Source organism: Corallococcus macrosporus, from assembly GCF_017302985.1.
Classification (GTDB): Bacteria; Myxococcota; Myxococcia; order Myxococcales; family Myxococcaceae; genus Corallococcus; species Corallococcus macrosporus_A.
On record NZ_JAFIMU010000004.1, the window covers coordinates 55,627 to 170,969 of the forward strand.

Genomic DNA, 115,343 nt, shown 5'->3' on the forward strand with positions numbered 1-115,343 from the left:
CGCTCCAGCTTCCGGACCACGGCCTCCTGCGCGCTCAGCGCCAGCCCGGGGTGCCTGCGGAGCACCGCCGCCAGCGCCGGCACCACGAGGCCGCGCATGCTCGGCGGATAGCCCACGCGGAGGGCCCCGGTGGCCAGCCCCCGCAGCGCCCCCACCGCGGACAGGCCCGCGTTCACGTCCTCCAGCGCGCGCGACGCGTAGGTGCGGAACAGCTCCCCGGCCTGTGTCAGCCGCACCCCCGAGCGAGCCCTCTCGAAGAGCGGTGTGCCGACCTCTTCCTCCAACTGGTGGATCTGGTGCGACAGCGTGGGCTGGGAGACGTGCAGCCGCCGCGCGGCGCGTCCGAAGTGCAGCGCGTCGGCGACGGCGGAGAAGTAGCGGAGGTGTCGGAGCTCCATGGCGCCATCATAGACAGCATCTATCGGCCTGATGAAAACAGACGAATGTACGAATCGATGCCCGCCGGTACATCTTCCTCGCCACGAAGGAGAGGCACCCATGAAGGCATCGGATCTGTTCGTGAAGGCGCTGGAAGCCGAGGGCGTCCGCTGTATCTACGGACTTCCCGGCGAGGAGAACCTGGACCTGCTGGAGTCCATGCGCGCCGCGGGCATGCGCCTGGTCGTCACGCGCCACGAGCAGGCGGCGGGGTTCATGGCCGCGACGCAAGGCCGGCTCACCGGACGCGCGGGCGTGTGCCTGGCGACGCTGGGACCGGGAGCCACCAACCTGGTCACCGCCGCCGCGTACGCGCAGCTCGGCGCCATGCCCATGGTGATGCTCACCGGCCAGAAGCCCATCAAGGCGAGCAAGCAGGGGCACTTCCAGATCGTCGACGTCGTCGGGATGATGCGGCCGCTCACCAAGTCCACGCGCACGCTCGTCTCCGCGGAGCACGTCCCCTCGGCGGTGCGTGAGGCCTTCCGCCGCGCGGAGGAGGAGCGCCCCGGCGCCACCCACCTGGAGCTGCCCGAGGACGTGGCGCGCGAGTCCACCGAGGCCGCGCCCCTGTCGCCGGGCGTGCCGCGAAGGCCCGTGGCGGACGAGGGGGCCATCGCGCAGGCGGTGGAGGCGCTGGCCTCGGCCCGCCGTCCGATGTTGATGATTGGCGCGGGGGCCAACCGCAAGCTGACGTCCGAGATGCTCCGCGCGTTCGTGGACCGCGTGGGCCTGCCCTTCTTCAGCACGCAGATGGGCAAGGGCGTGGTGGATGAGACGCACCCGCTGTGGATGGGGACCGCGGCGCTGTCGGACGGCGACTTCGTCCACCGCGCCATCGAGGCCTCGGACTGCATCCTCAACGTGGGCCATGACGTCATCGAGAAGCCCCCGTTCGTCATGCGCGACGGCCGCCGCACGGTCATCCACCTGAACTTCTCCTCGGCGGAGGTCGACCCCGTGTACTTCCCGCAGGTGCAGGTGACGGGGGACCTGGCCAATGCCGTGTGGCGCATCGCGGAAGGGGTCGGCCCGCGCTCGCACTGGGACTTCACGCCCTTCGAGCGTTCACGGGCGGGGCTCGACGCGCAGTTCGTGAGCGGCGCGGGGGATGACCGCTTCCCCATCTATCCCGCGCGGCTGGTCGCGGAGGTGCGCCGCGCCATGCCGGACGACGGTGTCGTGTGCCTGGACAACGGCATGTACAAGCTGTGGTTCGCCCGCTACTACCGCTGCCGCCGGCCCAACACGCTCCTGCTCGACAACGCGCTCGCGACGATGGGCGCGGGCCTGCCGTCCGCCATCGCCGCGAAGCTCGTCCACCCCCGGCGCAAGGTGCTGGCCGTCTGCGGTGACGGTGGGTTCATGATGAACTCGCAGGAGCTGGAGACAGCGGTTCGCCTGAAGCTCGACCTGACCGTGGTCGTGGTGCGCGACGACGCCTACGGGATGATCCGCTGGAAGCAGGAGGAGCAGGGCCTGCCGGACTTCGGGATGACGTTGGGCAACCCGGACTTCGTCCGCTACGCGGAAGCCTACGGCGCCCGGGGACACCGCCCGGCGAGCGCCACCGAGTTCGGCGCCACGCTCACCCGCTGCCTGGAGTCGGGCGGCGTGCACGTCATCGACCTGCCCATTGATTACACAGACACCGCGCAGGCGCTCGGTGCCGGCACGCTGGTGGAGACGTGAGCCATGAGCACCCAAGTGAAAGAGAGGAACGCCATGCTGGCTGAGCGCTACCCGTACTACGTGGCCAACCGCCCGAGGCAGCCCAACGCGGAGCTGCCCGTCACCGACAAGTATTCCGGAGAGGTCGTCACGCGGGTGGCCGTTGCCGACGCGGCGGCCGTGGAGGAGGCCATCGCCGCGGCGGTGCGCGCGACGGAGCCCATGCGCAAGCTGGCGCCGTATGCCCGGCAGCAGGTGCTGGAGCACTGCGTGCGGCGCTTCCAGGAGCGCGCGGAGGAGTTCGCGCTCGCCCTCTGCATCGAAGCCGGCAAGCCGCTGCGCGACGCGCGGGCGGAGGTCACAAGGCTCATCGAGACCTTCAAGGCAGCCGCGGAGGAGGCGGTGCGCGGAGGCGGCGAGGTCCTCAACCTGGAGGTGTCGCAGCGCACGGCGGGCTACCGGGGCTTCACGCAGCGCGTGCCGGTGGGACCGTGCTCGTTCATCACACCGTTCAACTTCCCGCTCAACCTGGTGGCGCACAAGGTGGCGCCCGCCATCGCCGCGGGCTGCCCCTTCGTGCTCAAGCCGTCGGACCGCACGCCGGTGAGCGCGCTGCTCATGGCGGAGGTGCTCGCGGAGACGGCCTTGCCGGAAGGCGCCTTCTCGGTGCTGCCCACGCGCCTGGAGGACGTAGGCCCCTTCATCGAGGACGACCGGTTGAAGCTGTTGTCGTTCACCGGCTCGGAGAAGGTGGGGTGGGATTTGAAGGCCCGCGCCGGCCGCAAGAAGGTGGTGCTGGAGCTGGGGGGCAACGCGGCCTGCGTGGTGGACGCGGACCAGGCAGAGCGCCTGGACTTCGTCGCGGACCGCATCGCCCAGGGCGCGTTCTTCCAGGCGGGGCAGAGCTGCATCTCGGTGCAGCGGGTCCTCGTGCACGAGTCGCTGTTCGACGGCCTGCGGGAGCGGCTTGTGACGAGGGCGAAGGCCCTGCGAGCGGGCAACCCCCGGGATGAATCCACGACGCTAGGGCCGCTCATCGACGAGCCCGCGGCGCGGCGGCTGGAGGGCTGGATTCAAGAGGCCGTGGCGCGAGGAGCCCGGGTGCTGACCGGAGGAGGGAGGCGCGGCGCGCTGCTGGAGGCCACGGTGCTGGAGGGCGTCCCCGAGGACGCGTCGCTGTGCGCGGAGGAGGCCTTCGGCCCCGTGGTGCTGCTCCAGCCGTTCCGTGACTTCGAAGAAGCGCTGCGCAGGGTGAATGCCAGCCGTTACGGCCTCCAGGCCGGCCTCTTCACGCAGGACCTGTCCCGCGCGATGCGGGCCTGGGACGAGCTGGAGGTGGGCGGAGTCGTCGTCGGTGACGTGCCGAGCTTCCGTGTCGACACGATGCCCTACGGCGGCGTGAAGGGCTCCGGGCTGGGCCGCGAGGGCGTGAAGTATGCCATTGAGGACATGACGGAGCTGCGGCTGCTGGTGCTGCGTCAGGGGTGAGGCTCCCTGTTGGCGGGCTTTCTCTGGCAGAGTGGGCGCTTTCACCGGGGGTCCGCCATGCAGAGCAGCGCCATCACCGAGGTGTTCCTGCCCATCGCCCTGGGGGTGATCATGCTTGGCCTCGGGCTGAGCCTCACCCTCGGGGACTTCCGCCGCGTGGCGTTGTTTCCGCGCGCGGCGCTGGTGGGCCTGGGCTGTCAAACGCTGCTCATGCCTGGCGTCTGTTACGCCATCGCGAGCGGCTTCGGGCTGCCTCCGCAGCTCGCCGTGGGCTTGATGCTGCTCTCCGCCACGCCGGGCGGCGCGACCGCGAACCTCTTCAGCCACCTGGCCAAGGGCGATGTCGCGCTGAACGTCAGCCTGACGGCGGTCAACAGCGTGCTGTCGCTGTTCACGCTGCCGCTCATCGTGAACTTCTCCCTGGCGCACTTCATGGGGGAGGAGCGCGCCATCCCGTTGCAGTTCGCGAAGATCGTCCAGGTCTTCGGCATCGTCCTGGTGCCCATCTCGCTGGGGATGTGGGTGCGCGCGAAGCGGTCCGCGCTCGCGGACAGCCTGGACCGGCCCGTGCGAATCATCTCGGCGTTGTTCCTGGTGCTCGTGGTGCTCGCGGCGACGCTCAAGGAGCGGGACCAGTTGGTCACGTACTTCCAGAGCGTGGGGCTCGCGGCGCTGGCCTTCAACCTGTCCAGCATGGCGGTGGGCTTCGTGGTGCCGGTCCTGCTGCGTGTGGAGCGCAAGCAGGCGGTGGCGATCGCGATGGAGGTGGGCATCCACAACGGCACGCTCGCCATCGCCATCGCCTCCAGTCCCCGGCTGCTCAATGACGGCGTGATGGCCATCCCCGCGGCCATCTACAGCGTCATCATGTTCTTCACCGCCGGAGTCTTCGGCGCCCTGGTTGCCAGGAACGCTGGTCAAAGCGCGGTTGTCGGTAGCAAAGCTTGATCGGGAACCGCTGGTTCAAGCGCTCCTGCTGGTTCGACCACTTCCAGCCGGCCGAGCGCGGGCTGTCACTGTTCACGTGCGGGCTCACCCTGTTGGGAGGGATCACCGCATGGCACCGTCCGAGCAGTTCGAGTCCGCGAAGCTCCGCACCATCGACGTCCTCCTCAATGAGGGCTTTGGCGCAGCCGACCTGGAGAAGGCCGTGGCCGCGAGCTTCGGGGCGGCACCGTGGAGCGTCCGCCCGGTGCCTTACGAGCCCACCGGACGCCAGTTCGACCTCCTCCCGCCAGGCCCTGTCGAGCCGGCGAGCGCGTGGGAGCTGGCACGCCACCTCCAGGCGGACCCCTGCGTGAAGGATGCGGACCCGGCCTTCGAGGCTGTCTACGCGGAACCGGGTGCGGCCCGGGGGGCTCCGCCCGTGGAAGGCCCGACGGTCCCGGTCGAGGCAAGGAAGAGGCTGGGGCCTGAGTCATTCAACGAGAACGACTGTGATTGGAGCGTGCGCTTCGTGAAGGCGGACGAGGCGTGGAGGCTGTCCGGCGCCACGACCCAGGGCGAGGGCATCCTCATCGGCCATCCGGACAGCGGCTATCTGCGCCACCCCGAGCTGGGGTCGAACTTCAGGCCGGAACTGGGCTGGGACTTCATCGACGGTGACTCGACGACGGAGAACGCGGGCGGAGGCCACGGGTTGAGCACCGCGAGCATCATCTCGAGCCCTCCCGGTGACGCCTCGGGAGAGGAAGGGGCGCGGTTGTTCGTGGATGGCATCGCGCCGAAAGCCGAGACCATCCCGCTGCGCGTCGCGAAGCCCACGCTCTTCGTCCCCGCGCCCGTGCTGTTCAATGTGGGCGTGGAGCGGCTGCGCGACGCCATCTGGTTCGCCATCGGCCGGAGGTTCCACGTCATCAGCATCAGCCTCGGATGGCTGCCCAACGCGGGGCTGCACCGGGCCATCCAGGCGGCGGTGGGCGAGAACATCATCGTCATCGCCGCCGCGGGGAACTACACGGGCCCCATCGTCGTCTGGCCCGGCGCGTACGACGAGGTCGTCACGATGGCCGCGTGCAACGCGAGCTCGGAGCCCTGGGCACACTCCGCCTGGGGCAGGGCGGTTGACGCCACCGGCCCGGGCGAGAACGTCTGGACGGCGCAGCCCGGCGACCAGGTCGCGCAGAGCAGCGGCACCTCGCATGCGACGGCCACCGTCGCGGGGATCGCCGCGCTCTGGCTGTCGCACCACGGCCGTGACCGGTTGCTCTCGCTGTACCAGGGCGGGCCCACGCTCGCGCAGGTCTTCCGCCATGTGCTCCGCGCGACCTGTGAGCGCTGGGCCCAGAGCGAGGCCGCCTGGGGCGCCGGGCTCGTCAACGCGAAGACGTGCCTGGAGTGCCCGCTGCCGGACGGGGCGGCCGTGGAGCCGCTCGGGACGAGGGCGAGGTCCAAGGGCGACCTGGACACCGTGACAGGCGCTTTCAGCGGCCTCCCGGAGGCCGACGTCCTGAGAAGGCTTGCGACCACGCTCGGTGTCGACGAACAGAAGGCGGCGCGGCTCGACACGGCATATGGGCGCGAGCTGAGGTTCTGGGCACTCAGCCACGCCCCCTTCCGTCGCGCGCTGCGGGAAGACGTCAGCGGGGGCCGTGCCGCGCTCGGGACAGCGGCTCAGATTCCTCTGCCGCCATTCTCACCGAGCCTGCTGGCGGCGATCCGCTGAAGAGCGCCAGGCGGAATTCCGTGGTTAGAGTGCCGGACCATGGCACGTCGCGAAACCTGGCAGTGGTGCGTGGCCGCAACCGCCTACTGGACGCTGGCCGGCCTTGCGGCCTCGAGCGAGGCCCACGCCATTGGCGGGATGGGCTGGGGGCACGCGCTGCTCACCTCCATGGTGGCGCACCTCCTCTGGGTGCCGCTCACCCTCGCCATCCTTGGCTTCGCGCTGCGCTTCCCGCTGGAGCGGCGGCACGTGGCCTCGCGCATCGCGCTCCACGTGGCGGGCGCGCTCGTCGTCTCGGTCCTCCGCGCGGCGATGATCTTCTCCCTGGACCCGTGGGTCGGCTGGTACGCGCAGCGTCCCGCCTTCCTGGACGTGCTCACCCACGCGCTGCTCTCCAACCCGTTCGTCTATCTCACCGTGCTGGGTGTGGCGCACGCCGTCTACTACGCGGACCAACTGCGGCTGAGGGAGACCCAGCTGGCCCGCGCGCAACTGCACGCGCTCAAGGCCCAACTCCACCCGCACTTCCTCTTCAACACGCTGAACACCATCTCCGCGCTCGTGCATCGCGACCCGCACGGGAGCGAGCGGATGATCGCGCGGCTGAGCGACCTGCTCCGCGGCACGCTCGATGCCGCGGGCACGGAGGAGGTGCCGCTCCAGGAGGAGCTGCGCTCGCTGCAGCCATACCTGGACATCCAGGGGGTGCGCTTCGCGGACCGGCTCACGGTGAAGCAGGACATCGCGACGGACGCGCTCACGGCCCGCGTCCCCCACCTGGTGCTCCAACCGCTCGTGGAGAACGCCATCCAGCATGGCATCGCGCCGGGCTCCGAGCCGGGGACGGTGACGCTGGTCGCGCGGCGTGAGGGCCCCGAGCTGCACCTGGAGGTCCGCGATGACGGTGTCGGCCTCAAGGAGCACCCGGCGGAAGTCTCCCGGGGCACGGGAGGGGGCCTCGGGCTGCGCATCACCCGCGAGCGCCTGGCGCAGCACTATGGCGGGGCCCACCGGCTGGAGCTGAAGGACGCCGTGGGCGGTGGCACCACGGTGGCCCTGGCCATCCCCTTCCGCACGGAGCCCACGCCATGAGCACCCCCATGCGCGTGCTCATCGTCGACGACGAGCCGCTCGCCCGTCAGCGCCTGAAGGACCTGCTGGCCGAAGCGCCCGACATGCAACTGGTGGGGGAGTGCCGCAACGGTCATGAGGCCATCGCGGCCATCGGCTCAGAACGCCCAGACCTCGTCCTGCTGGACGTGGAGATGCCAGGGCCGGACGGTTTCGGCGTCCTCCGGGCGCTCGCTCCCGAACCCGCGCCGTCGGTCATCTTCGTCACGGCCCACCGTGACTTCGCGGTGCAAGCGTTCGAGGCCAACGCGCTCGACTACCTGCTCAAGCCCTTCGACCGGGAGCGCTTCCGCTCCAGCCTGGAGCGCGCGAGGAACAAGCGGCGGACCGAGCCGGCTTCCCTGGACGCGGCGCTGCTCGCGCGGCTCGAATCGCTCGCCGCCCGTCCGTCCGCCGAGCCCACGCGCTACGTGACGCGGCTCGTGGCCCGCGTGGGCTGGCGCATGCGCTTCCTGCCGGTGGAGGACATCGACTACCTGACGGCGGAGGGGAACTACGTCGCCGTGCACGTGGGGAAGCAGTCGCACCTCACGCGCGAGACGATGGCGGCGCTGGAGGAGAAGCTCGACCCCCGGCAGTTCCTGCGCGCGCACCGCTCGTTCATCGTGCGGCTGGACCGCATCGAGGAGGTGGAGCCGCTTCCCCCCGGCGAGTACGTGTTCGTCCTGAAGGACGGCACCCGGCTGACCACGGGCCGCAGCTACCGCGCGCAGGTGCAGCGTGCGCTGGAGCTGCCCTCCACCGTTCGTCCCTGACCCTCCACGGTTCGTCACATCTCCTTGGACCCCTTCGCCGCTGGCGGGCGACGGTGCTTTCAACAAAGGAGATGCACATGCACCGTTTCGCCAGGCAGTGGTCGATGAACCTCCTCCTCGCCGTCTCAGCCGTGACGACGGCCGGCACCGCTGGGGCGCAGGAGCTCGCGCCGGAGTCCGCGTCCTGGGGACAGCCCCGGTGCGAGCCGGGAGGCAGCCTCTTCGCGCCCGGGGAGATCTCCTTGGAGGAGCGCTCGGAGTACCGGCTCGCGATCTCCGCGGACGGGAAGACGGCGTACTACCACGTGGACTCGGACACGCCGCCGTACCAGGCCATCTACGTGACGCAGCTGAGGAACGGCCACTGGGGCCCCGGCGAGGTGGTGTCGTTCTCGGGGACGTACAAGGACTCGGATCCGTTCCTCTCCCCGGATGGGCAGTCCCTCTTCTACTCCTCCACCCGCCCGGTGAACGGCGGCGCCGAGAAGCCAGACACCGACCTCTGGGTCGTGCACCGCACGCGCAACGGCTGGGGAACGCCCGAGCACCTGGGCCCGCTCGTGAACTCGAACAGGGAAGAGCTGTACCCCAGCGTGACGCGCGACGGGACGGTCTACTTCGCGAGCGGCACGTTCGAGACGGACTTCGAGATGTACCGCGTGCGGCGTCAGGGCAATCACTACACCGCGCCGGAGAACCTGGGCCCCGCGGTGAACACCACTGACTCCTGGGAGTACAACCCGTGGGTGTCTCCGGATGGGCGCATCCTCGTCTTCGCCTCGCTGAACCGCCCCGGGGGCTACGGCTTGGGAGACCTGTACGTGAGCTTCAACGTCGCGGGCACCTGGACCCCGGCTGTGAACATGGGGCCCGAGGTGAACACGGAGAAGGACGAGTTCCACCCCTTCGTGAGCCGCGACCTGACACACCTCTACTTCGTGCGCCAGACGTGGGATCCCTTCGTGCCCTCGGACTTCTACACCCTGGACACGCGCTGCCTCTGGCGCTGACAGCGCGGAACAGGGCCGGATGCGGAGAACTGCTACTTCGTGAGCACGTCCACACGGAGGTTGAGGGAGGCGGTGTTGCTGACGCCCTCGACCATCACGTAGGCCTTGCCCGCCACGGGGTCAACGAGGGCGCAGACCGCGGGCAGCGTGGTGCTGTCCGTGGTGCAGTCCACGGCGTTCGGCACCTCGGGCGCGCTTCCCTGGCGCACGTAGAGCTTGAATTGGCCGCTCTGATTGAACGACTGCGTGGCCGTGACCTGGAGCCGCTTCTTGCCCGCCGGCACATCGACCTCATAGACCTTGCGCGACAGTTGGTTGATGCTCGTCGTCACCGGCGTCGCGAGCGCCAGGGGGTTGCTGTAGTACGCGAGCAGCGTGACGTTGGAGAACGGCTCGTAGCCATAGACGAGGACGTAATACGACTGATCGTCCTCGACGCCGGTGGTGTAGACGCAATTCTCCGTGCTGCCCACCGAGTCGCTCAGACAGTCGTAATCGAAGAACGTGGGCTCGGCGTACCGCTTCACGTAGAGGTCCGCGTCACCACTGCTCCCGCGCAGCGTGACACTCAGCTTCGCCGCGGGCGCCGGGTTCACCAGATGGAAGGTCTGCACCGAGCCCAGCCCGCCCGACACCGTGACCGGGTAGCCGTTGTAGATCGTCGTGCTGAGGGCGCTCGACTGCGACAGCACCTCCGGGGCCACTTGCGGCGTCGCCTTGCCTTCGGCGCCCGGAAGGGGCTCACCGCAACCAATGCCAAACAGCGAGACCAACGCCACTGCAGAGACCGCGCGGGGAAGGTGCATGGACGCTCCGTGTTGAGTGGAGCGTGCAGGGTAGGGAATGACGGGGCCAGGTGGGGTCACAGTCCTGCAACGGGATTCCTCGTTCAGGTCAAGTTCCTGCGACTGCCTGGAATGCGACAGCTTCACGGTCTTTGGTCCTTGCTGGCTTTAAGTGGAAACCACAATTACCGGGGGACAACCGGATTCATAGATAGCGGTCCGAGGCGACACGCGGGGATGCGCATGTCGTTCCTCGAAAGGAAAACCCATGAAAGTCGTTGCCAAGCTGCTGTCGGTCTCCGCGATTGCCTTCTTGATTGCCGCCTGTGGTGGGGGCATCCCCGAGGACGGCGAGATGGACGGTCAGAACACTCCCGCCGTCGAGTCGCCTGCCTCGAGCGAGAACCTCGGGCAGACCGAGCAGGAGGTCTCCTGTGGATGGGGTGGGCCTCCGGCTCACTGTCTGGTGCGCTGCTGCTCACACGCGGATTGGTCCGACATCGGTGTTCCGGCGGCTGGCGCGTGCACTGAAGCAGGCAACAGCTACTGCGCGGCGCGCGGCGGCAATTGTGGTTCCTGCTGGGGCTACCTCTAAAGCCTGACGGCTGCCGCGAAGTCGATGAATGGGGCGCTCACGGACGGACTCCACCTCCGGCCGTGGGCGTCACTGCTGTTGAGCTGTACGGCCTCGCGGTAATTATGCGCCTTTCTCGCTTTCCGAGGACCCGGCACAACATTCTGGCGGCTATGTTCGAGAATGGAGCATGCGCATCAAAGCCGACTCCAAAGCCTCCCATCCGCACCGCCTGGGCGTGGGTTCCAGCGGTCCCGACGTCAAGCGGTTGGAAAAGAAGCTCATCCAGCACGGCCTGCTGAAGGGCAAGGCGGATGACCACTTCGACACTCGGACTCAGGCGGCGGTGAAGCAGTTCGAGCGCCAGAACGACTTCAAGCACGTGGATGGCGTGGTGGGGAACGCCGTCTGGAGCCGGCTTGAGCTGGGGCCGGCCCACGAGGGGCACGTCAGCGAGCAGAAGCTCTCGGGCGCCCGCGACACCTTCCGCACCGTCACCATCAACGTGAAGAGCAACCCGGTGATGGACCAGGCCGCGGTGGTGCACGACGTGAAGCGGGCGGCCTCGCAGGGAAGCCTGATCGGCTGGAACGAGATCAGCCCCGACCGCTACTTCAAGGCCATCCGCGACCTGGGCCCGGGCTGGGGACACTACATGCCCCGCGACGGCGGCCTGCGCATTCCCAATCCCATCTCCTGGAAGAAGTCCGAGTGGAAACTCCAGGGCGAGCCCGGCTTCCTGCGCACCCATCACGGCAAGGAGGAGGTCTCTCCGCACCGTTACATCACCTGGGTGAAGCTGAAGAACAAGGAGACGGGCCAGACCATCGTCCGGATGAACACGCACCTGGTCAGCGGCGCCTGGAGCGGCCACAAGCCCCACAAGGAGTGGCGCCAGGACATGTGGAACAAGCACATGGACAAGCTGCACGACCTGGTGGCCCGCTTCGAGAAGAAGGGCTATCCGGTCATCGTGGGCGGCGATTTCAACCGGGACAGCTACAAGGTGCTGGGCAACCAGGTGAAGTATGACAACAAGCTCAACGTGGGCACCCACGGTCACAGCACCTACGACTACCTGATGCACACGCCCAATGGCTCGCTGAAGAGCCACGGCGCCCACGTCGACGACGGCTTCCGCTCGGACCACAACAGCGTGACCGTGAAGTACACGATCAAGGGCTGAACCCTGACGTGAGGCATTGGACGAACGCGTGCGCCCCGAGGCCGCTTTGCCGGGCGCACGCGCCGTCTCCAGGTTCCGGTCCATGGTGGACCTGTACGCGGTGCTTGGCGTGACGACGACAGCGGACGCGCGCGACATCCGGCGCGCGTACCTGCGACAGGTTCAGCAATGCCACCCGGACCGGGACCCCCGGCCTGAATCCACGGAGCACTTCCTCCGCATCCAGGCCGCGTACGACGAGCTGGGCGACGCGGCGAAGCGCCAGCGCTACGACGCCAGGAACCGCGTCGCCCCCATCACACCCGTGGCCCCCGAGCCCAGGTCCACGCTGAACATCCCCAGGGGGCGCATGAGCGTGAAGGTGCGGATGCACTGACGCAGGGCAGGGGCTACAGCCCCGTGCTCTTCAACAGCACCCGCGCCTCGTCTGGGAAGAACCCAGGCGAGTAGACGTTCGCGTCCGTGACGAAGGCCTTGTCGCCCAGGACCGTCAGCTTGGGGCCGGTGGTGGCGCGGACGAAGAGCGGCACCGGCACCTGCGTCTCCGGCCAGCGCACCATGCCGTCCGTGCCGAAGGACGTGTCCAGGTCGCCGTTGGCCTGGAGCCGGAACAGCACGGGCTTCGCATACACGTCCGCGAAGACCAGGACCTTCCCATCCGCCTGGATGCGCAGGCCGCTGACGTCCACCGCGCCGAGCACGGCCGCCGGCGCGGTGAGCTGCCGCACCCCCGCGGGACCGAAGGTGACGTCCGGCTTGCCGTCCGCCGTGTACGCCACGAGCTTGATCACCCCGTGTGCTTCGCCGCCGACCTTCACGTCCTGCTCGGAGCCCGCGAGCAGGAAGCCTCCGCTGGGGCGCGCCACCAGGGCGTGGGCCTGACCGCCCTCGCTCTTCGCGAGGCCATTCGTTCCGAACGTCAGGTCCTGGCTGCCATTGGAGGTGATGCGCACGGCCGCGAAGTGGTCGCCTCCGCCCAGGACGACGCTGGAGCCCTGGAGCACCATGCCCTGCACGGACTCGGCGTTCGTGTACGCGCCGCCAATCCAGCTGCCGGACGGACTGCCCGCGGACTTGAACGTCGTGTCGAGCGAGCCGTCCGCGTTGTAGCGGATCAGCGCGAAGTCCTCGTCGAGCCCGTCGGACTTGGTCAGGAAACCGCCGACGTAGAAGCGGCCGTCGGCCAGGGGCAGGAGGCTGCGGATCGTGCCCACGAAGTTGACGCTGTTCTCCTCGCCGAAGTGCAGCCGGGACTTGCCCGTCTTGTTGAAGCCGGTGTCCAGCTGGCCGTTGGACTTGAGCTTCACCACCACGAAGTCGCGTGAATTCGAAGCGCTGCCGCCCCGAGCGAAGCCCGCGACGAGGATGCTGCCATCCGGGAGCACCGCCACCGTGTCCGCGCGGTCGTCCTGCTCGCGCTGGTCGGAGATGGGGCCCTTGGCGAGGCCCTCGAAGTCGAGCACCACGGAGCCCTGCGTGCCGAACGACGTGTCCACCTCACCGGAAGCGGTGTAGCGCCGCACGAGCAGGTCCACGCCCGTGGTGGCCAGGTTCACCTCGGTGGAGCCCACCACCACGAGTCCGCCATTGGACACCGCGAGCGCCCGGCCCTGCTCGGCGGGGAGCTTCGTGCCGGCATCGGGGGGCGTCCCCGCGTCCGGCTGCGTGCCTCCGTCCGGCGACGGGTCGCCGTCAGAGGGCCCGTCGTCGCCTCCGCAAGCCCCGCCGCCCACGAGCAGGGCGCCCGCCGTCAGTGCCGCCCACCAAGCCTTCCGCACGCTGTGATTCATTCGAGATGTCCCTTCCGGCCTGTCCGGTGCTGCCGCCGCACCGGGGTTACGCCGTCAGGGGCATTTATTTCCTGGCCGGGAGCGGAGGGTGCCTCCACCCCGGCGTGTTTCACGCGTAGTCCTGCCTCAGTTGTTGTTTCAGGGAGTCATCCAAATTGGTCTGCGCGGCCAGGAGTTCCCAGTAGTCCGGCCCGCCCACGGTGGGAGCGTCGAGCGTGATCCTCCCGGCGACGCGGTGGAGGTCGGTGAGGAACGTGGAGGCGTCAGGCCCGGTGGCGAAGACGTCCTGCGGCTCATTGTCGAGCACGAGCTCGAACGGCGGCGGGCCCACGGCTTCGCGCTCCGCGTGCTCCATCCGCCGCTGGACGTCCGGCAGATCCGCCATGGCCTCCTCGAGGAGGGCGCGCGCCGCTTCGAAGCCCAGGTCGTTGAGGGGGGAGTCCTCCGCCCACAGGCAGAAGGCCTTCTCGACGCCATCGAGGGTCCAGGTCTCGGAGGGATGGCTCGGGTCGAAGGCGAGCCGGTCCATCAGCGCGCGGTCTCCGAAGCGCGCAACGCCATCCACGGTGACGAGGCGCACGTCCTTCTCCGTGGCGGAGATCAACGTGTCATACGGGTCGCCGTCGGTGCCCGCGATGACCAGCAGGTCCGCGAGGGCATTGGCCCGGAGGGTGCCCACCTGGGTCTGCCAGCCGGTGACGCGCGCGGCGTCCGCCGTCACCGAGCGCACCAGGGCTCGCGAGGACAGGGACGCGCCCTGTCGCTGCGCTTCGTGACGAGCGACCTTCAGCTCCTGGAGGAGGTTCTTGCTGCCGGTGGGAGACCAATCACAGCCCAGCGAGAACGTCACGCCCGCGCCGAGCAGGTCCGAGATGGGCAACGTCTGTCCATACAGCAGCAGGTTGCTGAAGGGGGACCACACGACCTTGGCGCCCTTGTCCGCCATGGTGTCCAGGTCCTGGCGGTGCAGGCCCAGGCTGTGGATGCCAATCAGTGACGGCTGGATGAGGTCATGCTCGGCCAGGTCGAGGTATCGGCGGTGGGCATAGTCATCCACGCCTTCGCCCAGGTGGTAGAAGTACGCGGCGCGGGAGCTCAGGGCGTCGCGGAAGGACTGGATGTCCTCGGCGTCGTCGTGCAGGTCCATCACGCGGGTGCTTCCCGCGGGCAGGTGGTCGTCGCGGGGCTCCTCGACGTTGCGCATGGCGCCCCGGAAGAGGGCCTCTCCGCCGGACACGCGGGTCCGGATCCCCTGGCCGGTGGTGGTGCCGGCCAGCAGTGCCTTGGCCTCGATGTAGCGGACGATGGCGCGGGCGGTGGGCGCATGGCCACCGAGCACGCGGACGGGCAGGGAGATGAGCGGGCCATAGTCCGCATGGCGTGGCCACTGCGTGCGATTGAGGTAGCGCTTCGGCACCCGCCACAGCGTCAGCACGTCGTAGACGAAGTGGTTGTGCAGGTCGATGAGCCCCGGATACAGCGTCCCCCGGGTGTCGATGACGGGCGCATCCCGGAAGGACTCGGGGAGCGCGCCGCCCGACGGCTCGACCGCGACGATGCGGCTGCCACGGACGAGGACGCGTCCCCGTTCCAGCACCTCATCCCGGGAGTTGACGGTGACCACCCGGCCCTCCAGCACGTAGCGGGGGACCGCGTCGGCGGGCTTGGGGATGGATGCTCCGGTGCTCATGGCGCGCCTCCCGTGGCGACAGACCTCAAGAGCAGAGAATAGGAACGAGGGCCGGGCAGGTGAGGCGAGGGATGGTCCAAGGGCGTCGCCCCGCGCCCGTCAGGGGGGCAGCCATCTCTGAACACAACACCTGCCCTGTCCGGCGATTGGAGTTGGCCGCTTTTCGCTCTCTATTCCGGCGGTCAAGCCGTCACAGGGGGAAGGCGACATGGACCTTGCAGACACTTCGCGGCGAAGGCGTGTCCGCGCAGCGCTGACCGGCTTGGGACTGTCCCTGATGGTGCTTCCCAGTCCTGCCAGAGCCGAACCGCCCGCCCCCAATCCCCACCTCCAGGCCGCGTTCAGTCTCTATGACGCGCTTGAGTATGACGAGGCCCTGCGCTCGCTCGGAAAGGCCCGGCAATGGCTGTCGAACACCCGGGAGGACCGGATTGCCATTGAGTTGCTGGAGGGAATCCTGGCCTTTGAAACCAGTCAGGCGAAGCGGGGGAGAAGCGCCTTTGAGCGTGCGCTCGCGTTGGATCCGAAGGCGAGGCTGCTGATCCCCGTGTCACCGAAAGTGACGGCGGCGCTCGAGCAGGTGCGCGCCAGACTCCCGGCCGTCGCGCCGCCACCCGCGCCCGTGCCGAGCGAGCCTTCTCCGGCGCCCGTTGCCGTGATGAGCGAAGCCCCCCGTGAGCCGCTGACGCATCCGTCCCTGACGGAGGTCGAGCGCGGAGCCGGTGTGCGCTCCCGCCTCCGGCTGCCGGTGGCCATTGGCGGTGGCGTCGTGGCGGTGGGAGGCATACTGGCCTGGGGAAGGGCCCGCTCGCTCTCGGCACAGGTGCGCGACGCGGACCCGTCCATCACCACCCGGGCGCAGTTGGACGGCACTGTTCATCAAGGGAAGACCTTCGAGAAGGTGGGATGGGCCCTGATGGGCCTGGGCGCCGCGACCGTCGTGGGGAGCTTCCTCTTCCTCGGAGAGAGTTCGCCGGGAGCCCAGGCGTCGCTCCTGCCCACGCCGGAAGGTGCACAACTCTCCCTGTCCTGGAGCCTCCGATGAGCCGTCATTCGGGACTGATGCGTTGCGCGCTGTTCGCGCTCTGCCTGTCATGGAGCGCCTGCCTCCCGTTTGACGAGGACCGGGATGCATTCTGCGCGAACGTGGACCCAGGCCGTCTGGAGGAACTCTGTCCTTCCGTATCGGCCCCTGCCGGCAGTGCATCGACCGATGCTGGCGTATCAGGGGATGCGGGGACTGACGCAGGTCTTGAGGAAGACGCAGGCCCTGAACAAGACGCGGGACCTGGTGAAGACGCCGGTCCCGAGGAAGACGCGGGTGTTGACGGAGGCGCCATCAGCGAGTGTGTCACGGCGGCCGATTGCCCGGAACGCCCGGCGACATGTCAGAATTTCCGTGTCTGCGTGGACAATCGATGTGAATACCGACAGCAGGAAGACGGAACGCCGTGCAGCGGAACGCCGGCGGCACAGTGCCGTGAAACCACGGGCACGTGCAGGAGTGGCGTCTGTGAATACACGCTGAGGGGCACGGGGCCCTGCGATGACGCCCAGTCGTGTACGGCCGATGACGTCTGTCACAGCGATGGGACTTGCTCAGGAACCCTGCTTGATTGCAGCAGTCCACCCCTGTGCATGAAGTTCGCGGGCACGTGCAGCAACAACCAATGTGATTACGTTCCGGCGGCGAGTGGAACCGGATGCGATGATAGCAACGTGTGCACGGTCCAATCCGCCTGTGATGGGTCGGGGAACTGCATGGGCACACAGGGGGTTGTTTGCGAGGAGGACCCCGATTCGTGCATGGTGTCGACCGGATGTCATCCGACGAGCGGATGCACCTACAGGTCCTCGTGCAGGGCCCCTGCTGTCTGCGAAATCGGGGGATGCTGCATCCCGGGGCGTAGCTGCCCTTTCTAGTGACGGCAGGCTCACGCGCTTGAGCCGGTCCCCTCCAAACAGCGAGCCCGGGCGCCCTTGTCGCGCGCACGGGCCGGGTCCGATTCACCCTGCGGCAATGCAATCCACTTGCATGATTCCAGGGGCACATTGACCCGGTTGAAACCCTCGGTGACACTCGCCCGCGGTGTGTGGGGCGGTTGCGATTCCCTTCGATTTCACAATTGAGCAGGCAACCCGGCAGCGCGCGGAAGGCCCCGTCGCGAGTGCTCTGGGGGGGACAAACGAATGAAGCGGTGGATGAGCGGTTGCCTTGCGGTCACGGCCCTGTTTTCGGGCGCATGCGGTCCCTCGGACGAGTCCGGGCTCGCGCAGGACGAGTCGCGGCGCGTGGCCGCACAGGAGGCCGCGCCGGCTGACCAGGTGCTCCCGCGCTACGAGACGACGAACGAGAACACGGTGCGCGCGCTCGCCGCGGGCGATGCGTTCTGGGCGTGGCAGTGCGACCCGGCTACCTACGGCTTCACCGCCGCGGGCACTGGCGCGCGCTTCCCCACCGAGGCGGAGAGCACCACGGGCGTGCTGATTGGCTGGCCGGACTACGGCTGCACGGTGCCGGAACTCGCCGGCCTGGTGAAGGCGGGCCTGCAGGGCAATACCCAGGTCAGCATCCTCACCGCGCCCAACAACAACAACGGCGTGACGAGCTGCCTGCGCCGCGCGGGCCTCACGGACGCGCAGCTCGCGCGCGTGGAGTACGTGCCGGTGGACGTGGACTCCGTGTGGATCCGCGACTACGGCCCGGAGATCCTCACCAAGACGGACGGCAGCCGCCGCTTCGTGGACATGAGCTACTACCCGCTCACCTCCAGCACCTGCGGGAACATGCAGGGCCGCGTGCGCGACGATGCCTCGCCCAGCCGCCTCGCGGCACTGTGGAACACCGAGGTGGTGCGCCCCAAGGTGCGGCTCGAGGGCGGCAACCTGCAGACGGACGGCAGGGGCACCTGCTTCCGCGCGCAGCGCAACGCCGAGGCCCGCAACAACTTCAGCGAGTGGCAGTACACCCCGGACGAGCTGAACGAGGTGATTGGCGCCGCGCACAACTGCAAGGTGCAGGTGATGGAGTCACTGGTGGGCGGCGTCATCGACCACATCGACATGTTCATGACCGTCATCTCCTCGAAGACCATCCTCATGGGGCAGTACGACCCGGCGGATGACGCGACCAATGCGGCCATCCTGGACCGCAATGCCGCCAGGCTCGTGGGCCTCGGCTACCGCGTGGTGCGCGTGCCCATGCCCAAGAGCTACTGCCGCAAGGTGCTCTCCGGCTGCACCGGCCAGCCGCAGCAGATCCAGGCCTGCGACGGCACCAATGAGCGCATCTGGGCCACGTACATGAACAGCATCCGGCTCGGCAACGTGGTGGCGGTGCCCGTGTACAAGTGGGTTCCCGAGGCCGACAAGGCCACCGTCGCGGCGCAGGAGGCGCAAGCGCTCTCCATCTACCAGACCGAGCTGGACCGCGAGTTCGGCAAGGGCAAGGTCAAGGTCGTGACCGTGCAGGGTGACAGCCTCATCCCCTGCCAGGGCTCGCTGCACTGCACCACGATGACCTACAAGTAGGACGCAGCTCCGGCTGCCGAGAAGGGAAGGGCGCGCACAGGGGACTCCATGCAGAATGGGGGCCCTTGTTTCAGGGGCAGGCTGCTGGGACACAGCCTGCCGAGCGACACGAGGGCTCCGTCCATGCCGATCCTGCCGAAAGAGCGAGACCCCCGGTTCATCACGCTTCGTCGTGGTGGGAGCCTCACCGACGAGCACCACCACCTGCTGGCGGAGTGGGCCGCCGTCTGCGCGGAGCACGTGCTCCCCCTCTTCGAGAAGGCGTCCCCCAAGGACACGCGCCCCCGTGACGCCATCGCCGTGGGGCGGGCGTGGATAAGGGGCGAGGTGCCGATGCGGGACGCTCACAAGACCGCGTTCGTGGCGAACGCCGCGGGTCGTGGGTTGCCGGACCCGGCCAGGTTCGCCGCGCTCGCGGCAGGACAGGCGGTGGCCGTCGCCCACGTCGCCGCGCACTACCTGGGCGCGGCGGCGTATGCCCTCCGGGCCGCCGCTTCAGCCGACGAGGATGACGCGGAAGGGGCCCGGCTGAAGGAGCTCGGATGGCAGCGGAAGCGGATCCCGGCGGCCCTCCGTGAACTGGTCCTCGAAGACCAGCGAGCGCGCAACGCCATCTGCTGGGGCGTCTTCACCGGGTGACGCAGGTTCGTCGCCCGGGGGGAACGCGATGAGCACGAGATTGCCCGGAGAACCTCGACTCGCAATCCGACGGCGCCGTCCCTGTCCGGGCAGAAGGCTACGGCCGGGTCAGCCCCAAAGTCTGGATGAGGTTGTAGAGGTGCGAGCGGGGGAGGTCGAGCTTTCGCGCCACCTCGATCACGTTCCAATCATTCGCCTTCAGCTCACGGCGGAGCAGGTCCTGCTGGAACTGCCGCGTCTCCTCGTAGAACGACGTTCTGCTCACCTCGCGCAAGCGGCGCCCATCCGCGAGGTGCCTTGGCTCGATGAAGGCGGTTCCTTCCCTGGAGGCCTGGAGGAGTGCTGCCTCCAGCTCGTTTCGCAGCTGCCGCACGTTGCCAGGCCAGTCCGAGGTCTCACAGAGCTCATAGAGCCCGCGCGAGGGACGAAGCTGCGGGAGCGCCCGCTTCTCCGCCAGCGTTCCCAACAGTGAGTCCATCAGGTCGCGGATGTCCTCACGCCGTTCAGCGAGGCTCGGCAAGTGGAGGGTGAAGCCGCTCAGGCGGAGGAAGAGGTCCTGCCGGAACTGCCCCGCCGCGACCAATTCCTCCAGATTCGCATGGGTCGCGGCAATCACCCGCCTGTTCGGCTTCGCGCCCTGGGGCTCGAGCAGCCGTAGCAGGATGCCCTGCCAGTAGAGGGGCACCGTGGCGATGTCGTCCAGGAACAGCGTGCCGCCTTCCGCTTCCTCCACCTTTCCCTTCTCGTACGTTCTGGAGAGGAGTCGGCGACTTGGGCCGTAGAGCACGCCATGGATGAGGTCACCGGGAACGGTGATGAAGTCGACCTCCACGAAAGGGCCTTCCTTGCGCGCGCTGTGCTCGTGGATGACCCGCGCCAGCGCTGTCTTCCCGGTGGCCAGCGGTCCCCGGATGAGCACGGTGTCGTCTCGCGCCGCGGCGAGCTCCACCTGTTCGAAGACCCGCGCGAGGGCATGGCTGTGCCCCACGAAGGCGTCCACGCGGAGCCGCCGCCGGAACGGCAAGGTCGGGTCCTCGGTGTTCACCGGGCCTGCCAGCGTGCGCCCCCGCAGGGCTGTGTCGAGGAAGCGCGCGACGTTCTCCACCGTTTGCACGGCCTCGGGCGGGAAGGCTCCGCCAGCCGGCTGGCCCTCCAGGTAGAGGGCTCCTGACGCCCCTCCGGCCAGTGGGACGCAGAGCACCACCCACGGAATGTTCTGCGACGCGGGGACGGGCACGTCGAGCCGGGCGAATGGTGTGTGCACCGTGCTCCCGGACGCCATCGACGCCGCGATGGGGCCGCGCGACGTGGCGGCACGGATGCGCTCCCTGTCACCCGCTGAGCACCCATGGAACAACGTCCACACGCGCTCGCCCGCCGAGGACTCCGGGTGCAACTCGACGTAGGCACTCTCGGCGCCGGTCTGCGACACCAGGCCGGCGAGGACCCGTTTCCAGGGTTCGGTGGTGTCCGCGGCCTCCAGGATGGAAAGCACGTCGAGGTACAGGTCGCGCTCGCTCCCAGCTCGGTCCGTCATCCCCGGGAGTGTACCAGGAGGGCACACTCCGCCATGTCCGCCCGCTGGGTCCACCGGGGAGGTTGGAGATGGCCCATTCCTCAAACGCCACGGAGGAGCTGGCGCAGCTTCTGGATCACGGTGTCCAGGACGTCCTCTGAGTCCACCAGGAACAGTTGCGCCTCCGTTGGATCCTTGGGCTCGAACCTGAACCTGCACCCCTCGACCGCTGGCATCCCAATCGAGTGATAGAAGCGCATCACGGAGCGCACGCTTGGGGTTGTAAAGACAAACAAGCGGTTGCTCTTGCAGTGTTCGAAGATGTGCAAGACCAGCAGTGGGAAGGCGTCGCTGCCCCTGATTTCGGGTCGCAGGGCGGCCCGGCCTGCTTCGAACAGGTTGGGAACGTCAAGGAAGCCCAGGTCCCGCTCGGGTTGGTAGCCATGGACCTCGAAGCGACCCTGAAGCCTTCCGCAGATGCGGCCTCCCCCCACCAATACGTCCTGCCTGAAGACCCCGAAGCAGGTGGCGATGTCATCCCGGTCATCCAGCAACTTGCGGTCGGCTATCCGGATTCCAGAGGGATTGGCCGGATTGAAGTTCCAACCGGCTTCTTCAATGTAGACCTCGAAAAGCAGCCTCCGATAGGCGTCGAGTTCTTCTGCGCGGGTCAGGGTGCGTACTTCAAAGGAGTCTGTCATGACGGCGAGGGAACGCCTGCTGCCTGCACGTCGGACTACTCCTGGACGGCCGCGGACGCGGGCCCACGCAGCGATACGCGTTCCTCCAGGGCCCCAAGCGCGGCCTGCACGGCGTCCTTGTACGCGGGGTACCTGGAGGCGTCGTAGCGCCCCTTCGCCCGTTGGATGCGGAAGTCTCGCGTGAGCACGCCATCGGCCAGTCGGGACGCCAGCCTCCACTCCGCGTAATCCGTGGTGTCGGAGCGCTCCTTCAGGTCCTGCGCCGTAAGGCCCTGTCCCGAGGGCACCTCGAAATGGGTCACGCTCTCGATGACGAGGGGCGCCCTCACTTCAAAGGGAGAGTCGCGTCGCTCCGTCTCCCGGAGGCCCAGGAAGTTGTGCTCCCAGGGCGAGGGCAGCTGCCCCACGATACCGCCACCCGCGGAGGCGAAGCGGCCGCGCACGACGTATTCGATGTTCAAGGTCAGCGGGCGCTCGGGCTCATCCAGGTCGGGAGCCTCCAGTCGGGTGACGCTCACGCCTGCCTGGGAGCCTCCCATCATGGAGGCCATCAACTCCGCGCGCTCGGAGGGCTCTTCGCTGGAGAGGTAGTAGCGCAGGCCGGAGGCATGGCCTCCCTTCATCGTCACCTGCTCCTTCACGTGCAGCGTCGTCCCCTGGAGGCGGACGTGGCGTTCGGCGCGGACGTGGCTCGGGGGAGATTGGGGGATGCGCACGAGCCGGGATTTCGTACCCTCCAGCACCAACGCTTCCCGGCCGCCCAGCCCAATCTCCCCGCTACTCATGGGCGCGATGGACTTGTTCGTCGCATCCACGAAGGTGCCTCCACCCACCGTCGGCAGGTAGACGACCATGTGGTCGAACTGGTCCAACGATGGCGTGTCCGCGACGAGAGGGCCCCCCGTCCGCACCAGCGCCAGTTGCGATGCAATCCCGACGGCGCCGAGCAACTGGTGCAGCAGGAGGGAGTGGTCCTTGCAGTCGCCCGTGCGGTTGCCGAGGATTTCGTCCACAGCATGCGGAATGCGGGCCCGGGCGCCGAAGAGGATTCCCCGGTAGGTCAGGCTCTTCTGGACCCACCGCGCCAGCGCGGCGGCACGCGTCGCTTCATCCTTGGACGTCCCACCCTCCGTTGCGGCCAGGGCTTTCACGGTGGACGCGGGCGCGAGCTGCGCGGCAATGGACTTCAGGTAGTCGGTTCCCTCGGCCTCCCACGTCGTGCCGACGGGGGCCAGCCACGCCATGGGCAGGTACTCCTGGTGGTCGGGCTGCATGCCCTCCTCGCGGTAGAGGGCGGGCTGCTCGACGACAAAGGTCCATGCATCAGGCGCCTGGAAGGGCTTGATGCCGGGCGAGGCTCGCCACTTCATCGCGTCCACGTCGCCGCGGACGTAGAGCACGGCGCGTGACGTGGGGATGCTCGCGGAGAAGTCCTGTTCGAGGAAGCGCATGGACTGTGGCGGCGTGAGGTCGCGCCGGGTGACCACCACGTCCACGGTGTGCCCGGGCTTCAGGCCCGGCACGGGCACCACCAGGGTGCGGCGCTGGGTGCCCTGCTGCGCGGAAGCCTTGTCGGAGACGTAGCAGTCCTCCACCTTGCCCTTGGCCACCACGCGGCCCCGCTCATCCCGGACTTCCACCCGGTTGACGAAGATCTCCTCCGACAGTGGGTTGAGCTCGAACTCGAAGGTGTTGAAGCGCTCCACGCCCGCCGCGTTGTGCACCTGGACCCGGCGCACGTCGGTGATGCGCAGCTCCTTTCCCTTCACGAAGGAGATGGCGGTGGCCCGCAGGAGGTACTGGCCATTGTGGCCTGGCGCCCCGGCGGGCTTGTCTCTCCGGACAAGCAGGTCTGGTGGCAGCGCGACCTCCTCGATGGGCGTCTTGAGCACCGAGTTCACCCCCTGGCCCAGCGTGCCGGACACATGCTCGAGAAACTGGCGCGTGTTCGCGGAAGAGGGCTCCAGTTCGAGCGCCTTCTCAAGGGAGGACTTGGCCTCCGCATAGCGCTTGAGCGCGTACTCGGCGCGGGCCCGGACCTGGTAGCCCTTGGGGGACTGCGCTGACTTGCTGACCATCTCCTCGGCGATGTCCAGGGCGAGCTTGGGCTTCCTGGCCTCCAACCACGTGTCCGCCAGGGCTTCGGCAATCTCCAGGGTGTAGCCCTCGCGCTTCTGTCGCTGACGCAGGAGCGCGGCGGCCTGCGCGGGGACGCCCTTGCGCCGCAGGATGTCCGCATGCATGAGCGTGACGCTCGTGGAGTCGGCTCGCTTCCGGTATTGCTGGATGACCTGGAGCGCCAGCGCGACACGGCCCTTCTCCTCGAGCAGCGAGAGATACCGGCCCAGGTGGGTCTCGTTGGTGAGGCGGGCTGGAAAAATCGAGGCGTAGGTTTGAAACCCCTCGGCCTCGCGGCCGCTGCGCACGAGCAGCCAGGCCCGCCAGGATTCCAGCCGCAGCTCCCCCCGGAACCGTTTCGCGTGGGCGTTGATGAGCGCAAGCCCCTCTTCGTACTGCCCCGCGGCGCTGTACCCGGCCACGGTGTTGATGAGCAGCACCGGGTCTCCGGGCTCCAGTTCGAAGGCGCGCTTGAAGAAGGGGAGGGCCGCGGCGAGGTCCTCCCTGTCGGCGTGGTACATCGCGATGCTGTTGAAGACCCTCGCGTGGGTGGTCGCGGAGGCCTTGCCCACCGCCGCGGCACGGGGCGCTGTCGAAGGGGCGCTGAGCTGGACGGCATCCAGCGCCGAGCGGACGCGGGTCCCGAGCGTGGGCTGGTTCTTCACCCACCATCCGGCGAGCAGGTACGCCATGTCTCCGTCCCGGAACACGCGCAGCTCATACTCGTCGACCGCTCCCTCTTCGTTCTGTGCCTCGTAGGTGAAGGCCCGGCCAGAGAGTTTGCCCGTGGTGACCTCGTGGGCATTGCGGACCGCGGCTTCGTCAGAGTCGACGTTGAGGACGCTCAGCAGGCCGTGGGCCAGGGCGTCTGGAGAGGGCTCCTCGCCGAAGAGCCAGATGGGGACGACGACCACGCTCGCGTTGTCACTGATCGCGCCGAAGTCCGCTTCAGGAAACTCCGTCGCGAGGTTGGTGGGCCGTGCCCAGAGCCGCCCGTCCAACTCGACGGAGTATCCATACTCCGTGGAGTGCCCCGTCAGAGGGCTTGCGGCCGCGGCGTCGGGAGTGGCCTTGCGCTGGGGATCCACCATGGAGAAATGGGAGAACAGGCGGTCCGCCTCCTCGAAGAGCTCCTTCTCGTTCTTCGTGCTTCCCCAAGCCATGAGCTGATAGGCGTACCCTTCGTGTGAGTAGACCCATTGCACGTAGGTCAACTGCATCTGCTTGTGATTGGCGCGGGTGCGCATGCGGATGCCCTTCAGCTCACCGACGGCATGGGGTTCGCGCGACAGTTTTTCGACCGGGCCCAGGCCACCCTCGAGGTTGGCGGCCACGACGTCCGCGATGAGCTCGGTGCTCTCCTCTCCGCCAGGCGCTTCCCCGTCCGCGGACTTCTCCGGGATGATGATGAAGAACATCTGGCTCTTGCCACCGCGCGCCATGGCGAACTTCGCAAGCGTGTTGAGCCGTGGGGCGTTGATCGTCATCCAGGGCTTGCCTGGATGCCGGAATGCAAAGTTGAACGCCTCGTCGCGGATGCCCTCCTCGGGCTTCTCCGCCCGGTAATCCGCCGGGATTTCATCCCGGCGTGAGAGGGCGTTGAAGAAGCCGAATCCCATGCTACCGAGGAGGAGGACCGAGAGCGCGGTGGCCCACCCCGCGTGCGAGCGTCCCTTCAGCCACCGTTCCTTGTCGGAGCGGAGTTCAATCAGGCTGGTGACGGCGAGGAACAGCCCCAGCAGCAAGAGAACGAATGCGACCAGTGGCACCAGGGCGGCCCCCAAAGGGCCATCGAACATGGGCTTGAGCACGCGTGAGACGAGCATCACCAGCGCGGCGATCTCCACGGCCACCAGCGAATAGATCGCCTTGCGGTTCGTGGAGGCTTCTTGAAGTGCCTCCCGGTGTTTGAAGAGGCCGAAGAGGATGACAAGGATCCAGATGAGACTGCCGGAGAACAGGCCAGGATCCGTCGCCGCGGCGAAGAGCAGGGTGGTCATGTGGGGATGGACCGCAGCGTAACAGGCGCGGCACGGGTCATCCCATCCCCCAGGACTCACAATGGACGACGCAGGGTTTCAAAGCGCGCAATTCATTGTCTTCCGGAAAGAGTCAGCACTGGGCGAGGTCTGGCCATTGCCATATTTCCTTGCAAGGCCTGGCCGCGCTCTGGGTGGGTAGCTCTTCACTCGTTGTCGCTTCGCAGGCCGCAGCGGTACAAACACGGGTCATTGGGGGACGTCGCGCCTGGAGGCATCAATGGCACGGAGATGGTTCTGCGGCATGGTTGTGGTCTGCGTGGCAGGAGTCCTGAGCGGCTGTACCAGTACCCGCATCGTCAGCACGGGCTCGGTTCGAACCGGTATTCAGCTCGGCGCGGTGCCGGCGCCGCTCCCGCTCGACGTGCTGGTGGTAGCGGACAATCAGCAGCACAACGTCCTCGGCGGGAAGCTGCGTTCGATGAGTTGGTGGACGGAGCGCTTCGTCACCAGCGTCGCGGTGCGGTCCCCCGCGGTGAACCTCTGGAGCCACCATGTGCTCGAGCGCTTCGTCGAGGACGCGCGGACGGACGGGCTGAAGCTGGTCCTCCATCTGGGGGATGCAACCGACATCGCCTGCTCCGGTGAGTTCGACGTCTTCGTGCGCTCCATGCAGCGCGCCACTGGCAACTCCATTCCGTGGCTGATGGCGCCCGGCAACCATGACTCGGCGCTCGCCGGCAACATCAACAGCTACATCTCGAAGCCCCCGGAGCAGGCCTTCTCCGACGCGTACGGCGACGAGAACTTCTCGTGGTCAGGCGCCTGCGCGACGCCGGATGGCAAGTCGGAGGCGCTAACCAAGGAGCTGCTGGTGCGGGCGTACCGACGGGGGCTGGAGGCGCAGGGCATCACCTTTACCCCGGCGCCCCCGGACACGCTGAAGGACGACGCGGAGAACTGCGCTCTCTGGGTGGGGCGAGCTGCTGACGCAACGAGCCCGCTCGGCCGCATGGAGTTCCAGGCTGTGCACCGCGACTGCACGCGTGTGGGCGACGCGCAGGACGGGTACAGCGGCAATGTCAAGGCGTTCATTGCGCAGCGGCTGAAGCTCCCGGGCGAGGCCACTGCGCTGCTCATCGACTCCAGTGATACGGGGCTCGCGCGGGCGACGCCCTACGGTTTTCTGGTTCGCAACCCGGCGTTGAACGGTGACGTGAGCGACGCACAACGCGAAGCCATCCGCTACCTGCTCGGGCCGCAGGGAAATAGCGCGCCCCTCGTCGTCTTCGCGCATTCTCCATGGGCGGAGATGAAGGAGGGCGCGCGCGACTTCCTCATGGAGGTCGGCGCGATGGCATTCTTCTCGGCGCACACGCACCTACGCTCCTCGGTCCTGCTTCACCGGACGGGCCACGCGGAGCGCGGGCTCCTGGAACTCAACGTCGGATCCATCGTGGACTGGCCCATCCAGGCGCTGCGCGCGAGCTTCGCCTTGCCGCGCGATGCCAAGGGCGCCAGCCCACTGCACGTTCAATGGCGCGCCCTCGGATCGCTTGAGGGAGACCAGCAGCCCGCCTGGATGGCCCGGTGCATCAGCGACCGCACCCACCACCGCGGCGCCGAGACCTACCAGCGCTACCTGCATGCGGATGACCCGCTGGGGCCGCTGCAGCGCACGGTATGGACCGCGGAGCAGGTGCTGCTCGAGGCCGCTCCAACGCCCGTGGTGCAGCCGTCTGCGGGAATCGTCACAAACGTCACCGCGCGATGGAGGCAGATGGCCGAACTGAGCGCTCGCATCGACCGGCTCGAGGCACTCATGAGTACCGATGCGAACGCGCGTGACTACGCGGTCTGCCAAGCCTACTGGGCCGCCGAGGCTACCCGGTTCGAAGCCTCGGTGGGCGAGCGCGCGCGCGCGAAGGGGCCAGCGAGCCACCTCGCCAGCGAGGTGTCATCAGCCGTGCTGACGCCCGTGACGCTCCCATCGCCGGCCGCTCCCGTTCCTCCACGGTAGGCATCGAGGAATTGGGCCTTCCTGGATTCGAGCCAGGGTCCAATCGGTCATGAGCCGGAGTGGGGCCACTTCGTGTCCTTCGGAGACCGAATGGGCGTGAACACACAGGCGTGCTGGACGTCACGTCCGGCTGACGCTGGCGTCGGAACAGTCCTTTCTGGTCCCGTTCGCCACGGAGGACTCGGGGCCGTACCTGCGTATTAGCGCCCAGGGCAACCAGCCCCCTATTGCCCCCACCACTGCACGGATAGCTCCCTCCAGAGCGCATCAATCACGGCTTCGCCTGACGGGAGCTGACCCACCCAGCGCAAGGCCAGGGCGTCATCCGGTTGCGCCCGGAGCCGGGGGAGCAGCAGGTCCAGGTCCTCCGGCCGGATGACCTTGATGCGGTCCTCGAAGCTTTTCGAGAAGGGCTCACCCCGGAGCGCTGCCTCAAGCATGACCCGCCGGGCCGCCTCCGGGTTCAGCCCTTCAAGCACCTTGTCCAGGTCATCGCTGAGCTCGGCGTGGAAGGAGTCCTCGGAGAGAAGCTCCTGGCGGCTCAGGGGGCCCGCGACGAAGAGCAGGTGCTCGGGCAGCCGGAAGTGCTCCCGGGCCACGTCCCAAACGTCGTCGTCGTCCACCAGCGCGAAGGCCAGGCGGCGGGCCTGCTCACCATCTCCGCCTCGGATGACGGCTTCGGCTACGGCCAGGTGCCAGTCCCGCCAGGGGCCATTCCAACGGCCCTTGCGCCACCTCGCTCTTTCGAGCCCTCGTGGTGGTGACTCCACCAGACGCAGCAGCTCTTCCACCACGCTCGTACCTCCGAGGCGCGCCATCGCGATGGCGGCTTCTCCCGCGACCTCGGGTGTCCCGGTGAGCAGGGCCCGGAGCATGGGCAGGTCCTGGCTGTTTCCCAGGCGGCCCACGAGATGGACCGCGGCCGCGCGCACGAGCGGTGCTTCCGCCTGCTTCAAGCGCAGGCGCCCACGTTCGGCATCCCCGGAGGTGCCGCTCAGGCTCAGGACCCGGAGCGCGATTTCTCGCACACGCGTCTTCGTGGACGTCTCCAGGGCCCGGGCCCGCTCCATGACGTCCTGGCGCGGCGTCGTGAGCTCCTCCAGCGGTTCCCATTTACTCCGGATGAAGGAAATGGCCTCGTCGCGAAGAGTTCGGGGGGCGCCGGGCTCCAGGAGGGGAAAGAACGCCGCGATGCCATCCAGCTCCGCGAGCATCCTCGCCCAGGAGGAGGACAGCTCCCGGCGCTCCGTGGCCGCGCACAGCATTTCACACAGCTGTTGGGCTCCCTGTGCGCCGTGGGGCGTCCCACGCAGGACGGCCACCGCGGCCTCCAGCAACGCGCCTCCCCGGGACATCAACGCGAGCACCGCGCCAACAGGAGGCGCCTGCCGGAGGATGAACACGGCCACGCGGGCCCGCTCCTCATCCATGAGTCCATCCAGCACGAGCGCCTGATGCCCGGGCCGGTAGAGCAGCAGCAGCCGCTGGAGGAGCTCCTTCGCCTGCCGGTCCGGCTCCCACGCGCTCGCGCGAAGATTGAAGGAGGGCTGGGTGGAAGGCAGGCCCATAAAGATGTGTGTGGCGAGCGCGGCCCAGCACTCCTCGAAGGAGTCGTACCGTGAGAGCACCTGCGGTGTCAGGATGGGGCGTGCGTAGCGCGAGTGGAAATCATCAAGCGGCTGGGATTCCGTTGGCATGCGCGCCGGGGGCCCGGCCCTGAATGGTGCCAGGAACTGGTGCCGCTGGACGGCGTTCTGGGCCAGGCTGGCGATCTCAGGCTCCGCGTCATCCACATAGGGCGCAAGCGCCTCATGATGGCCCTCCAGCAGCTTGGCGGCGGTCCGGCGCTGTCTCGGGCTGCCAGTGGCGAGCATCGACCTGACGGTCTGCGACGCGCTAATGCCCCACTGGGGAAAGACCTCCAGGGCAACGTCGCGGTACGGCCCGTCGATCAACTCGAAGTACGTGCGAACCCCCGCTTCACCTTCCATTCGGGCGCGGAGGCCGCCGATGAGCTCGGCCCGCGCGGCCTCCCCATGCTTACGCATTGCCTTCTCCCAGGGCCGTTCCTGCGCGCGCCAGCGATTTCCTGGGGACGGCATGTCCACTTCCGGCGGCTGTGGGGTGTTGCGAGCAAGGCCGGCCACGACCAGGTCGATGGGTAGGGTTGAGGCTGCACCGATGGAGGCGAGTGCCATCCAGCGCTCGTCGTCGTCCAATGAGGAGAGGGAGGTGGCGATGGCGGTTGGCTCGACGCGGAGTCGATGCCTCCGAATGCGCGCGAGCGCCTCGATGCGAACGGCACGGTGGCGGTCCCGGACGGCCGTGCGGAACAGCGCTGCGTCCCCCTTCTTGTTCATGCGCGCACGCGCCACGAGCGCCCGCCATCTGGCCGGTCCACAGGGGTCATTCAGGAACTCTGCGTACAGCGCCTCCAGGGGCTTGCTGCGACGGGAGGTGTCCCCCACGAGCCCGACATCCCAGAGATGCTCCCACTGCTCCAGCCACCGTTCCGCCGGAATGCCGTGCGTCTTGCCGGAGAAGCGGATCCGCGGATGCCACTCACCTCTGAGGACGTAGCCGAACTCCAAGCTGTTGACCGCCGCGCGTAGCAGGGCCTCACGCTTCTGCTCCAGTGTTCCCTTCCCGGCCACCGTCGAGATGACAGGGCCCATCACGGCCAGAGAGCCCTGGGACAGGACGTCAAGGCGTTGCAGATGACGCGAGGAAGGGGCGAGCTGTGACCACACCGAGAGTGCCACCGTGGAGGGGCTTCCCCTCGTCGCATCGTCTGGCGCGTCGAAGAGCGTCTCCAACTCCATGACCCAGGCCCCAGCGGGGCGCCGCCGGAGGAGTGCCTCGCCTTCCTCAAGGCGGGTGAGCACTGGAAGGGGAAGATCGTGAAGCCCCAGGGCCAGCGCGAGCTTCTCCGCGAACGCACACGCCCTGAAGGGCCCATCCACCCTCCACCGGAGCAGATAGCCGTCGGTGTTGGCCTTCGTCAGGGGCGGCAGCTCACCTCGAAGGAACCGCCCGACGAGCGGGAGGCATGCGTCCACCAGGACCGAGGCATGGGGCCGGAGCTCTGGCGCCCAGCGCGAGAGCGCGAGCCACATCTCCCTGTCATCATCAAGCCCGCCTTGCCGGCTGTTGGAGTCCAGGCGGCTCGCGAGGCGCACCCGCCGGGTGAGTACGGCCAGTGCTGCGTCCACGGAGACGCGCTCGGCCCCGTTGGCGATGAGCAGGCGCGTGGCGAGCGCCAGCGAGGACATCGGCCGGTGGGAATTCCGCGACAGGTCGAGGATGAAGCGCGTGAGCCGCTCGCGACTCGACACCAGTGCGCCGAAATGAAAGGCGACCGCATCGGGCCCCGGCTCCCCCACCTGAGCCAGCAGCTCCGGCTCCGAGCCTTTCTGACCGGAGAGGTAGAGCGCCGCGCAGAACTCCGCCAGGCTCTTGTGGGAGAACTGGCTGCGCCCAGGCCCAGTTCGCTGGACGAGATCGCTTGTCTCGATGACCTCGTACAGCGCATCCAGCAGGTCTGGCTGCGCGAGCGCCGTCATGGCTTCCATGGCCTCGGAGTCCAGCACCGCGCCACCCCGGCGGATCATGGACCAGGCCGCGGCGCCCAGCACCGCCAGCCCTTGATTCTCGACGCGCCGGCGCACCTGCTTCGTGATGCGCTCGTTGTCCTCCGCGCGTTGCAGCAGCCGGATGATGCATGCCTTCAGGACCTGCGGGACATCCAGCGATTCGCCGAGCATCGGCTCGGGCAACATCGCCAGCAGGGAGATGCCCAGGGGCGTCGAGCACAGGTCGGCGAACATCTGCTTCCTTCTGTCGACGGGCTCCGTGTAACGGGTGTTCTCGTCTTGAAGGACGAGCTTCGCGTAGTGAGGCTTGCCTTCGAGCGCGAAGAGCGCCTCCTGGTCATGACGTGAAAGGGGACGCACGCGGACATGGGAAGCGCCGGGCGCGTCATCCGGCAGGGGACGCGCGCCCACCAGGACCGGGCCAGGCCAGTCATCCAGGAAGCCCAGGATGCGACGCCGATCTGCCGGCGAGACCTCGTCGAGACCATCCACGGCCAACGACACGCTCCCCATCAGGGTGGGGCCCCTGGCCAGCTCTATCAGGCGGGCATACCCTGCCTCATCAAGTCCTGGTTTCGGAGGCGTTGCCAGCGCCTTGGCCAGGGAGAATCCGGCGGAGACCAGGGGGCGGGCGTCCACCCGGAGTGCTGGGCCAAGCAGGGGCGACTCCACGAGGAGCCGGGCCGTCAGGCGGCTCAGGACCATGGACTTGCCATCTCCCGGCCCGCCCTCGATGAAGAGAGGACGCTTCCTTCCGGAGAAGTATTCGTGGCGTGTCTCCAGGATGAGCCCGGTCTCATCCTCGCCAATCACGAGGGCTTCATCTCCCGACTTGTATTCCTCGGCCGGGAGGAAGCTGCGCTCGATCAGCGCGGAAACCTCACGCACCGCGCCGTTCCAGCACGTCACCTTCCGTGCTCCCTCGCGGAGCGCCTCGAAGAGCCTGGTTTCGGGGCAGGACTCCGCAGGGACCCGCAAGCGCACGAGCAGGTCGAGCACACCGCGAAAGGGCTCGACTCGACGCCGCTGCCGTCTCCCCAATCGGGGCCTGGGCGCATCTCCGCCCACCAGCCTGGACGCTTCCGTCCACTGCGTGGCGGGTACCAGAAGCACGCCGGATGGATACAGCTCGAAGAACCGCCTCACCTTGTCGTCCAGGCCGTCCACCGCGACGGCCTGACCCTCTGCGTCCAGCTCACCGGTGATTCCGATGTCCAGGCCCTCGGACATTCCACCGCTGACCTCCGGTTGAAAACACCGGACCGCCTCGGGCCACTGTTCGAGCAGCGCGCGCAGGAAGAGCGCCGCCATCTTCGAGGGGCCGGGGGCTTGCCGGGAGAGCGCCCACCGGGGCAGGGGAATGTCCAGGAAGCGCCTCACGAGCACGGCCGTGTCCTGGAGGGCGTCGTCCGAAGGAAGGGGCTCGCCCGGCTGGGCCGTGTAGAAGACCCGTGCGGGGTCCCGGTTGAGGAGCAGTGCGTGGACACGGGGTCGGGCGAGCGGCGCCCGGTAGAGCGCGAAGCCGAGCGGATCCCTGAACGAGGACTGGAAAGGTCTGGGCGAACGTCTGCCACGGCCAGGCAGCGGGGTTTCCAGCAGGACCGCTGCTTCCTGGTAGCTGGCCTCGAGCTGAATCGCCCCGAACTCCGGGTGGCGGAGTTCCTCCGGATTCAATCCCCCCCAGAGCTGGTGGACTCTCCGCGCCATCGCCTCCCGGGAAGGTGCTCCGGGGGTGCAGAGGTGCTCTTCCACCAGTCGTGGCAGCGCCGCGGCGAAGGCCTGGCGCGCGGGAGCCTGCCTTGGAGGCCGCTTTGTCCCCTCAAGCACATCGAGGGCCAGCCTCCGTGCGCTATCGGGTGTCATCCCGCCGCTCCCTCAGCGCGAGGCTCACGAAGAACCGGAGGCCTCCTTCGGAGATGGAGATCCCCTCACGAGCCAGCCTTCCACGCAGCTCCGTGGCCGTCCCCAGCTTCACGATGACGGCCTGCGGCGACGCGATGACACGGGGGAAGGTCCAGGTAACGGAGTGCCCCGGCGCCTCGACCCGGACCTCGACAGGGCCCGCAGCCTCCTTGCCGGCGGGAAGCTCGACATTCACGAGCACCTGCTCCGCTTCCAGATAAACCCCGACCTCATCCGCGTCCTCCGAGGCTTCGGGCCTGGCATCCTGTCCGGCCGCAGCTGGCGCCACCAGCCAGGCCATCACCGGCGTTTCGGAGATCTCCGCTTCGACACGCGCGCCCCGCGCGGCCTGGAGCCGCCGGGCCAGTCTCACCCTCGAGGGAGAGATGATGGCTGGTGACAGGGGCTCCAGGGCCTCGACGGCTGCCGTGCCGGACGCACGCGCGATGAGCTCCCAGACCTCCCGGATGGCGGCGCCCGCTGGCAGCAGCTCCAGCCGCGCATCCGCGAAGCCGCCGAGCGCACCCACGCGGGTGGAGTGGAGGGCGACATACGCCCCTGCCAGCCGGGCCAGCTCGGTGGCCGCGGGCGCGCTGCCCATGGCCTCCTCCACCGAGACGACGTCGTCGATGTCCAGGAGCACATCGAGCAGTTGTCCAAAGGGATCGTCCCTCCTCGTCAGGTGTGTGTCGAGCCGGGACAGCACGCCTTGCCGGCCCGGCCCCCGGGCCTTCGCCGCGACGGCCGCCGCCACCGCGCGCAGGGGCTCGGGAAGTACGGCCTCCCGGCCCGCGGCGCGGGCCTGGTCCACCCGGGAGGAGAGTGCGAGCACCCGGAAGGCACTCGCTGGGTCGAGTCCCCGCTCCGCGTGTCGGTGCGCGAGCTCCGCCAGCTCCGACAGCGCGGAGTCAATCCATGGAATCGGGTGGCTCATGTGGGCTCCAGTTCATCCGGGTCCTGCGAGAGGCTGGCCACGAGGCTCTGCTTGTCGCGCCACTTGCGGGCCGCCGCTTCAACGAACTCCTCCTGCGTCGCGTGCTCGAAGTCGGCCGGGCCCACGCGGTACGCGGTGACGACACGCGGGGGACGGCCATCCGTCCCGTCGCTGGCGATGACGAAGACGCCGTTGTCACCCACGAAGGCAGCGCGTTGGCTCTCTCGCCCGAGGGAGCCCGCGCGGCCGAGCGGCTCGGCCGTGTTCACCGAGTGCAGATAGGCAGGCCGGTAGTAGGCGGCGTGGTCGGCCTCGAGCAGCCGCGAGCAGGCTTCGGTCAGCCGCCTCCGGGTGTCGTCGCCGCGTTGCACCCGGTCGATGAGAGTGCATCCTTCCCGCTCGGCCCGGTCCCGGAGGTTCGCTGGAAGGCCTTCGATGGCGAGGTCCCACCGCTCGCTGCGGCGGTAGAGGTGCTTCATCACATGCTTCGCGCGCGACCAGCCCTTGCGCATGGCAAGAAGCCCTCTGGGCCGTGCGAGGCGGGCGGCGGTCATGGGGAGTCCTCCTCGATGTCTTCGGGCGTGGCCAGGACGCGGCGGAGCTTGGTGTACGCGCGCTGGAGTTGCTTCCCGACGCGCTCGTAGGCCGTGGCCTCCGGCGTACCCGGGAAGAGCAAGGCGGCGATGTCCTCACGCTCGAGGACATCTCCAGGACGAAGCGGGACCGGCGGAGGATGGCGTTCCGCCACCGTGCGCCAGTCCTCCTCCGTCAGCCGGTCAGGCGCGTGCAGGAGGAGGAGCGCGGCCCGCTCCTCCAGCCTGAGCGTCTCCATGGCACGCACCACCCTGTCCAGAAGCCGCTTCTCGTCGAGGAGTTCGTCAGGTTTCGGGGCGCTGCTTCCGTGCGTGTGCTCCGCGACCACCTGGGCCTGTCCAGGCACCTGGACGCCCAGCTGGCGCCGCTGATTGCGGAGCGCGACGATGAATGCGTTGTGCAGGCTTCTTCGGGCCAGCGCCCGGGGCTGTGCCGCGACCAGCAGCGGTGGCTTGTCTCCCAGGAGGAGCTTCTCGATGACCTCCGCGCGCACCTCCTCGGCCTCCAGGAGGCCGAGCGCCTTGACGATGGCCGGCACCAAGGGCATCCAGCGCTCAAGCCAGGCCAGCCCCTCCTGCAGCGCCTCGGCATCACCCGTCTGGCGCCAGTGCTCCAATCGGCGAATGACCGCCCGCTCCTCCATGCGCTCTCCGAAGCCGTCCGCGGCCAAGAAATGACCCTTCCTGCCCCAGAGGACGTCCGGCGAGGATTTCAGCGGACACGTGGGCTACGCGCGGCCTGCTGGCGGAGCCCGGCGGATGCAATTCAATGCACAGGCCCCCTCGGAATGGTTTCCGAGGCGCTGCAAGGCATTGAGGGGAAGTTGGGCCCTCCTGGATTCGAACCAGGGACCAATCGGTTATGAGCCGACAGCTCTAACCGCTGAGCTAAGGGCCCTCATGTCTCTGACGCCAGACGCGAGGCGGACTATCTCTCCGCCCGCGCGCGCCTGGCAAGCGTCGCCGCGTGTCAGGCCTTGCCGTCCTTCTTCACCACGCGGAACACCTGGCCATTCTGGTTCACCGTGACGCCCTCCGCGCGCAGGCGCTTCGCCTGCTCGTGCGCCACCGGGGGCGCCAGCGTTCCGTCCGAACGGATGACCCTCCACCACGGCACCTGCGTGGCCTGCCCCGGCAGGTGCTTCAGCTCCCGCCCCACACCGCGCGCCGCTCCCGGCCTCCCCGCGTAGATGGCCACCTGCGCGTAGGAGCGCACCTCCCCGCGCGGAATGGAGCGCACCTGCTTCATCACGCTGTCGGAGAAGGGCAGGGGCTTCTCAGCGGGCTTCTTCACGGCCATGGCGCACCTCCCAAACGACGAAGGCCCCCGGTCCACTTGGGGACCGGGGGCCTTCAAATCCAATCAGCTCAACGGCCCTGGCGTCAGCTCTCCACGAAGGAGCGCAGGCGCTTGGAGCGGCTGGGGTGACGCAGCTTGCGCAGCGCCTTGGCTTCAATCTGGCGGATGCGCTCGCGCGTCACCTCGAAGTCCTGGCCCACCTCTTCCAGCGTGTGGTCGCTCTTCTCGCCAATGCCGAAGCGCATGCGCAGGACCTTCTCCTCGCGCGGCGTGAGCGTGGCCAGCACCTTCCGCGTCTGCTCGGCCAGGTTCATGTTGATGACCGCGTCCGCAGGCGACACGAGGCTCTTGTCCTCGATGAAGTCGCCCAGGTGGCTGTCCTCTTCCTCGCCAATGGGCGTCTCCAGGGAGATGGGCTCCTTGGCGATCTTCAGGACCTTGCGCACCTTGTCGAGCGGCAGCTCCATCTTCTCCGCGATCTCTTCCGGCGTCGGCTCGCGGCCAATCTCCTGCACGAGGTAGCGGCTCGTGCGGATGAGCTTGTTGATGGTCTCGATCATGTGCACCGGGATGCGGATGGTGCGGGCCTGGTCCGCGATGGCGCGGGTGATGGCCTGACGGATCCACCAGGTGGCGTACGTCGAGAACTTGTAGCCGCGCTTGTACTCGAACTTGTCCACCGCCTTCATCAGGCCGATGTTGCCCTCCTGGATGAGGTCCAGGAACTGCAGGCCGCGGTTCGTGTACTTCTTCGCGATGGACACCACGAGGCGCAGGTTCGCCTCCACCAGCTCGCTCTTGGCGCGCTCGGCGCGCTTCTCACCCAGGCGGATGGCGTCGTAGTTGCGGCGGAGCTGATCCACCGGGAGGTTGGCTTCCTCCTCCACGCGCTTGATCTTCCGCACCGCCGTGCGCACGTCGCGGTCCAGGACCTCCAGCTGCTCGGGCGTGAAGTTGAGCTGCTTCTGGAGCTTCTTGGCGATGTTCGGGTTCTCGCGCGACTCCTTGAGCTGCGGGCGCAGGTCCTTCATGTTGACCTGGTAGCGGCGCTCCAGGTCCCCGAGCTCCTCCTCCGCCTTCTCCACGCGCTCGATGAGGCCCTTGAGGTTCAGGACGATGCGGTCCACCTGCTTCTTGTTCAGCCGCATCTCCTCCAGGACCTCCATCATCTTGGTCCGGAGGTCCTTCACCTCCTGCTTGAGCTCCTTCTTGCGGACTTCCGTGAGCTTCTTCTTCCCGGAGAGCTCCTCCTCCAGGACCTCGCAGTCCTTGGCGAACTTGCGGAAGCGCTCGATCTGCTTGGAGATCTGCTCGATCTTGTTGAGCTCGCTCTGCGCCAGCTGCGCGGGGGCCTCGCCCTCGGCCGCTTCCTCGGCGGGCTCTTCCGCGTTCTCCGACTGGGCCTCTTCGGGCGCGTCCTTGATGACGTCGCGCACGCGCAGCTTGCCCGTCTTCAGGCGGTTGCTGATGTCCAGGATGTCCGCCACGGCGACGCGGCAGGCGAGCAGGGCGCGCAGGACTTCCTTCTCACCCTCTTCGATGCGCTTGGCGATCTCCACCTCGCCCTCGCGGGTGAGGAGGCTGACGCTGCCCATCTTGCGCAGGTAGAGGCGGACGGGGTCGTTGGACTTGCCACCCGGCTCGTCGTCCTCGTCCTTCTCGTCCTCGTCCTGGTCTTCCTTCTCTTCCTCGACGGCGACGGTGGGCTTGATCTCGTTGGACTGCGCGGCCTTCTGCGCGTCCACGATCTCGATGTCGTTGTCGCCGAACATGCTCATCACGTCGTCGATCTGATCGGACGACACGATGTCGGCGGGGAGGGCGTCGTTCACCTCGTCATAGGTGAGGAAGCCCTTCTCGCGGCCCGCGGCCAGCAGGTCCTTGACCTCCTTGCGCTCGGCGACGGGATCCTCCTCCACGTCGTCTTCCACGGCGTCCGGGTCCACCTGGACGGCGGCGGCGGCTTCCTCCGCGGCCTCCTCGGGGTCCACGTCGTCGGCCATGGCGGCGACGCCCTTCTTCTTCTTGATCTTCTCGGGCGCCTCGGCGGGGGCGTCCTTCGCCAGCAGCTCCTTCTCCTCAGGCTCCGCTGCCTTCGTGACCTTCGCCGCAGGGCTGTCCGGGGCCTTCTTCTTGCGGATCACCGGATCCACCTTCTTCTTGGTGGGCTTCACGGATGCCTTGGGGGGCTTCTGCGTCGGCATTCGGGTACTTCTCCTTAAGAAAATCAGGTGCTTTGGCCTGGGCGAGCCGGCCGATCTACCGCAAAGTCGAGCTTTCTTACAAACGCGAACTCAAACCGGTTGCATTGGTGCCTTTGTTCCCGTTGCCGAGGAGGCGGGCCTCAGTTCGTCCAGGACGCGCTTGCGGAGGGCCAGGAGTTCCTTGCGCTCCGACAGGAGCTGCCGGGTCTCCTCTGTCAAATCAAAAGCCCCCGGGGTCTGTTCCGTCGCTCGCTTTATATAAACGAGCCGCTCGTCGATACGCCGCACCATGATGTCGCGGCACGCGAGGATGAACTCCGACTCCAACTCCATTCCCCCCGGAGAGAGCCGGCGGCCGGCCTCCAGCAGCGTCCGCTTGACGACCTCCGTCGCCTCGAAGAGCGCCTCCTCCAGCCCCTGCCCGGACGTGGCCTGCGCCAGCACCATCCGCAGTCCCATGTGGGACAGCTCATCACACACGCGGAAGGTGTCCCGGGCGAGCAGCCGGGAATCCCGAAGGATTGCGGCTACATAGAGCGCCTCGGACTCCGGCGGGGGGCGCTCCGACTGGGGCTTGGGCACGGGGCGGGGCGTGGCCTGGGCGGGGACGACGTGCGCCGGGTGCGGCGCGGCGGCGGGCTTGGGCGTGGGGGGCGGCTTGTACTGGAGCGACGACTCGATCTGCGCCGGCATCCAGCCGAAGTGCCCGGCCAGCGCGCTGATGAGCGCCGAGCGCGTCAGCCCCGGAGGCACCTGCGAGGTGACGGGCTTGAGCCGCTCCAGCGCGGCCATCTTCTCCTCGAAGCTCGCCTGCCTGCCCGAAGGCAGCAGGGTGGCGAAGAGGTAGGCGGTGAGGGGCTGGGCGCCCTCCAGGAGGCGCTCCACGCCGTCGGTGCCCTCGCGGCGGGCGAACACGTCCGGGTCATCTCCCTGCGGCAGCAACGCCACCCGGGTGGGGGCGCCCGCGGCGAGCAGGGGACCGGCCAGGCGTTCCACGGCGGCGAGGCCCGCGGAGTCCCCGTCCAGGAGGAGCACCAGGTCGCGGGCCTCCGCGCGCTTGAGCACCTGGAGGTGGCCGGCGGTGAGGTTGGTGGAGCACAGGGCCACCGCGTGGCGCACGCCCACCTGGTGCAGGCCGATGCAGTCGAAGTAGCCCTCCACGAGCACGGCCGTCTTGCGCTTGTGAATTTCATCGCGCGCCTGGTCCATGCCGAAGAGCGTCTCGCTCTTGTTGTAGAGCCGGGACTCGCGCGAGTTGAGGTACTTGGGCCCGTCCTCCGCCGCGACCAGCCGGCCGCCGAAGGCGATGGGGCGCCCCTCCGGCGCGCGGATGGGCACCATCAGGCGGCTGCGGAAGAAGTCGATGCAGCCGTCGCCGCTGTTGCGCTTCGTGATGAGGCCCGCCTTGAGGCCCCACTCCAGCATCCCGTTCTTCTGGAAGCGGTCCGCCAGCAGGCTCCACTGCGCGGGCGCCCACCCCAGGCCGAAGCCCTGGGCGACCTCTTCGGACACGCCCCGGCTGGCCAGGTAGGCCCGGGCGGCGCGGCCTTCGTCCTCGTTCCAGAGCAGGCCGCGGAAGTGCTCCGCGGCGAAGTCCGTGGCCTCCTTGACCTGCTGGCGCTCCTTGAGGCCCGGGTCCTGCGCGGCCTCCAGGTCGATGCCCACTTCCTGGGCCAGGTCGCGCACCGCGTCCTGGAACGTCTTGCCCAGGTAGCGCTGGATGAAGGACACCGCGTCGCCGCTCGCCCGGCAGCCGTGGCAGAAATAGAAGCGCTTCTCCGGAACGACGTAGAACGAAGGCGTCTTCTCCTGGTGGAAGGGGCAGCGGCCCTTGAACTCGCGCCCGGCCTTCTTCAGCTCCACGTGACGGGACACCAGCGACACGATGTCCACGCGGTCGAGGACCTCCTGGATCTTGTGCTCCGGAATCACGACGCCCCTCCATCCATCCGCATGAGTGCGGCCTTCCGCCCGCAATCCTGACGCCCCGGTCTGACGCGGCCCGCACCGCCGCCTCCCTGCTCGCCCGCCCAGGCAGGTAGGGCAGGCGGACGCGGACGGGGCGCGGAAGCAGACGGGGGCTGGGACACGGCGCGCACTCCTGAAGGCTGGCTGCTCGCCTCCCGGGGTGGGGGACGGGCGGACGGCCTTTGAGGATCAGCGCTTAATGGGCGGAGGGCGAGGGATCAAAAAATCCGCTCAAGCCCGGGGTGGGAAGGGCACCTGGGAGACGTTCCCGGCGCCCCCTTCCCGAAAACAGCGGTGCTTCAGGACAGCCTGGCCAGCTGGGCCTTCACTTCCTCGGAGATGGCCTTGCCCTCGGCCTTGCCCTGGACCTTGGGGTTCACGTTCTTCATGACCGCGCCCATGTCCTTGGGGCCCTTGGCGCCGACCTCGGCGATGGCGGCCTGGACGGCGGCGGTGAGCTCCGCCGGGGTGAGCTGCTGGGGCAGGTAGCGCTGCAGGACGGAGATCTCCTGCTCTTCCTTCTCCGCCAGCTCCGGACGGCCTCCGGCCTTGAACTGTTCGACGGAGTCGCGGCGCTGCTTGATGAGGGTGGCGATGACCTGCTGGATGCCCGCGTCGTCCAGCTCGCTGGCGCCCGGCTCGACCTCCTTGTACTTCACGGCGCTCTTGAGCATGCGCACCACGCTCAGGGTCAGCTCGTCCTTGGCCTTCATCGCGTCCTTCAGGTCCGCGGTCAGGCGCTCTTTCAGGGTGGTCATGTCGGGGTTCCTCCTCACAGGCGGGGAAAAGGGTCGCCGCGCCAGGGGATGGGACGGCGGGAACCAGGGCACCTGACGGCTTCAAGGCACCCCGGTTCCTCACTGCGGGACCGCTAGTACGACTTGCGGGCCTTCTTCACAGCGCGCTTCTTGGCGGCGAGGGCCTTCTTCTTCCGCTTCACGGAAGGCTTCTCGTAGTGCTCGCGCTTGCGGATCTCGGAAAGGATTCCGGCCTTCTCGGTGGCCTTCTTGAAGCGCTTGAGAGCGCTTTCGATGGACTCACCTTCCTTCACTCGAATACCGGGCATGCAGTCACCTCCTTCCGCCTAGCTGGATGCAATCTTGAAATCTTCAGAGGGTCGGGGGGTATGGCGCAGCGGGCCGGAAAAGGCAAGGAGACCCGCACGGAAAGGATGGGCCCGGGTGCGCTAGAGTGTCCGGCGCGTGTTCCGTCTCCTCCTCCTGGTGCTCCTGCTGGCGGCCAGCCCCTCCCGGGCCGGCACGGTCGCTTCCGAGTGCTGGGCCTCCTGCCGCCGCCACGTCGAGGACCCGTCGCTGCGCGCCCGCACCTGTGGGGCCTGCGTTACCGGAGGCCGGGTGGACAGCTGGGTGGCGTCCCTGGGGACGGGTGGGGCGGAGGCGCAGCGGGCCCTGGAGTCGGCGCTCCAGGACGGCAGCTGGCGGGTGCGCTGGGCCGCGGTGCGGACCGGGGCGCGGAGCCGAGGGCTGACGGAGCGGCGGGCCCTGGCGGACTGGATCATGGACACCCCGCCGGACGCGGACCTGGGGGCCTGCCTCACCGCCGTCCGGGCCGCCGCTGACACGGGCCGGTCCACGGCGGACTTCCTGCGGGAGGCCGGGGCCCGGGGCCCCTCCGCCGCCGCCCGGGTGTGGGCGAAGCGGGACGCCGTCCGCCAGTCGCTGTCACTGGAGATGTTCTCGCAGGAGCCGTCCGTGCGGCTGCCCGCGCTCCTGCACCTGGCCACCTTCCAGGGACGGTCGGCGACGCGCGTGGTGCTGGACGCGGTGGCGTCGCGGCCCGTCGCGGGCGACGCGGTGATGGCGGAACTCCTGTCCGCCGTCGCCGAGCGGCAGCGCGCGTCCGTGGGCCGACTGCTGCTGACGGAGGCGAAGCCCCCGGACGAGGCCGCCATCAACCGGCTCTTCGCCGTGTACTCGCGGGAGCTGGACGCGCTGCGGCCGGAGCTCTCCGCCGGTGACGTGCAGCGCCGGCGCACGGCGGTGGCCACCCTGCGCCGCTACGGTCCGCTGGCGAAGCGGGAGCTGGAGGCCGCGCTGGGGGACGAGGACGCGCGGATCCGCGAGCTGGCGGCGCGCGGGCTGGCGGAGTCGGCAGGGAAGCCCCTGCGGGACGTGGCGCTCCAGGGTGTGAAGGACGCGGAGACGGCGGAGGCCGCCCGGCCGTGGCTGGGCGCGATGGCCCACGAGAAGGGGTGCCACACCTTCCTGCGCGACGTGGCCGAGGGGCGCAACGCGCGGACGCCGGAGGTCCAGGGCGAGGCGGTGGCGTTCCTGGGGGACTGCTCGGACGGCTCTCCCCCCACCAGGCGGCTGGCGCCCTTTCTTGCCTCGAATGTGACTCCGGTGCGCGCGGGGGCCGTGCGCGCGCTGGGAACGCTGCCCCTCAACGGCGAGGCGATGGCGCTGGCGGCGAAGGCGCTGGAGGACGGGGCTCCGGAGGTGGTGGTGGCCGCGCTGGACGTGCTGTCCGCCTACCGGCAGCCGTCGCGAGGAGACGAGGCGGCGGGCCTGCTGGCGTCGGATCACCCGGTGGTGCGCGCGGCGGCGGCGCGCGCGCTGGAGTTCGTGGGCCGCACCGCGCACGTGCGCGTCCTGGCCGAGCGGCTGCGCACGGATGTGGTGGCGGACGTGCGCGTCGCGGCGGCGAGGTCGCTGTCCGCGCTTGGAGGACCGCAGGCCGTGGCGGCGCTCAGCGAGGCGGCGGCGCACGACGCGGACACGCACGTGAAGCACGTATCCGAGGAAGGGCTGCGAAGGCTCGGCTTCGGGCGCTGAAGGCTGGGGACACCGGAAGGTGGAGGCCCGTGGATCAGGCCCTCCACCCGAAGACGCTCACGGGCCGCTGATGGCCTTGGCGTCCACGCGGTTCCGGCCCGCGTGCTTGGCCCGGTAGAGGTACTTGTCCGCGGCGGAGATGAGGTCCTCCGGCTGGGAGAAGTCCGAGTCCAGGAGCGTCGCCACGCCCAGGCTGATGGTCACCTTGATGGGCGTGCCGCTGAAGATGAAGTCCGCGCGGTCCACCGCCACGCGGCAGCGCTCCGCGCACGCCAGGGCCGCGTCCTCCGCGGACTCGCGCAGCATCAGCGCGAACTCCTCGCCGCCGTAGCGCGCGAGCAGGTCCTCGGTGCGCACCGTGTCCGCGACCCGCTGCGCGATGCGCGTCAGCACGAAGTCGCCGGCCGGGTGGCCGTACACGTCGTTGATGCGCTTGAAGTGATCCACGTCGAAGAGCACCAGCGACAGCGGCACGCGGTGGCGCAGGCAGTACGCGAACTCCTTGCGCACCGTCTCCATGAAGTACTTCTTGTTGTAGACGCGGGTGAGGCCGTCGCGCGTGGCGGACTCGTAGATGCTGCGCTGGTACTGCTCCTCCAGCGCGTCCTGGATGCTGAACTTCAGCACCGTGTTGGAGCCGATTTGAATCTTGTCGCCGTCGTACAGCGGCGCCGCGCTCACCTTCAGGCCGTTCAAGTACGTGCCGTTGGTGCTGCCCAGGTCCACGAGCTGGAAGCGGCCGTCACCGATGGCGACGACCTTCGCGTGCTTGCGGGAGATGCCGTCGTCCTCCACCTGGAACTGGGCCTCCGAGCTGCGGCCCAGCACGACCTCCGAGCGGTCCAGCTTGAACATCCGCCCGATGCCGGCGGCGGACTTGGCGCTGATGACGATCAGATACGCGCTCTGCTGCTGGGCGCTGCCCAGCAGGTCCGAAATCGAATGGACGGAAGTTTTCTCCTCGGACATCGCACCTCCCATCTTAGGGGCCGCCTTTTCACGGCGGCAAGCACACCCACGCTCCTTTCCTGCACCCGGTGTCAGCCGACCCGCCCCACCCGTGCCGGCCGGCGCCGGTTTTTCTCCGGTGGAGGAACTGTCGGCCGCCCGACGGACAGCTCGCCCGCCACGGGCGTCCGGAGGAAGCGCGAGAGGGCCTCGCCCCCCCGGGGGTGCTCCGCCAGCCCCTGCATCAGCTTCACCAGCGCCGCGGACGGGGTCATGTCCGCACCGCCGACCGCCCCCTCCGCCAGCGCTTTCGCCCCGGACTCATAGAGCGTGAGGTCCACCCCGTTGCGGTAGGCCTGGCTCACCACCAACACCGGGATTCCCCGCTCCCGCGCCTGGACGAAGAGCGGCAGGAGCGAGCGGCCCAGCTCCGGCGCGATGGGCACGTTGCCCGCGCCGTACGCCTCCACCACCAGCCCCTTCACGTGCGGCAACAGCTGCAGGGGCAGGGCGGGGTCCAGCCCCGGGTACACCTTCAGGAGGAAGACGCGCGGATCCAGCTTCTCATGGAGGCGGAAGGGGCCCCGCGACGGGAGGCCCTTCTCGAAGGTGGCGTCCACGCCCAGCGTGCCCAGCACGGGGAAGTTGGGGCTCTCGAAGGCGTCGTACTCGGCCACCTTCACCTTGCGCGTGCGGTTGCCCCGGTAGAGGTGCGAGTCGAAGCAGATGGTCACCTCGCGCGGCCCCTGGAGCGCGGAGAGCACCGCGTCGATGAGGTTCAGCCGCGCGTCGGAGCGGATCTCCCCCAGCGGGCGCTGCGAGCCCGTCAGCACCACGGGGCAGGGCGGGTTTCGCAACATGAACGACAGCGCACTGGCCGTGAAGGCGAGCGTGTCCGTTCCGTGGGTCACCACCGCCCCGTCGAAGTCCTGCAGTCGACGGTGGAGGTGGACGGCCATCCGACTCCAGAGCTCCGGCTGCATCTCGGAGCTGTCCAGGTTGGAGAACAGCTCGAGCTCGATGTCGGCCAGTTGGAACAGCTCCGGGGCTCGCTTGCGGAGCGTCTTGAAGAAGGCCGCGGGACGCAGGGCGGAGGGCCGGCCACCGGCCATTCCGAGGGTGCCTCCGGTGTGCAGCAGCAGGACTCTGGGCATGGGCGAGGGGCCGTCTGCCAAAGGCCGCCTTGCTTTACAAGCCCGGCGCGCATGGCTAAACCCCGGAGCCGTGCTCCTCCCTCGATGGAAGCGTGTTGCTCCCGTGCTGGCCGCGGCGACCCTGATGGGCGCTGGCTGCACCAAGAGCGCGGAAGTTCCGGCCACCGCCAAGGCCCCGCCACCGGCCGCCAACCCGGCGGCTGCCCCCGCCGCGGCTCCGGCCGCGCCCCCCGCCGCGGAAGCGCCGTCGTCGGATCCGGCGCAGGCGCTGACGGGCATCCCCGGCATGGACTTCTCCGCGCTGCCCCCGGCGGCCAAGCGCGAGCTGGCCACGGTGTTCAGCGACGAGTTCTGCTACTGCGGCTGCCCCCACTCGCTGGGCGCGTGCCTCAAGCAGCACACGCCCTGCAAGCACGCGAAGCGCATGGCGCGGCTGTCCGCCCGGCTGGTGGCGGAGGGCGGCCCCGCGAGCGAGGTCATCGTCACGCTGTCGAAGTACTACGCGTCCTTCCGCGAGCCGCGCGTGCAGCTCAAGGTGGATCCGCGCATGTGCCAGGGCGACGCGAACGCGCCCGTGACGGTGGCGGAGTTCTCCGACTTCGAGTGCCCCTTCTGCGGCAAGGCCCGGCCCATCCTGGAGGGCTTCGCGAAGAAGCACCCCAGCGAGGTGCGCTTCTGCTACCTGCCGTTCCCGCTCTCCATGCACCCCAACGCCGTCCCGGCCGCGCAGGCGGTGCTGTGGGCGCGCGACCAGGGCAAGTTCTGGCAGATGCACGACGCGCTCTTCGGCCAGCAGGAGAACCTCAAGCCGGAGGCGCTGCCCGCGCTGGCGAAGTCGGTGGGCTTGGACGGGGACAAGCTGGCCGCGGTGCTGAAGACGGACCAGTACAAGAACGAGATCGAAGGCTTCCAGGCGCAGGGGCGCATGGCCTCCATCAACAGCACCCCGTCCGTGTTCTTCAACGGACGTGCCTACGAGCTGGGCTTCCAGGAAGGCCAGCTTGAGCACAGCATGGAGGACGAGGTGGAGTGGCGCGCGAACAACAACGCGTGGGCCGCTGACTGACCCTTCGATGAGCCAACGCTTCCGCATCGATGGCGCCACGCGGCTGGTCCCCGAGGACCGGTCCGGCATCCCCGCGCTCGCGGGACGCTCGGGGACGTACGCGCTGATGCCCACCGCGCCCGACCTGCTCGTCTTCTCCCGCACGCCGCCGGAAGGGGGCTCCATCCCCACGCCGCGCGTGGTGCTCTCCGGGGACGCGGGCGGCTTCCCGCTGTCCGACCTCATCGCGTTCCTCAGCCAGTCCCGCTGGAGCGGCGTCATCCGCGTGCACACGCCGGGCGGCGAGCGCTCCCTGACGCTGCGCGAGGGCGAGGTGCGCGGCGCCACCTCCGAGGAGCCCGCGGACCGGCTGGGCGAGGTGCTGGTGCGGCTGGGCTACGCGGACCGCGCGCAGGTGGAGGCGGTGCTGCGCGAGCAGTCGCCGTCGAAGCTGGGCCGGGCGCTGGTGGAGAAGGGCGTGCTCCAGGCGCACGACCTCTTCAAGTGCGTCACCCACCAAGTGAGCGAGATCTTCCACGCCATCGTGCTGTGCCGCGAGGGGGCGTTCTTCCTCATCGACCAGCCGCTGGATGAGAAGACGGGCCACTCACTCCAGCTGTCCACGCAGAGCCTGCTGATGGACAGCATCCGGAAGATCGACGAGATGGCGCACTTCCGGAAGCGCATCCCCCACGGCCGGCTGTACGTGGCGCGCAAGCGTCCGTCCGACGGCAAGCTGGAGGAGGACGAGGACCGCGTGCTGGCGATGCTGGACGGGCGGCGCACGGTGCTGGAGCTGGGGCACGCGGCGCGGCTGTCCGAGTTCGACGTCACGAAGGTCGTCTTCCGCCTGCTGGAGGGCGGCTTCGCGGGGCTGACGGACAAGCCCGTGGGCGCTCCCGCCGCCGTCGCGACGCCGGAGAAGGCGGCCACGCCTCGCGCCACGCGTCCGCCGGTGCGCGCGGCGCCTCCGGTGGATGCCCGCCCCGTGGCGCGCGTCTTCAACTTCATCTTCCGGGAGATCCGCGACGAGGTGGCCCGCTCCGGCATGGACCGCGAGTTCATCGCGGCGGCCAACGCGGCGCTGGCCAACCAGGCGCTGTCGTCGTCGCCGGTGCTGGAGGGGCTGGCGTTCGCCGCGGACGGCAGCCTGCCGGAAGGCCGGTTGATGGAGGCCTTCGACAAGCACCGCGCCCACCTGGGCAGTGAGCCGCTGGCCTCGTTCCGCCAAGCGCTGAGCGACGTGATGTTCTTCCTGCTGTTCCAGGCGGGAGAGCTGCTGGAGTCGCGCGCGGACGAGGACCTGGCCCGCCGGGTGAAGGAACTCCTGGCCACGCTCGAGGCGCCGTGACGGACACCGGCTTCCCGAGGCTGACCGCGGGCGTGCCCGGGTGCGGTGGCGCGTTCAAGCTCACGCCCGAGGACTTCGAGGTGGAGGAGCTGCCCGCGTACCTGCCGTCCGGCGAGGGCACGCACCTGTACCTCTGGGTGGAGAAGCGCGGCCGGGACACGCGTGAAGTCGTGCGCGCGCTGGCGTCCGCGCTGGGCGTGCGCGAGGACGACATCGGCTCGGCGGGGATGAAGGACCGGCAGGCCGTGACGCGGCAGTGGCTGTCCGTGCCCGCGAACGCGGAAGCGCGCGTGCCGGAGTTCGCGCTCGACGGCGTCCGCGCGCTGGAGGTGAAGCGGCACGGCAACAAGCTGCGCACCGGCCACCTCAAGGGAAACCGCTTCACGCTGCGGCTGCGCGGCGTGAAGGACCTGGGCGCTGCGCGCGAGTCCTTCTCGCGGCTGTCCGCGCAGGGCGTGCCCAACTACTTCGGAGAGCAGCGCTTCGGACGGGCCGGTGACAACGCGGACCTGGGCCGGATGCTGCTGCTGGGACAGCGGCTGCCGAAGCGGCCGGACCGCTTCCAGCGCAAGCTGTACCTGTCCGCCTTCCAGTCGCGCCTCTTCAACCAGGCGCTGGCCGCGCGGCTCGAGGCGGGCACCTTCGCCACGGCGCTCCTGGGCGACGTGCTGCGCAAGGAGGAGACGGGCGGCCTCTTCGTGTGCGAGGCGCCGGACGTGGACGGCCCTCGCGTCGCCGCGTTCGAGGTGAGCCCCGCGGGCCCCATGTTCGGTCCGAAGATGACCGCGTCGAAGGGCGAGGTAGCGGAGGCCGAGGCCCGGCTGCTCACCGACGCGGGTGTCACGCTGAGCGACTTCCAGCGCGGCGGCGACGAGACGGAGGGCACCCGCCGTCCGTACCGCGTGCGGCTGGGTGCTCCGGACCTCACGGTGGACGGCGAGGACGCGCTGCTCACGTTCGAGCTGCCGCGCGGCGCCTACGCCACCGAAGTGCTGCACGAGCTGCTCAAGGACGGCTGAGCATCACCCCCTGAAACGACCGCGCCTCCCTGAGCGTGAAGCCCGGGGAGGCGCGTAGCGGAACCGCTTGTCCCGCTCCGTCTTGGGCGGAGCGGGTGGGGCGTCACGTCACTGCCGGATGACGTTGAACTCCGTGCGGCGGTTGAGCGCGCGGCCCGCCTTCGTGTTGTTCGGCGCCACGGGCTTCGTCTCGCCGAAGCCCACGGCCTCCATGCGGCCGGGGTCGATGCCGCGCTTGAGCAGCTGCGCCATCACCGCGTCCGCGCGCTTCTGGGACAGCTTCAGGTTGGCCGTGTCGTTGCCCATCGAGTCGGTGTGGCCCTCGATGCGCATCTTGCGGATCCACGGCGCGTCCTTCAGCGCCTGCGCCACTTCATCCAGGATGGTGGTGCTCTGCTTGCCGATGATCTTCGCGGAGCCGGTGCCGAAGAGGATCTGCTTCTTGATCTCAATCCGGTCCTTCTTGACGATGACCATCTTGTACTGCTTGGCGCACCCGCGCTCCTCCTTCACGCCCGGGTCGTCAGGGCACGCATCCAGGCGGTCCACGATGCCGTCGCTGTCGCGGTCCGGATCCGGGCAGCCGCCGTTCTCCTGCGGGCCGGACTCATTCGGGCACTTGTCCTGCGCGTCGGGCACGCCGTCGCTGTCGTTGTCCAGGTCCGGGCAGCCGTCGTCGTCCTGGAAGCCGTCCTTGTCCTCGGGCTCGTCCGGGCACTTGTCCTTGTCGTCGTTGAGCCCGTCGCCGTCCTTGTCCACGATGGGGCAGCCCAGGTTCTGGAGCGGACCCGCGTCGTTGGGGCACTTGTCCGTGCCGTCCACGATGCCGTCCAGGTCGTTGTCCATCTCCGGGCAGCCGTCGTCGTCCTGGAAGCCGTCCTTGTCCTCCGGCTGATCCGGGCACTTGTCGGCGTTGTCGAGCACGCCGTCGCCGTCGCGGTCCTTGGGGGCCTCCGGCGGGCAGCCGTTGTTCTCCGCCACGCCGGGGATGAGCGGGCACTTGTCCGCCGCGTCCAGCACGCCGTCGCCGTCGTTGTCCGTGTCCGGGCAGCCGTCCTGGTCCTGGAAGCCGTCCACGTCCTCGGCCTGCTCGGGGCAGGGGTCGTCCTTGTCGAGCACGCCGTCGCCGTCGCTGTCCGTCTCCTCGATGCTCACCACCACCTGCTGCTGGGGCTGGGCGGGCTGCTGAGGCTGGTCCGGCTGCTGCGGCGTCTCCGGACGGTCGCGCACCAGCACCTGGCGCGGGCCGCAGTTCTTGGACAGCTCCAGGGCGCGCTTCACCGCGGAGTCGGCGTCGCGCACGTGCTGGGCGGCACGCGAGCTGTTGCCCTGGCTGAGCTCTCCGCGGGCGAAGTCGAGGTTGGCCTCCGCGGCGGCCAGCTCCGCGGGGGCGCAACGCAGGGCGCCGCCCCGGCGGGCGCGCTCCACGTCGGCGGTGAGGACCTCGGTGTCAGCGCGGATCTTGTTGCCGCTGACGCAGGCGAGGGAGGTCAACAGCAGGGTGAAAAGCGCGGACTGGGTCAGACGCTTCATCGGGGAGCGCTCGGGCGTCACGGGTTCTGGGGGCGGCCCTGGGAGTCGCCGCTGTTGGCCGCGGACATGGCCTTCTCCCGCGCCTCGTTGGCGAAGCGCGAGGCCTTCACGGCGAAGTCCACACCGGCCTGGTAGTCCGAATAGCCGACCTCCTCCCGCGCCTTCTGCAGGTAGAGGTTGGCGGCCGTCCACTCGTAGGGGGCTTCCTTCTCCGCCCCGGCGGTGCGCGCGGCCTGGATCTGCACCTCCGCGTCGAGGATGTTGGACGTGGACTTCACGGGGCCACATGCGGTCAGCACGCCCGCGAACGCCAACAGGAGCGACTGCTTCGTCATCACAGGGGCCTCGGTCGACAGAGCGGAGGGAGACTGGTCGGCGGTCGTATCAATCGCCTCCGGGGGGGTCAAGAATCGGGCGGTTGGCGTGAAGCAGGGAGCCGGGCGGGAGGGGTGGACTTTGACGGCGGCGGCCGTGCTTGCCACCATGGGCGCCCCTGTGCGTCCTCCGTCCGTCCGTGCCCTGCTCGTCGTGCTGCTGTTGCCCCTGACCGGCCTCGCCGGGCCGGGGTCCGCGTCCAAGAAGGCCCAGAGCCGCGCGGAGGCGGACACCGTCCTCGCCCAGGTGGCCAACGGCGCCCCCGTCCCCACCGCCACCTCGCGCCTGCGCTTCCTGCGGGAGGAGGCCTACGCGGCCGAGGAGATTGGCCCGCTCCTGCGCACCACCTACGAGGAGCGCACCCGCCGCAACCTCGTGGCGCTCCTGGCGTCGCTGGGCGCGCGCACCGGGGAGTCCACGCTGGTGAAGCTGGCGTCGGACGGTGACAGCACCGTGCGCATGTACGCGGCGCAGGGCCTGGCCCGGCTGGGCAGCCGCAACACCGGCGCCGTGCTGCCGCTCCTCCAGGACAAGAGCAGCGGCGTGCGCCGCGAGGCCGCGCGGGCCCTGGGCGCGTCCAAAAACCCCAAGATGGGCAAGCCGCTGATGGCCGCCGCCAAGGACGAGCCGGAGCTGGAGGTCCGCGCGGCGATGCTGGAGGCCGCGGGCGCCACCGGGGACGCGAAGCAGAAGGCCGCGCTCAAGGCGTACCTGGACAGCGACTCGGAGAGCACGCGCTTCGCCGCGGCCCGGGGCCTGTGCCGGCTGGGCGCTCCGGAGGGCTTCGCCTACGCGCAGAAGCTTTTGGGCAACAGCGACAAGTTCGTGCGCCGCCAGGGGCTGGTGCTCTTCGAGGGCGTGCCGGCCAAGAAGGCAAGCCCCGTGCTGTCGCCGCTCCTGAAGGACGCGGACCGCACCGTGGCCGCCACCGCCGCGCGCGTGCTGTACCAGGGCGGCGATGCCGCGTCGCTGGACTGGCTGGTGCTCGCGTCGTGGAACGCGAAGGGGGAGGAGAAGCTCGTGTACGAGAAGGAGCTGGAGACGCTCCAGCTCGCGGATGACCGGCGCAAGGCCATCCTGCGCAAGGCCGGGGTGACGCCGTGAGCCTGTGGGGTATCTGCGCGCTCGCGCTCCTGTCCCAGACTCCGGCGGCTCCTCCCGTGCGGGAGAATGGCTGGAGCGCGCTTACCCCTGAGCAGCGCGCGGCCCTCATCGCGGACCAGGCCGAGTCCCCGCTGTCCGAGCGCCTGCTGGGCATGAGCGAGAAGTTCCTCAACACGCCCTACGTCCTGTCGCCGCTGGGCGAAGGGCAGGGCGTGGACCCGGACCCCACCTTCCGCCTGGACGCGGTGGACTGCCTCACCTTCGTGGAGGAGACGCTGGCGCTGGGCATGGCGCACGGCGAGCCGGAGGTGCCGGCGCTGCTGGAGCGGATCCGCTACGCGAGCACGCCCACCTACGAGGACCGCAACCACCTGATGGAAGCGCAGTGGCTGCCCAACAACATCAAGAAGGGCCTGCTGGTGGACGTGACGCGCAAGTACGCGAAGGCGGACACCGTCACGGTCACCAAGACGCTCACCGCGCACACCTGGCAGTCCAGGTCGTCCATGGCGCTGCAGCTGCCCCGCGAGCGTCAGCCCGTGGGCACCTTCACCCTGGACATGATTCCGCTGGAGAAGGTGCTGGAGCACGCGCGCGGCGTGGCGTCCGGCACCATCCTGGTGGTGATGCGGGAGGACCTGCCGCTCAAGGCCACGCGCATCACGCACCTGGGCTTCGTGGTGCAGAAGAAGAAGCGCACGTACCTGCGGCACGCGTCCAGGGGCGGCTACAACCGCGTCGTGGACGAGGACCTGGAGACGTTCCTCGCCCGCAACGCGCGCTACGACAAGTGGCGGGTGACGGGCGTGAGCCTCTTCGAGGCCCGCCGTCCGCCTCCCGCGCTCGTGTCCCAACCCGCGGCCGCGCCGGGCAGCGCCGCCGTGGGCACGCCCTGACTCAGGGGATTCGCTAGAGGGGCGGAGGCGCGCTGCTGTCCATGGCCGCCTGGCGCGCCCGCTCGTCCTCCAGCTCCTCTTCCTCCGCCGCGCGGCTGGCCTCGTCCGCGGAGGCGAGCGCCTGGACCTTCACGTCCTCCAGGAGGGCGGCGGCCCGGGCCTGGGCGGTGTCCGGCACCAGCAGCTCCCACCAGGGCAGCAGGTTGCCCGTGGTCAGCTCGTCCACCACGCCCGAGCGGCCGGGGCGCACGATGAGCGGGATGCGGTTCTCCTCCAGCACGTCCACGAAGACCTGGGCCGTCACGGGGTCGTCCGCGATGCCCGCCCTGACGAAGCGGCGTTGATCCAGCTCATGGGGCAGGGGCAGCCCGCGCTCGCTCATCTCCTCCGCCGACACGAGCGGAGGGTGGTTGGGGCAATCCGTGCAGTCCACGACACTGTCCTGATACTCCGAGCCACACCGTGCGCAGTACCTCATGGGGCCCTCCTGGGCGATGGCTGGAATGTTAGGAACGGCTCGCGCGGATGGCAGGCGACCCCCCGCGCGAATTTCCCTCAGTGCCGGGCCGCGTCTCCCAGCTCGCCCACCATGCGGCTCAGGCGCTCCACGTCGATGGGCTTGCGCAACACGGCGTCGCAGTAGTCCGCGTTCTCCACCTGGGCATAGCCGGACACGAGGACGACACGGGCATTGGGCTCGCGCTCCTTCACCTGCTGCGCCAGCTCCGTGCCATTCATTCCGGGCAGGGATTCGTCCGTCACCACGACGTCGGGGTGCGTGGCCTCGAACGCCTTCAGTCCCGCCACGCCGTCGGACGCGGTGGTGACCTCGAAGTCGTCCTCCAAGAGCTCCGCCAGGAGCTCCCGGCTGTCCCCGTCGTCCTCCACCAGCAGCACCTTGATTCGCTCGCCGTCCATGCGACTAGAGCAACCCGGTGCGACGGGGGATTCGTCCAACGCGTCCCTGGCGCATTGACGTCCGGCCGGCTGCTTCGGGGGAGGGCAGGCGGGAAGGCTTGCGACAGCCCCTCACGGGCGGGCGGGGGACTGCCCATGTTTGTGCCCGGAGGTGATTCCATGAAGGTGCTGTTGCGTGGAGTGCATCTGGGGCTGAACGACAACCTGAAGCAGTACGTGGACACCCATCTGGTGGCCCACATTGAACGGTTCGCCGAGGACGAGGCGTCGGAGATCGACATCGCGCTCGTGGACATCAACGGGCCCAAGGGAGGCGTGGACAAGGAGTGCCGGGTGACGGTGCGCATGCCTGGATTGGAAGCGGTGCACGTGACGGAGACGTCGGAGACGCTGTACCAGGCCATCGACGCAACGCGTGATCGCCTGGAGAAGGCCATCAAGCGCGCGGTGGAGCGCCGGCGCCAGGGCATGGGCAACAGCGGCATGCCGTTCGACCTGAACGCGGACGCGACGAACTACTAGGCGTCCGGCCGTACCGCGGTGTGATGGAGAAAACGAAGGGCCCGGGAATTCCGGATGCCAGCCAGGCATCCGGCCCCCGGGTTCCTTCGGGCCAGTTCCTTGCTGGGGTCAAGAGGTGGACGCTATAAGCGGACCCCTCACCCTTGGGCTAAAGGACGGCGATGGTCCGCCTCAAGTTCCTGCTGTTCGCACTCCTGGTCCTCGGACTGGGCCTCGCTCACCTTCCGATGCTGTCGGCGCCCCAGCGTGCGCGCGCGGTGGATGGTGCGGCGCTCCAGGCCGCTTCGGGCACCGGCGAGGTCGCGCGTCGCGTGGATGCGCGCCGCGCCGAAGTCCAATCCCTGGCGCTGAAGCTGGCCGGCAGTCCCCAGGTGGCCGCCGCCGTGAACGCGCTGAGCCCCGCGCCCGCGGCGAAGTCCCCGCGTGACCGCGGCTCCAGCCGTGACGCGGAGGAGACGGCCGGGCTGCTGCCGCTCACCGCCGAGCGCTTCGGCGCGCTGCGCACCGCCGCGGAGGCCGGGCTGCCCAAGGAGCTCCAGGGCGCGGTGGTGGCGGTGGTGGCCGGCGACGCGAGCTTCCATGCGCGCGCGGGCGCCGAGCCCTCTTCGGACACCGCGGCGCTGGACGTCGCGGCGCTCGCCAAGGCGGGCACGTCCGTGGTGGACGCCTTCGGGGCGCCGCACGTGTTCGCGTCCGTGCCGCTCGCGTGGAGCGGTGAGGGTACGCCCGCCCCGGCGGTGACGCTGGTGGTGGGCGCGCCGCTCGCCGCCGACGCCGCGCTGCAGGGTGCGCTGGAGGCTTCCGGCGCGGCCGCGGTGGGCCTGGTGCAGGGCGACAAGGTGGTGGGTGGCGTGGGCGCGGAGAAGGCGCGGCTGGATGGCGCGCTGCCCCGCCTGAGCGCCGGTGCGAAGGACACGGTGCTGGAGACGGGTTCGCTCCAGGCGCTGGGCCCGGTGCAGCTGCCCGCCTTCACCCACGGCGACGCGATGGGCGGCCAGGCGCCGCTGTTCGTGGGCTCCCGCCAGGCGCTGACGGGCACGCCGTATGAAGTCGTGGTCCTCGCGGGCACGGCGGCGACGCTGGCCCCGCTGGCCGCATACCAGAGCACCGCGCTGCTCGCGCTCGCGGGCCTGTTCGTGCTGAGCCTCGTGTGGACGGCGCTGATGGGCGGCGGCAAGAAGGCCTCCGACGAGGAGACCGTGTCGGGCGGCTCGGACACGCTGGGCTGGTCCGCGGCGCTCGCCGCGCAGCAGTCGGCTCCGGCCGCGCAGCCCGTGGCCACCTCGCCGCCGGCTCCGGCCGCCGTGGTGCCCGCGGCGGATCCGTTCGGTTCGAGCGCGCACGCGGAGCCCCTGTCCAACCCGTTTGGTTCGAGCGCTCCCGCGGAGCCGCTGTCCAACCCGTTCGCTTCCGCCGCGCCGCCGGCTGCGGATCCGTTCGGGGGCGCGGATGCGTTCCCGTTCCCCGGGTCGCCGGCTCCGGCCGCGGATCCGTTCGCGATGCCGCCTCCGGCCGCCGCGCCGATGGCGGATCCGTTCGCGATGCCGTCTCCGCAGGCCGCGGCTCCCCACCCGTTCGGTGCGCCTCCGGCCGCCGCGCCGATGGCGGATCCGTTCGCCGGGGCGGAGTCGTTCCCGTTCCCGTCGCCGCCCGCGGCCTACCCGCCGCCGGCCGCGGAGCCGTTCACGCCGCCTCCGGCGTACGCGCAGGGCGGAGCGATGCCCTTCGAGCACCCGGCCCCGGAGCCCATCGCCCCGGCCGCGCCGCGTGCCGGCGCGTTCGCCTTCGAGGATCAGCCCACGGCGGCGTACTCGCTCCAGCAGGCGGCCAATCCGTTCGCGCTGGCGGCGGCGCAGACCTCGGATCCGGAGTCCCCGGAGACGACGCGCGTGGCGGCGATTCCGCGCGAGCTGCTCCAGGCCAGCACCCGGCCCACGTCGGAGGCCATCCCGATGCCGCCCCCGCGCTCCAACGTGCCGCAGGCGGTGCCGCTGCCCATGCCGGGCGTCAACAGCGCGGCGGCGGTGGCCCTGTCGGAGGAGCAGCACTTCCAGGACGTCTTCCGCGAGTTCGTCACCACGCGCGAGCGCTGCGGTGAGCAGGCGGATGGCCTGACGTACGACAAGTTCGTGCAGAAGCTGCGCAAGAACAAGGAGCAGCTCGTCACGAAGTACGCGTGCAAGACGGTGCGCTTCCAGGTCTACGTGAAGGAGGGCAAGGCCGCCCTCAAGGCGACGCCCGTCAAGGACTGACATCCCCTGCCGCCACCGTGCGGTGCCCGAAGGCCCGGGACCTCCTCGTGAGGTGCCGGGCCTTCTTGCCTGCGGGGGTGGTTCCGGTCAGCTCGCGCGGGGGAGCACGACGCTGAAGCGGGCGCCCTGGCCCGGCTCTCCGCCGACCTCCAGCCGGCCGCCGTGCTCCTGGAGGATGCGCGCGGCGATGGCGAGCCCCAGGCCGGTGCCGCCGTCCTTGGTGGTGAAGTAGGGCTCGAAGATGCGGGCGCGGTGCTCCAGGGGGATGCCGGGGCCTTCGTCCTCCACCTCGACGATGGCGTCCGCGTCGGTGCCCTTCACGCGCACGCGCAGCGCGCCGCCCCTGCCCGTCATCGCTTCTTCCGCGTTCTTCACCAGGTTGACGAGCACCTGCGTGAGCTGGTCGCGGTCCGCGCGGGCCACCACGCCCGTCTGGAGCGCGGGTTGCAACTGGATGCCTTCGGGCGGCGCGGCGTACAGCGACAGGACGCTCTGGGCCAGCTCGCTCAGGTCCACCGGCGCGAGCTGGGGCTTGGGCAGGCGCGCGAAGCGGCTGAACTCGTCCACGATGCGCCGGAGCCGCTCCACCTCTTCCAGCACCACGCCCGCGCTCTCCTTGAAGAGGGTGGGGAAGCTGGGGTGGCGCGCCTCGTGGGCGGCCATCAGCGTCTCCAGCGACATGCGGATGGGCGTGAGGGGGTTCTTGATTTCGTGCGCCAGCCGCCGCGCGACCTCCTGCCACGCGGCGATGCGCTCGGTGGCCATCAGGCGCTCGGTGGTGTTCTTCAGCTCGGACGTCATGTGGTTGAACGTCCGGACCAGCTCGCCCACCTCGCCGGTGGCGCGGGCCGTCACCTGGACGTCCAGCGCGCCTTCGGCCACGCGGCGGGCGCCGGAGGTGAGGGCCTCCACGGGCCGCGTCATCCAGCGCGACACGAGCATGCCCAGCAGCGCGGCGAAGGCCAGGCCCAGGCCCGCGAGGAGGAGGAACGCGCGCATGACGCCCTCTTCCGCTTCACGCGCGGCGGCTCGGCTGAAGGTGAGGCGCACGGAGGCGGCGTTGCCCAGGGGCAGCACCTGCTCCACGGTGGGCGGGGCCGCGCTGCCGGCGTGCGCGACCTGGGTGTCACCGGACAGGAGCGTGACGTCGGATTGCGTGAGGCGGGCCAGGTGCTGGGCCAGGCCGTCATCCAGCACCACGCCGCCCACGGCCCACAGGCGCACGTCGCCGTAGTCCACGGGGCGCGCGGTGACGAGCGCGGGGACCTGGCGCAGGCCCGCGTCGCCGCGAACGTCCACGCGCACGGGGACGGGCTTGGGGGACTTCTCCTTGGTCACGGCGAAGAGGACGGGGTCCGGGTCTCCGCGCCGGGCGGGCAGGTGGCCGGAGGACAGCACGGTGCCGTTGCGGTCGAAGAGGGCGAGCACGGTGAGGCCTCGGCTCTTCATCAGGCCCTCGGCGGTGTTGGCCTGGATGGCGCGCAGGGGGGCCGAGCGCGCTTCGCGCACGAGGTCCTCCATGGCGGGGCTCTCCACCAGCTCCTCGACGGCGCGGCGCGCGTTGGCGGCGGAGCGCTCCAGGGACTCCTGCGCGGAGGTGGTGGCGGCCGTCATGCGCGCGTCCAGCTCGCGCGACAGCGTCTCGCGAAGGCGCGTCAGCGTGAGGGGAACGACGATCGCCAGCGGCACCAGCGCGAGCAGGGCGAACGCGAGCGCGAGCCGGGTCCTCAGCCGCATGCGGGCCGGTCCTTCCTGGGGGCCGTTTGATGCGCGTGGGCCGCGTTCATTGCCGCCCTCCGCCACCTGACGCCTCGACGGGCGCGAGCCAGGCGCCTTCGAGCACCGGCAGGCCCTGGGCATCCAGCATCAGCCCCGTCACCTCCGGCGCCGCGCGCAGGGCGAGGCCCTGGGCGTACAGCGGGATGAGGGGCACGGAAGGGGCGAGCGCCAGGGCCCGTTCGCGGCTTCGCGCGTCGCGGGCTCCGGCGTCCGTGAGCGCTCCAATGGGAGGCAGCTCCACGCCGAGCAGGTCCCTGCGGCCGCCGGCTTCCAGCACCACCGCCAGCGCAGGGCCGGGGACGGGCGGCAGGAGGAACGCGCTGAGCATCAGCTCGAAGTCGCCCCGGGCCTGACGGCTGCGCAGCGCGGCGCGCGACTGGGGCTCCAGCGCGACGGTGTAGCCCTGGTCGTGCAGCTTCACCTGGATGCGTTCGGCCACGGCGCGCTGATCCGCGAGCGCGGCGTCATAGGCGAGCGTCACCTTGCGCGTCGCACCCGCCGGGGGAGTGCCGGGGCGGGCCTTGGAGGCCTGGGGCATCAGCGCGGGCGGCAGCAGGTTCGCCATGGGCACGGCGGGCCCCTTCACGAACAGGCGCGTGAGGTCCTCGCGGTCGATGGCGCTCTCCACGGCCTGACGGAAGTCCGCGGGCACCTTCCGGGGCGAATACGCCAGATAGGTCGCGTACAGCGCGGCGCCCGTGAGCGTGTCGTTGTCCGGAGGGATGCCCAGCTCCACCTGCACCTGCCGGGCGGACCACAGCCGGGTGAGGCCCCGTTCATCCGTGGCGGTAAGCGCCAGCCGGTCCAGGTAGGGCCGGCCCTCGGGCCACGCGACCTGGGCCTCCAGCACGCCCCGGCCCGCGGCGCTGAACGGACCGGACGCAGGCGATGGCGGCGTCGCGAGGGCAGGGTGACACAGCGAGCGTTCCAGGTCGGGCCAGGGGAAGGCCAACGCCAGGTCCAGCGTGGCGCCCGAGGCCGTCACCTGCCGGCCCTCGCCACGCAGTGGATACAGCAGTGCGCGGTAAGGAGACGGTGACTCCGGGGACGACAGCCGCGTCCATGCGCGGGCCAGGGCAGTGGCACTGGCGGCGGAAGGCATGGCCACGCGCAGGGCCTGCGGCACGGGCCGTGACAGCTCACGCGACAGCGTCGGGCGCACCTGTCCGCCAGTCTCCGCGCGACACACGGGCCGCGTCAGCAGCCCCAGCAGCGCGGCCTCCATGGGCGTGTCAGCAAGCGCGGGCTCGCCGATTTCAGGTGGGCCCGCATGGGCCACCCGCAGCTCACCGCCGTAACGAGGACGGCTGGCCGCCAACGCGGGCACGGAGGAAAGAAGAACAAGGCTCGCGAGGGCGGAACGGATCATCACGGTGCCCTCCTGGCGCAAGCGGAACGGCTTGTCTGTGCTAGCGGATCGCAGTGCCGCGCGGTGCATGTCGCCCTTCATCACGGTGCACCCTGGCGCAGGAGGAACAGTTCGCTCGTGCCGTCGGGCTTCCAGGAGCCCACGAGGACTTCGCGGCGCTTGTCGCCGTCCAGGTCCGCTGACACCACGTACAGCGCCCGGCCCGGCGGTAGCGCTCCCTGCCACAGGGGCTCGTGCGCCAGCGGCGCGTCGGACGTCAGCGCGAACACCCGCAGCGCATCCGGTGTCGGCTGGAGCTGTGGCGACGTGGTGAGCAGCTCCGGCACTCCGTCTCCATCCAGGTCTCCCAGCGCGCTGCCTGCTCCCAGCCCGGACAGCTTCGCCGGCGCGGATGCGGGTCGCGCGTAGAGCGATGCCGTGCCGTCCGCGTGCACGAACAACATGCGCGGGGCCGCGATGCTCGCCGTGCCGAAGGGCGCGGGCACCGTGAGGCTCCTCCCGTCCGCGAGCCGCACCTCCGGCGCGAACACCGTCTGCCCCGGCACGAACGCCCCTCGCTCCGCCGTCCCCAGCGGCGCGGCGTCCAGCGTCCCCGACGGGCGCAGCGTCCCCTTCGCCCTGTCCAGCACCAGCACCTCGCCGCGCGCGTACCGCGTGCTCCAGGCCGCCAGCCTCGGCGGTCCCGTCAGCACCGCCAGCGCTCCGAAGGGCTCGCGCGTCGTCGCCGCTGCCGCCGCTCCCTCCAGCTCCCTGCGCGCGAGCACCCGCCCGTCCGCGCCGAACACCACCACCTCGTGCTCCGTGAGCGCGGCCACCTCGTCGCGGCCATCGCCGTCCAAATCGCCCGCCGCCAGCGCGCCCAGCGGCGCTTCCAGCCTGGCGAACACCGCGCCCAAGAGGCGCACCGGCCGCCGCTCCCTCGGACCCGGACTGGCGGTTCCCGACGACGGCGTCCCCACCGCGGCCAGCGCCAGCACCGCGGCGTCCGCCTCCACGCCTTCCGCCACGGCGGCGGCGGGCTTCGGCGGGCGCGTGGGCGTGCGGCCCGACCAGAAGTTCACCCACGTGCCCAGCACGTCGCCTCGCGCCACCAGCTCTCCGCCCTCCACGTCCAGCGTGAGCCGCGCCAGCGAGCGGGCTCCCTGTTCGCGCGCGGCGGCCTCGGCGCGCTCGGGCGGGACGTCCAGCACCACCGGCCCCAGGTTCATGGCCGAGAGCCGCGCGGCCAGCAGCGTCCCGAACGCGCGGCGCAGCTCCGCGGAACCTCCGGACAGGCAGAGGGCCACGGGCGCTTCGGCGGGCGCACCGCGAATGGCATCCGCCACGGCCAGGGCCAGTCGGGCGGAGGCGGGAGGCGCGCCTTCGTCCGACTCCGCACGGGCGGGCAGGACGAACGCGAGCGCGAGGACCAGCGGCAGGAGCGAGCGACTCACAGGCCCCTTTTGCCACCTTCCTCCAGGAAGTAGTTGTCCGGAGTCACCTGTCCGGGCGGCGGGGCCTCGGCGGTGGGCTGGGTGCCCTCCAGGTAGGGCTCCAGCCGGCCCGGGACCGCGTTGCCCGCGAGCAGCCCCGTCACCGGGTCGATGCGCACCTGGGTGACGCCCGGAGGCACCTCGAAGTCGCGCGCGGGCAGGCCGTCCTCCGCCACCCGCATGAAGTTGAGCCAGATGGGCAGCGCGGCCCGGCCACCCGTCTCGCTGCTGCCCAGGGGCGAGTTGTCATCGAAGCCCACCCACGCGCTGGCCACCCAGTCCATCGTGTAGCCGTTGAACCACGTGTCCTTGGACTCGTTGGTGGTGCCCGTCTTGCCCGCCGCGGGCCGGTTCAGCTCCCGCACCGCGCGCGCGCTTCCGTCCTCCACCACGCTGCGCATCAGCGACGTCGTCAGGTACGCCACGGCCGGAGGCAGCGTCTCCTCGAAGGCCGGCTGGTGCTCCTCCAGCACGGTGCCCTTCGCGTCCTGCACGCGCAGCAGCGTCAGCGGCTCCGCGTAGCGGCCGTTCGCCTGGAGCGTGGCGTACGCGTTGACGGCCTCCAGCATCGTCACCTCGCCGGTGCCCAGCGCCAGCGTGAGGTTCTCCGGCATCGCGGAGCGGATGCCCGCCCGGCGCGCGAAGTCGATGGCGGTCGCGGGCGTAATCGCCTCGATGAGCCGCACGGACACGGTGTTCTTCGACTTGCTCAGCGCCGTGCGCAGCGTCATGGGGCCCTCGAAGCGCCCGTCGAAGTTCTTCGGCCGCCACTCCTTGCCCGTGTACGGGTCGCGGATGGACTCCGGCGCGTCGTTCACCATGGAGAGCGGCGTGAAGCGGCCGCTGGCCAGCGCCGCGCCGTAGATGAAGGGCTTGAAGGACGACCCCGGCTGCCGCTTCGCCTGCGTGGCGCGGTTGAACGACGAGCGCTCCGCGTCGTAGCCGCCCACCATGGCCACCACGTTGCGGTTGGCCGGGTTGATGACCACGAGCCCGCCCTGCACCACGGGCACCTGATCCAACGTGGCCTCCACGAAGGCCGGCGCCGGAGGGGCCTTGAGCACGCGCACGAACACCAGCTCTCCGGGCGTGAAGACGTCCGCGATGTTCCTGGGCGCCTTCTGCTTCTTCTGCCGCGCCCAGCTCACGGAAGCGAAGGACACCTCCGCGGTGCGGCCCACCAGGTCCACGCGCGCCACGTCGCGCTTCGTGTCCACCTCCGTGACGTAGCCGGTGAGGCGCAGGCCCTCCTCCATCGGCTTGAGGAGGACCTGGCCCACGCGCGCGCGCTCCGGCGACTGGACCTCCTCTTCCTCGGAGTCCGTGTCCGCGGCCAGCGCGGCGGGACGCTGCTCCTCGGCGCCTTCCGCTTCGGGCGCGGTGGGTGACTTGGGCGCCGGAGCCGGGGCCGCGAGCGGCTGCGCGAGCGGCGCCAGGTCCGCGACATAGCCCTGGTCCTTCTGCCGGCGGCCGGCCTCCTCGATGCGCTGGACGATGAGCTCGCGGTAGCGCTTCCACTGCGCCTCCTCCAACTTGCCCTGCGCGCCCCGGTAGCCCTGGCGCCGGTCCACGGCCTCCAGGCCGTCGCGCACGGCCTGCTCGGCGGTGGCCTGGAGCTTGGGCATGAGCGCGATGTTCACGCGCAGGCCGCCCTCCATGACCGTCTTCTCGCCATAGCGCTCGATGAGCGTGCGGCGGATCTCCTCCGCGTAGTAGGCGCCCGCGCTGACCGGCTTGCGCGGCGCGAGCACGATGGGCTTCTCCTTCTCCGCGTCCACCACCGCGCGCGGCACGAAGCCCTGGCCCGCCATCTGCTCCAGCACGTAGCGCTGGCGCGCCTTGGCGCGGGTGATGTTCGCCACCGGGTTGATGCGGTGCGGAGACTGCACGGTGCCCGCGAGCACGGCGGCCTCGCCCACGGACAGGTCCTTCGCGTGCTTGCCGAAGTAGAAGAGCGCGGCTTCCTCCAGCCCGTAGCGGCGCTGACCGAAGTACACGCCGTTGATGTAGAGGCTGAGGATCTGATCCTTCGTGAGCGCCTGCTCCAGGCGCGGGGTGAGGATCCACTCGCGGATCTTGCGGCCCAGGCTGCGCTCGGGCGTCAGCAGCATGTTCTTCACCACCTGCTGCGTGAGCGTGGACGCGCCGGACTTGCGGCTGCCGGGGATGAGGTTCTTCACGCCCGCGCGCAGGATGCCGAAGGGGTCCAGGCCCTCGTGCTTGTAGAAGTCCGCGTCCTCGGCGGCGAGGAACGCGTTGCGCACGTGGGGCGGCAGGTCCTCGATGCGGATGAGCGTGCGGCGCTCCAGCGCGTACTCCGCGCACAGCGAGCCGTCCGCGCACGTCACCTTCGTCACCTGCGGCGGCTGGTAGTTGCGCAGCGACTCCACGGACGGCAGGTCGCGGCTGAAGTAGATGTACGTGCCCACGCCCACGCCGATGACGAGCAGCAGGCCCACGACGCCCAGCACCAGGAGCCGCTTCGTCCAGCGCCAGAGCGCGGCGCCGAAGCCACCCTTCCTGGGCGGCGGGGCTCCGGTCGGGGCCGGGGGGAGAGGCTCGGGAGAGGAGGGCATCGGTCGGGCCGGAGTCATGACGCTCGTGAAGGCGGGAAGAAGGTGGGCAGGTTAGACCGGGGGGCGGGCGGGGTGAACCCATGCGGGCCCAGCCCCCCGGGACAGGGGCTGATTCCTGGCCGCCCGCCCTACGGCGTGACGGGCGGGAGGGCTTCCGGCAGGACCGGGGCCGCCGGGTCCGCCCGGGCGACGCGGCCCACCCGCTCCGCGTTGACGCGGGCCTGCACGTAGCGGGGCGACAGCCGGGTGGCGGCGGCGTAGGCGGCGCGGGCCTCCTCCAGCCGGCCCAGGCGCTCGCAGGCGACGCCCAGGTTGTTCTGCACGTAGGCCACGTGGGGCAGGAGGCCCGCGGCCTGGGTGAGGACCTCCACCGCGCGGGCGTTGTCGTTGGCGCGCAGGTAGGCGAAGCCCAGGTTGTTGAGCGCGTGGCCGTGCTCCGGGTCCAGGTGCACCGCCTGCTGGAAGCGCAGGATGGCGGAGGACAGTTCGTTGGCGCCCAGGTGGGCGCGGCCGAGCACCTGGTACACCTCCGGGTCCTCCGGGTCGCGCAGGAGCGCCTCCTCCCCCACGTGGACCGCTTCCGGGAAGCGGCCCTCCGACACCAGGAGCCGCGCCTGCTGCACCAGCGCCCCCGCGTCATGGGGCTCCGCCTGGCCCAGCCGGCCATAGGCGTCGATGGCGAGCTTGGTGTCCCCGGCCAGCCGCGCCGTGCGCGCGAGCCAGGCCAGGGCGTCCGTGGCGCCCGGGTCGTCGTGCAGCGCGCGGCGCAGCTCCGTCACCGCCCCGGACAGGTCGCCCAGCTCGCGCAGCCCCTGGGCTCGGGCCACGTGGTCCACCCGGCGGGCGTGCGTGTGCGGCAGCGACAGGGCGTCGGACGGAACCCCGGCGGGAGCCTCCACCGGAGCGGTCTCGTCCAGGAGGCGCGGGGCGGACACCGGCTCGTGGCCTGAGGCCTCCAGCGGCAGGGTGGGAGCGGCGGCGACAGGGGCCTGCCCGGTGCGGGCCTCGACGGCGTGGGCGAGCCAGGGCTTGAGCAGGCGGGGCAGCGGGACGTCCTCCCAGGCGGCGAGCCCCAGGGCGGCGAGCGCGGCGGGGACGAGGGCCTTGCGGAGCGCGGGCGGCACGGTGAAGCGCCGGAAGGAGGCGTTGGGGCGGGACCGGGTGCGCGTCTTCGGGCTCATGGCAATCCCCTTGGGGCCACGGTGGTGGCGGCCCGGGACCTCCTATTGCGACCGGTGTGCCAACGGTTCTTCCCTCGGGAGGCCCTCCGGTGTGTCCCTGGGGCCACAGGCGGCGGGGGAAAAGCGTGGCAGGGGCGTGGGCCGCGTGCGACGGTCCGCGCCGCATGCGAATCGCGACCTGGAACGTGAACTCGGTGAGGGCCCGGCAGCAGCGGTTGGTCAACTGGCTGAAGAGCGCCCAACCAGACGTGCTGTGCCTGCAGGAGCTCAAGTGTACCGACGCGGACTTCCCCTTCGACGCGGTGAAGGAGGCGGGCTACTTCGCCGCGGTGCACGGGCAGAAGACGTACAACGGCGTGGCCATCCTGGCGAAGACGGAGCCCACGGATGTCATCCGGGGCCTGTCTGACGGGGTGGATGACACGCACGCGCGCTTCATCTCCGCGACGGTGAACGGCATCCGCGTGGTGAGCGCCTATGCGCCCAACGGGCAGCAGGTGGACTCACCCGCGTACGTCTACAAGCTCGAGTGGTACCGGCGGCTGCGCAACTACCTGGACACGCGCCACAAGCCGGATGACCGGGTGGTGATGGGCGGGGACTGGAACATCGCGCCGGAGCCCATCGACGTGTACGACGTGGCGCAGTGGGAAGGGCAGACGCTCTTCACGTTGAAGGAGCGGGACGCGCTCCAGCAGGTGTGCGCGTTCGGGCTCACGGATGCGTTCCGCAAGCTGCACCCGGACGTGCAGAAGTTCTCCTGGTGGGACTACCGGATGCTGATGTTCCCCAAGAACAAGGGCGTGCGCATCGACCACCTGTTCCTCACGGCGCCGCTGGTGCCCCGGCTCACGGCGTGTGACGTGGACCGCGAGGAGCGCAAGGGACAGCAGCCGTCGGACCACGCGCCGGTGTGGCTGGAGTTGAAGGACTGAGTAGAGTCGGAGGCATGTCCGTCCTCCGACTTGAATGCACGAAGTGTGACCAGACGTTCGCGCCGGGCAAGGTGTGGAACCTGTGCACGGCGTGTCAGGCGCCGTTGTTCGCCCGCTACGACCTGGAGCGCGCGGCGAAGACGCTGCGCAAGGAAGCGCTGCCCGGGCGTGAGCGCTCCATGTGGCGCTACCACGAGGTGCTGCCTGTGGACGACCCGGCGCACCGCCTGACGCTGGGCGAGGGCTTCACGCCGCTGCTCTCCGCGCCCCGGCTGGGTTCCTGGCTGGGATTGAAGCAGGTCCTGGTGAAGGACGAGAGCGGCAACCCCACGGGCTCCTTCAAGGCGCGAGGCCTGTCCGCCGCCGTCTCCATGGCGAAGGCGCTGGGCGCGAAGGCGGTGTGTTTACCTTCCGCGGGCAACGCGGGCAGCGCGCTGGCGGCGTACGCGGCGCGGGGCGGGCTGGAGGCACACGTCTTCGTGCCGAAGGACATCGCGTCGTTGTTCCTGATGGAGACGCGGGCGTACGGCGCGCACGTGGAGACGGTGGAGGGGCTCATCTCCGACGCGGGCCGCGTGTGCGCGGGGCTGGCGAAGGAGCATGGCTGGTACGAGTGCGCCACGCTGAAGGAGCCGTACCGCGTCGAGGGCAAGAAGACGATGGGCTACGAGCTGGCGGAGCAGCTCGGGTGGACGCTGCCGGACGTCATCCTCTACCCGACGGGCGGGGGCACGGGGCTCATCGGGATGTGGAAGGCCTTCGAGGAGATGGAGGCCATGGGGCTGATTGATTCCAGGCGGCCGCGCATGGTGGCGGTGCAGGCGGAAGGGTGCGCGCCCATCGTGAAGGCGCACGCGGAGGGCAAGCCGGACGCGCCCATGTGGCAGGGGGCGACGACGCACGCGCACGGCCTGCGGGTGCCCAAGGCGCTGGGCGACTTCCTCATCCTGCGCGCGGTGAAGGACAGTCACGGCACGGCGGTGTCGGTGACGGAGGAGGAGATCGTCCAGGGCACGAAGGACATCGCCGCGGCGGAGGGCCTGTTCGTGGCGCCGGAGGGCGGCGCGTGCGTGGCGGCGCTCAAGAAGCTGCACGCCGCCGGGGACGTGAAGCCGGAGGAGACGGTGGTCGTGTTCAACACGGGCACGGGCTTCAAATACGTGGAGAACATGGCGCCCTTGTGGTGAGCAGGGCTTCCTGGATGGCTGGGATTCAAGAATGAGAATCCCAGAATCTGGTTGGCGCGATGTGTCGGTCGAAATCTGGATGTCTTGCTTGTCTTTGTGAAGACGGCTCGTACTATGGGTGACATGCACTTCATCCAGATTGAGACGAGCAACGAGCGGTTGGCCGACGACGTGAAGTACTCCGTGTTGTCCAACAAGCTGGCCCGGACGGTGACCGTCGTGGGTAGCACCCGGAGCTTCGCGGTGGAGCACGGTATCAAGGACTCGAAGGCCTTCGTGGTGACCTTCCAGACGGAGAAGCTGGAGGAGATCAAGGCGATGATGCAGGACCCGACGATGAAGTACGCGTCGATGGCTGCCTGGGAAACGACGGCCTGAGACAAGCGGCTACGGCGCCACGTCCAGCGCTAGCCGGGACGCGGCACCCGGACGTCGGCGTCCACGATGGGCAGCTCCACGGTGAAGGCGGACCCCTGGCCCGGGGCGCTCTCCAGGTGGATGGTGCCGCCGTGCGCTTCGGCGAACTGGCGGACCAGCCACAGGCCGATGCCGAAACCGCCGTAGTGCCGGTCGGAAACGGCGCGCTCGAAGCGCTGGAACAGCCGGGCCTGATCCGCCGCGTCGATGCCGATGCCGCGGTCCTGCACGGTCAGCTGCGCGAGTGAGTCCTTGCGCACGAGCGTCACCACCACGGGCCTGCCCTCGCCGAACTTGAAGGCGTTGACGAGCAGGTTCGTGAGGATGGCCTCGACCCGCAGGCGGTCGAACCGGCCCACCACCGGCTCGGGCGCGCGCAGCTCCAGCGTGGACGCAGAGGAGGACCGCAGGCCCTCCAGCCGCTCCGCCACCTCGTGCGCCACCGCCGTGAGGTCCACCGGTTCGGGCCGCAGCTCCAGCCGCCCGGAGGAGACGCGGGACACGTCCAGCAGCGTCGTCACCAGCCCCGCGAGGCGGGCCACCTGGCGCAGCGCGGCCTCCAGCTTGGGGCTGAACTGCGCGGCCTGCGCGGGCTCCACCGCGGCCTGCCGCGCCGGCCGCCGCAGGCTCTGGAGCTGGAGCTGGAGCGACGTGAGGGGCGTGTTGAGCTCGTGGCCCGCGATGGAGAGGAACTCGTCGCGCGCACGCACCGCGGCCTGGAGTTCGTCAATGAGCCGCTTGCGCTCCGACACGTCCTGGATGATCTGCGTGTACCCGCGCAGCCGCCCCGCCGCGTCGAGCCGCGGCGTGAGCGACGTCTGCGCCCAGAAGCGCGAGCCGTCCTTGCGCACCCGCATGCCCTCGCCCGTGGACTGCCCGCGCTCGCGCGCCTGCTGGAGCGTCGCCTCCGGCACCCCCTGCGCGATGTCCTCCGGCGTGAAGAGGCGCTCGAACGGCAGCCCGATGAAATCCCCGGCCGTGTAGCCCTGGACCTGCTCACAGCCCGGGCTCCAGCTCGCGATGCGGTGCTCCGTGTCCACGGAGAAGATGGCGTGGTCCCGCACGCTCTCCAGGATCTGCCGTTGGAGCGCCTCGCTCTCCGCGAGCGCCAGCTCCATCCGCCGCCGCTCTCGCCGGACCTCCACCTCGCGCAGCTCCCGCTCCACGGCGGCCGGCAGGCGGGTGGTGTTGCCCTTGGCGTAGAAGTCCTGGGCGCCCGCGCGCATCGCCGTCACGGCGACGTCCTCGCCCACGCTGCCGGACACCAGGATGAAGGGGATGTCCTTGCCGCTCTCCTGGAGGATGCGCAGCGCGTCCAGCCCGGTGAAGGCGGGCATCGTGAAATCAGAGATGATCACGTCGAAGGTCTGGGCGCGCAGGGCCTCGCGCAGGGTGTCCGCCGCCTCCACCCGCACGCACGAGGGCTCGAAGCCTCCCCGCCGAAGCTCGCCCAGGGTGAGCTCCGCGTCGTCCTCGCTGTCCTCCACCATGAGGACCCGCAGCGGGGCAGGCATCACACCACCTCACCCTGGGCCATGGCGCGGTTGAGCGTGGTCCAGTAGACCCCCAGTTGCTTCGTCACCTCGATGAACTCGTCGAAGTTCACCGGCTTGCGCACGTAGGAGTTGGCGAAGTTCCGGTAGCTCTCACGCAGGTCGCGCTCCTCCAGCGAGGAGGTCAGCACCACCACGGGGACCTCGCGGGTCCGCGGGTCGGCGCGCATGCGCTGCAGCACCTCGTGCCCGCTCACCCTTGGCAGGTTCAGGTCCAGGAGGACCACCCTCGGCTGTTCGCGCACGTCGCGGCCCGCGTGGGGACCGGTCCCGAAAAGGTAGTCGAGCGCCTCCACGCCGTCGCGCGCCACGACCACCTGGGCGCTCAGCCCCGCGCGCTCGAAGGCGATGAGGGAGAGGTCCACGTCATCCGCGTTGTCCTCCACGAGGAGGACGGTACCGCACCTGGCATTCATGGGCTGTCTCCGAGGGTGAAATAGAAGGTCGCACCCTGATCCACCGCGGCTTCGGTCCAGAGGCGTCCGCCGTGGCGTCTCACGATGCGTTGCACGGTCGCGAGTCCTATCCCGGTGCCGGGGTACGCCGTGGCGTCGTGCAGCCGCTGGAACGGCGCGAAGAGCTTGTCACTGTAGGCCATGTCGAAGCCCGCGCCGTCATCCCGGACGAAGAACGCACCGTCGGCCTTCCCCACCTGGATGTGCCCCGTCTCGCGCCGCCCGGTGAACTTCCACGCATTGCCGAGCAGGTTCTCGAAGGCGACCCGCAGCAGGCGGTTGTCGGCGCGCGCGCGCAGGCCGGGGGCGATGCTCACCTCCACGGCGCGCGTGGGGTCGCGTGCCCGCAGCTCGTCGGCCACGGAGGCGGCCAGGCTGCTGACGTCCACGTCCCCCCGCTCCAGCGGCGCGCGCGACAGCCGGGACAGCTTGAGCAGGTCGTCGATGAGCTGCCCCATGCGGCCGGCCGCCGCGCGCACGCGGGCCAGGTAGCCCCGCCCGCGCTCGGAGAGGGACCCGGCCACGTCCTCCTCGACGAGCCGCAGGAAGCCGTCAATGCCGCGCAGGGGCGCGCGCAGGTCGTGCGACACCGAATAGCTGAAGGCCTCCAGCTGGGCGTTCGCCTCCTGCAGCTCCGCGGTGCGGGCGGTCACCTGCGCCTCCAGGCTTCCGGCGTGCAATTCCAGCTCACGGCGCAGCCGTCCCTGCTCCAGGGCGATGGCCACCTGGTCCGCCACCTCTTCGGCCACCTGGGTGGCCATGCTGTCGAAGGCCCCCTCGCGCGTGCTCGAGAGCCGGAGGGCCCCCCGGCGGCCACCCCCCAGCGTGAGCGGCAGCTCCAGCCAATGGGGGCGCTCCCGTGGGGGCGCCTCGTTGGCGGAGCGGGGGCGCTCGTGGCGCAGCGTCTCCGGGGCCTCGACGCTCACGGTCCAGCGGGAGACCTCCTCGCCCGGCTCGGCGATGAGCAGGCTGGCCTCTTCGCAGCCAATGAGGCGGCGCAGGGAGGAGAGCGCGGTGCGCGCGACGTCCTGCTGGGAGACCGCCTGGAGGATGGCGCGGTCGATGGCGTGCAGCGCCTCCAGGCGCTCCGCGTACCCGAGCAACTGGGCCTCGGCCCGCTTTCTCTCGGTGATGTCCATGTTGGTGCCCATCCATTCGCGGACGCTCCCATCCGCGTTGAGGACGGGCGCCGCGCGCGCGAGCATCGGGGTGTACGTGCCGTCGGGCCTGCGCACGCGGTACTCCACCTCGTAGGGGCTGCGGCGGGCCACCGCCTCCCTCCAGGCCCCCACCGCCTGCGCCCGGTCCTCGGGATGCAGCGCATCGAGCCATCCGTACCCCTTCATCTCCTCGTACGTCTGTCCCGTGAAGGCCCGCCAGCTCGCGCTGTCCTCCTCGATGAGGCCCCTTGAACTCGTCGTCCAGACCATCTGCGCGATGGCGAGCACGAGGGAGCGGAAGCGCGCCTCGCTCTCCTGCAGGGACTGCTGCGCGCGCCGTGATGCCGTCACGTCGCGGAAGAAGACAGAGAGCCCGTCCTGGACCGGGAACGCCCGCACCTCGAAGCAGGCATGCAAAGGCGGATAGAACTCAACGAACTCGACGGGCTGTTGCGTCTCGAGGACCTGCCGGTAGGAGCGCTCGAAGGTCGAGCCCACGGCGTCCGGGAACACGTCCCACAGGCGCTGTCCCACCAGGGACTCGCGACGGTGGCCCATCACCCGCTCGCCCTCCCGATTGACGTACAGGAAGCGCCAGTCCGCATCGAGCGCGAAGGAGGCATCGGACATCCGCTCGAGCACTTCGATGAGCCGCGCGTCGGCCGCTCGCCGTGCCTCTTCCGCCGCGCTCCGGGCGGCGCTCGTGCGCTCGATCTCCGAGCGGGCGTGCTCCGCTTCAAGCCGTGCCTGTTCGTTCCGACGGTAGGAGTCCCGCAGCGCCGCGCCGATCCACGACAGCAGGACCGCCACCACGAGGAAGACGAGCGCCCGGAGGAAGTCCTCCATCAGGGGACTGCGGGTCACCGGGAGGTAGGGCAGGAGGACGAAGCCGGCGATGTTCAGCACGGTCGTCGTCAGCCCCGCGGCAACGCCACCATACAGGGCGCTGACGATGACGCCGCTGAGCGGCACGACGAAGAAGTGCCCGCCCACCCACGGTTCGAGCAACGCGGCGAGGCCGGTGCTGACCAGGGCGGCGAGGACCGCCACGATGAACCGGGTGGGCCAGGGCCGCGGCGTGGAGAGGATCTGCCTTACGGCGTCCCTCACACCCTCCGTCCCTGTCGCGCGTGTTCAGCCATGTCATTTGAGTCGTGCTCAGTCGCACGCGCGCGCGCAACCCCTCGCTTCACGCAGTGTCACCTGCGGGCCTTCTCACGGGCACATCGAACGCCTGCTCCCTGGCCAGCCGGGAATGCTGACCTACGGCGTCACGTCCAGTCGCGTCCAGTCCGCGGAGACCTGGAGCTCCAGCACGCCGTTGTCGAAACGGTGTGCTCGGGCTCCCGTGACGTGTTTCACGGACTTCAAGCCATACACGCGGAGCGTCTCCTCCGTCCGGGCCCGCTTGAACGTCCCTGTCTCGCTCCGCTCCAATCGCAGCACTCCGTCCGTCACGCCGCCGCGCAGCACCGTGAGCCGTGACTCGCCGTAGCCCTCTCCGGCGTCCTCGTAGAGCCGGCCGTGCACCTCCGGCGCCGCGTGCACGTGCCACTCCAGGTGCTTCCAGTTCGCGTCCGTGGTGTGCATCGCGGGCCGCGTCAGCGCCACCGCGCCTCCCGCGCGCAGCCACACCGGCACCGTGTCCAGCGGTCCTTCCGCGATGACGTGCTGTCCTCCCTGCCGCACCGCGCCCGTGCGCTCCAGGCCCGGCCACTCCAGCCATTCACCCGCTGGCAGGTACGCCAGCCGCTTCGTCTGGCCCGGCCGCACCACCGGCGCCACCAGCAGGTCCCTGCCGAACAGGAATTGATCAAACGCCCCCGCCGCCTCCGCGTCCCCGGGCGCCTCCATCAAGAGCGGCCTCAGCGGCGCGAGTCCCGTCTCCGACGCCTCGTGCATCAGCGTGTACAGCGTGGGCAGCAGCCGGTATCTCCGCTCCAGCGCCGCTCGCGCCAGCGACAGGTACGGCTCTCCGAACCGCCACGGCTCCTGCGGCGACGTGCCCTTGCCCGCGTGGTTGCGCATCAGCGGGTAGAACGTGCCCGCCTGCATCCAGCGCACCAGCAGCTCACCCGTCGCCCGGCCGATGAAGCCCGGGATGTCCACCCCCGTGAAGGCCACCGCCGCCAGGCCCAGGCCCATCAACATGGGCAACGACGTCTCCAGTTGCGTCCAGTGGCTGGAGTTGTCCCCCGTCCACACCGCCGAGTACCGCTGGACGCCCGCGAACCCCGCCCGCGTCAGCAGGAACGGCCGGGCCTCCGTGCGCAGCTCGCGCAGGGCCTCGAACGCGCCCTTCACCATGCCCAGCGCGTAGACGTTGTGCACCTCCAGGTGCCGCTTGTCCCCGTGCCGGGCGTCGTAGGGCAGCGTGTTGCCCTCCACCCTGCCCACGCCCTCGGAGCGCTCGCTCGTCAGCGTGAGGATGCCCACGTCCGGCTGCACCGCGAAGCACGACGGCTCGTTCATGTCGTTCCAGAACCCCGCCATGCCCAGCGCCACGAAGTCGCGGTGCAGGCCGCCCCACCAGCGCTGCACCTCCGGGCGCGTCAGGTCCGGGAACACCGCGGGCCGGGGCCACACCTCGCCCACCAGCACGCCGCCCCGGTCGTAGCGCACCAGGTAGTCGCGCGCCTTCGCCTCCTCGTACACGTTCCAGCCCGGCTCCAGCTTCAACGCCGGGTCGATGATGGGCACCAGCCGCACGCCCTGCGCCGCCGCCTCGCGCACCAGGCCCGCCGGATCCGGGTAGCGCGCCCCGTCCCAGGTCCAGACCTTGTACCCATCCATGTAATCGATATCGAGGTACACGCAGTCCAGCGGCAGGCCCCGCTGCCGGTAGCCCCGGATGACGTCGCGGATGTCGTCCGCGCTCTCGTAGCCCCAGCGGCTCTGCTGCGCGCCCAGGCTCCACAGCGGGGGCAGGGGAGGCGTCCCCGTCAGCGCCGCGTACCGCTTCACCACGTCCGCGATGCCCGGCCCCGCGAACAGATAGCAGTCCAGCTCCGGCCCCCAGGACTCCCACGCCACCCGCGACACGTCCGCGAGCGCCACGTCCACCTCCGAGCGCCAGGACTCGTCCAGGAAGAAGCCCCACGCCACGCCCTCGCGCAGGCCCACGAAGAACGGGATGGACTGGTAGAGCGGATCCGTGTCCGGGTGGTGCGGCACCACGTCCGTGTTCCAGTACGTGAAGTGCATGCCGCGCTTGTCCAGCGGCCCCACCTTCTCGCCGAACCCCAGGTAGCGCTCATCCGGGGGCGCCCGCAGCGCCAGTCTCGCGCGATGCCGGCTCATGGGATACGCGGCCTGCGCCTCACCGGACACGTCCACGCAGCGCGCCAGCTCGCGCCCCCGCGCGTCGCGGAAGCGCCACGTCCCCGACTCCGCGTCCACGTCCAGGGCCACGCCCTCCGCCGTCACCCGCACGCGGTCGCCGTCGCGCTCCACCTTCAGCGCGTGGCCCCCTTCGGCGATGACGGACCAGGACCGCTTGCCGGGCAGCTCGGGATGGAGGAAGCCGCTCTCCGACGCCACCGGCGCGTGCCGCAGCCGGAGCACCCCGGGCAGCGGACACGACACCTCCAGGACGGCATGCCGGCCGGACAGGCGCAGCCGGTAGGGTTCGACGTGGGCGTCAGCGACGTGCATGCCCTGGAATCTAGGGAGCGCGCGGGGCCCGCACCCGCCTTTCCTTCCGGGCCCGTGCCATGCTGTCCACTGCCATGACGTCGCCCCCGGATCCGCTGCCGTTCCCCGACAGCCTCTGCCACCGCTGCGCCGCGCCGCCCCGCTACGTCCAGACGCGGACCTCCACGTTCATCATGTGTCCGCTGCTGCCCCAGAAGTACGCGCCCCAGCCGGTGCGCGCGTGCTCGCTGTTCCGCCCCCGCGAGCCCGGCGCCGCGCCCACGTAGCGGCCATCCGGGTTCCCAAACAGAGAGCAGGCAGCGGGGCGGCGGAGGCCATCGCGCACGGGGCGTCCGTACCTTTGTCACAAGCAAAGGAGCCCCATGGCCACCCGACGGAAGACCCCCGCCGCTCCCCGGCGCAAGCACGCCGCGCACAAGAGCCACACGTCCGCCAGCGCCAGCGGCCGGTACACGGACCCCGCCCTGCGCGAGCGGCTCAAGAAGCGCATCATGAAGAGCGACAAGGGCGGCCGCGCCGGACAGTGGAGCGCACGCAAGGCCCAGCTCCTCGCCACGGAGTACAAGAAGGCCGGCGGCGGCTACCGGGGCTCCAGAGGCAGTGCGCAGCGCCATCTGGACTCCTGGACGAAGGAGGAGTGGGGCACGCAGGACGGAGGAACGCGCGCGCGTCACGGAAAGACCACCGCGCGCTACCTGCCCAAGGAGGCCTGGGCCCACCTGACCCCGTCGCAGAAGAAGGCGACCGAGCGGCGCAAGCGCGCGGGCTCCAAGGCGGGCCGCCAGTTCGTCGCCAACACGCCCGCCGCACGCCGGGCGAGGAAGCAGGCCACGAAGCGCCAGGCCGCGCCATCCCGGTCCTGAGGGCGTGCGACAGGTCCCGCGAGGACGGCCCGCGCTCGTGGCATAGAGTGCGGACCTCCTGGCCGCGGGGGACTCGCGCGCCGCCGGGAACGGAGAGGACGTCATGGACTGCGACTGGCTCGTCATCGGCTCGGGGTTTGGCGGCAGCGTCAGCGCGTTGCGGCTCGTCGAGAAGGGCTATCGCGTGGTGATGCTGGAGAAGGGCCGGCGCCTCCAGGGCCAGGACTTCCCCAAGTCCAACTGGAACCTGAAGCGCTGGCTGTGGATGCCGCGGCTGGGCTGGCGCGGCCTCTTCAAGATGACCTTCTTCCGCCACGTCACCGTGCTGTCCGGCGTCGGCGTGGGCGGCGGCTCGCTCGTCTACGCGAACACGCTGCCCATCCCGAAGGACGACTTCTTCGGCGCCTCCTCCTGGGGCCACCTGGCGCCGTGGAAGGAGGAGCTGGCGCCGCACTACGCGACCGCGCGCCGCATGCTGGGCGCCACCGTCAACCCGCTGAACACCTACCCGGATCAGGTGCTCAAGGAGGTGGGCCAGGAGATGGGCCGCACGGACTTCCAGTCCACCTCCGTGGCCATCTACTTCGGCGAGCCCGGCGTCACCGTGAAGGACCCCTACTTCAACGGCGAGGGCCCGGACCGCACCGGTTGCAACGCGTGCGGCGGCTGCATGCTGGGCTGCCGCAACAACGCCAAGAACACGCTGGACAAGAACTACCTCTACTTCGCGGAGAAGAAGGGCCTCACCCTCCACGCGGACACGGAGGTGACGTGGGTGCGCCCCCTGCCGGGCGGTGACGGCTACGAGGTGACGGCGAAGCAGGGCACCGGCTTCTTCCGCAAGACCCGCCGCTTCACCGCGAAGCACGTCATCTTCGCGGGCGGCGTGCTGGGCACCATGGACCTGCTGCTCAAGCTCAAGGACGCGAAGGACGGCCTGCCGAACCTCTCCGAGCGCGTGGGCGACGGCGTGCGCACCAACTCCGAGGCGCTCATCGGCATCGTCAGCGGCAACAAGCAGAAGGACCGCGACCTGTCCCGGGGCATCGCCATCGGCTCCATCCTCCACACCGACGAGCACTCGCACCTGGAGCCCGTGCGCTACCCGGCGGGCTCCGGCTTCTTCCGTCTGCTCATGGCGCCCCACGTCCCCGGCGCCACCGCGTGGACGCGCATGGCGCGCCTGGTGGGCCTGCTCGCGCGAAAGCCCCTGCGCTTCCTCCAGGCGTGGTTCGTCCCGGACTTCGCGCGCCGCACGATGATCCTCCTGTACATGCGCACCATGGAGGGCCACCTGCGCATGCGCCGCGGCCGCGCGCTCACCACCGGCTTCCGCTCCGGCCTCACCACCGGCCTGCAGGAGGGCCCCGCGCCCACCGCGAACATGCCGGAGGCCTTCGACCTGGCGAAGCGCGTGTCCGACAAGCTGGATGGCTACCCCATGACCATGGTCAGTGAGACGCTCATGGGCATCCCCACGACCGCGCACATCCTGGGCGGCGCGTGCATGGGGGACTCGCCAAAGACAGGCGCCATCGACTCACGCCACCGCTTGTATGGCTATGAGGGGCTGTATGTGGTGGACGGCGCGGCCATCTCCGCCAACCCGGGCGTCAATCCCTCTCTCACCATCACGGCGCTCGCCGAGCGCGCCATGAGCTTCATCCCCGCCGCCCGCGAGCTGCCCCGGGGCGACACCGACGCGACACTCGAGGCGCCCTCGCGGCCCCACGCCGTCGCCTCCTGAAGGTGCCCCTCGGCGCGTGTGCGCGCCCACCCCCTGTGCCCCCTTGAGACCCGGGGCGCTGCCATTGGACAGAGCTGGGCGCCGGCCTCGTACTCCGGTCCCGGATGCGCTGGCTGCTGTAGCAACGGGGATGGCCAGGATGTCATTGTTGGCAGGCAATGCACGGGATGGAGCCGCCCTCTGGCTCTGTCTCACACCGTCGGCGTGGGTGGGAGCCGGCAGTGTTCAAGCACAGGCACTCCTCGTGCCCCCGGGCAGCATGGTTGGTTCGGGGAGTTCCGTGTAGTTCCTATTTTTCAGGGTTAATCGCTTCCGCCACCATTCTGGTCGGGTGAAGAGATGACTGCGTCCATGCCAGCCTTTTCCCTTCATGCTCCGGTGAGTGTCTCTCCAGGTCTGGAAGGGCGGACGGCGGCGCTTCTGGCATTGCAGCTGCGTGAGTCTCGCAAGCGGGTGGATGGCCTGTTCACCTGGCTGATGCTGGGGCAGTGGGTGGCCGCGGTGCTGGTGGCGCTGTTCGTGTCTCCCTATGGCTGGGAGGGCAAGGTGCGCGCGGTGCACCTGCACGTGCAGACGGCGGTGCTGCTGGGCGCGGCGCTGAGCGTGTTCCCGGTGATGCTCGCGCGCGTGCACCCGGGGGAGGCGGTGACGCGTCACGTGGTGGCGGTGAGCCAGATGCTCTGGTCCGCGCTGCTCATCCACCTGACGGGGGGCCGCATCGAGACGCACTTCCACATCTTCGGGTCGCTGGCGGTGCTGTCCTTCTACCGCGACCCGAAGGTGCTGCTCAGCGCCAGCCTGGCCATCGTGGTGGACCACTGCATGCGCGGCGCGCTGTGGCCGGAGTCCGTCTACGGCCAACTGCACCCGGAGTGGTGGCGCTTCCTGGAGCACGCCTTCTGGGTGGCCGTCATCGACGCGGTGTTGCTCGTCGCCTGCCGGGACGCGCTGCGCGACCTGCGGGAGCGGGCCGGGCGCCAGGCCCTGGCGGAGGCCGCCAGTGAAGAGGAGCTGGCGCTGCGGGCCGGGCAACTGGACGCCGCCGTGCGCGAGGTGCATGCCTTCCGCGACCACGCGGAGCGGATGGAGCGGCTGGCGTCGCTGGGGCAGCTCACCGCGACCGTCAGCCACGAGCTGCGCAACCCGCTGGCCGCCGCGCGCACCGCGCACGCGTTCGTCCTGCGCCGGCTGAGCAAGGCGGAGGCCTGGCCGTGCGACCCGCGCATCCCGCGCTTCCTGGACATCATCGACCGGGAGCTGCAGGCGTGCTCGGTCATCATCTCCGACCTGCTGGACTACGCGAAGGGCCGGCCTCCGCGCCGCACGCCCTGTCCGCTCAAGCCGCTGGTGGAGGAGGCCATCAGCGTGGTGCCCCGTCGCGAGGGCGTGCGCGTGAACAACCAGGTGCCGGACGGGCTGCCGGTGCCGCACCTGGACCGAGAGCAGTTCCGGCAGGTGTTGATCAACCTCATCCAGAACGCGGTGGAGGCCATCCCGCCGGAGCGCACCGGGACGGTCTGCGTGCACGCCGACGCGCGGGGCGAGGGAGGCTGGAGCCTGCGCGTGACGGACGACGGGCCGGGCATCCCCGCGCCGCTCCTGGAGCGCATCTTCGAGCCCATGTTCACCACCAAGCTGCGCGGCACGGGGCTGGGGCTCGCCATCGTGAAGCGGCTGGTGCAGGACCACGGCGCGCGCATCCAGGCGGAGAGCGACTTCGGCCATGGCTCGCGCTTCACAGTCCTCTTCCCGGACGCGTCTATCCAGGCGGCCGGTGCCGTAGCGCATCCCTGAAGTGAGTGCAGCGGCAGTCTGGCGACTCGCAAGTGGGGCGTGGGCCCACGCGAACATGGAGGATGAACATGCAGGCACAGGCGAAGCCTTTCCCGGAAGCGGGCTCAGTGGACGCGGACTGGGCGGTGCGGCGAATGGCGGCGACGGAGCAGGACACCGCCCGGGGCATGTTCTTCCTGGGAGTGCTGGAGTCGGTGCGCACCGGCGTGGGCGAGGAGGCGGTGGCCGCGTGCCGGGCCGTCACCGACGAGCGCCGCTTCGTGGGCTTCTTCAACTACCCGGTGGCCAGCTTCCTCAAGCTGACGCAGGTGGCGGCGCGGCTGCTGTCCCCGCGCTGGGGCGGCTTCGACGAAGCGCTGCGGCAGATGGGCATGCAGGGCACGCGCAGCTTCCTGGAGTCCGCGGTGGGCCGCACGTTCCTGCTCCTGGCCGCGGGCGACGCGCGCAAGCTCGTGTCGAACCTGCCGTCCGGCTACCAGATGGCGGTGAGCTACGGGGAGCGCTCCGTCGACTGGAAGGGGGAGGGGGACGCGCTGTTCGTCATGCGGCGCGACTTCCTGCCGGCCGCCTACCACGAGGGCGTCCTGCGCGAGGTGCTCACCATGGTGGGGGCCCGCAACCCGCGCGTCCAGGGGCGCAAGCTGGGCCTGCTGGACACCGAGTACCACATCACCTGGGAGGCGCCCGTCACGGTGGCCCCGGGCGCCCCGAAGGAGTCCCGCTGGCGGGTGTTCCAGTAGGCCACGGGGACACCCGGTGCGGGGCCGGGTCCCCCACCGGCCGGGCGTCCGGAACGTGCGGCCCCGGCCTCCGGGCGCTACGCTTCATCCCCATGTGTGGCCGAGTCACCGTCCGGACCTCTCCCGCGCAGCTCGTCGCCGAGCTGGAGCTCGCGGGCGCGCGCGCGACGCTGGAGCGCGAGCGTTTCAATCTCTGTCCCACGCAGCTGTTGCCCGTGGTGCCCAATGACGGCGCGCGGCTCTTGGACGTGTTCCGCTGGGGGCTCATCCCGTCCTGGGCGAAGGACGCGTCCATCGGCAACAAGCTCATCAACGCGCGCGGTGAGACGGTGGCGGAGAAGCCCAGCTTCCGCTCGGCGCTGAAGCGCAGGCGGTGCCTGGTGGTGGTGGACGGCTGGTACGAGTGGAAGCAGTCCACGAAGCCCAAGACGCCGTACTTCTTCCACCACCGCGACGGGAAGCCGCTGGCGCTGGCGGGGCTGTGGGAGGAGTGGACGGCGCCGGACACCGGCGAGGTGCTACGCACCTGCACCATCATCACCACCGGCCCCAACGCGCTGATGGCGCCCATCCATGACCGGATGCCCGTCATCCTGTCGCCGGAAGGCCAGTCGGTGTGGCTGCGCCCGGAGCCCCAGGAGGCGGCCGTCCTGCTGCCGCTGCTCGTGCCCGCGCCGGAAGCGCCGCTGGACGTCTATGAAGTGGCGCGCGGGGTGAACTCGCCCGCCAATGACAGCCCGGAGTGCGTGGCCCGCATCGCGGCCTGAGCTAGCCCGCCGAGGATTGCTCCTTCTCTCCAGACGGCGGGCAGGGGCAGTACGGCGCGACGGCCTCCAGCAGCAGCTCCATGTGCAGGGGCTTCTGTAGCAGCCCCACGACGCCCGCCATGCGCTCCGTCTGGAAGCTGGCGGTGAGCACGAAGACGGGGAGTCCGCAGAGGGTCGCATCGTCGTTCAGGCGCCGGAGGAAGCCGTAGCCGTCCATCACCGGCATCATCAAATCCAGCAGGACGATGCAGGGCTTGCGGCAGGAGGCCAGGGCCAGCAGCCCCTCCTCGCCATTGGTCGCCGTCAGGACGGAGTAGCCTTCGAGCTCGAGGTACCGGGCCATCACTTCCAGCTCCGGCTCGTCATCGATGATGAGAATCAGGGGCGGGGTCGTCGCGTCGGGCACGGCTCTCTCTTCCGTGTGTTCGAAAGAAAGCTAGGTCGCCCAATCACCGCACTGCCCAGGGCCCGGCGTTGATTCCGGGTCGGCGGTCCTCAGCCCGGCCAATAGGGCAGGGGGCTGGTTGCCCGTCTACCCTGAAACAGTGGCGCGGCGGCCGCGGACACTTCCTGGGTGCACCGGAAAAAGCCTTCTAGAATTCGGGCATGACGTCCTCCGACAAGGCCGCGCCGAACCGGGGCCGGCGCATCGCCGCGGGCTCCGTCGCGGGGCTCGTCGTGCTGGCCGGCGCCTGCGCCGTGGGCGCGGAAACGGGGTTCCAGCACAAGGTCGAAGCCCCCTTGCGCCTCCAGCGCGACGCGCTCACCGCGAACGTGGAGGCCTACTGCGCTCAGGAGGCCGCGCTGGACGCGGACCCCTGGTTCCACGAAGGCCGGACGGAAGGGGACGCGGGGCAGTTGCTCAACGCGTGGCTGCCCTGGTCGCGCGACCTGAAGCGGGCGCCGCCGGAGGACTCGCCGCTGGTGCTCCCCGAAGCGCTGCGCGAGGAGGCCCTGGACCTGAGACAGGGCCGGTGGCTCACCGCGAACATCGACGTGTCCCGCCTGGACTTCGACTGGATGGTCCGGCTGCTCGCGTATGACCGGTGGGACCTGTTCAACGGCAGTCCCTTGAGCGCGGAAGGGCGCTTCAACTGGGTCGCGGGCGAGGTCCCCGACCTCTTCCTCCTCCAGCGCTGGGCGAAGTTCCGCATGCTGCACGGGATGAGGACAGGCCACCCGGTGGAGGCCGCGCAGCAGGTGCGCCACCTGGCGTGGCTGAGCCTGCGCACGGACTCGCTCGCGGGCGGCTCGCTCGCCGTCAACCTGCTCGACATCGAGCGGATGGCCCACGACGCCATGCCCTCGCCCCCGGCGGACTGGACGCCCATGCCCGCCGAGCAGACGGCCCGGATGAACGCCCTGCTGCTGACGGGCCCCCGCTTCGCCAGCCTCGCCGCGCCCCTGGACGTGGCCCGTCAGGCCCGCCGCTGCGCGACCCCGGCGAACCGCTGCATCGCCCTGACGGAGACCGCCTTCCACGCGCGGCTGCTGGAGCCTGTCGCGGACGCCGCCCTGGAAGCGGCCTCCGCCGCGCTCGACCGCGACCTGGCGGAGGCCGGCTGTCCCACGCTCGCAGCGCATGAAGTCCGGACGCGGGGTGTGACCCTGCGGGACCCTGCTTCCGGCATGTCCACCCTGGCCTCCTCCGTGGCATGGATCCCCGGGCCTCCCGGCCGCTGGCTCCGCTCACGCATCGGCTGGGGCGTCCTCGCCAGCGCGCTGGGAGACCTCCCTCCGCTGGATGAATACAAACCGAAACACCCCGACCGTCTCCGTGGCCAGGCAAGCACTCCAACCCCCTGAATCACCGTCCCCGAAGCACTGGATGAAGGCCTGCGCCTGCCCACCTCCATGGTTTTCCGTGGATGACATGGAACTGGCGCCTCGACTGACCTACAGTTCTTGAACGGAGGGGGAAGTTTGCCCGAACTGCCACCCAGCGCGTATCCGGCCTTGTTCGAGCACACGCGAGACGGCGTGCTCGTCCTGGACCCGACCCTGCGGGTCGTGGCCGTGAACCGCGCCGCGGAGGCGCTGCTGGGGCCCCGTGACCTGTTGATGGGTCAGCCGGTGGATCGCCTGCTGCCGGGTTGGACGCCCCCCCAGGTTTCGCCGGCGGACGCTTCTCCCCATGAGTCGGACTGCCACGTGGGCCCGGTGCACCCGGTGCGCGTGACGGCCGTGCCGCAGGACGGGGGCTGGATGCTGCTGCTCCGGGGAATGGACGCCGCCCAGACGGCCGAGTCCATCCTCCGGCAGCAGAAGGAGTTCTTCGAGGCGGTGGTGCGCCACAGCCCGGTGGCCATCATCACCATCAGCCGCGCCTTCGAGGTCCTCACCTGGAACCCCGCCGCGGAGCGGCTCTTCGGCTACACGCCGCAGGAGGCGCTGGGGCGCAACATCCTCAAGCTGGTGGCCAACGCGGACGGCATCCTTCCGGAGGCGGAGGAGACGTCGCGCGAGGTGCTGCGCAAGGACCGCGTGCACGTCGTCACCAAGCGCGTGCGCAAGGACGGCACGGTGGTGGACGTGGAGCTGCGCGCGCTGCCGGTGACGGTGGCCGGGCAGTCCATGGGCTTCATCGCCATCTACCACGACGTCACCGACCTCCAGCGGGCGCGCCAGGCCGCCGAGGACGCCAACCAGGCCAAGAGCCTGTTCCTGGCCACCGTGAGCCATGAAATCCGCACGCCGATGAACGCCATCATCGGCATGGCGGGGCTGCTCATGGACACGGCGCTCACGCCCGAGCAGCGCGACTTCGCGTCCACCATCCGCCAGAGCGGCGACGCGCTGTTGGGGCTGCTCAACGACATGCTGGACTTCTCCAAGATCGAAGCCGGCCGGGTCGAACTGGAGCAGCAGCCCTTCAACCTGCGCCAGTGCGTGGAGTCCGTGCTGGACCTGCTCGCCATGCGCGCGAGCGAGAAGTCCCTGGACCTGGGCTACCACGTCACCGACGAGACGCCCGTCACGGTGGTGGGCGACGGCGCGCGCCTGCGGCAGGTGCTGCTCAACCTGGTGGGCAACGCGGTGAAGTTCACCGAGCGCGGCGGCGTGTCCATCTCCGTGGACACCCCGCGCCAGCCGCTCGCGCCGGGCGGCCTCTTCGAGCTGCACTTCGCGGTGCAGGACACCGGCCTGGGCATCTCCGAGTCCGCGCGCGGCGGCCTGTTCCAGCCCTTCAACCAGTTGAATGAATCCGTGTCGCGCCGCTACGGCGGCACGGGGCTGGGGCTGGCCATCAGCAAGCGGCTGGTGGAGGCGATGGGCGGGCGGCTGTGGATGGAGAGCGAGGGCGTCCCGGGCCGGGGCGCCACGTTCCACTTCACCTTCCAGGCGCGCGAGGCCCCGCGCAGCGCGGACGCCCTGCGCCCGGACGCGCTGAAGCTGCACGGCCGGCGCGTGCTGGTGGTGGACGACAACGCCATCAACCGCAAGCTGCTGGGCCGCCAGCTGGCCGCGTGGGGCATGGCCATCGTGGAGGTGGGCTCCGGCGCGGAGGCGCTGTCGAAGCTGGAGTCCGGCGCCCGCTTCGACCTGGCCATCCTGGACCACCGCATGCCGGTGATGGATGGCCCCACGCTGGCGGCGCACATCCGCCAGCAGCGCGACGCGCGCGAGCTGCCCCTCCTGTTGCTCACGTCGTACGACCAGCGCGACGCGCAGCCGCCGGGCCTGTTCACCGCGGTGCTGCCCCGGCCGGTGAAGGCGTCGCAGCTGCACGACGCGCTGATGACGTGCCTGGCCCAGGACCTCATCTCCGCCCGGCCCCTGCCCGTGGCCCCCGCGCCCGCCACGCGCGAGCGCTCCGTGTTCAACACGCGCCCCGGCGAGCAGATGCCGCTGCGCATCCTGCTGGTGGAGGACAACCCCACCAACCAGAAGCTGGCGCTGCTGGTGCTGGAGCGGCTGGGCTACCCGGCGGACACCGCGAACAACGGCCGCGAGGGGCTGAACCTCCTGGCGAAGAACCGCTACGACGTCGTGCTGATGGACGTCCAGATGCCGGAGCTGGACGGCCTGGAGACGACGCGCCAATTGCGCAAGGACGTGCCCATGCGCGAGCAGCCGTGGGTCATCGCCATGACGGCCAACGCGATGACGGCGGACCGCCGCGAGTGCCTGGACGCGGGCATGGACGACTTCCTCAGCAAGCCCATCCGCGTGGAGGAGCTCATCTCCGCGCTGCGCCGCGCCTGGGAGCGCCTGCCGCGCGAGCCCGGCGCCGCCCCCATCGCTCGCGTCCCGGAGGTCGCCCGCCCGGGCGCCCCGCGCATCCGGGGGCTGGAGGCGGGCGCGCTGGACCGGCTGTGGCAGTCGCTGGACGGGCAGGTGGAGCGGATGCTCCCGGAGCTCGTGGACACCGCGCTGGAGAGCATGCCCCGGCTGATGGACGACGCGCGGGACGCGCTCGCGCGCGGCGAGCTGGAGACCCTGGCGAGGGCCGCGCACACGCTCAAGTCCAACGCGGCCTACTTCGGGGCGGCCACGCTGGAGTCGCTGTGCTGGGACATCGAGCAGCGCGCGGACGCCCGGGTGCTGGAAGGCCTGGAGCCGCTCGTCGCCCACTGCCAGGAGGCGCTGGAGGAGAGCCGCCAGCTCCTGGAGCAGCTCAAGCGCACGGTGCGCTGACGTTCAGGCCCGCTGCGGCGCGTTCGGATCGGTGATGGTGAGCGGCTGCCTGCGCCCGTCCTTCGCGACGAGGCTGGCGGTGAGGGCGAAGTCCGGCCCCATGCGCAGCTCCAGCGTGGTGGGGCCCGGGTGGGCCACGCGCCAATCCGGCTCGATGCGCACGGTGCCCAGCAGCTCGCGCTCCACGGTGGTGCGGTCCAGCGCCTCGAACAGCGCCACCGGCACCGGGCCGGGCCAGGGCGGCAGCTCCAGGTCCACGCTGCGCGTGCCGGGCACGGGCGTGTTGGCGGGGAGCACCTCGTGCTGGCCGCCGCCGGGCACCATGGCGCCAATGGGCATGGGCACCACGTCCGACAGGCCGCTGATGCCGCGCGCCAGGTTGCGTCCCAGGATGGCCGCGCCCACGGCCACGCCCAGCTCCGGGTGCACCTCCTTGTCCGACGACAGCTTCTTGAAGTGGGACAGGCGCGTGCGGATGGCGGGCATGCGCGTCTGGCCGCCCACCATGACCAGCTCGTCGATGGCGTCCGGCTTCAGGCCCGCCTTCTCCAGCACGTCGTCGCACGCGGCGGCGGTGCGCTCGATGAGCTGGAACACCATGGCCTCCATCCGCTCGCGGGTGAGCGTGACGTTGAAGTCCACGAAGGCGCCGTCCTTCTGCGTGATGCAGGGGATGCGGATGGGCACGGACGCGCCGCTGGAGAGGGCGATCTTCGCGGACTCCGCGGCGAAGACGAGCCGCTGCATCACGACCTTGTTGTCCCGCAGGTCGATGCCGTGCTGCTGGCGGAAGTCGTCCACCAGCGCCTCCACGATGGCCTCGTCGAAGTTGGCGCCGCCGAGGAACGCGTCGCCGCCGGTGGCCAGCACCTTCACCACGCGGTTCTGCACGGACATGAGCGTCACGTCGAAGGTGCCGCCGCCCAGGTCGAACACCATCACCGTCTGCTCGGGGTTGCGCAGGTTGGCGTAGTAGAGCGCCGCGGCGGTGGGCTCGTTGACGATGGCGCGCACGCGCAGGCCCGCCTTCTCCGCGGCGTGGCGGATGGCCTCGCGCTGGCGGATGTTGGCGTGCGCGGGCACGGTGAGCACGCACTCCTCGAACTTCTGGCCGGCCGCGTGCGTGGCCAGGGTGTTGATGTGCTTGAGGATGAAGTGCGCCACGTCGATGAGCGGCGTCACCTTCCCGTACACCTGCACCGCGGTGTAGCCGTCCGGGCCCTCCACCAGCTCGAAGGCGAAGCGGTTGCGGTGGCGGGCCACGTACTCGGACTGGAAGCGGCGGCCCAGGAAGCGCTTGGCGCCGAAGATGGTGTGGCGCGGGTCGTCGATGATCTGCCGCCGCGCCGCGGGGCCGACGATGGCCTTGTCGCCCGCGTGGAACCACGCGATGGAGGGCAGGGTGAGGCTCTTCTCCGCGATGGGCACCACGCGCAGCTTGTTCGCCTTGTCGAAGAAGGCCGCCGCGGTGTTGGTGGTCCCGAAGTCAATGCCGAGGATGGGGGCGGCGCTCGTGCTCATGAGAGGCCCCCATCCTCGCACGTCCCCGCGCGTCAGGGCACCCGCCGCGGGAGGGGAGGCGTGTTGTACCCGGCGTCACCGTAGGGCTTCAGGCGCTCCAGCCACATCTCCTCCAGCACCTTCAGCTCCTCGGCGGGGGGTGGCCCACCGGGCTCCTCGCGGGGCGGCAGCTTGTCCAGCACCTCGAAGGAGAACGCGGCCTCGCCGTAGCACTCCCAGTCCGCCTGCAGCTCGGGCACGCGGTGCATGCGCTGGGCGAACTCGAACCGGATGCGGTTGAACATCGCGGTGAGGTTGAGCGCGTGGCCCACGAAGAGCTTGCCGTTGGCGTGGCAGCGGATGGCGTAGATGCCCATGGGCACGTCCGCTTCCTTGTACGCGCGCTTGCGCTCGGCGCGGGACGCGCGCGAGTCATCACCGGGCGTCATGGTGGCCTCCGTAGCCCAGCGCGACGAGCTTCGACTCCAGCCGCTCCTTCGCGGCGGCGTCACGGGGGCGCACCCAGTCCCGGCCCATCCGCTCCCAGTCCGCGTCCCGAGGGTCGATGCCCAGTGCCTGGAGGAAGTCGGCCTCGCAGACGAAGCACTGCGCGCCGAAGGGGAAGAGGAAGCCTCCCTGGGTCTCCCGCGAGCGCGCGGCCTCCTCGTAGGTGGAGAACCACCGGTTGAGGAACACGGCGTGGACCTTCCGGAAGAAGGCGCGCGTGTCCAGCGTCCGTGGGCCGTCCTCGACGGTCTGCTTCAGCTCCGCCCAGGTGGCGTGGCCGGCCTCCCGGGCAATGACGGCGAGCCCATGCTTGTGCTGCACGGTGTCCCGGCGCGCGAGCACTTCTCCCAGGGACAGGGACGCGAAGAAGGGCAGGGCGCGCATGCGCTCCGCGGCGCGGGTGGCGCGGGCGGTGTCGGACGAGTCCAGGTCCTTGATGAGCAGGGACGCGCGGACCTTGTATTCATGAAGCGTGACGGGGAGGGTGCTGCCGGTTCCCATGACGAATCCTCCGGTGCTGGCCCTCACCCGTTGGGGGACCGTGGAAGGACTGCATCGGGAGTCTGGCGACAGCGGGTGACGCGAGGGTGACGTCGTCTTTCCGGGCGGCGGGCACCCCTCGGCACCCGTGGGACGAATAGACCAGACGCCTCCGGCGGCCGTCAACGCGCTCGCGCAACGGGCCCCGGGTCGCACGCGAGCGTGTGCTGGAGGGCAGGCAGGCGCGGTGTGGCCGGCGGCCCGGCGGGACGTCTCGCGTGCTGCTACCGTGCAGGCGGTCGCACCGCGCAGGGGGGCAGTGATGCATCGATACATCGGGTGGCTGCTGATGCTGTGGCTGGCGTTCAGGCCCGAAGTCGCACGGGGCCAGGGAGGCCCTGCTTCACGCGACCCGGACTCGCTGAACCTCCTGGCTCCGCCCGGCATGGCGCCGGAGCCGGCAGCCCCCTTCGCCCCCACGTCCGTCTCCGCCACCGCGAAGCCTTCGCCGGACTATCGCGTGGGCAAGCACCTGGCGCTGGGGACGCTGATGGGGAGCGCCGGGTTCCTGAGCGGCGCCGTGACGGGGCTGGTCGCCGGCATCGCGCTGGACCGTCGGTGTGATGCGCTGGGCTGCCCGGGCTCCGCGATGAGCCTCGTCCCCGTGGGGCTGGGGGCGGCCATCGGGACCTCCCTTCCCATCTACTTCGCCGGCAACATGTCGGGAGGGCAGGGCAGCTACGGCCTCACCCTGCTGGGGGCCACCCTGGGCGCGGTGCCCTCCGCGCTGCTCACCCTCAGCGAGGACAGCGCCCTGCGGTCCGTGGGCGTCATCGGGCTGGTGGTGACGCCCTTCCTGGGCTCGTTCCTGGGCTACGGGCTGTCCCAGGACGGTGACGCTCCGGACGCGTGGCCTCCCTCGACCCCGAGCCTCCCGGGCGCCCAGGTCACGCCCATGCTCGGCATGTCGAAGAAGGGCGCCGTCGTTGGCGGGCTCATGGGCCAGTTCTGATCACGCCTCGGACTGGCCGCGGCGCAGGCCCAGGGCCTTCATCTTCTTGTAGAAGTGGCCGCGCTCCAGGTCGAGGATGCGCGCCGCCTCCGTCACGTTGTCGTGCGTGTGGGCGAGCACCCGCTGGATGATCTCCCGCTCCGCGTCCTCCACCTGCTCGCGGAAGGTCTGATCCACGCGCGGCTTCCACCCGCCCGGGCTGCTCGCGATGGCGGGCTCCGCGGCGGGGACCGTCACGGCCGCCGCCGTCACCGGCGCGGCGGGCACGTCACCGCCCACGGTGGGCTCGGGCATGGGGGGCAGGGGACGGCCGCGGGGCAGCAGCTCCAGCGCGTCCGTGCGCGAGACGATGGGGCCCTCGCACAGGATGGCCAGCCGCTCCACCAGGTTGCGCAGCTCGCGCACGTTGCCTGGATAGTCATACGCGCTCATCACCGCGAGCGCGTCCGGCGACAGCGCCAGCGGCCGCCGACCGTTCTTCGCGCACGCCTCGCGCAGGAACGTGTCGATGAGGTCCGGCAGGTCCTCGCGGCGCTCGCGCAACGGCGGCGAGTGAATCTGCACGACGTTGATGCGGTAGTAGAGGTCCTCGCGGAAGCGCCCCGCGGCGATCTCCTTCTCCAGATTCTTGTTCGTCGCGGCGATGACGCGCACGTCCACCTTGAGCGTCTCCGCGCCGCCCACGCGCTCCAGCTCTCCCTCCTGGAGCACGCGCAGGAGCTTGGACTGCATCGCGGCCGGCATGTCGCCGATCTCGTCCAGGAAGAGGGTGCCCTCGTGCGCCAGCTCGAACTTGCCGCGCCGCACGCTCACCGCGCCGGTGAAGGCGCCCTTCTCGTGGCCGAACAGCTCGCTCTCGATGAGGTCGTGCGGCACCGCGGCGCAGTTGAGCTTCACGAACGGGCCGCCCTTGCGCCGGGAGTTCTGGTGCAGCGCCCGCGCGATGAGCTCCTTGCCGGTGCCGTTCTCACCGGTGATCAGCACGCGCCCCTCGCTGGGCGCCGTCCGCTGGATGAGGGAGAAGATGCGCTGCATGGCGGGCCCTCCACCCACCATGTCGAAGCGGCCCAACTGCGCGCGCAGCTCCTGCAATTCCTCCATCGCCGCCTGGTGCTTGAGCGCGTTTCTCAGCGCCACCAGCAGCCGGTCCCGCGCCAGCGGCTTCTCCAGGAAGTCGCGCGCGCCCAGCTGCGTCGCCTTCACCGCGGTGTCGATGGTGCCGTGGCCCGACATCATGATGACGGGCAGGTCCGGCTTGAGGGCCGTGAGCTTCGAGAGCACCGTGAGGCCGTCCATGTCCGGCATCTTCACGTCCATCAACACCGCGTCCACGGGCCGCGCGCTCACCACGTCCAGCGCCACCTGCCCGCTGCTGGCCAGCTCGGTGCGGTAGCCAGCCAGCTGCAACGACTGGCTCAGGGTGAGGAGGATGTTTTTTTCGTCATCGACGATGAGGACGGCGGCGGGCATGGGCAAACCGCTCACACTCTCATGGAAATAATCGGGGCTTCAAGGGTCTCGTGCTGCCCCCAGGGCGGGGGAAAAGACAAATCTTTTGACTCTCCCCGGTGGGTCCGACTACACGCGACACGCCTGGGTCCATCCCCTGTGGGCCTCTCTTTTCCCGTGGTTGCTGTCGGAGGAATGATGCGTCGGATTTCGCTTTGGGCCGGGTTGGCCCTCGCCGTGGCCGTGCTGACCGGGTGCCCGCCCACCTACCCCAAGTGCAACAACGACGAGCAGTGCCAGGAGAAGGGCGAGGTCTGCGTCCAGGGCCAGTGCCAGGAGTGCGCGACGGACGCGAACTGCCGCGAGGGCTTCACCTGCCAGGCCAACAAGTGCGCGCCCAAGCCCCCCGAGTGCACCACGGACGCGGCCTGTGGCTCCGGCCGCATCTGCGAGGCCGGCAAGTGCGCCGAGGCCCAGTGCAAGGATGACTCCGCGTGCAACGGTGGCAAGTGCCAGGCCGGCCGCTGCCAGGCCCCCAAGGACACCTGCTCCGCCAGCACCGACTGCGGTGAGGGCCAGGAGTGCCAGTCCGGCAAGTGCGTGACGGCGGACGCCAGCTCCAAGTGCGACTACTCGCCGGTGCCCTTCGGCTTCAACGAGTCCACCCTGGACTCCAGCGCGCAGTCGCGCCTGGGCGAGCTGGCGGCCTGCATCAAGGCGAGCCAGGGCAAGATCACCCTGGGCGGCCACGCGGACGAGCGCGGCACGGAGGAGTACAACCTCCAGCTGTCCAACCGCCGCGCCGCGGCCGTGAAGCGCTACCTGGTCGACCTGGGCGTGCCGGGCAACCGGCTGTCCACGGTGGGCTATGGTGAGACCCGCCCGGTGTCCAGCGCGGCCACCGAGGAAGGCTGGGCGGAGAACCGCCGCGTGGAGTTCCAGCGCTAGTTCTGGGGTAGGCTCTGGGGCGCATGGCCGCCCTAGAGTCGGAAACGACGCGACAGTCCTACCTGGTCTTCGCGTGTGGAAGCAGTTGGTACGCGGTGCCCGCGGAAGCCGCGGCGGAGGTCGTCACCTTCCCCGAGCTGACGCGGGTACCGGGTTCCCCGCCCCACCTGCTGGGTGTGTTCGCGCACCGGGGTGAAGTCATCCCCGTCGTGGACATGAGCCTGCTGGTGGGCGGGGTGTCCGCCGGGTCCCGCCGCGCCGTCCTGGTGCGGCTGGCCCGCGGCACGCTGGCCCTCACCGCCAGCACCGTCGCCGGCGTGTCCGCCCTCATGGGACCGCTGGAGCCCCTGGGCCCGTCCGGCGTGCACGTCCACCTGCGCGGCCCCGTGAAGAGCGGCTCGCGCGACGTGGCCGTCATCGACCCGGAAGGCCTCTTCGACCACCTCAGCCAGGGCGGCTAGCGCCAATGCCTGCCGCGGGCCGGGTCGAGGGGACGCTCCTGTGCCACGTGGGGCCGCACCGCATCGCCTTCGAGGCGGGCGAGGTGGCCTCCATCGCCGCGCCGGACGTGGGCACGGTGTCCGCCCACCGGGCCTTCCACGGTGACGGTGGCGCCCAGCGCGTGCTCGTGACGGCCGCCGGGGGAACGGTGGGCGTGGACGGGCTGGAGATCGACTCGGAGGTGCTGTCGGTGCTGCCGCCCTCGCCGGTGGTGGCGGGGGCCTCCGGGGGAAGCCTGCGCGGCTTCGTGCTGACGCGCGGGGTGCTCTGGCCGCTCTTGCACCTGGAGGCCTTCCAGCGCTACCTGCGGGGCCTGGCCGGGGAGGGCGCATGACGCCGCCGCCGGAGCTGCGCTCGCTGGGCCGCTGGACGACGCGGCCGCGCATCCCGGGCAGCTGCCTGGGCGTGGGGGTGGCGTTCCTGCACATCCACCTGTCGCACACGCTGCCGGAAGCCGGGCGCACGCCGCTGACGGGGCTGATGTTCTGCGCGCTCGCGCTGTTCATCAGCGTGGGCTACGCGCGCGACGCGCGGGCCCTGCGCACGCTGTTCGCGCTGGGCGAGGGACAGCTGCCCGTCACGTCCGAGCACCTGCTGGTGGCGGTCCAGGAGGTGGCGGCCATCCCCGGCCGCAGCTTCTGGTTCGTGATGCAGGGGTGGCTGGGCGGCACGCTGACGGTGGCGGTGGCCTTCCCCACGCTGGCGCACGTGCCGTGGACGGAAGGGCTGCGCGTGACGGCGCTGGGGCTGTCCATCGGTCCCCTGAGCGCGATGCTCGTCTACCTGATGGTGGTGCGCCGCGCGCGGGCCACGCTGGCGCGGCTGGTGGAGCTGGGGCCGTCGCCGCTGGAGGTGCTGGCCGCGCTGCCGCCCCGGCGCATGCACATCCGCCGCCGGCTGGTGGTGTTCACCGCCATCGCGGTGCTGAGCCCGTCCCTCTTCATCCTGGACGTGGCCTTCACGCGCACGGTGACGGTGGTGGACGCGTGGGCCCAGGCCACCACCCCGGCGGAGCGGGCGGAGGTGATGGCCCGGGCGCGCCAGGGCGAGGGCGCGCCGCTGGGGCTCATCGCGGGGCTGGTGACGCTGCTCATCCTGGGCACCGCGGCGCTCGCGGGCACGGCGCTGTCGGAGCCCCTGCGCGCCATCACCGAGGACGCGACGCGCATCGCGCGAGGCGAGGTGCGGCCCCCGCGCGTCATCCACGCCGAGGACGAGGTGTGGGCCACCTCCGCGGCCTTCACCCAGATGCAGGTGCAGCTGGTGCAGGCCCTGTCGCAGCTCAAGCGGGCGGGCATCCAAATCTCCTCCACCACCGAGCAGCTGGTGGCCACCAGCACGGAGCAGGAGGTGGGCGCGGACGAGCAGGCCGGCGCGCTCAACGCCACCAGCGCCACCACGGAGGAGCTGGCCCGGTCCGCGCAGCAGATCGCCGACAACGCGGAGTCCGTGTCCGCCATCGCGGAGACGACCTTCGGCGCGGCGCAGTCCGGCCAGCGCGGCGCCACCGCCTTCCTGGGCGCCATGCAGCGCATGAAGGAGGACAACGAGGCCATCGCGGACGCGGTGGTGCGCCTCAACAAGCGCGTGCAGCAGATTGGCAAGGTGGTGGAGTTCATCAACGAGATCGCCGACAAGTCCGACCTGCTGGCGCTCAACGCGGAGCTGGAGGGCACGAAGGCGGGCGAGGTGGGGCGGGGCTTCTCGCTGGTGGCGGCGGAGATGCGAAGGCTCGCGGAGAACGTCATCCGCTCCACGAAGGAGATTGAGGGCCTCATCGGGGAGATCCGCGACGCGACGAACGGCGCGGTGATGGCCACGGAGGCGGGCCTCAAGACGACGGAGCTGGGCACGCTCCTGGCGGCGCAGGTGGACGACAGCCTGGGGCTCATCCTGGAGCTGGCGCGGCAGACGTCGCACGCGGTGCGCAGCATCTCGCTGGCGACGCTGCAGCAGCAGACGGGCACGGATCAGCTCGCGGCGGCCATGGGCGACATCCTGCGCGTCACCGAGCAGAACGCCGCGGCCACCAAGCAGATGGTGGCGGCCAACGCGGACCTGTCCGCCCTGGCGGCGGACCTGCAACACGTGGTGCAGCGCTTCCACGTCGAGCCGTCCACGGGCGAGCCCAGCGGGGCTCCTCTTTCGGCGCCTGCGTCGGGAGGTGGGTGACATGGCCCCCCTTCCGCGCGAGTCCCCCCGGCGGGCCGCCTTCAGCCGGCAGTTGATGGTGCCCATCCCGCTGGCGAACCTGGTGGGCTCCACGCTGGGGCTGCACTTCGCGTCGCTCGTGGTGGGCGGCGAGCTGGTGGAGCGGCTGGGCAAGCTCGTCATCCTGGTGGTGGGCGTGAGCGCGCTGCACATGCTCCTGGGCGTGGGCGTGTCCCTGCGCCGCTTCCCCCGGCTGCGGGCCCTGGAGCGAGGGGAGCTGCCGCCCACGCCCGAGCACCTGGCGCTGGCGGTGGGCGAGGTGGCGCGCGCGCCGGGCGAGGCGTTCTTCCGCTCGCTGGGCCTGTGGGGGCTGACCACGGGCGTGGTGGCGGTGGCGCTCTGGTCGGGGATGGACTTGCCGGGGGCCACCACCCTGCGGGTCGCGGGGCTGGGGGCGCTGTTCGGGCCGCTCACGTCGCTGCTCGTGTACGGGCTCGTTACGCTGCGGGCGCGGCGCGGGGTGCTGTGGGTGGCGGAGCAGGGACTGACGCATGCGCAGGTCATCGCCGCGCTGCCCCGGCGCTCGCGCATCCGCGCGCGGCTGGTGGCCTTCACCGCCATCTGCGTGGTGACGCCCGCGGTGATGTGCGCGCAGGTCGTGACGGCGCTGACGGACCGGCTCTTTCAGCGGCTGATGGATGCGGGCAGCCCGGACGCGCAGGGCGTGCTGGTGGACGCGCTGCGGTTGGACGCGTTCACGTCCAGCGCGCTGCTGTGCGCGGTGGTGTTCGGCCTGGCGCTCGCCACGGCGTACCTGGGCGGGACGCTGCTGGGGCGGCCCATGCGGGAGCTGTCCGGCGAGGCGCGCCGCATCGCCGCGGGCGACCTGGCCAGCCCCCGGCTGGTGCCCGCGGAGGACGAGGTGTGGGCGGTGTCCGCGGCCTTCACCACGATGCGCACGCACCTGGCGGACGTGCTCGCGGAGCTGCAGCGCGCGGGGTCGCAGATTTCCGCCACCACGGAGGAGATCCTCAGCACGTCCGGGCGCTACGAGGCGGGCGCCGCGGAGCAGGCCAGCAGCCTGGATGAGACGAGCGCCACCACGGAGGAGCTGGCGCGCTCGGCGAAGCAGATCGCCGAGAACGCGAGCTCGGTGGCGGAGATCGCCCAGCGCACGCTGGCGGCGGCCCAGGGCGGACAGCGCAGCGCGGAGTCCTTCCTGGGGGCCATGTCGCGCATGCGCCAGGACAACCAGGCCATTGGCTCGGCGGTGGCGCGGCTCAACAAGCGCGTGCAGCAGATCGGGAAGATCGTCGAGTTCATCAACGGCGTCGCGGACAAGTCCGACCTCCTGGCGCTCAACGCGGAGCTGGAGGGCACGAAGGCGGGCGAGGTGGGGCGGGGCTTCTCGCTGGTGGCGGCGGAGATGCGCCGGCTGGCGGAGAACGTGCTGGAGTCCACGAAGGAGATTGAAGGGCTCATCGAGGAGGTGCGCGAGGCGTCCACGGCGGCGGTGACGGTGACGGGCGGCGGCGTTCGCGCGGTGGAGACGGGCACGGGGCTCGCGGAGCAGGTGTCGGAGTCGCTCCGGCAGATCGTCAGCCTGGCGGGACAGACGTCGGACGCGGTGCGGATCATCTCCCGGTCCACGCAGCAGCAGCAGGCGGGCACGGATCAGCTCGCGGATACGATGGCGGACATCCTGCGCATCACGCAGCAGAGCCTCAACGCGACGAAGCAGGTGGGCGCGGCGAACGGGGACCTGCTGGGGCTGGCGCAGGACCTGCGTGGCGTGGTGGAGCGCTTCCAGATCCACCAGGCGACCCTGCGCAAGGGGGGCGGCGGGTGAACCCCAGCGAACGGCTCCTCAAGCAGTTCCGCGACCTGGTCACGGTCCGTCTGGAGCGCATCAACCGCTCCCTGATGGAGCTGGAGTCCGGGGGCAACCTGGAGGCCGGGCAGCGGGTGCTGCGCGAGCTGCACGGGCTCAAGGGCGAGGCCCGGATGATGGGCTTCAACGAGATCAACACGCTCGCGCACGAGATGGAGGAGTTGGTCCGGTGCGCGGAGCCGCAGCGCTACCGCCTGTCGTCGGAGTCCACCGACGCGCTGCTCGCCACGGCGGACACGGTGCTGGCGCTGTCAGGTGCGCTCCAGGCGGGAGAGCCGCTGCTGGCGGTGGAGACGCTGGTGGCGACGCTGCAGCAACAGGTCGTCGTGGAGTCCGCGCGTCCGCTGGGAGAAGGCGGGAGGGCCGCGAAGGGGGAGGGGACGCAGGGAGCGTCGCATCTGATCGTACCGGACCGCCGGGAGCCATCAGGATCCGTGGTGGTCCCCGCGCAATGGGGCGTACCGGCAGGAGGCTCGTCTCCAGGAACCACCGCGTCGCAGTACCTCGCCGCGGCCCTCCGCGCTGATCCGTCCGGAGCTTCGACAGGCCACGGCGAAGGGAACCCCGCTGGATCCGCGTCGGGGCCGCACGGTGCGCACCCGGGAGGCTCCGCGTCGGGTGGCGCGGGAAGCTCGCACCTTGTTGCTCCTGCGACCGGAGGCGCGCACCTCGTGGCGCCCACTCCTGGAAGCGCGGGCCTGCATCCGGGCAGCAGCGCCACCGGAAGCCCGGGCGGCGCGCACCTCGTAGTGCCCTCGACGGGCGCTTCCTCGAACACGCACCTCACCGCGTCCCCCAGCACGCGGACAGCAGACACCGCACACCCGCGCCCTTCTGCCGGCGCCGCGCCGAAGCCCGGCACCACGGTGCGCACGGGCGACGTCCGCATGGACACGGCCGTGCGCATCGGCGTGGCCAGCCTGGACATGCTCACCAGCGCGGTCACCAACCTGGGCCAGGTGGCCCGCCGCCGTGAGCTGGCCACCGCGCGCCGCCTGGAGCTCGTGCGCGAACTGAGCGAACTGGCCCGCGTCGCGGAGGACCTGGGCCCCGCGGGCCTCGCGCTCGCGGAGCGCCTGGGCCGCGCCAAGGAACTGGCAGCCACCCTGCACCGCGAGGCCAAGCTGCTCGCCAACGCGGAGCTGCGCGACCTGAGCCAGGTGTCGGAGGAGATCCAGGGCCTGCGCATGCTGCCCCTCTCCGTCCTCTTCGAACCCTACCCCCGCATGGTCCGTGACCTCGCGAGAGAGCTGGGCAAGGAGGTGGAGCTCGTCGTGGACGGCGAGGACACCCGCGCGGACCGCTCCGTCGTGGAGGCCCTGCGCGAACCCCTCATGCACCTGGTCCGCAACGCGCTGGACCACGGCCTGGAGACGCGCGTGGACCGCGTCGCCTCCGGCAAGCACCCCCGGGGCTGCCTCACCCTGCGCGCCGCCCGCGAGGGCAGCCGCATCATCCTGCGCGTGGAGGACGACGGCGCGGGCATGGACCCCGCGCTCCTGCGGCGCGTGGCCGTGCGCCGGGGAATGCTGGACGAGCCCGGCGCCAACGCCCTGTCCGACGCCGCCGCGCGCGACCTCGTCTTCCTGCCCGGCTTCACCTCGCGCGAGGTGGTCACCGACCTGTCAGGTCGGGGCGTGGGACTGGACGCCGTGCGCACCTCCCTCCAGGCCCTGGGCGGCGACGTGGGCGTGGAGTCCGCGCCCGGCTGGGGCACCATCTTCACCCTGCGCGTCCCGGTGTCCCTCACCGTCGCGCCCCTGCTCTTCGTCCAGGTCTTCGACGAGACGCTGGCCCTCAGCGCCGTCCACGTCTCCCGCGCCGTCAAGGTGGACGCCTCCGAGGTGGGAGAGGTCGCCGGCCGTCCCACCCTGCGCATGGAGGGCCGCGTGCTGCCCTTCGCCTCGCTGGCGTCCCTGCTGGGGCTCGCCACCGAGCGCCCCGCCCGGGAGGGGGAGCTGGTGCTGGTGGTGAAGGGCCAGGGCATGGAGGCCGCACTGGCGGTGGACCGGGTGCTGGAGGAGCGCGTCCAGGCCATCCTCCCGCTGAAGGGCATCCTCGCGCGCTTCACGCACCTCACTGGCGCCACGTCGCTCGCGGACGGACGGCTGGCCATGGTGCTGTCCGCGGCCGCGCTGGCGGCGGGCGTGCACGGCACCGTGCCCCTGAAGCTCGCCCGGCCGCCGGTGCGCGCGCCCGCGCCGCGCCGGCGGCGCATCCTCGTGGTGGACGACTCGCCCCTCACCCGCGAACTGGTGGCCAACCTGCTGGAGGCGGTGGGATACGACACCCTCCGGGCGGCGGACGGCCCCGCCGCGCTGGACCTGCTGGCGCAGGAGGGCGCGCCGGTGGAGCTGGTCGTCACCGACCTGGAGATGCCGGAGATGGACGGCGTGGAGCTCACCCGGCGCCTGAAGTCCGACCCTGTCCGGGGCCGCCTGCCCGTCGTCATCCTCACCACCCGGGGAGGAGAGGCGGACCGGGCGCGTGGGCTGGCGGCCGGGGCGGACGGCTACATCACCAAGGGCGACCTCGTCCGCCAGGACCTGGTGGACGTCGTGGGTCGGCTGCTGGGCTGAAATCCCCGGACGTTCGCGGACGCCCGGGGACCCCCTCGCATTGCTATACTCCCGCGGCGCGTACGGGGTATTGAACGGTCATGGGCAAGAAAGTGTCGGTGCTGGTGGTGGATGACTCGGTCATCTGCCGCCAGCTCATCAGCGCGGCGTTGAGCGACGACCCGGACATCCAGGTCGTTGGCACCGCCGCGAACGGCCAGGAGGCCGTTGCCCTCACGAAGGAGCTGCGCCCCCACGTCATCACCATGGACGTGGACATGCCCGTCATGGACGGGCTCACGGCCGTGGAACACATCATGGCCGAGGTCCCCACGCCCATCCTGGTGCTGACGGGAGATCCGCGCTCGCAGGCCCCCGCGCTCACGTACCGCGCGCTGGAGCTGGGCGCGCTGGCGCTGCAGATCAAGCCCTCCATCGACGCGGGGCCGGAGGCGTGGAACCTCACCAAGGAGGTGAAGCTCATCTCCTCCGTGCGCGTCATCCGCCACGTGCGTGGCCAGAAGCGCGGCGCGCCCGGGATGCCGCACACGCCCGTCCCGGCGCTGCCCGCGGCCTCCATGGGCATCGTCGCGGTGGCCGCCAGCACGGGCGGTCCCCAGGTGCTCTACCGGATGCTGTCGGAGCTGCCGGCGGACTTCCCGGCGCCCATCGTCATCGTCCAGCACATCAACGCCGCCTTCTCGGAGTCGCTGGCCAGTTGGCTCGCCAACGCGAGCAAGCTGAAGGTCCGGCTGGCCGGGGACGGGGACACGCTGACGCCGGGCATGGTGTTGGTGGCGCCGCCGGATCAGCACATGGTGGTGCCCGTGCGCGGGCGCGTGGCGCTCAAGGCCGGCGTGGAGCGCGACGGGCACATGCCCAGCGGCACCGTGCTGCTGGAGAGCGTGGCGAAGTCCTACGGCCGGCGCGCGGTCGGCGTGGTGCTCACCGGCATGGGCGCGGACGGGGCGGACGGGCTCCTGGCCATCAAGCAGGCCGGTGGCCTGGCGCTGGCGCAGAACGAGGAGTCCTGCGTCGTGTTCGGCATGCCGGGCGCGGCGGTGGAGCGCAAGGCGGTGGACCACCTCATCCACGGCGATGACGTCGCGGCCACCCTGGCGCGGCTGGCGCGAGGAGAGTCGTTGGCCGTCGGCCGCTGACCGCGCGCGCGATGACGCCTTCTTCCGAGCGCTGGGCTCCCGTCCACGCCTGGCTTCAGGCGCACACGGGCATGGCGCTGAGCGGAGCCCAGCGGCGGCGGCTGGACGCGCGGCTGGAGGCGCTGGGACACGACGCAGGCCCGGCGCAGCTCGCGGCGCACCTGCGCGCTCCCTCGGGCGCGGCGGACCTGGCCCGGCTGGTGGACGCGGTGGCGGTGCACACGTCGGAGGTGTTCCGGGACGAGGTGCAGCTCGCCGCCTTCCGCCAGCACGTGCTGTCGCCCCGCATCCAGCGCTCGAAGGCGCCGCTGCGCGTGTGGAGCGCGGGCTGCGCTGCGGGCGAGGAGGTCGCCACGCTGCTCCTGCTGATGGCGCAGGAGGGCGCGGACCCGGCCAGCCGCGTGCTGGGCACGGACATCTCCGAGCAGGTGCTCACCCGGGCGCGCGAGCTGAGCTTCCCGGCGGAGGCGCTCCGGCGCGTCCCGGACGTGTCGCGCGCGCGCTACTTCGAGCCGAAGGGCCGGCGCCACGCGCTGGTGGAGTCGCTGCGCACGCAGGCGGAGTTCCGGCGCCACAACCTGATGGAGGCCCCCTATCCGGAGGCCCCGGGCGGCGGCGGGTTCGACGTCATCTTCTGCCGCAACGTCCTCATCTACTTCACCCCGGAGGCCTTCCAGCGCACGGTGCGCGGCCTGGGCGAAAGGCTCGCCCCCGGCGGCGTGCTGGTGCTGTCCGCCGCGGAGCCGCTGCTCCAGGTCCCTCCGGAGCTGCGGCTGTTGCCCAGCGAGCAGGCCTTCTTCTACGTGCGCGAGGACGCCCCGGCCGTGGAGTCCTCCCGGCCGAAGCGGAGCGCGAGCGGCACCGGCCCTTCCGGGCCCGCCTCCCCGGAGGAGCTCGCCAGGGCGGAGGCGGACTGGCTGTTCTCGTGCGTGCTCGACGGGGCCTCCACGGGCGTCCCCGACGCGCATTCGGAGCGCGACCTGCGCCGGTGCCTGGAGCTGGATCCGGACCACGTCGCCGCCCGCTACCTGCTGGGCCTGGTGCTGGAGCAGTGCGGCCAGCCCGGCGCGGCCCTGGAGGCGTACCGCCGGGCCCTGCGGGCGGTGGAGTCGGGCCGGGCGCGGCCGGTGCCCTTCTTCCTCAACCTGCCCCGGCTCCGGGTGGCCTGCGCCCGGGCCGTGGAGCGGCTGGAGGCCGAGGGGCCTCGCTGAAGGAGGGCAGGGGGTGGCCCGCCCGCTCGCTGAAACAGAAGCGGCGCGCGGGGCGCTTTGGACCTAGTATGCCCACCCCATGCGCAGGCTCGTGCTCCTTGCCCTGTTGACCGCCGCCGTTCCCGGCTGTTTCTACCCCGCCGACCGCGGCCGTGCCCTTGAAGCCAAGGTCGACCGGCTGGGCGCGGACAACGCGAAGATGGCCGCGGAGCTGAAGGAGGCGCGCGACCAGCTCGCCGCCACCCAGCCGAAGATCGACGAGAAGGTCGCCCAGGTGACCCAGGCCCTGCAGAGCCTGGACACGGCCGCGCGCCGCAAGGACGCGGACATCGGCGTGCAGTTCCAGAAGACGGTGGAGGACCTGGCGCAGCTGCGCGGCCAGGTGGAGACGTACCTCTACAAGATTGGTGAACTGGAGGCCGCGCTCGGCAAGAGCACGGAGGAGACGAACCAGCGGCTGCTGGCGCTCCAGGGCACGGAGGCGGTGAAGGAGGCCGAGGCGAAGAAGAAGGCCGAGGAGCTCCAGCGCCCCACGGACAAGAAGGAGTTCCTCGCGCTCGCGCAGGAGAAGGCCAAGGCCGGCGACGCGCTGGTCGCGCGCCAGCTCTACAACGAGTTCGTGAAGAAGTGGCCCAAGGACGCGCTCGTCGGCGAGGCGCACTTCGGCCTGGGCGAGACGTACTTCACCGAGTCCAAGTGCCGCGAGGCCCTCTTCGAGTACGGCAAGGTGGTGCAGGACTTCGCGAAGACGCCGTCCGCGCCGGACGCGTACCTGCGCTCCTCCGACTGCTTCCAGAAGCTGAAGATGAAGGAGGAGTCGAAGCTGGCGCTGGAGGAGCTGGTGAAGAGCTACCCCAAGTCGGACGCCGCCAAGACGGCCAAGGCGAAGCTGGCGGAGCTGGAGAAGAAGGCCGCGCCCGCGCCCGCTCCGAAGAAGGCGAAGAAGTGAGCCCCCGCGTGCCGAAGCTCGCCGCCCTGGCGCTGCTGCTGCTCCTGCCCCTGGTGGCGGGTGCCGCGCCGAAGAAGCTCGTGCTGCTCTTCACGGGAGACAACGGGGGCGAAGTCGCCCCCTGTGGTTGACGCCACAACCCGTCTGGCGGTCTGGCCAGACGAAAGACGGTCCTGACGCAGGAGCGCGCGAAGGGCGTGCCGGTGCTCGCACTGGACGCGGGCAACGCGCTCTTTAAAACCCTGGCGGACGGCCAGGATGCGACGGCGAAGCCTCGCGCGGAGCTGTTGTTGGCGCAGCTGGACGCGCAGGGCTACGCGGCGATGGCCGTGGGCCAGCGCGACCTCGTGCTGGGCGTGGACTTCCTGAAGAAGAAGACGAAGGGCGCGAAGCTGAAGCTCGTCTCCGCGAACCTCGTGGACGCGAAGGGGCAGCCGCTCTTTCCCGCCTCGGTGGTGACGACCGTGGGCGGGCTGAAGGTGGGCGTCATCGGCGTGTCGCCCGCGTCCGAGGACGGCGCGGCCGTGCTGCCCGAGGGCGTCCGGGGCCTGCCGGTGGGGCCGGCGGTGGCCGCGGAGGTGAAGCGCCTGCGCCAGAAGGAGCAGGTGGAGCTGGTGGTGCTGCTCGCGGCGGTGCCCTACGTGGAGGCCGTGAAGCTGGCCCAGGGCGCCGAGGGCGTGGACTTCGTGGTGCAGTCGCACGACGGGCGCGGCGTGGGCATGGCGCAGCGCCAGGGCGTGTCCACGCTGGTGCCGCCCGGAGAGCGCGGCCGCCAGGTCGCGAGGCTGGAGGTGTCCGTGGAGGGCACGGGCCCCTTCACCGACCTCTCCGAGGCCAACCGCGCCCGGGAGAACCAGCGCATGGTGGAGGCGAACATCGCGCGGGTGCAGGAGCGCCTGAAGCTGGAGAAGGGCGAGGACACGCGCCGCTCGCTCCAGGAGACGCTGGCCTCCTTCGAGTCCCGGCGCGACGCGCTGGCCCGCACGGCGGCGGCGCAGGGCCCGGCGACGGGGCGCACCTACCTGCTGACGTACCTGCAACTGGGCGCGGACGTCGCGTCGGATGCCGCCGTCCAGAAGCAAGTGGAGCGCGTCGAGCCACCCGGCTCCGCGGGTCACTGAGCTTCCCTGCGGAAAACCCACCCCGTCCATCCTGGGACGGGGCCTGAAACACTGTTTCATTCGCCGGTTCCAGCCCTGCTGGAGGGCAGGCAGGCCGCGCGTCATGGAACGCATGGCAGGCCGCTGTTCGACCGAATAATGTGAACAGCAGGTTTTATGGCCACCCCCCACGCTGCTCGCGCGACGAGCGGCAGGCCGCGCGTGATCGACATTTGGCGACATTGACCCGAGGGCCCGCGTCCGGAGTACCGGGCGTCCCTCCAGGCCGTGCCGCGTCCAGAGTGCGGAGTCCATCCGATGAGCAGCAGCAGTGATCTGTCGAAGCGAATCGCGAACCTGTCTCCGGAAAAGCGCGCCGAGCTGCTGAAGAAGATGGCGGCGCAGAAGCAGGTCCCGGGCGCGGCGAACCGGGCCTCCTTTCCGCTGAGGGACCGCTCGCGGCCAGCGGAGCTGTCCTTCGCGCAGCAGCGGCTGTGGTTCATGGATCAGCTGGCGCCGGGCAGCCCGCTCTACAACGTGCCCGTGGCGGTGCGGCTGGAGGGCGCGCTGGACGTGGCGGTGCTGGAGCGCTCGCTGCGCGAGGTGGTGCGGCGGCACGAGTCGCTGCGCACGACCTTCCAGGGCGGGGACGGCGGACCGGTGCAGCACTTCGCGGACGCGCCCGTGCTGGAGCTGGAGCGGACGGACGTGAGCGCGCTCGCGCCAGAAGGCCGGGAGGCGGAGGCCTGGCGCCGGGTGAAGGAAGGCGCGCTGCGCCCGTTCGACCTGGGCACGGGCCCGCTGATGCGCACGCTGCTGGTGAAGCTGGCGGACGCGGACCACCTGCTGCTGGTGGCGATGCACCACATCGTCTCCGACGGCTGGTCGCTGGGCGTGCTCGTGCGCGAGGTGGCGGTGCTCTACGCCACCTTCCTGCAGGACCAGCCGTCGCCCCTGCCGGAGCTGGCCGTGCAGTACGCGGACTACGCCGCGTGGCAGCGGGACACGTTGCAGGGCGCGGCGCTGGAGAAGCAACTGGCGTACTGGCGCGAGCAGCTCTCGGGCGCTCCGCCCGCGCTGGAGCTGACGACGGACAAGCCCCGGCCCGCGACGCGCGGCTTCCGGGGCGCGCGCACGCCCATCCAGTGGTCGCGCGAGCTGACGGACGCGCTCCGGGCGCTGGCGCAGCAGGAGGGCGCGACGCTGTTCATGGTGCTACTGGCCGGCTGGCAGTCGCTGCTGTCGCGCTACTCCGGGCAGGACGACGTGAGCGTGGGCTCGCCCATGGCGGGCCGGACCCGCTCGGAGCTCGAAGGCCTCATCGGCATGTTCGTCAACACGCTGGTGTTGCGCGCGCGCTTCACGCCGGAGCTGTCCTTCCGGGGGCTGCTGCGCCAGGTGCGCGAAACGATGGTGGGCGCGACGGACCACCAGGACCTGCCCTTCGAGCGGCTGGTGGAAGCGCTCCAGCCGGACCGCGACTCGGGGCGCACGCCGTTCTTCCAGGTGATGTTCGCGCTGCAGAACGCGCCGCGCGGTCCGGTCGCCGTGCAGGGCCTGAAGCTGAACGCGATGGAGGTGGACACGCAGACCGCGAAGTTCGACCTGCTCCTCCAGCTCACGGAGGCGGATGGGAGCCTGAGCGGCTACGTGGAGTACGACACGGACCTCTTCCACGCCGCCACCGTCGCGCGGATGGTGGAGCACCTGCGCGGCCTGCTCCAGGCCGCCGTGGCCGAGCCCGCCAGGCCCGTGGCCCGTCTGCCCATGCTGGGCGCCGCCGAGCAGCGGCTGGTGACCGGGGACTGGAACCGCACGCAGGCGGCGTATCCGCGGCAGCAGCCGGTGCACGCGCTCTTCGCGGAGCAGGCGCGCAGGACGCCGGACCGGGCGGCGGTCGTGCAGAACGTGGATGGCCGGACGCTGACGTACGGTGAGCTGGACGCGAAGGCGAACCAGTTGGCGCACCACCTGCGGGAGTTGGGCGTGAAGCGCGGCACGCGGGTGGGCGTGTACGTCGAACGCTCGCTGGAGATGGTGGTGGGCCTGCTGGCCATCCTGAAGGCTGGCGGCGCGTACGTGCCGGTGGACCGCAACTACCCGGCCGAGCGCATCGCGCTGCTGCTGGGGGATGCGGGCGTCGGCGTGACGCTGACGCAGCAGGCGCTGCTGGAGAAGCTGCCGCCCGGAGTGGGGGCACCGCTCTGCCTGGACACGGCGTGGGAAACGCTCTCCCATCATCCGGAGACGGCACCGGACGTGGAGGTGGGGGGCGGGGACCTCGCGTACATCATCTTCACGTCGGGAAGCACGGGCCGTCCGAAGGGCGTGTGTGTTCCGCACCAGGGCATCACCCGGCTGGTGGTGAACAACGACTTCATGCGCTTCGGGCCGGACGCGGTCTGGTCGCAGACGGGCCCGGTGGCCTTCGACGCCTCGACGCTGGAGCTGTGGGGCGCGCTGCTGCACGGGGCGAAGCTGGTGCTGGCGCCGCCGCACGCGCTGACGCTGGAGGAGCTGGGCGGGCTCCTGAAGAAGGAGCGCATCAGCACGCTGTGGCTGACGACGGCGCTCTACGAGCAGATGGCGCTGCACCAGGGCGACGCACTCGCGGGCGTGTCGCAGGTGCTGACGGGCGGCGACGTGATGCCGGCGCAGCGGGCCCGTGAGCACCTGAAGCGGCTGCCGGAAGGCGCGGTGCTGGTGAACGCGTACGGCCCGACGGAGAACACCACGTTCTCCACCACGTACACGATGACGCGTCAGACGGCGCTCGATGCCGCGGTGCCCATCGGCAGGCCCATCGGGAACTCGACCACGTACGTGCTGGACGCGCACGGCACCGTCGCGGGCGTGGGCGTGCCCGGAGAGCTGTACGTGGGCGGTGAGGGCCTGGCGTGGGGCTACCTCCACCGCGCGGACCTGACGGCGGAGCGCTTCGTTCCGAATGCCTTCAGCACGGAGCCCGGCGCGCGGCTGTACCGCACGGGAGACAAGGCGCGGTGGCGGGAAGACGGCACGCTGGAGTTCCTGGGCCGCACCGACTTCCAGGTGAAGGTGCGCGGCTTCCGCATCGAGCTGGGCGAAATCGAAGCGGCGCTCATCCAGCATCCCGACGTGGCGGAGGCCGCGGTGGTGGTGCGCGGCGTGGGCGGGGACAAGCAGTTGGTGGGGTATGGGGTCGCGAAACCGGGGCAGACGCTCGACGTGGCGGAACTCCGGGGACACCTGCGGCAGCGGCTGCCGGAGTACATGGTGCCCGCGGCCTTCGTGGTGCTGGATGCATTGCCGCTCAGCGCGAACGGGAAGGTGGACCGCAAGGCGCTGCCGGAGCCGGAGGCCCCGCGCTCGGAGAAGGTCCACGAGGCGCCTCGCACGGAGACGGAAGCGAAGCTGGCGGACATCTGGGCGCAGGTGCTGCGCGTGCCCCAGGTGGGCGTGAAGGACAACTTCTTCGAGCTGGGCGGTCACTCGCTGCTGGCGACGCAGGTGGCCTCGCGGATCCGCGCCGGGTTCGGCGTGGAGCTGCCCCTGCGGGAGTTGTTCGAGTCCGCCACCCTGGAGGCACTGGCGCTGCGCCTGGACCGCGCCACACGCTCCGTCGTCCCGCCGTTGGTGCCCGTCTCGCGCGAGCAGTCCCTGCCGCTGTCCTTCGCGCAGCAGCGCCTGTGGTTCATGGATCAGCTGGAGCCGGGCAGCCCGCTCTACAACGTCCCGCTGGCGGTCCGGTTGGAGGGACGGCTGGACGTCGCGGTGCTCCAGCGGGCGCTGGATGAGCTGGTGCGCCGCCACGAAGCGCTGCGCACGACGTTCACCGCGCACGAAGGCACTCCGGTGCAGGTGGTGAATCCGCCGTTGGCGATGCCGCTGGAGGTGGACGACCTGCGAGGCCTTGAAGCGAGCCAGCGAGAGGACGAAGCCCGCCGCCGCGTGATGGCGCAGGGACAGCGGCCCTTCGACCTGATGCGCGGGCCACTGGTCCGCGCGCAGTTGGTGCTGCTGGATGAGCAGGATCACCTGCTCGCGCTCACGATGCACCACGCCATCTCGGATGGCTGGTCGTTGGGTGTGCTCGTGCGGGAGATGGGCGCGCTGTATGCGGCGTTCGTGCAGGGACAGCCGTCCTCCCTGCCGGAGCTGCCCTTGCAGTACGCGGACTACGCGGCATGGCAGCGAGGCTGGCTTCAGGGGGAAGCGCTCGACCGCGAAGTGGCCTTCTGGAAGGGCCGGCTCGAGGGCGCGCCCGCCGCCCTGGACCTGCCCACGGACCGTCCGCGTCCGGCGGTGCGAGGCAACGCGGGCGCGATGCACTTCTTCCAGTGGTCCCCCGCACTGACGCAGCGTCTGCGAGCGCTGGCGCAGCGAGAGGGCGCCTCGCTGTACATGGTGCTGCTGGCGGGCTGGCAGGTGCTGCTGTCGCGCTACAGCGGCCAGACGGACATCAGCGTGGGTTCGCCCATCGCGGGCCGGACGCAAGCGGAGCTGGAAGGCCTGATCGGCTTCTTCGTCAACACGCTGGTGCTGCGAGCGCAGGTGGACGGAGAGACGTCCTTCCGTGACCTGCTGAAGCAGGTTCGAGGCACGGTGCTGGAGGCCTACGAGCACCAGGACGTGCCGTTCGAAAAGCTGGTGGAAGCGCTGCAGCCCGAGCGCAGCCTGAGCCACACGCCGCTCTTCCAGACGCTGCTGGCGCTCCAGAACGTGCCCCAGGGCGACCTGGGATTGCCGGGCATGACGCTCAAGCCGGTGATGATGGAGAGCCGCACGTCGAAGTTCGACCTGAGCGTCTTCTTCGTGGAGGAGGGCGACGGGCTGAGGGGAACGCTCGAGTACAGCACCGAGCTGTTCGATACGTCGACCGTGCGCCGCATGGTGGAGCACCTGCGGGGCCTGCTGGATGCGGCGCTGTCGGTTCCGGAGCAGGCCGTGTCCCGGCTGCCCATGGTGGACGCGGAGGAGCGGCGGATGCTCCTCGACGGTGGCAACCGCACGGTGGCGGAGGCCGCGGTCACCACGCCGGTGCACGTACTCTTCGCTGAGCAGGCCCGGAGGACACCGGACGCGGTGGCGCTGAAGGCACAGGACGGCAGGACACTGACGTACGGCGAGCTGGACGCGAAGGCGAACCAGTTGGCGCACCACCTGAGGAGCCAGGGCGTGATGCGCGGCACGCGAGTGGGCGTGTACGTGGAGCGCTCGGTGGAGATGGTGGCGGGGCTGCTGGCCATCCTGAAGGCGGGAGGTGTGTACATCCCGGTGGACCGCAACTACCCGGCCGAGCGCATCGCGCTGATGCTGGAGGACGCGGGCGTCGGGGTGACGCTGACGCAGCAGTCACTGGTGGAGAAGCTGCCCAGGAGCGCGGGCCGGGCGCTGACGTTGGAGACGGCATGGAGCGAAGCGGCCCGTCAGCCGGAGACGGCGCCGGGCGGATCCGTGAGCGCGGAGGACCTGGCGTACGTGATGTTCACGTCGGGAAGCACGGGCCGTCCGAAGGGCGTGAGCATCCCGCACCGGGGCATCACGCGCCTGGTCGTCGGCAATGACTTCCTGCGCTTCGGTCCGGACCAGGTCTGGCTGCAACTGGCTCCGGTGGCCTTCGACGCCTCGACGCTGGAGCTGTGGGGCGCGCTGCTGCACGGAGCGAAGCTGGTGCTGGCGCCGCCGCACGCGTTGACGCTGGAGGAGCTGGGCGCCCTGCTGAAGCAGGAGCGCATCAGCACCTTGTGGCTGACGGCAGCGCTGTACGAGCAGATGGCGCTGCACCAGGTGGAAGCGCTGGCAGGCGTGTCGCAGGTGCTGGCGGGCGGCGACGTATTGCCGGCGCCGCGAGTGCGTGAACACCTCAAGCACCTGCCGCAAGGCGCGGTGCTGGTGAACGGCTACGGCCCGACGGAGAACACCACGTTCTCCACCACGTACACGCTGACGCGTGACTCGTTGCTCACGGCGTCGGTCCCCATCGGCAAGCCGATTGGAAGCTCGACGGCGTACGTGCTGGACGCGCACGGAGACGTGGCTGGAGTAGGCGTGCCGGGCGAGCTGTACGTGGGGGGAGAAGGCCTCGCGTGGGGCTACCTCAACCGAGCGGACCTGACGGCGGAGCGCTTCGTTCCAAATGCCTTCAGCACGAAGCCGGGGGCGCGGCTGTACCGCACGGGAGACAAGGCGCGGTGGAAGGAAGACGGGACGCTGGAGTTCCTGGGCCGCACCGACTTCCAGGTGAAGGTGCGCGGCTTCCGCATCGAGCTGGGCGAGATCGAAGCGGCGCTCCTGCGGCAGGAGGGCGTCGCGGAGGCCACGGTGATCGTGCGGGAGGTGGGCGGCGACAAGCGGCTCATCGCCTGGCTCGTGGCGAAGCCGGGCCAGAACATCGACCCGAAGGCGGTGGAGTCCGAACTGCGGCAGCGGCTGCCGGAGTACATGGTGCCGTCGTCCCTGGGCGTGCTGGACGCGCTCCCGCTGACTGCCAACGGCAAGGTGGACCGCAAGGCCCTCGCGGCCTTGGACGCGCACGAAGCAGGCACGGCCTACGAAGCGCCCCGCACGGAGGCGGAGCGAAAGCTGGCGGCCATCTGGGCGGAGGTCCTGCGCGTGCCCAGGGTGGGCGTGAAGGACAACTTCTTCTCGCTCGGTGGGCACTCGCTGCTGGCGACGCAGGTCGTCTCGCGGATCCGCGCGGAGCTGGGAGTGGAGCTGTCGCTGCGAGTCCTCTTCGAGGCTCCGGTGCTGGAAGTCCTCGCCGAGCGTCTGGCCACGGCCGCGCGGCCGAAGCCTTCTGCGTTGGAGTCCGCCGCGAGTGATGCCGCGCCGCCCCTGTCGTTCGCGCAGCAGCGCCTCTGGTTCATCGACCAACTGGAATCCGGAAGCGCGATCTACAACGTGCCGGTCGCGGTCCGGTTGCAGGGCACCTTGCGGCGAGGCGCGCTCGTGCGAGCCCTGGACGAAATCGTCCGGCGCCACGAATCCCTCCGCACGACGTTCGAGCTGCACGAAGGCCAGCCCGTGCAGCGCATCCATCCCCATGCGCGCTTGCAGGTGACGGACGTCGACCTGGAGGCAAGCGACAGCGCTCAGCGGGAGGAAGAAGTCCGCCGCCGGCTCGGAGCCGAGCTGGAGGAGCGCTTCGACCTGCACAAGGGACCGCTCATCCGGGCAAGCCTGCTGCGGCTGGGAAGCACCGACCACGTGCTGCTCATCACGATGCACCACATCGTGTCCGACGGCTGGTCGCTGGGCGTGCTGATCCGCGAAGTGGGAGCGTTGTACGCGGCCTTCTCGGAAGGACATCCCTCACCGCTGCCAGAACTGTCGTTGCAGTACGCGGGCTACGCCGTGTGGCAGCGAAGCTGGCTGCAAGGGGAGACGCTCCAGAGGGAAGTGGACTTCTGGAGGGGGAAGCTGGCTGGAGCGCCGCCGGTGCTGGAGTTGCCCACGGACCATCCGCGTCCGGCGGTGCGGGGCAACGCGGGCGCGGTCCATGCCTTCACGCTGCCGTCCTCGCTGGAGCAGGGGCTGAAGGCACTGGCGCAGCGAGAAGGCGCCTCGCTGTACATGGTGCTGCTGGCGGGCTGGCAGGTGCTGCTGTCGCGCTACTCCGGGCAGACGGACATCAGCGTGGGTTCGCCCATCGCGGGCCGGACGCGAGCGGAGCTGGAAGGACTCATTGGCTTCTTCGTCAACACGCTGGTGCTGCGAGCACAGGTGGACGGAGAGACGTCCTTCCGTGACTTGCTGAAGCAGGTCCGGGGCACGGTGCTGGAGGCCTACGAGCACCAGGACGTGCCGTTCGAAAAGCTGGTGGAAGCGCTGCAACCCGAGCGCAGCCTGAGCCACACGCCGCTCTTCCAGACGCTGCTGGCGTTGCAGAACATGCCCGAGGGAGAGGCACGGCTGCCCGGGCTCACGCTAAAGCCGCTGGAACTGGAGATCCGCACGTCGAAGTTCGACGTGAGCCTCTTCTTCACGGAGTCGGAGCTGGGTCTGCGTGGAGCAGTGGAGTACAGCACCGAGCTGTTCGAGGCCGCGACGGTGCATCGGATGGTCGAACACCTGCGCGTGCTGCTGGAAGCGGTGGTGGCGAAGCCGGAGGCAGCGATGGGCCGGCTGCCCATGCTCACGCCCGCGGAGCGCCAGAGGGTGCTGGTGGAGTGGAACCAGACGACCACGCAAGCCCCCCGCGAACAGCCGGTGCACGCGCTCTTCGCGGAGCAGGCGCGCAAGACGCCAGAGGCGGTAGCGCTCAAGGCGCAAGACGGGCGGACGCTGACGTACGGCGAGCTGGACGCGAAGGCGAACCAGTTGGCGCACCACCTGCGAGGGTTGGGCGTGAAGCGCGGTACGCGGGTGGGCGTGTACGTGGAGCGGTCGCTGGAGATGGTGGCAGGCCTCCTTGCCATCCTGAAGGCGGGAGGTGTGTACGTCCCGGTGGACCGCAACTATCCGGCGGAGCGCATCGCGCTGCTGCTGGGAGATGCGGGTGTCGAAGTGACGATGACGCAGCAGTCGCTGGTGGAGAATCTGCCAGCAAGCGCGGGCGCACCGCTGCTGCTGGACACGGCATGGGACGAGCTTGCCCACCATCCAGAGACAGCGCCGCAGGGAGAAGTGAACGCAGAGGACCTGGCGTACGTGATGTTCACGTCGGGAAGCACGGGCCGTCCGAAGGGCGTGAGTGTCCCGCACCGGGGCATCACGCGCCTGGTCGTCGGCAATGACTTCCTGCGCTTCGGTCCGGACGAAGTCTGGTTGCAGTTGGCTCCGGTGGCCTTCGACGCCTCGACGCTGGAGTTGTGGGGCGCGCTGCTGCACGGAGCGAAGCTGGTGCTGGCGCCGCCGCACGCGTTGACGCTGGAGGAGCTGGGCGCGCTGCTGAAGCAGGAGCGCATCAGCACCTTGTGGCTGACGGCGGCGCTGTACGAGCAGATGGCGCTGCATCAGGTGGAGGCACTGGCAGGCGTGTCGCAGGTGCTGGCGGGCGGCGACGTACTGCCAGCCCCGCGAGTGCGCGAACACCTCAAGCGCCTGCCAGAGGGCGCGGTGCTGGTGAACGGCTACGGCCCGACGGAGAACACCACGTTCTCCACCACGTACACGCTGACGCGTGACTCGTTGCTCACGGCGTCGGTCCCCATCGGCAAGCCGATTGGAAGCTCGACGGCGTACGTGCTGGACGCGCACGGGGACGTAGCCGGAGTGGGCGTGCCGGGCGAGCTGTACGTAGGAGGCGAAGGCCTCGCGTGGGGCTACCTCAACCGCGCGGACCTGACGGCGGAGCGCTTCGTTCCGAATGCCTTCAGCACGAGGCCGGGAGCGCGGCTGTACCGAACGGGAGACAAGGCGCGCTGGAAGGAAGACGGCACGCTGGAGTTCCTGGGCCGCACCGACTTCCAGGTGAAGGTGCGCGGCTTCCGCATCGAGCTGGGCGAAGTGGAAGCAGCCCTCACCCAGCACCCCAGCGTGGCGGAGGCCACGGCGGTGGTGCGGGAAGTGGGGGGAGACAAGCGCCTCGTCGCGTACCTCGTGGCGAAGCCGGGCCAGAACATCGACCCGAAGGCGGTGGACGCAGAGCTGCGGCAACGGCTGCCGGAGTACATGGTGCCGTCGGTGATGGGCGTGCTGGACGCGCTCCCGCTGACGGCCAACGGCAAGGTGGACCGCAAGGCCCTGCCTGAGCTCGAAGCGGCCCACTCGGAGCGCGAGTACGAAGCACCCCGCACGGAAGCGGAGCGCAAGCTGGCAGCCATCTGGGCGGAAGTTCTGCGCGTGCCCAGGGTGGGGCTCGGGGACAACTTCTTCTCGCTGGGTGGGCACTCGCTGCTGGCGACACAGGTGGTGTCGCGGATCCGCACGGAGCTGGGCGCGGAGCTGCCGCTGCGAGCGCTGTTCGAGGCGCCCACCCTGGAGGCCTTGTCCCAACGGGTGAACACGGCGGCACGCCCGCGGCCCTCGGTGATGGAGGCCACCGCGAGCGGCGGTCCGCCGCCTTTGTCGTTCGCACAGCAGCGCCTGTGGTTCATGGACCAGCTGGAGCCGGGCACGTCGCTCTACAACGTGCCCGTCGCGGTGCGCCTGGATGGCGAACTGGACGTGGGGGCCCTGGAATGGGCGCTGCGCGAGGTCGTGCGCCGTCACGAATCCCTCCGCACGACGTTCGAGCTGCACGAAGGCCAGCCCGTGCAGCGCATCCATGCGGATGCACACCTCCGCATGGCGGAGCTCAACCTGGGAGCGCTGGACAGCGCTCAGCGGGAAGAGGAAGTCCGACGCCGGATCGGAGCCGAGCTGGCGGAGTCCTTCGACCTGCACAAGGGACCGCTCATCCGGGCAAGCCTGCTGCGGCTGGGAAGCACCGACCACGTGCTGCTCATCACGATGCACCACATCGTGTCCGACGGCTGGTCGCTGGGCGTGCTGATCCGCGAAGTGGGAGCGTTGTACGCGGCCTTCACGGAAGGGCGTCCGTCGCCGCTGCCGGAGCTGTCGTTGCAGTACGCGGGCTACGCCGCGTGGCAGCGAGGCTGGCTGCAAGGGGAGACGCTCCAGAAGGAAGTGGACTTCTGGAGGGGGAAGCTGGCTGGAGCGCCGCCGGTGCTGGAGTTGCCCACGGACCATCCGCGTCCGGCGGTGCGAGGCAACGCGGGCGCGGTCCACGCCTTCACGCTGCCGTCCTCGCTGGAGCAGGGGCTGAAGGCACTGGCGCAGCGAGAAGGCGCCTCGCTGTACATGGTGCTGCTGGCGGGCTGGCAGGTGCTGCTGTCGCGCTACAGCGGCCAGACGGACATCAGCGTGGGTTCGCCCATCGCGGGCCGGACGCAAGCGGAGCTGGAAGGCCTGATCGGCTTCTTCGTCAACACGCTGGTGCTGCGAGCGCAGGTAGACGGAGAGACGTCCTTCCGTGACCTGCTGAAGCAGGTTCGAGGCACGGTGCTGGAGGCCTACGAGCACCAGGACGTGCCGTTCGAAAAGCTGGTGGAAGCGCTGCAGCCCGAGCGCAGCCTGAGCCACACGCCACTCTTCCAATCCATGCTGGCGCTGCAGAACACGCCCGAGGGAGAGGCACGGCTGCCCGGGCTCACGCTGAAGCCGTTGGAGCTGGAGATCCGCACGTCGAAGTTCGACGTGAGCGTGTTCTTCACGGAGACGCCGCAGGGCCTGAGCGGAGCGGTGGAGTACAGCACCGAGTTGTTCGAAGCCGCGACAGTGCATCGGATGGTCGAACACCTGCGCGTGCTGCTGGAAGCGGCGGTGGCGAAGCCGGAGGCCGCGGTAGGCCGGCTGCCCATGCTCACGGCCGCGGAGCGCCAGCAGGTGCTGGTGACGTGGAACCAGTTGCAGGCGGAGTACGCCCGCGACGCGACGATTCCGCAGCTCTTCGAGGCGCAGGCGAAGCGCACGCCGAACGCCGTGGCGGTGGTGAGTGGCAAGCTGCGCCTGACGTACCGGGAGGTAGAGGCAAAGGCGAACCAACTGGCACACCGGCTGCGCAAGCTGGGCGTGGGCCCGGAGTCACGAGTCGGCCTGTGCGTGGAGCGCACGGCGGACGTGGTGGTGGGAACGCTGGGCATCCTCAAGGCCGGCGGCGCCTACGTGCCGCTGGACCCGAGCTACCCGAAGGAGCGCCTGGGCTGGCTGCTGGAGGACGCGCAGGGCCCGGCACTCGTAGCGCACTCGCACCTGCTGGAGGCGCTGCCCGCGTTCACCGCGCAGGCCGTGTGCCTGGATAGGGAAGAGGACTGGGCGGACGAGTCCTGCTGCCCGGTGACGTCGGGAGTGCGCCCGGAGAACGTGGCGTACCTCATCTACACGTCGGGAAGCACGGGCCGGCCCAAGGGCGTCGCGGTGACGCACCGGAACGCGGCAGCCTTCCTTGCGTGGGCAACGGAGACGTTCACGGAGGAGGAGACGAAGGCAGTGCTCGCTGCGACGAGCCTGAACTTCGACCTCTCCATCTTCGAACTCTTCGCGCCGCTGGTGAGGGGCGGCAGCGTGGTGGTGGTTCGCAATGCCCTGCACCTCCTGGAAGAGAAGCCCGAAGCCGAAGTAACGCTCATCAACACGGTGCCCTCGGCGATGGCGCAACTGGTGCGGCTGGGCGCGGTGCCCCCGTCGGTGCGCGTGGTGAACCTCGCGGGCGAAGCGCTGCCGGAGACGCTGGCGAAGGCCGTGTACGCGGTGCCGACGGTGCGCAAGCTGTACAACCTCTACGGCCCGTCGGAAGACACGACGTACTCCACGTGGTCGCTGGTGGGACGCGAAGAGGTGCCGAACATCGGTCGGCCTCTCAGCAACACGCGCGCATACGTGCTGGACCGCTACCTCCAGCCCGTACCGGTGGGCGTGGCTGGAGAGCTGTTCCTCGCGGGCGAAGGCCAGGCGCGTGGCTACCTGTTGAGGCCGGAGCTGACAGCGGAGAAGTTCCTGCCGGAAGTCTACGGCCCTGAAGGCAGCCGCATGTACCGCACGGGAGACCGGGTGCGGTACCGGGCGGACGGCGTGCTGGAGTACCTGGGCCGGGTGGACTTCCAGGTGAAGGTGCGAGGCTTCCGCATCGAGCTGGGCGAAGTGGAGACCGCGCTGCGCCAGCAGGAGGCCGTGAAGGAAGCCGTCGTCGTGGCGAAGGGGGAGGGCGCGGAGAAGCGCCTCGTCGCGTACGTGGCACCGAAGGCCAGCGCGACGCTGGAAGCGGAGGCGCTGAAGGCCAGCCTGCGTCAGCGGCTACCGGAGTACATGGTGCCGGGCGCGGTGGTGGTGCTCGAAGCGCTGCCGCTCAACGCCAACGGCAAGGTGGACCGCAAGGCCCTGCCGGAGCCGGAGGCGCCGAAGGCCGGAAGCACGTACGAAGCGCCGCGCACGGAGACGGAAGCAAAGCTGGCGGCCATCTGGGCGGAAGTGCTGCGAGTGCCGCAGGTAGGCGTGAAGGACGACTTCTTCGCGCTCGGAGGCCACTCGCTGCTCGCGACGCAGGTCGTGTCACGGGTGCGCATGGAGACGGGCGCGGAGTTGCCGCTGCGCGCGTTGTTCGAAGCACGCACGGTGGAGGCTCTCGCTCGCCGGCTGGAGCAGAGCGCGTTCTCCAACATGACGGCGATGGGACGGAGGCAGGGGAGTGCCCGGCCGCTGTCGTTCGCGCAGCAGCGCCTGTGGTTCATCGACCAGTTGGAGCCGGGTACCGCGCTCTACAACGTCCCCGTGGCGGTGCGCCTGGTGGGCGCGCTGCGAAAGGACATCCTGGAGCGGGCGCTGCGCGAGGTGGCGCGGCGTCATGAAACGCTGCGGACGACCTTCACGGAGCAGGACGGTCAGCCCATCCAGGTCATCCACGCGGACATGGCCTTGCGGCTGGACTGGGTGGAGTTCCCCGCGGAGGATGCGCCGCAACAGGAGAAACAGGCCCGAAAGCGGATCGAGCAAGAGGTCCTGACGCCGTTCGACCTCGCACGGGGTCCGCTGTTCCGGGCGCTCCTGCTGAAGCTGGGGGAGACCGAGCATGTGCTGGTCGTCACGATGCATCACATCGTGTCGGACGGCTGGTCACTGGGCGTGC

At 70.3% G+C, this 115,343-nt stretch carries 82 protein-coding genes and 1 tRNA gene (2 of these 83 only partly in view); 46 read left to right on the forward strand and 37 right to left on the reverse strand.

The features are described from left to right. Positions 1 to 398, reverse strand: partial view of a LysR substrate-binding domain-containing protein gene (locus JYK02_RS05720; RefSeq protein WP_207049160.1) — the 5' end (the start) only. 487 nt of this gene lie to the left of the window's left edge; 398 of the gene's 885 nt are visible here — the first part of the coding sequence; it begins with the start codon at positions 396 to 398; its stop codon lies beyond the left edge, outside the window. Between the two features lie 100 nt (positions 399 to 498). Between JYK02_RS05720 and JYK02_RS05725 the strand changes: the two genes are divergently transcribed. The 7 genes from JYK02_RS05725 (at position 499) to JYK02_RS05755 (ending at position 9,158) form a co-directional block, all read left to right on the forward strand. Next, positions 499 to 2,130, forward strand: coding sequence for an acetolactate synthase large subunit (locus JYK02_RS05725; RefSeq protein WP_207049162.1), 1,632 nt, complete (start codon positions 499 to 501; stop codon positions 2,128 to 2,130). A 33-nt stretch (positions 2,131 to 2,163) separates the two neighbouring features. Next, on the forward strand, positions 2,164 to 3,597 hold the full coding sequence (locus JYK02_RS05730) for an aldehyde dehydrogenase family protein (protein WP_207049163.1): 1,434 nt from the start codon (positions 2,164 to 2,166) through the stop codon (positions 3,595 to 3,597). A gap of 57 nt (positions 3,598 to 3,654) precedes the next feature. Then, on the forward strand, positions 3,655 to 4,545 hold the full coding sequence (locus JYK02_RS05735) for a bile acid:sodium symporter family protein (protein ID WP_207049165.1): 891 nt from the start codon (positions 3,655 to 3,657) through the stop codon (positions 4,543 to 4,545). A gap of 109 nt (positions 4,546 to 4,654) precedes the next feature. Next, entirely contained in the window at positions 4,655 to 6,262 is a 1,608-nt protein-coding gene (locus JYK02_RS05740) for a S8 family peptidase (protein ID WP_207049167.1), read from the forward strand. Positions 6,263 to 6,301: 39 nt separating this feature from the next. Next, the gene (locus JYK02_RS05745; RefSeq protein ID WP_207049174.1) at positions 6,302 to 7,354 is read left to right on the forward strand and encodes a sensor histidine kinase; all 1,053 of its coding nucleotides are present in this window, start codon (positions 6,302 to 6,304) and stop codon (positions 7,352 to 7,354) included. Beyond that, positions 7,351 to 8,148 (forward strand): LytR/AlgR family response regulator transcription factor, encoded by a 798-nt coding sequence (locus JYK02_RS05750; protein WP_207049177.1) that lies wholly within the window; start codon positions 7,351 to 7,353, stop codon positions 8,146 to 8,148. The genes JYK02_RS05745 and JYK02_RS05750 overlap by 4 nt, the downstream gene beginning before the upstream one ends. 77 nt (positions 8,149 to 8,225) lie before the next feature. Then, on the forward strand, positions 8,226 to 9,158 hold the full coding sequence (locus JYK02_RS05755; RefSeq protein ID WP_207049188.1) for a PD40 domain-containing protein: 933 nt from the start codon (positions 8,226 to 8,228) through the stop codon (positions 9,156 to 9,158). Positions 9,159 to 9,190: 32 nt separating this feature from the next. Here the strand turns inward: JYK02_RS05755 and JYK02_RS39505 are convergent, their stop codons facing one another. Beyond that, the gene (locus JYK02_RS39505; protein ID WP_242588468.1) at positions 9,191 to 9,964 is read right to left on the reverse strand and encodes a PPC domain-containing protein; all 774 of its coding nucleotides are present in this window, start codon (positions 9,962 to 9,964) and stop codon (positions 9,191 to 9,193) included. A 247-nt stretch (positions 9,965 to 10,211) separates the two neighbouring features. Between JYK02_RS39505 and JYK02_RS05765 the strand changes: the two genes are divergently transcribed. The 3 genes from JYK02_RS05765 to JYK02_RS05775 all read left to right on the forward strand — a co-directional run bounded on the left by JYK02_RS05765 (position 10,212) and on the right by JYK02_RS05775 (position 12,079). After that, entirely contained in the window at positions 10,212 to 10,538 is a 327-nt protein-coding gene (locus JYK02_RS05765; RefSeq protein WP_207049190.1) for a hypothetical protein, read from the forward strand. Positions 10,539 to 10,707: 169 nt separating this feature from the next. Beyond that, the gene (locus JYK02_RS05770; protein ID WP_207049197.1) at positions 10,708 to 11,703 is read left to right on the forward strand and encodes a peptidoglycan-binding protein; all 996 of its coding nucleotides are present in this window, start codon (positions 10,708 to 10,710) and stop codon (positions 11,701 to 11,703) included. Between the two features lie 82 nt (positions 11,704 to 11,785). Beyond that, positions 11,786 to 12,079: a J domain-containing protein gene (locus JYK02_RS05775; protein WP_207049200.1), complete on the forward strand. Its 294-nt coding sequence runs from the start codon at positions 11,786 to 11,788 to the stop codon at positions 12,077 to 12,079. Between the two features lie 13 nt (positions 12,080 to 12,092). Here JYK02_RS05775 and JYK02_RS05780 read toward each other — a convergent pair whose 3' ends face one another. Together JYK02_RS05780 and JYK02_RS05785 are read right to left on the reverse strand one after the other, a co-directional pair. Next, positions 12,093 to 13,481, reverse strand: a complete 1,389-nt coding sequence (locus tag JYK02_RS05780) for a hypothetical protein (protein ID WP_347402436.1) — start codon at positions 13,479 to 13,481, stop codon at positions 12,093 to 12,095. Positions 13,482 to 13,602: 121 nt separating this feature from the next. Further along, positions 13,603 to 15,183, reverse strand: coding sequence for an amidohydrolase family protein (locus JYK02_RS05785; RefSeq protein WP_207049210.1), 1,581 nt, complete (start codon positions 15,181 to 15,183; stop codon positions 13,603 to 13,605). A gap of 208 nt (positions 15,184 to 15,391) precedes the next feature. Here JYK02_RS05785 and JYK02_RS05790 point away from each other — a divergent pair, with 208 nt between their 5' ends. From JYK02_RS05790 to JYK02_RS05800, 3 genes are all read left to right on the forward strand, one after another. Then, positions 15,392 to 16,228: a hypothetical protein gene (locus tag JYK02_RS05790; RefSeq protein WP_207049212.1), complete on the forward strand. Its 837-nt coding sequence runs from the start codon at positions 15,392 to 15,394 to the stop codon at positions 16,226 to 16,228. 1,157 nt (positions 16,229 to 17,385) lie between these two features. Then, on the forward strand, positions 17,386 to 18,714 hold the full coding sequence (locus tag JYK02_RS05795) for an agmatine deiminase family protein (protein ID WP_207049220.1): 1,329 nt from the start codon (positions 17,386 to 17,388) through the stop codon (positions 18,712 to 18,714). 123 nt (positions 18,715 to 18,837) lie between these two features. Next, the gene (locus tag JYK02_RS05800) at positions 18,838 to 19,353 is read left to right on the forward strand and encodes a putative immunity protein (RefSeq protein ID WP_207049222.1); all 516 of its coding nucleotides are present in this window, start codon (positions 18,838 to 18,840) and stop codon (positions 19,351 to 19,353) included. Positions 19,354 to 19,450: 97 nt separating this feature from the next. Here JYK02_RS05800 and JYK02_RS05805 read toward each other — a convergent pair whose 3' ends face one another. The 3 genes from JYK02_RS05805 to JYK02_RS05815 form a co-directional block, all read right to left on the reverse strand. Further along, positions 19,451 to 20,890 carry a sigma 54-interacting transcriptional regulator gene (locus tag JYK02_RS05805; RefSeq protein WP_207049230.1) on the reverse strand — a complete coding sequence of 480 codons (1,440 nt, stop codon included), beginning with the start codon at positions 20,888 to 20,890 and terminating at the stop codon, positions 19,451 to 19,453. 80 nt (positions 20,891 to 20,970) lie between these two features. Next, entirely contained in the window at positions 20,971 to 21,570 is a 600-nt protein-coding gene (locus JYK02_RS05810; protein WP_207049232.1) for a hypothetical protein, read from the reverse strand. A gap of 35 nt (positions 21,571 to 21,605) precedes the next feature. After that, a complete protein-coding gene (locus JYK02_RS05815) occupies positions 21,606 to 25,688 on the reverse strand; it encodes a DUF3857 and transglutaminase domain-containing protein (RefSeq protein ID WP_207049234.1) in 4,083 nt (1,360 codons plus the stop codon). A gap of 283 nt (positions 25,689 to 25,971) precedes the next feature. Between JYK02_RS05815 and JYK02_RS05820 the strand changes: the two genes are divergently transcribed. Then, positions 25,972 to 27,687: a metallophosphoesterase gene (locus JYK02_RS05820; protein ID WP_207049236.1), complete on the forward strand. Its 1,716-nt coding sequence runs from the start codon at positions 25,972 to 25,974 to the stop codon at positions 27,685 to 27,687. A gap of 224 nt (positions 27,688 to 27,911) precedes the next feature. Here JYK02_RS05820 and JYK02_RS05825 read toward each other — a convergent pair whose 3' ends face one another. The 10 genes from JYK02_RS05825 to rpsU form a co-directional block, all read right to left on the reverse strand. Then, the gene (locus tag JYK02_RS05825) at positions 27,912 to 32,954 is read right to left on the reverse strand and encodes a HEAT repeat domain-containing protein (protein ID WP_207049238.1); all 5,043 of its coding nucleotides are present in this window, start codon (positions 32,952 to 32,954) and stop codon (positions 27,912 to 27,914) included. 175 nt (positions 32,955 to 33,129) lie between these two features. After that, a complete protein-coding gene (locus tag JYK02_RS05830; protein WP_207049240.1) occupies positions 33,130 to 34,116 on the reverse strand; it encodes a hypothetical protein in 987 nt (328 codons plus the stop codon). Next, complete coding sequence (locus tag JYK02_RS05835) at positions 34,113 to 34,670, reverse strand: hypothetical protein (RefSeq protein WP_207049242.1); 558 nt, start codon at positions 34,668 to 34,670, stop codon at positions 34,113 to 34,115. The genes JYK02_RS05830 and JYK02_RS05835 overlap by 4 nt, the downstream gene beginning before the upstream one ends. Beyond that, positions 34,667 to 35,380, reverse strand: coding sequence for a hypothetical protein (locus JYK02_RS05840; RefSeq protein WP_207049244.1), 714 nt, complete (start codon positions 35,378 to 35,380; stop codon positions 34,667 to 34,669). Before JYK02_RS05840 ends, JYK02_RS05835 begins: the two co-directional genes overlap by 4 nt. A gap of 154 nt (positions 35,381 to 35,534) precedes the next feature. Continuing rightward, positions 35,535 to 35,607, reverse strand: a tRNA-Ile gene (locus JYK02_RS05845). Positions 35,608 to 35,679: 72 nt separating this feature from the next. After that, complete coding sequence (locus tag JYK02_RS05850) at positions 35,680 to 36,009, reverse strand: MGMT family protein (protein WP_207049254.1); 330 nt, start codon at positions 36,007 to 36,009, stop codon at positions 35,680 to 35,682. An 83-nt stretch (positions 36,010 to 36,092) separates the two neighbouring features. Further along, on the reverse strand, positions 36,093 to 38,213 hold the full coding sequence (gene rpoD, locus JYK02_RS05855) for an RNA polymerase sigma factor RpoD (protein ID WP_206798221.1): 2,121 nt from the start codon (positions 38,211 to 38,213) through the stop codon (positions 36,093 to 36,095). 90 nt (positions 38,214 to 38,303) lie between these two features. Beyond that, entirely contained in the window at positions 38,304 to 40,145 is a 1,842-nt protein-coding gene (dnaG, locus tag JYK02_RS05860; protein ID WP_207049256.1) for a DNA primase, read from the reverse strand. Positions 40,146 to 40,480: 335 nt separating this feature from the next. After that, complete coding sequence (locus JYK02_RS05865) at positions 40,481 to 40,939, reverse strand: GatB/YqeY domain-containing protein (protein ID WP_207049258.1); 459 nt, start codon at positions 40,937 to 40,939, stop codon at positions 40,481 to 40,483. Between the two features lie 113 nt (positions 40,940 to 41,052). After that, entirely contained in the window at positions 41,053 to 41,247 is a 195-nt protein-coding gene (gene rpsU, locus JYK02_RS05870; RefSeq protein ID WP_014395136.1) for a 30S ribosomal protein S21, read from the reverse strand. 136 nt (positions 41,248 to 41,383) lie between these two features. Between rpsU and JYK02_RS40345 the strand changes: the two genes are divergently transcribed. Next, positions 41,384 to 42,976: a HEAT repeat domain-containing protein gene (locus JYK02_RS40345; protein ID WP_207049260.1), complete on the forward strand. Its 1,593-nt coding sequence runs from the start codon at positions 41,384 to 41,386 to the stop codon at positions 42,974 to 42,976. Positions 42,977 to 43,033: 57 nt separating this feature from the next. On the opposite strand, the gene JYK02_RS05880 is transcribed toward JYK02_RS40345, so the two are convergent. After that, positions 43,034 to 43,945 (reverse strand): GGDEF domain-containing protein, encoded by a 912-nt coding sequence (locus JYK02_RS05880; RefSeq protein WP_014395138.1) that lies wholly within the window; start codon positions 43,943 to 43,945, stop codon positions 43,034 to 43,036. A gap of 71 nt (positions 43,946 to 44,016) precedes the next feature. Beyond that, on the reverse strand, positions 44,017 to 45,078 hold the full coding sequence (locus JYK02_RS05885) for an asparaginase (protein ID WP_207049262.1): 1,062 nt from the start codon (positions 45,076 to 45,078) through the stop codon (positions 44,017 to 44,019). A gap of 70 nt (positions 45,079 to 45,148) precedes the next feature. Between JYK02_RS05885 and JYK02_RS05890 the strand changes: the two genes are divergently transcribed. From JYK02_RS05890 to truD, 3 genes are read left to right on the forward strand one after another with little or no spacing between them, the layout of a single operon-like run. Further along, positions 45,149 to 46,144 (forward strand): thioredoxin domain-containing protein, encoded by a 996-nt coding sequence (locus JYK02_RS05890; protein ID WP_207049268.1) that lies wholly within the window; start codon positions 45,149 to 45,151, stop codon positions 46,142 to 46,144. 7 nt (positions 46,145 to 46,151) lie between these two features. Then, positions 46,152 to 47,474, forward strand: coding sequence for a DUF4388 domain-containing protein (locus tag JYK02_RS05895; protein ID WP_207049271.1), 1,323 nt, complete (start codon positions 46,152 to 46,154; stop codon positions 47,472 to 47,474). After that, a complete protein-coding gene (truD, locus tag JYK02_RS05900; protein WP_207049273.1) occupies positions 47,471 to 48,493 on the forward strand; it encodes a tRNA pseudouridine(13) synthase TruD in 1,023 nt (340 codons plus the stop codon). Before JYK02_RS05895 ends, truD begins: the two co-directional genes overlap by 4 nt. Before the next feature lie 108 nt (positions 48,494 to 48,601). On the opposite strand, the gene JYK02_RS05905 is transcribed toward truD, so the two are convergent. Together JYK02_RS05905 and JYK02_RS05910 are read right to left on the reverse strand one after the other, a co-directional pair. Continuing rightward, positions 48,602 to 50,026, reverse strand: a complete 1,425-nt coding sequence (locus JYK02_RS05905) for an OmpA family protein (protein WP_207049275.1) — start codon at positions 50,024 to 50,026, stop codon at positions 48,602 to 48,604. Between the two features lie 17 nt (positions 50,027 to 50,043). Continuing rightward, entirely contained in the window at positions 50,044 to 50,361 is a 318-nt protein-coding gene (locus tag JYK02_RS05910) for a DUF4398 domain-containing protein (protein WP_043321207.1), read from the reverse strand. A 160-nt stretch (positions 50,362 to 50,521) separates the two neighbouring features. On the opposite strand from JYK02_RS05910, the gene JYK02_RS05915 reads away from it, so the two are divergent. Further along, entirely contained in the window at positions 50,522 to 51,505 is a 984-nt protein-coding gene (locus JYK02_RS05915) for a HEAT repeat domain-containing protein (protein ID WP_347402437.1), read from the forward strand. After that, positions 51,502 to 52,401, forward strand: coding sequence for an N-acetylmuramoyl-L-alanine amidase-like domain-containing protein (locus JYK02_RS05920; protein ID WP_207049280.1), 900 nt, complete (start codon positions 51,502 to 51,504; stop codon positions 52,399 to 52,401). Before JYK02_RS05915 ends, JYK02_RS05920 begins: the two co-directional genes overlap by 4 nt. Before the next feature lie 13 nt (positions 52,402 to 52,414). Here the strand turns inward: JYK02_RS05920 and JYK02_RS05925 are convergent, their stop codons facing one another. After that, the gene (locus tag JYK02_RS05925) at positions 52,415 to 52,879 is read right to left on the reverse strand and encodes a hypothetical protein (protein ID WP_207049282.1); all 465 of its coding nucleotides are present in this window, start codon (positions 52,877 to 52,879) and stop codon (positions 52,415 to 52,417) included. Positions 52,880 to 52,956: 77 nt separating this feature from the next. Beyond that, positions 52,957 to 53,319: a response regulator gene (locus tag JYK02_RS05930; protein ID WP_207049295.1), complete on the reverse strand. Its 363-nt coding sequence runs from the start codon at positions 53,317 to 53,319 to the stop codon at positions 52,957 to 52,959. 159 nt (positions 53,320 to 53,478) lie between these two features. Between JYK02_RS05930 and hpf the strand changes: the two genes are divergently transcribed. Further along, positions 53,479 to 53,841 (forward strand): ribosome hibernation-promoting factor, HPF/YfiA family, encoded by a 363-nt coding sequence (gene hpf / locus JYK02_RS05935; RefSeq protein WP_207049304.1) that lies wholly within the window; start codon positions 53,479 to 53,481, stop codon positions 53,839 to 53,841. Positions 53,842 to 54,002: 161 nt separating this feature from the next. Continuing rightward, positions 54,003 to 56,093: an MXAN_5187 family protein gene (locus JYK02_RS05940; RefSeq protein ID WP_207049306.1), complete on the forward strand. Its 2,091-nt coding sequence runs from the start codon at positions 54,003 to 54,005 to the stop codon at positions 56,091 to 56,093. A gap of 87 nt (positions 56,094 to 56,180) precedes the next feature. Here JYK02_RS05940 and JYK02_RS05945 read toward each other — a convergent pair whose 3' ends face one another. The 5 genes from JYK02_RS05945 to JYK02_RS05965 form a co-directional block, all read right to left on the reverse strand. Then, positions 56,181 to 57,830 carry an ATP-binding protein gene (locus JYK02_RS05945; protein WP_207049307.1) on the reverse strand — a complete coding sequence of 550 codons (1,650 nt, stop codon included), beginning with the start codon at positions 57,828 to 57,830 and terminating at the stop codon, positions 56,181 to 56,183. 46 nt (positions 57,831 to 57,876) lie between these two features. Further along, complete coding sequence (locus JYK02_RS05950; protein ID WP_242588470.1) at positions 57,877 to 59,241, reverse strand: ABC transporter substrate-binding protein; 1,365 nt, start codon at positions 59,239 to 59,241, stop codon at positions 57,877 to 57,879. A gap of 80 nt (positions 59,242 to 59,321) precedes the next feature. Beyond that, positions 59,322 to 60,674, reverse strand: a complete 1,353-nt coding sequence (locus JYK02_RS05955; RefSeq protein ID WP_207049310.1) for a VCBS repeat-containing protein — start codon at positions 60,672 to 60,674, stop codon at positions 59,322 to 59,324. Further along, positions 60,671 to 63,289 carry a penicillin-binding protein 1A gene (locus JYK02_RS05960; protein ID WP_242588471.1) on the reverse strand — a complete coding sequence of 873 codons (2,619 nt, stop codon included), beginning with the start codon at positions 63,287 to 63,289 and terminating at the stop codon, positions 60,671 to 60,673. Before JYK02_RS05960 ends, JYK02_RS05955 begins: the two co-directional genes overlap by 4 nt. Before the next feature lie 128 nt (positions 63,290 to 63,417). Continuing rightward, positions 63,418 to 64,470, reverse strand: coding sequence for a tetratricopeptide repeat protein (locus JYK02_RS05965; RefSeq protein ID WP_207049317.1), 1,053 nt, complete (start codon positions 64,468 to 64,470; stop codon positions 63,418 to 63,420). 164 nt (positions 64,471 to 64,634) lie between these two features. Here JYK02_RS05965 and xth point away from each other — a divergent pair, with 164 nt between their 5' ends. The 3 genes from xth to JYK02_RS05980 all read left to right on the forward strand — a co-directional run bounded on the left by xth (position 64,635) and on the right by JYK02_RS05980 (position 66,970). Next, the gene (xth, locus tag JYK02_RS05970; protein WP_207049319.1) at positions 64,635 to 65,405 is read left to right on the forward strand and encodes an exodeoxyribonuclease III; all 771 of its coding nucleotides are present in this window, start codon (positions 64,635 to 64,637) and stop codon (positions 65,403 to 65,405) included. Between the two features lie 14 nt (positions 65,406 to 65,419). Further along, a complete protein-coding gene (locus JYK02_RS05975; RefSeq protein ID WP_207049327.1) occupies positions 65,420 to 66,592 on the forward strand; it encodes a threonine synthase in 1,173 nt (390 codons plus the stop codon). A gap of 114 nt (positions 66,593 to 66,706) precedes the next feature. Next, the gene (locus tag JYK02_RS05980) at positions 66,707 to 66,970 is read left to right on the forward strand and encodes a hypothetical protein (protein ID WP_207049329.1); all 264 of its coding nucleotides are present in this window, start codon (positions 66,707 to 66,709) and stop codon (positions 66,968 to 66,970) included. A 29-nt stretch (positions 66,971 to 66,999) separates the two neighbouring features. Here the strand turns inward: JYK02_RS05980 and JYK02_RS05985 are convergent, their stop codons facing one another. The 4 genes from JYK02_RS05985 to JYK02_RS06000 form a co-directional block, all read right to left on the reverse strand. Beyond that, positions 67,000 to 68,523 (reverse strand): sensor histidine kinase, encoded by a 1,524-nt coding sequence (locus JYK02_RS05985; protein WP_207049331.1) that lies wholly within the window; start codon positions 68,521 to 68,523, stop codon positions 67,000 to 67,002. Further along, the gene (locus tag JYK02_RS05990) at positions 68,523 to 68,978 is read right to left on the reverse strand and encodes a response regulator (protein WP_207049333.1); all 456 of its coding nucleotides are present in this window, start codon (positions 68,976 to 68,978) and stop codon (positions 68,523 to 68,525) included. Before JYK02_RS05990 ends, JYK02_RS05985 begins: the two co-directional genes overlap by 1 nt. Continuing rightward, complete coding sequence (locus tag JYK02_RS40740; RefSeq protein WP_207049335.1) at positions 68,975 to 71,287, reverse strand: PAS domain S-box protein; 2,313 nt, start codon at positions 71,285 to 71,287, stop codon at positions 68,975 to 68,977. The genes JYK02_RS05990 and JYK02_RS40740 overlap by 4 nt, the downstream gene beginning before the upstream one ends. A 153-nt stretch (positions 71,288 to 71,440) precedes the next feature. Continuing rightward, complete coding sequence (locus JYK02_RS06000; RefSeq protein WP_207049348.1) at positions 71,441 to 73,831, reverse strand: glycoside hydrolase family 31 protein; 2,391 nt, start codon at positions 73,829 to 73,831, stop codon at positions 71,441 to 71,443. Between the two features lie 74 nt (positions 73,832 to 73,905). On the opposite strand from JYK02_RS06000, the gene JYK02_RS06005 reads away from it, so the two are divergent. The 6 genes from JYK02_RS06005 (at position 73,906) to JYK02_RS06030 (ending at position 79,742) form a co-directional block, all read left to right on the forward strand. Continuing rightward, positions 73,906 to 74,097 (forward strand): hypothetical protein, encoded by a 192-nt coding sequence (locus tag JYK02_RS06005; protein ID WP_207049350.1) that lies wholly within the window; start codon positions 73,906 to 73,908, stop codon positions 74,095 to 74,097. A gap of 96 nt (positions 74,098 to 74,193) precedes the next feature. Further along, on the forward strand, positions 74,194 to 74,694 hold the full coding sequence (locus tag JYK02_RS06010; protein ID WP_207049352.1) for a hypothetical protein: 501 nt from the start codon (positions 74,194 to 74,196) through the stop codon (positions 74,692 to 74,694). 103 nt (positions 74,695 to 74,797) lie between these two features. Next, the gene (locus JYK02_RS06015) at positions 74,798 to 76,441 is read left to right on the forward strand and encodes a GMC family oxidoreductase (RefSeq protein WP_207049354.1); all 1,644 of its coding nucleotides are present in this window, start codon (positions 74,798 to 74,800) and stop codon (positions 76,439 to 76,441) included. A 351-nt stretch (positions 76,442 to 76,792) separates the two neighbouring features. Next, positions 76,793 to 78,235, forward strand: a complete 1,443-nt coding sequence (locus JYK02_RS06020; protein WP_207049356.1) for a sensor histidine kinase — start codon at positions 76,793 to 76,795, stop codon at positions 78,233 to 78,235. Positions 78,236 to 78,303: 68 nt separating this feature from the next. Further along, positions 78,304 to 78,975, forward strand: coding sequence for a DUF2378 family protein (locus JYK02_RS06025; RefSeq protein WP_207049358.1), 672 nt, complete (start codon positions 78,304 to 78,306; stop codon positions 78,973 to 78,975). 92 nt (positions 78,976 to 79,067) lie between these two features. Beyond that, a complete protein-coding gene (locus tag JYK02_RS06030) occupies positions 79,068 to 79,742 on the forward strand; it encodes an SOS response-associated peptidase (RefSeq protein WP_207049360.1) in 675 nt (224 codons plus the stop codon). A gap of 1 nt (position 79,743) precedes the next feature. Here the strand turns inward: JYK02_RS06030 and JYK02_RS06035 are convergent, their stop codons facing one another. Beyond that, positions 79,744 to 80,148, reverse strand: coding sequence for a response regulator (locus JYK02_RS06035; RefSeq protein ID WP_347402438.1), 405 nt, complete (start codon positions 80,146 to 80,148; stop codon positions 79,744 to 79,746). Between the two features lie 200 nt (positions 80,149 to 80,348). Between JYK02_RS06035 and JYK02_RS06040 the strand changes: the two genes are divergently transcribed. Further along, positions 80,349 to 81,548 (forward strand): hypothetical protein, encoded by a 1,200-nt coding sequence (locus tag JYK02_RS06040; protein ID WP_207049362.1) that lies wholly within the window; start codon positions 80,349 to 80,351, stop codon positions 81,546 to 81,548. Between the two features lie 117 nt (positions 81,549 to 81,665). Next, positions 81,666 to 84,380, forward strand: a complete 2,715-nt coding sequence (locus JYK02_RS06045; RefSeq protein ID WP_207049369.1) for a PAS domain-containing hybrid sensor histidine kinase/response regulator — start codon at positions 81,666 to 81,668, stop codon at positions 84,378 to 84,380. A gap of 3 nt (positions 84,381 to 84,383) precedes the next feature. Here JYK02_RS06045 and JYK02_RS06050 read toward each other — a convergent pair whose 3' ends face one another. The 3 genes from JYK02_RS06050 to JYK02_RS06060 are packed head-to-tail and all read right to left on the reverse strand — an operon-like array spanning position 84,384 to position 86,888. Then, positions 84,384 to 85,901 (reverse strand): Hsp70 family protein, encoded by a 1,518-nt coding sequence (locus JYK02_RS06050; RefSeq protein ID WP_207049371.1) that lies wholly within the window; start codon positions 85,899 to 85,901, stop codon positions 84,384 to 84,386. 32 nt (positions 85,902 to 85,933) lie between these two features. Further along, positions 85,934 to 86,329 carry a GIY-YIG nuclease family protein gene (locus JYK02_RS06055; protein ID WP_207049373.1) on the reverse strand — a complete coding sequence of 132 codons (396 nt, stop codon included), beginning with the start codon at positions 86,327 to 86,329 and terminating at the stop codon, positions 85,934 to 85,936. Continuing rightward, the gene (locus tag JYK02_RS06060; RefSeq protein WP_207049375.1) at positions 86,316 to 86,888 is read right to left on the reverse strand and encodes a hypothetical protein; all 573 of its coding nucleotides are present in this window, start codon (positions 86,886 to 86,888) and stop codon (positions 86,316 to 86,318) included. The genes JYK02_RS06055 and JYK02_RS06060 overlap by 14 nt, the downstream gene beginning before the upstream one ends. A gap of 301 nt (positions 86,889 to 87,189) precedes the next feature. Here JYK02_RS06060 and JYK02_RS06065 point away from each other — a divergent pair, with 301 nt between their 5' ends. Next, positions 87,190 to 87,879 (forward strand): hypothetical protein, encoded by a 690-nt coding sequence (locus JYK02_RS06065; RefSeq protein WP_207049376.1) that lies wholly within the window; start codon positions 87,190 to 87,192, stop codon positions 87,877 to 87,879. Here JYK02_RS06065 and JYK02_RS06070 read toward each other — a convergent pair whose 3' ends face one another. Next, on the reverse strand, positions 87,880 to 89,349 hold the full coding sequence (locus JYK02_RS06070) for a sigma-54-dependent transcriptional regulator (RefSeq protein WP_207049378.1): 1,470 nt from the start codon (positions 89,347 to 89,349) through the stop codon (positions 87,880 to 87,882). 177 nt (positions 89,350 to 89,526) lie between these two features. Here JYK02_RS06070 and JYK02_RS06075 point away from each other — a divergent pair, with 177 nt between their 5' ends. The 12 genes from JYK02_RS06075 to JYK02_RS06125 form a co-directional block, all read left to right on the forward strand. Beyond that, entirely contained in the window at positions 89,527 to 90,276 is a 750-nt protein-coding gene (locus JYK02_RS06075) for an OmpA family protein (RefSeq protein WP_207050587.1), read from the forward strand. A 23-nt stretch (positions 90,277 to 90,299) separates the two neighbouring features. Beyond that, the gene (locus tag JYK02_RS06080) at positions 90,300 to 90,737 is read left to right on the forward strand and encodes a chemotaxis protein CheW (RefSeq protein ID WP_207049379.1); all 438 of its coding nucleotides are present in this window, start codon (positions 90,300 to 90,302) and stop codon (positions 90,735 to 90,737) included. 5 nt (positions 90,738 to 90,742) lie between these two features. Next, on the forward strand, positions 90,743 to 91,111 hold the full coding sequence (locus tag JYK02_RS06085) for a protein CrdC (RefSeq protein ID WP_207049380.1): 369 nt from the start codon (positions 90,743 to 90,745) through the stop codon (positions 91,109 to 91,111). Next, complete coding sequence (locus JYK02_RS06090) at positions 91,108 to 92,949, forward strand: methyl-accepting chemotaxis protein (protein ID WP_207049381.1); 1,842 nt, start codon at positions 91,108 to 91,110, stop codon at positions 92,947 to 92,949. Before JYK02_RS06085 ends, JYK02_RS06090 begins: the two co-directional genes overlap by 4 nt. A gap of 1 nt (position 92,950) precedes the next feature. Further along, the gene (locus JYK02_RS06095; protein WP_207049389.1) at positions 92,951 to 94,777 is read left to right on the forward strand and encodes a methyl-accepting chemotaxis protein; all 1,827 of its coding nucleotides are present in this window, start codon (positions 92,951 to 92,953) and stop codon (positions 94,775 to 94,777) included. Beyond that, complete coding sequence (locus JYK02_RS06100; protein WP_207049397.1) at positions 94,774 to 97,398, forward strand: response regulator; 2,625 nt, start codon at positions 94,774 to 94,776, stop codon at positions 97,396 to 97,398. Before JYK02_RS06095 ends, JYK02_RS06100 begins: the two co-directional genes overlap by 4 nt. Before the next feature lie 80 nt (positions 97,399 to 97,478). Continuing rightward, positions 97,479 to 98,537: a chemotaxis-specific protein-glutamate methyltransferase CheB gene (cheB, locus tag JYK02_RS06105; RefSeq protein ID WP_207049404.1), complete on the forward strand. Its 1,059-nt coding sequence runs from the start codon at positions 97,479 to 97,481 to the stop codon at positions 98,535 to 98,537. Positions 98,538 to 98,548: 11 nt separating this feature from the next. After that, the gene (locus JYK02_RS06110) at positions 98,549 to 99,748 is read left to right on the forward strand and encodes a CheR family methyltransferase (RefSeq protein ID WP_207049406.1); all 1,200 of its coding nucleotides are present in this window, start codon (positions 98,549 to 98,551) and stop codon (positions 99,746 to 99,748) included. A 79-nt stretch (positions 99,749 to 99,827) separates the two neighbouring features. Beyond that, positions 99,828 to 100,697: a tetratricopeptide repeat protein gene (locus JYK02_RS06115; protein WP_207049408.1), complete on the forward strand. Its 870-nt coding sequence runs from the start codon at positions 99,828 to 99,830 to the stop codon at positions 100,695 to 100,697. Continuing rightward, positions 100,694 to 100,828 (forward strand): hypothetical protein, encoded by a 135-nt coding sequence (locus JYK02_RS40360; protein WP_277991288.1) that lies wholly within the window; start codon positions 100,694 to 100,696, stop codon positions 100,826 to 100,828. The genes JYK02_RS06115 and JYK02_RS40360 overlap by 4 nt, the downstream gene beginning before the upstream one ends. Before the next feature lie 66 nt (positions 100,829 to 100,894). Then, the gene (locus JYK02_RS06120) at positions 100,895 to 101,818 is read left to right on the forward strand and encodes a 5'-nucleotidase (protein WP_207049410.1); all 924 of its coding nucleotides are present in this window, start codon (positions 100,895 to 100,897) and stop codon (positions 101,816 to 101,818) included. Positions 101,819 to 102,115: 297 nt separating this feature from the next. Next, positions 102,116 to 115,343 carry the 5' portion of a non-ribosomal peptide synthetase gene (locus JYK02_RS06125; RefSeq protein ID WP_207049417.1) on the forward strand. The gene runs 12,896 nt beyond the window's last position, so only the first 13,228 of its 26,124 coding nucleotides appear in the window; the start codon lies at positions 102,116 to 102,118; its stop codon lies off the right edge, out of view.

Excerpts from the sequence above, each read along its gene's own strand:
- JYK02_RS05725 (WP_207049162.1), top strand. The coding sequence starts at position 499 with ATGAAGGCATCGGATCTGTTCGTGAAGGCGCTGGAAGCCGAGGGCGTC.
- JYK02_RS05730 (WP_207049163.1), top strand. The coding sequence starts at position 2,164 with ATGCTGGCTGAGCGCTACCCGTACTACGTGGCCAACCGCCCGAGGCAG.
- JYK02_RS05735 (WP_207049165.1), top strand. The coding sequence starts at position 3,655 with ATGCAGAGCAGCGCCATCACCGAGGTGTTCCTGCCCATCGCCCTGGGG.
- JYK02_RS05740 (WP_207049167.1), top strand. The coding sequence starts at position 4,655 with ATGGCACCGTCCGAGCAGTTCGAGTCCGCGAAGCTCCGCACCATCGAC.
- JYK02_RS05745 (WP_207049174.1), top strand. The coding sequence starts at position 6,302 with ATGGCACGTCGCGAAACCTGGCAGTGGTGCGTGGCCGCAACCGCCTAC.
- JYK02_RS05750 (WP_207049177.1), top strand. The coding sequence starts at position 7,351 with ATGAGCACCCCCATGCGCGTGCTCATCGTCGACGACGAGCCGCTCGCC.
- JYK02_RS05755 (WP_207049188.1), top strand. The coding sequence starts at position 8,226 with ATGCACCGTTTCGCCAGGCAGTGGTCGATGAACCTCCTCCTCGCCGTC.
- JYK02_RS39505 (WP_242588468.1), bottom strand. The coding sequence starts at position 9,964 with ATGCACCTTCCCCGCGCGGTCTCTGCAGTGGCGTTGGTCTCGCTGTTT.
- JYK02_RS05765 (WP_207049190.1), top strand. The coding sequence starts at position 10,212 with ATGAAAGTCGTTGCCAAGCTGCTGTCGGTCTCCGCGATTGCCTTCTTG.
- JYK02_RS05770 (WP_207049197.1), top strand. The coding sequence starts at position 10,708 with ATGCGCATCAAAGCCGACTCCAAAGCCTCCCATCCGCACCGCCTGGGC.
- JYK02_RS05775 (WP_207049200.1), top strand. The coding sequence starts at position 11,786 with ATGGTGGACCTGTACGCGGTGCTTGGCGTGACGACGACAGCGGACGCG.
- JYK02_RS05785 (WP_207049210.1), bottom strand. The coding sequence starts at position 15,183 with ATGAGCACCGGAGCATCCATCCCCAAGCCCGCCGACGCGGTCCCCCGC.
- JYK02_RS05790 (WP_207049212.1), top strand. The coding sequence starts at position 15,392 with ATGGACCTTGCAGACACTTCGCGGCGAAGGCGTGTCCGCGCAGCGCTG.
- JYK02_RS05795 (WP_207049220.1), top strand. The coding sequence starts at position 17,386 with ATGAGCGGTTGCCTTGCGGTCACGGCCCTGTTTTCGGGCGCATGCGGT.
- JYK02_RS05800 (WP_207049222.1), top strand. The coding sequence starts at position 18,838 with ATGCCGATCCTGCCGAAAGAGCGAGACCCCCGGTTCATCACGCTTCGT.
- JYK02_RS05805 (WP_207049230.1), bottom strand. The coding sequence starts at position 20,890 with ATGACGGACCGAGCTGGGAGCGAGCGCGACCTGTACCTCGACGTGCTT.
- JYK02_RS05810 (WP_207049232.1), bottom strand. The coding sequence starts at position 21,570 with ATGACAGACTCCTTTGAAGTACGCACCCTGACCCGCGCAGAAGAACTC.
- JYK02_RS05815 (WP_207049234.1), bottom strand. The coding sequence starts at position 25,688 with ATGACCACCCTGCTCTTCGCCGCGGCGACGGATCCTGGCCTGTTCTCC.
- JYK02_RS05820 (WP_207049236.1), top strand. The coding sequence starts at position 25,972 with ATGGTTGTGGTCTGCGTGGCAGGAGTCCTGAGCGGCTGTACCAGTACC.
- JYK02_RS05830 (WP_207049240.1), bottom strand. The coding sequence starts at position 34,116 with ATGAGCCACCCGATTCCATGGATTGACTCCGCGCTGTCGGAGCTGGCG.
- JYK02_RS05835 (WP_207049242.1), bottom strand. The coding sequence starts at position 34,670 with ATGACCGCCGCCCGCCTCGCACGGCCCAGAGGGCTTCTTGCCATGCGC.
- JYK02_RS05850 (WP_207049254.1), bottom strand. The coding sequence starts at position 36,009 with ATGGCCGTGAAGAAGCCCGCTGAGAAGCCCCTGCCCTTCTCCGACAGC.
- rpoD (WP_206798221.1), bottom strand. The coding sequence starts at position 38,213 with ATGCCGACGCAGAAGCCCCCCAAGGCATCCGTGAAGCCCACCAAGAAG.
- JYK02_RS05865 (WP_207049258.1), bottom strand. The coding sequence starts at position 40,939 with ATGACCACCCTGAAAGAGCGCCTGACCGCGGACCTGAAGGACGCGATG.
- rpsU (WP_014395136.1), bottom strand. The coding sequence starts at position 41,247 with ATGCCCGGTATTCGAGTGAAGGAAGGTGAGTCCATCGAAAGCGCTCTC.
- JYK02_RS05880 (WP_014395138.1), bottom strand. The coding sequence starts at position 43,945 with ATGTCCGAGGAGAAAACTTCCGTCCATTCGATTTCGGACCTGCTGGGC.
- JYK02_RS05885 (WP_207049262.1), bottom strand. The coding sequence starts at position 45,078 with ATGCCCAGAGTCCTGCTGCTGCACACCGGAGGCACCCTCGGAATGGCC.
- JYK02_RS05895 (WP_207049271.1), top strand. The coding sequence starts at position 46,152 with ATGAGCCAACGCTTCCGCATCGATGGCGCCACGCGGCTGGTCCCCGAG.
- JYK02_RS05905 (WP_207049275.1), bottom strand. The coding sequence starts at position 50,026 with ATGAAGCGTCTGACCCAGTCCGCGCTTTTCACCCTGCTGTTGACCTCC.
- JYK02_RS05910 (WP_043321207.1), bottom strand. The coding sequence starts at position 50,361 with ATGACGAAGCAGTCGCTCCTGTTGGCGTTCGCGGGCGTGCTGACCGCA.
- JYK02_RS05925 (WP_207049282.1), bottom strand. The coding sequence starts at position 52,879 with ATGAGGTACTGCGCACGGTGTGGCTCGGAGTATCAGGACAGTGTCGTG.
- JYK02_RS05930 (WP_207049295.1), bottom strand. The coding sequence starts at position 53,319 with ATGGACGGCGAGCGAATCAAGGTGCTGCTGGTGGAGGACGACGGGGAC.
- hpf (WP_207049304.1), top strand. The coding sequence starts at position 53,479 with ATGAAGGTGCTGTTGCGTGGAGTGCATCTGGGGCTGAACGACAACCTG.
- JYK02_RS05940 (WP_207049306.1), top strand. The coding sequence starts at position 54,003 with ATGGTCCGCCTCAAGTTCCTGCTGTTCGCACTCCTGGTCCTCGGACTG.
- JYK02_RS05945 (WP_207049307.1), bottom strand. The coding sequence starts at position 57,830 with ATGCGGCTGAGGACCCGGCTCGCGCTCGCGTTCGCCCTGCTCGCGCTG.
- JYK02_RS05950 (WP_242588470.1), bottom strand. The coding sequence starts at position 59,241 with ATGATCCGTTCCGCCCTCGCGAGCCTTGTTCTTCTTTCCTCCGTGCCC.
- JYK02_RS05960 (WP_242588471.1), bottom strand. The coding sequence starts at position 63,289 with ATGCCCTCCTCTCCCGAGCCTCTCCCCCCGGCCCCGACCGGAGCCCCG.
- JYK02_RS05965 (WP_207049317.1), bottom strand. The coding sequence starts at position 64,470 with ATGAGCCCGAAGACGCGCACCCGGTCCCGCCCCAACGCCTCCTTCCGG.
- xth (WP_207049319.1), top strand. The coding sequence starts at position 64,635 with ATGCGAATCGCGACCTGGAACGTGAACTCGGTGAGGGCCCGGCAGCAG.
- JYK02_RS05975 (WP_207049327.1), top strand. The coding sequence starts at position 65,420 with ATGTCCGTCCTCCGACTTGAATGCACGAAGTGTGACCAGACGTTCGCG.
- JYK02_RS05980 (WP_207049329.1), top strand. The coding sequence starts at position 66,707 with ATGGGTGACATGCACTTCATCCAGATTGAGACGAGCAACGAGCGGTTG.
- JYK02_RS05985 (WP_207049331.1), bottom strand. The coding sequence starts at position 68,523 with ATGCCTGCCCCGCTGCGGGTCCTCATGGTGGAGGACAGCGAGGACGAC.
- JYK02_RS05990 (WP_207049333.1), bottom strand. The coding sequence starts at position 68,978 with ATGAATGCCAGGTGCGGTACCGTCCTCCTCGTGGAGGACAACGCGGAT.
- JYK02_RS06000 (WP_207049348.1), bottom strand. The coding sequence starts at position 73,831 with ATGCACGTCGCTGACGCCCACGTCGAACCCTACCGGCTGCGCCTGTCC.
- JYK02_RS06005 (WP_207049350.1), top strand. The coding sequence starts at position 73,906 with ATGACGTCGCCCCCGGATCCGCTGCCGTTCCCCGACAGCCTCTGCCAC.
- JYK02_RS06010 (WP_207049352.1), top strand. The coding sequence starts at position 74,194 with ATGGCCACCCGACGGAAGACCCCCGCCGCTCCCCGGCGCAAGCACGCC.
- JYK02_RS06015 (WP_207049354.1), top strand. The coding sequence starts at position 74,798 with ATGGACTGCGACTGGCTCGTCATCGGCTCGGGGTTTGGCGGCAGCGTC.
- JYK02_RS06020 (WP_207049356.1), top strand. The coding sequence starts at position 76,793 with ATGCCAGCCTTTTCCCTTCATGCTCCGGTGAGTGTCTCTCCAGGTCTG.
- JYK02_RS06025 (WP_207049358.1), top strand. The coding sequence starts at position 78,304 with ATGCAGGCACAGGCGAAGCCTTTCCCGGAAGCGGGCTCAGTGGACGCG.
- JYK02_RS06030 (WP_207049360.1), top strand. The coding sequence starts at position 79,068 with ATGTGTGGCCGAGTCACCGTCCGGACCTCTCCCGCGCAGCTCGTCGCC.
- JYK02_RS06040 (WP_207049362.1), top strand. The coding sequence starts at position 80,349 with ATGACGTCCTCCGACAAGGCCGCGCCGAACCGGGGCCGGCGCATCGCC.
- JYK02_RS06050 (WP_207049371.1), bottom strand. The coding sequence starts at position 85,901 with ATGAGCACGAGCGCCGCCCCCATCCTCGGCATTGACTTCGGGACCACC.
- JYK02_RS06055 (WP_207049373.1), bottom strand. The coding sequence starts at position 86,329 with ATGACGCCCGGTGATGACTCGCGCGCGTCCCGCGCCGAGCGCAAGCGC.
- JYK02_RS06060 (WP_207049375.1), bottom strand. The coding sequence starts at position 86,888 with ATGGGAACCGGCAGCACCCTCCCCGTCACGCTTCATGAATACAAGGTC.
- JYK02_RS06065 (WP_207049376.1), top strand. The coding sequence starts at position 87,190 with ATGCATCGATACATCGGGTGGCTGCTGATGCTGTGGCTGGCGTTCAGG.
- JYK02_RS06070 (WP_207049378.1), bottom strand. The coding sequence starts at position 89,349 with ATGCCCGCCGCCGTCCTCATCGTCGATGACGAAAAAAACATCCTCCTC.
- JYK02_RS06075 (WP_207050587.1), top strand. The coding sequence starts at position 89,527 with ATGCGTCGGATTTCGCTTTGGGCCGGGTTGGCCCTCGCCGTGGCCGTG.
- JYK02_RS06080 (WP_207049379.1), top strand. The coding sequence starts at position 90,300 with ATGGCCGCCCTAGAGTCGGAAACGACGCGACAGTCCTACCTGGTCTTC.
- JYK02_RS06085 (WP_207049380.1), top strand. The coding sequence starts at position 90,743 with ATGCCTGCCGCGGGCCGGGTCGAGGGGACGCTCCTGTGCCACGTGGGG.
- JYK02_RS06090 (WP_207049381.1), top strand. The coding sequence starts at position 91,108 with ATGACGCCGCCGCCGGAGCTGCGCTCGCTGGGCCGCTGGACGACGCGG.
- JYK02_RS06095 (WP_207049389.1), top strand. The coding sequence starts at position 92,951 with ATGGCCCCCCTTCCGCGCGAGTCCCCCCGGCGGGCCGCCTTCAGCCGG.
- cheB (WP_207049404.1), top strand. The coding sequence starts at position 97,479 with ATGGGCAAGAAAGTGTCGGTGCTGGTGGTGGATGACTCGGTCATCTGC.
- JYK02_RS06110 (WP_207049406.1), top strand. The coding sequence starts at position 98,549 with ATGACGCCTTCTTCCGAGCGCTGGGCTCCCGTCCACGCCTGGCTTCAG.
- JYK02_RS06115 (WP_207049408.1), top strand. The coding sequence starts at position 99,828 with ATGCGCAGGCTCGTGCTCCTTGCCCTGTTGACCGCCGCCGTTCCCGGC.